Genomic DNA, 113,089 nt, shown 5'->3' on the forward strand with positions numbered 1-113,089 from the left:
TTCCAGTTGGAATACCCGCGTGATCAGCCGCAGGATCGAGGCCGTGTCGTACACCGTATGGTCGACCATGCCCTTGCGCGCAAACGGCGACACCACCAGCGCCGGCACGCGCGTACCGGGGCCCCAACGGTCGCCCTTGGGCGGCGCCACGTGGTCCCACCAGCCGCCGTTTTCATCGACGGTTACCACCACCACCATGTTTTTCCATTGCGGACTTTCCTGCAGCACCTTCAAGGCGCGGGCGATATGACGGTCGCCCGAGGCCACGTCGGCATAACCGGCGTGCATGTTGAGGTTGCCCTGGGGCTTGTAGAACGTCACGGCAGGCAGCTTGCCTGCCTCGGCATCGGCAAAGAATTTATTGGTGCTGGATTCATCGCCCAGGCCGCCATCGCGCAGGCGCTTGTCGCGTTCGGCGCGATTTTCCGGCCCCTGTTGCTTGAAGTAGTTGAAGGGCTGGTGGTGATACTGGAAGTTCGGGATTTTCGGGATACCGCCCGAGTCCTTGAACTGATCCAGGGTCGCCTGCCACGCACCGGCGTACCAGGCCCAGTCGATGTTTTTCTTAGACAGCTTGTCGCCAATGTGCTCGTGGGTTTGCGGCACCAGCACATTGGGCAGATCGGGTTTGGAGTAATCCGGGTTCTGCGGGTCGCGGATCCAGGTCGGCCAATAGGGCGGCGCCAGGGTGTTTACGCCGTAGCCGTCCGGGGTCAGGGCGCTGGGACCGAACTGCGGCGGGCCGGTCATGGCGCTGGCCGGGGATGCATCCAGCGGTTTGAGACGCGGGTCGGCAGGGTCATCGCTTTGCAGTGTGGCGATCTGCGCCTTGGCCACCGATTGGGCAGCGTTCGGATAAAACGGCGCGGTGGCGCTGATCAGGTATTGATGGTTGAGGAACGAGCCACCAAACGCGCCCTGGAAGAAGTTATCGCAGAGCACGAACTCCCTGGCCACGTCCCACAGACGCAGGGCATAACGGCTCTGGGCGTAATGGCCCATCACCAGGCCGCCTGAGTCGGCCCAGGCCACAAAGCCGTCGTTCTTGCCGCCGTTGATTTGCATCTGGTTTTGGTAGAAAACGTGCCACAGGTCGCGGGTGACCAGGCTCAAAGGCAGGTCCGCGCCATTCGGGCCCTTGAGGGCGAAGGGCGCGTTGGGCAGGTTTTCCTGGAATTGCACTTCGCTGGGATAAGTCACGCCGTCGACGCTTTGCGGGCCGACCTGCAACACACCGCCCCAGGTCGGCGGCAGGCTGTTCAACACCGTGCCGTCGCGGTCGCGCTGCTGAGTCTGGGCAGCGGACAGTGCGGACAGCGGTTTCTCCACGCCGGGGAAATCCGCAAACAGGTTATTGAAACTGCGGTTTTCGGCGTAGATCACCACCACGGTCTTCACCTGGTCGCGCAACGCCTTGTCCAATTCCTGTGGCGTGAGCGGTCGATCCGCCGGTTTGCCCGGCGCTTCGCTGGTATTGCCGCAGGCACTCAAGGTGGCGCCCACCCCCAGCACCGCCGCGCCTCCCAGGAAACGTCGACGGCTGGTATCTACCGGCGGTTGTGCAACGGAATCGGCGGAAGGGCGGTCTTCGTACTCGTCACTCATTGCGGGAGTCCCTGGCGAAATGTTGCAAGATATTTCGCAGGACGGTAGCAGTGCAATATGACGGCATTAAGGCAGCTGCTGGTTCCTGGCTCCAAGCTTGCAGCTTGTAACTGTTTCTATGGCATCACCGGCGGCACGTACGCCAGCGTCGTCCCCAACGCCCACAGCAAAAACAGCACCAGCGGCGTGTGCACCAGCAATTGCACAAACGAAAACCCGATCAAGTCCCGCGCCTTCAGTCCCAGTACTCCCAGCAGCGGCAGCATGTAGAACGGGTTGATCAGGTTCGGCAGCGCTTCGGCCGCGTTATAGATCTGCACCGCCCAGCCCAGGTGGTATTGCAGGTCATTGGCTACTTGCATCACGTAAGGCGCTTCAATGATCCACTTGCCGCCGCCCGACGGGATAAAGAAACCCAGCACCGCCGAATACACGCCCATCAACAGCGCGTAGGTGTCGTGGGAGGCGATAGAGGTGAAGAACAGCGAGATATGGTGCGCCAGGGTCTGGCCGTCGCCGCCCTTGACCACCGTCATCAGCGCGGCGATCGAGCCGTACAGCGGAAACTGGATCAATACGCCGGTGGTGGTCGGCACGGCGCGGGCCACTGCATCCAGGAAGCTGCGCGGGCGCCAGTGCAACAGCGCACCGACCATGATGAACAGGAAATTATAGGTATTGAGCCCCGAGATTGCGCTGATTGCAGGCTTGGTCGAGAACTCGTGGAACAGCCAACCGGCCGCCAGCAGCGCCAGCAGGATGGTCAGCAGCGGACTGTGTTCCAGCCATTCGCCGGGGCGGGTGGGCGCCTGGACCTTGGGCAGGTTGAACGCCGGATCGACGCCGCAGGCCTTGGCATCGCGGGCGCTGTTCGGGCCGGGTGCGGTGGCGTAGGCGATGATCAGCGACACCACGATCAGCGCCAGCAGCAGCACACCCGATTGCCACAGAAAAATGGTCTCGGTGAACGGGATCATTCCGGTGATCGCCAGAATCGACGGCGGCAGACTGTCCGGGTTGGCCTGCAACTGCGCGGCCGACGACGACAGCCCCAGCGCCCACACTGCGCCAAGCCCCAGATAAGCCGCAGCACCGGCCGCGCGGTAGTCCATGCGCAAATCCGTGCGCCGGGCCAACGCCCGCACCAGCAAGCCGCCGAACACCAGGGACAGGCCCCAGTTGAGCAACGACGCGACCATGGAAATCAAGGCCACCCAGGCCACGGCCGAGCGGCCGTTTTTCGGGATGCGTGCCAGGCGATCGATCAGCTTGACCGCTGGCGGCGAACTGGCGACCACATAACCGCCGATCACCACGAAGGCCATCTGCATAGTGAACGGAATCAGGCTCCAGAACCCATCGCCAAAGGCTTTGGCGGCGTCGGTCGGCGCGGCGCCCATGCCCAGGGTCGCCACGGCGACGACAATCACTGCAAGCGCGGCAAACACCCAGGAGTCCGGAAACCAGCGTTCGGCGAAATTGGAACAGCGCAGGGCAAAACGGGCATAGCGGCTTTCTTCAATGGCATCGGCCATGGGGGCTTCCTCTTGTAGTTATTATGGGGGCGGCGGTTTTGCGGCATGTTGCTCCACGGCCATTGATTTGGGAATGTAGTTATCTTCATCGATCAATGAGCAAAACAAATATATCTGTCGTGATTGCCATGATCCGGTTCAGCTCCTAACCTGCACGCCATTTTGTCTGTCTGCCGAGCTTGCACATGACTGCCACCTTTCCTGCACAGGCGCAGCGCTTTTCCCGCTCCGACTACAAAACCCTGGGCCTGGCCGCTCTGGGTGGGGCCCTGGAAATTTACGACTTCATCATCTTCGTGTTTTTCGCGCTGACCCTCAGCCAGTTGTTCTTCCCGCCGGAAATGCCCGAGTGGCTGCGCCTGCTTCAGAGCTTCGGCATCTTCGTCACCGGCTACCTCGCGCGCCCGTTGGGCGGCATCCTGATGGCGCACTTTGCCGATCATCTGGGGCGCAAGCGCGTGTTCAGCCTGAGCATCCTGATGATGGCCTTGCCCTGTCTGCTGATCGGGATCATGCCCACTTACGCGCAAATCGGTTATTTCGCACCGCTGATTCTGCTGGCGCTGCGTGTGTTGCAAGGCGCTGCCGTGGGCGGCGAAGTGCCAAGCGCCTGGACCTTCGTTGCCGAACACGCGCCGCCTGCTCATCGCGGCTACGCCCTGGGTTTTTTGCAGGCCGGCCTGACCTTCGGCTACCTGCTCGGCGCGCTCACTGCGACGCTTCTTGCGCAGGTCTTCACGCCGTCGGAAATTCTCGACTATGCCTGGCGCTTCCCCTTTTTGCTCGGCGGCGTATTCGGAGTGATCGGTGTGTGGCTGCGCCGCTGGCTCAACGAAACCCCAGTGTTTCTCGACATGCAGGCGCGCCGCCAGGCCGCTGCCGAACTGCCGCTGCGCACCGTGCTGCGCGAGCACCGCGCCGTGTTGCTGCCGGCGATGGTCCTCACTTGCGTGCTCACCTCGGCCGTGGTGGTGCTGGTGGTCATCACGCCAACGATGATGCAGAAAACCTTCGGCATGAGCCCCGGCCACACGTTCGCCCTCAGCGCGCTGGGCATCGTGTTTCTGAACATCGGCTGCGTATTGGCCGGCCTGCTGGTCGACCGCATCGGCGCCTGGCGTGCGGTGCTGGTGTACAGCCTGTTGCTGCCGGCGGGAATCGCGATTTTGTACACCAGCCTGATCAACGGCGGCCTCTGGCTCGGCGCGGCGTATGCGTTGGCGGGCCTGTGCTGCGGCGTGGTGGGTGCGGTGCCTTCGGTGATGGTGGGGCTGTTTCCGGCGCCGGTGCGGGTGTCGGGGATTTCCTTCACCTACAACATCGCCTATGCACTGTGGGCGAGTACCACGCCGCTGTTGCTGATCGCGCTGATGCCGACCAGCCCGTGGGTGTGCGTGGGGTATGGCGTGGTGATGGGGGGTGTGGGCGTGGTGAGTGTGGCGTTGTTTGGCAAGCGCCACACTCTGGCGGGCTGAGGCTCAGGTCAAAAAGTGCCAAAGCACCAACGTACCCACCAACCCCACCACCGAAACAATCGTCTGCAGTACCGACCACACCCAGATCGTCTGCTTTAACTGCAAGCCGAAATACTCGCGCACCATCCAGAAGCCAGCGTCGTTGACGTGGCAGAAGAACACCGAGCCTGCGCCAATCGCCAGCGCTACCAGTGAGCTTTGTGTGGCAGCCAGTCCCGCCATCATTGGCGCGAGGATGCCAGCTGTGGTGGTGGTCGCGACCGTCGCCGAGCCGGTGGCCTGACGCAACGCTACGGCAATCAGCCACGCCAGCAGCAGATAAGGCATGTGCGCGCCTTCGGCGACCTTGCTGATGGTCTGGCTCACACCCGCGTCGAGCAGGGTCTGCTTGAGGCCGCCACCGGCACCGATGGTCAGCAACAGCACCGCGATGGGAGCGATGGCTTTGCGCAAGGTGTTGCCGACGTCGGCGCGAGGCATGCCGGCGGCCCAGCCCAGGCAGATCACTGCGGCGATTACCGCCAGGGCGAGGGCGATCAGCGGCTCGCCAAGGAACTTCAACGTCAGGCCCAGGCTACTTTCCGTCGGCAGGGCGACTTTGGCCAGCGTGCTGCCCAGCATCAGAATCACCGGCAACAGAATGATCAGCAACGACACCGCAAAGCCGGGTTGGCGCGGTGCCTTGGGCGGCGCGCTGAACAATGCGCCGATGTCGGCCGGTGCATCCACATGCAGGCGCCTGGACAGCCAGTTGCCATAGATCGGACCGGCAAGCATCACCGCAGGCACGGCCAGGCAAAAACCCAGCAACATGGTCAGGCCCAGGTCGGCGTGCAACGCACCCACTGCGATCAGCGGTCCCGGATGCGGCGGCATCAGGGCGTGCAGGGTGGTCATGCCGGCCAGGGCCGGAATGGCGATTTTCAGCAGCGGCTGGTTCGAACGCTTGGCCATCACAAAGATGATCGGCACCATCATCACCAGGCCCACTTCGAAGAACAGCGGCAAGCCGATCACCATCGCCACCAGCGCCATCACCCACGGCAATGACTTGCCTTTGCCCAGCCCGAGCAGGGTGGTGGCAATACGGTCGGCCGCGCCGGATTCGGCCATCAGCGCGCCGAGCATCGCGCCCAGCGCAATGATGATCCCCGCCTCACCGAGAATTGCCCCGGCGCCTTTGCTGAAGGCTTTGGCGACTTCCTCCGGCGGCAGGCCGGCGCCGACGCCGGCGATAAAGGTGCCGATCAGAATCGACAGGAACGGCGGCAGCCTGGTCGCGCTGATCAGCACGATAATGCTGGCGATGGCGAGCAGCACGCAGAGCATGAGGCGTGTGTCGTGGAACATCCACGCGGCAGTCGATAACTCCAAAACAAGACTCCTTGGCCGATATGTTTCTTTATATTTCTGCAGAAAAGCATACCCGATAAACCGGCGGCAGAGCGCTCATGGGTGTTTTTGGTGCGATCAAAATAACGGCCAGTTGGCGCAAAGGTGACAATTTTGCAACTCATGCCGAGGATTTGGCCTATAGCTCTATGATCAGCCGCACCGTAATCGCGAGGACATTCAATGAGCGCAGGACATAACCAGGCCCAGGTACGCGCCGGCCACGAACGCAAGTTGTGGATCGCCTTGTGCCTGACCAGCAGCTTCATGATTGCCGAGGTCATCGGCGCATTCGTCACCGGCAGCCTGGCGCTGCTGTCCGACGCCGCCCACATGATGACCGACGCTGTGGCCCTGGCGATTGCACTGGTGGCCATTCAAGTCGCCAAGCGCGCGGCCGACCGCCGGCGTACCTTTGGCTATGCGCGGTTCGAGATTCTTGCTGCGGCGTTCAATGCGCTGCTGTTGTTTGCCGTGGCGTTCTACATCCTCTATGAAGCCTGGCAACGGTTGCGGGCGCCCGCCGAGATCCAGTCCACCGGCATGCTGGTGATTGCGTTGCTGGGGCTGATCGTCAATCTGATTTCGATGCGCCTGCTCAGTTCGGCCAGCGACGAAAGCCTCAACGTCAAGGGCGCCTACCTGGAAGTGTGGAGCGACATGCTCGGGTCCATCGGCGTGATCATCGCGGCGCTGGTGATCATGCTTACCGGCTGGGGCTGGGTCGACTCAGTGGTGGCGGCGGCTATCGGTTTCTGGGTGTTGCCGCGTACCTGGACGTTGCTCAAGGAGAGCATGAACGTGCTGCTGCAAGGCGTGCCACAAGGCATTGATATCGATCAGGTCGAGCAAGGCATCCGCAGTGTGCACGGCGTCGAGGACGTGCACGACCTGCACATCTGGGCCCTGACCAGTGGCAAGAATGTGCTGAGTGCCCACTTGGTGGCTGCACCGACATCGGGCAGCGAACAGCAGATTCTCAGCCTGGTAACGCAATTGCTGCACGAACAATTCGATATTTCCCATGTCACCTTGCAGGTCGAAAGCGCGGGGTTCCATCACGATAAGCATGACGACGTGCATGCCTGACCGTCGCCTGTCAGATTTGTAATTTTGCCTCCACCACCCTGATAAGTCGCGATAGCTACATTGCCCTCGCTGGGAACCCTCAGCGACTTCATGGGCGTGGAACTCTCGTTATGCACATTACCGTTGGAACACTGTTGGGGGCGACGGCGTTGTGGATGGCCGCAAGCGTTGCCCAGGCACAAACCCTCACCCTCGATGCAGCCCTGCAGACCGCCTTCGCCAACAACCCGGACCTGGCGGCTGCGCAATGGGAAATTGATATCGCCCAGGGCGGCCGTCAGCAGGCCGGGTTGATCCCCAATCCGGTCGCCTCCTGGGATGTCCAGGACACCCGTCGCAATTCCCGTAGCACCACCGTCAAACTCAGCCAGACCCTTGAGCTGGGAGGCAAGCGCAGTGCGCGGATTGACGTGGCGACACAGGCCCAGGTCGCCGCAGCGCTGGCGTTGGAGCAGCAGCGCAACGGCCTGCGCGCCGATGTGATCGACAGCTACTACGGCGCCCTGCGTGCCCAGGAACGGCTGGATCTGGCGCAACGCTCACTGGCGCTTGCCGAGCGCGGGCTGGTGATTGCAAACGGCCGGGTTACCGCCGGCAAATCGTCCCCGGTGGAGGCCACCCGAGCACAGGTGCAATTGTCGGAGATTCGCCTGGAGCTGAATCGTGCGCAGGTCGGCCTCAACGATGCCTATCGCCAACTCGCCGCCAGCACCGGCAGCGCCGCCCCGGACTTCGACGCTGTCGTCGCGCCAAAACAATCCGCGCCGACCCCGCCGCCCGGTGCGCAACTGCTGGAGCGGGTTGAGCAAACCACTGAGCTGCGACTGGCCGAACTGCGTATCCGCCAGGGCGAAGCCAGCGTAGATCTGGAGAAAGCCCAGCGTATTCCCGATCTGGATGTGTCCATTGGCAGCCAGTATGACGCCAGCACGCGCGAGCGCGTAAATCTCGTTGGCGTCTCGATGCCGATCCCCTTGTTCAATCGCAACCAGGGCAACGTGCTCGCCGCCAACCGCCGTGCCGACCAGGCGCGCGACCTGCGCAACGCCGTTGAACTGCGGCTGCGCGCCGAAACCCTTCAGGCCCTGGCCTTGTGGCAAACCGCCAATAACGAAGTGCACACCTTCAACCAACAAATCCTGCCCGCCGCTCAAAGCGCCGTGGACAGCGCGACCCGTGGCTTCGAGATGGGCAAGTTCAACTTCCTCGACGTACTCGACGCCCAACGCACCTTGATTGCCGCCCGCACCCAATACCTGACGGCCACCGCCCAGGCGACCGACGCCTGGGTGCGCCTCGAGCGGATATACGGCGATCTCGTCCAGTTTTGATTTTTCCAGGAGCAACCCATGAACAAACCACACGGTGTGGCGCTTGTCATCGCGCTGATACTGGCCTGGCCGACAGCCGGCTTTGCCGATGGCGACGAGGAGGACGGCACGCTTGAACTCACCGAACAGCAGGTCCAGGCCGCCGGTATTCAGCTTGCCAAGGCCCAGCCCCGTCCGATCAGCACGCTGCTGACACTGCCGGGCGAGGTGCGTTTTGACGAAGATCGTACCTCGCACATTATTCCGCGCGCGGCGGGCGTGGTGGAGTCCGTGAGCGTCAACCTCGGCCAATCGGTGAAGCAGGGCCAGTTGCTGGCGGTGATCGCCAGCCAGCAGATTTCCGATCAGCGCAGCGAGCTGGCCGCCAGCGAGCGGCGGGTCGAGCTGGCGCGCATAACCTTCCAGCGCGAACGTCAGTTGTGGCAGGACAAAATCTCTGCCGAGCAGGACTACCTGCTCGCACGCCAGACGTTGGTGGAGACCGAGATCGCGCGCAATAACGCCCGCCAGAAGATGGCCGCCCTCAGCGGCAACGCTGGCTCGGCCGGCGGCAATCGCTATGAGCTGCGCGCCCCGTTCGCCGGGGTGGTGGTGGAAAAGCACCTGGGTGTCGGCGAAGTGGTCAGTGAGACCAGCAATGCCTTCACCCTCTCGGACCTGTCCCAGGTGTGGGTCACGTTCGGCGTATTTCCCAAAGACTTGAACAAGGTCCGCGTTGGCAAGCCGGTGATCGTCAGTTCCACGGAAATGGGCACTCAGGTGCAAGGCACCGTGGCCTACGTGGGCAACCTGTTGGGCGAACAGACACGGACCGCCACCGTGCGCGTCAGCGTGCCCAATCCCGACGATGCCTGGCGCCCGGGGTTGTTTGTGAGCGTGCAATTGGCCACCGACACCGCTCAGGCCAGGGTCACTGTGCCGCAGGAGGCGATCCAGACGGTGGAGGATAAGCCCTCGGTATTCGAGCGTACCCCGAGCGGCTTCATCATTCGTCATGTCGAGCTGGGCATGCGTGAAAACGGCTTCGTCGAAGTGCGCCAGGGCCTGGACGCAGGGGCGCAGGTGGCCACGGTCGGCAGCTTTATCCTCAAGTCCGAACTGGGCAAAAGTTCGGCCGAGCACGGTCATTGATTCCGCGAGTGATTTTTCATGTTTGAGCGCCTTATTCAATTCGCCATCGAGCAGCGCATCATTGTGCTGCTGGCGGTACTGTTGATGGCCGGTGTCGGCATCGCCAGCTATCAGAAATTACCTATCGACGCCGTACCCGACATCACCAATGTTCAGGTGCAGATCAACTCGGCGGCGGCGGGGTTTTCGCCGCTGGAAACCGAGCAGCGCATCACCTTTCCCATCGAAACCGCCATGGCCGGTTTGCCGGGCCTGCAGCAGACGCGTTCGCTGTCGCGTTCGGGGTTGTCGCAGGTGACGGTAATTTTCAAGGACGGCACCGACGTGTTCTTTGCCCGGCAATTGGTCAACGAGCGTCTGCAAGTGGCTCGCGAGCAATTGCCCGAAGGCATCGAGAGCGCCATGGGGCCTATTTCTACCGGGCTTGGGGAGATTTTCCTTTGGATCGTGGAGGCCGAGGAGGGCGCCCGCAAGGAGGACGGCACACCCTACACGCCGACGGATCTGCGCGTGATCCAGGACTGGATCATCAAGCCGCAACTGCGCAACGTACCGGGCGTGGCGGAGATCAATACGATTGGCGGGTTCGCCAAGGAATACCAGATCGCCCCGGACCCCAAGCGTCTGGCGGCCTATAACTTGACGTTGAGCGACCTGGTCACGGCGCTGGAACGCAACAATGCCAATGTCGGCGCCGGCTATATCGAGCGCAGTGGCGAGCAGTTGTTGATCCGCGCGCCGGGGCAGGTGGCGTCCATTGACGATATTGCCAATATCGTCATTACCTCGACGGACGGCACGCCGATTCGCGTGCGCAATGTGGCGCAGGTCGAGATCGGTCGCGAACTGCGCACCGGCGCAGCCACCGAGAACGGCCGCGAAGCAGTGCTGGGCACGGTGTTCATGCTGATCGGCGAGAACAGTCGCAGCGTGTCCCAGGCGGTGGCGAAGAAACTCGAGGAGATCAACCGTTCGCTGCCCGCAGGGGTGGTGGCGGTAACCGTATACGACCGTACCAACCTTGTCGAAAAGGCCATTTCCACGGTCAAGCGCAACCTCTTCGAAGGGGCGCTGCTGGTGGTCGCGGTGCTGTTTCTGTTTCTGGGCAATATCCGCGCGGCGCTGATCACTGCGATGGTCATTCCGCTGGCGATGCTGTTCACCTTCACCGGCATGTTCACCAACAAAGTCAGCGCCAACCTCATGAGCCTTGGCGCGCTGGATTTCGGCATTATCGTCGACGGTGCGGTGGTGATCGTCGAGAACTCGATCCGCCGCCTGGCCCAGGCGCAACATCGCCACGGCCGCCTGCTGACCCGCAGCGAGCGCCTGCACGAGGTATTCGCCGCCGCGAAGGAAGCGCGGCGGGCGTTGATCTACGGGCAACTGATCATCATGGTGGTGTACCTGCCGATCTTTGCCCTTACCGGCGTGGCCGGGAAGATGTTCCACCCGATGGCGTTCACTGTGGTCATCGCGCTATTGGGTGCGATGATCCTGTCGGTGACCTTCGTGCCGGCGGCAATTGCGTTGTTTGTCACCGGCAAGGTCAAGGAAGAGGAAAATCTGGTGATGCGCAGCGCGCGTCAGGTGTATGCGCCGGTGCTGGACTGGGTGATGACGCGTCGGCCGCTGGTCTTCGCACTGGCGGCGCTGACCATTGTTGGCACCGGTCTGATGGCCAACCGCATGGGCAGCGAGTTCATCCCCAGCCTCAGCGAAGGCGATTTCGCCCAGCAGGCCCTGCGTGTGCCCGGCACCAGCCTGACGCAATCGGTGCAAATGCAGCTGCAACTGGAAAAAACCTTGCTGGCACAGGTGCCGGAAATCGAGCGGGTGTTTGCCCGCACGGGCACGGCAGAGATTGCGTCCGACCCGATGCCGCCGAATATTTCCGACAGCTACCTGATGCTCAAACCAAAGGAGCAATGGCCTGACCCGAACAAGTCCCGCGAAGTACTGATCGCCGATATTCAGCGCGCCAGTGAAATAGTGCCGGGCAGCGCGTATGAACTGTCGCAACCGATCCAGCTGCGCTTCAACGAACTGATCTCAGGCGTGCGCAGCGATGTGGCGGTGAAGGTATTTGGCGATGACATGGCGGTGCTCAACAGCACCGCCGGCGAGATCGCCGAAACACTGCGCAAAATTGATGGCGCTTCTGAGGTCAAGGTGGAGCAGACATCCGGCCTGCCGGTGCTGACGATCAACATCGACCGCGAAAAGGCGGCGCGCTTTGGTCTCAATGCCGGCGATGTGCAGGACACCATTGCCGTCGCGGTCGGGGGGCGCAAGGCCGGTACGCTGTACGAAGGTGACCGTCGATTTGACATGGTCGTGCGCTTGTCCGACACGCTGCGCACCGACATTGATGGGCTGTCACGCCTGTTGATTCCGGTGCAGGCATTGGCGGGCAGCCCTTCGGGGCAACTGGGTTTTATCGCGTTGTCGCAAGTGGCCAGTCTCGACCTGGTACTGGGCCCCAATCAGGTCAGTCGCGAGGACGGCAAGCGCCTGGTGATCGTCAGTGCCAACGTGCGCGGGCGGGATATCGGTTCGTTCGTGGAAGAAGCCGAGGTCGCAATCAGCGGCGAGGTGAAAGTACCGACGGGCTACTGGACCTCGTGGGGCGGCCAGTTCGAGCAACTGAGGGAAGCGTCGGAGCGCCTGCGCATCGTGGTGCCGGTGGCGTTGCTGCTGGTGTTCGGTCTGTTGTTCATGATGTTCAACAACATCAAGGACGGCTTGCTGGTATTCACCGGGATTCCGTTTGCGCTGACCGGCGGGATCATGGCCCTGTGGCTGCGCGATATCCCGCTGTCGATCTCGGCCGGCGTGGGTTTTATCGCGTTGTCCGGCGTGGCGGTGCTCAATGGCCTGGTGATGATCGCCTTTATCCGCAATCTGCGCGAAGAAGGGCATTCGCTGGCGCTGGCGATCAACGAAGGCGCGCTGACCCGACTGCGCCCGGTATTGATGACCGCGCTGGTGGCGTCTCTTGGGTTCATCCCCATGGCCCTGGCCACCGGCACCGGTGCCGAGGTGCAGCGGCCGTTGGCCACGGTGGTGATCGGCGGGATTATTTCCTCGACGTTGCTGACCTTGTTGGTGTTGCCGGCCCTGTATCAGTGGGCGCACCGCAAGGACGAGGAAACACCAGTCGAAACTGCGTAAAGCCACTTGGCCGGCTGTGTACGTCGGCCAGCCCCTGGTGCAGGGCCATGATCGACTGCACAATGGCCAGGCCCAGGCCAGTGCCGCCCTCGGTGCGCGCGCGGCTGCTGTCGGCACGGTAGAAACGCTCGAATACATGCGGCAGGTGATGAGCTTCGATGCCTGCCCCCGCGTTGCTTATCGATACGCAAATGGTGTTGGCGCCTGCTTCTACGCGCAGAGGAATGTACCCACCCTCCGGGCTATGGCGAATTGCGTTGGACAGCAGGTTCGAGAGCGCACGTTGAATCATCAGGCGGTCACCCTGTACCTGGGCATTTCCGCTCAGGGTGAGGTTCAGGTGCTTGTCTTCGGCGCTCAAGGCGAACAGTTCCATTACCCGCTCGGCTTCCTGCGCCAGCGACACCGTGGTGAACGACGCGCGGGCGGATGGGTGGCCGACCTGAGCCAGAAACAGCATGTCGTAGACGATACGGGCCAGGCGCTCCAGCTCTTCGGTGTTGGACTCCAGCGCCGCTTTGTACGCATCTGGCGCTCGCGGGCGTGAGAGGGTCACCTGGGTCTTGCCCATCAGGTTAGTGAGCGGCGCGCGCAATTCGTGGGCGAGGTCGTCGGAAAACTGCGATAGCTGCTGGACCCCAGCGTCCAGCCGGTCGAGCATCACGTTGAACGCCTGTGCCAACTCCGCCAATTCCTTTGGCAGGTTGTCCACAGCCAGACGATGCGTCAGGTCCTGGGTGGTGACTTTGGCTGCGACGTTGCTGAACTGCTTCAAGGGTGCCAGCCCGCGCTGTGCGAGCCACCAGGCGCCCAGGCCAATCATTACCAGGAGCAACGGCAGAACGAGCAGGGTGGAGCGCAGGTCAGCATTGAGCAACGCCTGGTCAACGGTACGGTCTCGCGTCAGCAGCACCCGCACATTCTCGCCACTGCGCAGGCGAATCAGACGTGAGGCACCGAGCTGCTGGTTGCCGCGCCCGTCGGTCCAAGTCAGATAATCGAGGGTTTCACTGGCGGTAAAGTCTGTTATCAAAGGTTCCTGAACCTGGGTGCCGATACTGAGCAGCACTTCGGCGTTAGGTGACGGCCCTATGATGGTCAGGTAGAAATTGTCGTGTCCCATCACCAGGTCCGGCAGAGGATGGTTGTGGCTCGCGATCTCCCGTGTGTTGAGGTTCATGGTCAGGCTGTGCTCAATCAGCTCCATCTTGTTTTCCAGGCTCTTGCGCGCCATTGTGTCCAGTTCGTGGTCGAGCACCAGAAAGGCCAGGGTAGCCAGCAGCAACACCAGACAGGCGCCCATCAGGCTGACCATCAACCCCAGGCGCGTCGACAGGCTGATGGTTTTCATTGACGAGCCTCCAGCACATAGCCTACGCCGCGAATGGTATGGATCAGCTTGACCTCGCTCTGGTCATCGACCTTGGCGCGCAGGCGGCTGATGGACACTTCCACTACGTTGGTGTCGCAATCGAAGTTCATGTCCCACACCAGGGAAATGATCTGCGTGCGGGTCATCACCTCGCCGGTCTGGCGCATCAACACATGCAGCAGGGCGAACTCCTTGGTGGTCAGGTCGATGCGTCGATTGCCGCGGTAGGCTCGATGCCGGCGTGGGTCCAACTCCAGGTCCGAGACGCGCAGTACCTCCGGCAGCGGAATATGTTCGCTGCGGCGTAACAGGGTGCGCACGCGGGCCAGTAATTCGGGGAACTCAAAGGGCTTGACCAGGTAGTCGTCGGCGCCCATGTCCAGGCCTTTGATCTTGTCGGCCAGGCGCCCGCGTGCCGTCAGCATCATCACGCGCTGGTTGCCGTCTCGGCGTAATTGCTCCAGCACTTCCCAGCCATCGGTGTTGGGCAAGTTGACATCGAGGATCACCAGTTCATAGTCGTTTTGCCGCGCCAGGTGCAAGCCATCGATGCCGCTGGCGGCGCAGTCGACGACATAACCGCTTTCGGTCAGGCCCTGCTGCAGGTAGTAGGCAGTTTTCTGTTCGTCCTCGACAATCAGGATGCGCATAGGGATTTTCCTTCAAGAATAGGGAAATGATATGGCCTCACAGAAGGCTCTGAGTTAGCTGTAGGGGAAGTCTCAAACGTGAAGAGGCTTTAGGGTCAAGTGATGTAAGGCCGGTGTGACATTTGGTCGCTGAAGTTCAACGCAAAAAAAACGCCCCGACGGGGGCGTAAATATTCATCTCTGTTCCAAAGGAGCTATACAAAAGCCGCAGAGATGAAGGGTGCCGAGTAAGTGAGTTTAAAAATTACAGCTTAACGAGAAGGTGAGTCCGCTATTACAGTTCTGACAGACTTGAACGTGTCAGCAAATTCAGGGTATCGGTAAATGAATGTAAGGCGTCGGTTCAGAGTATGGCTAATGGGTATTCGACGATAAGGCGAACTTCTTCCAGGTCTGCGTCGAACGCACTTGAACGGATGGTGGCCTGACGCAGCCTGAGGGATAAGTCCTTCAAGTTGCCGGCTTGCACCACGTATCTGGCTTCCACATCTCGCTCCCAACGGCTTTGCCCGGTCAGCGGATTGCCTGCCGCATCATTGCGCACATAGACCGAATTGGCGTTGCTATAGTCGGCGCCCGAGCCTATGCCGTAGCGGGTCATGAACGACAGGCCGGGGATGCCGAAGGGTTGCATGTCCAGGTCGTAGCGCACCATCCATGAGCGCTCCTTGGGCGAGTTGAAGTCGCTGTACTGCATGGAGTTTTCGAGGATGTTGGAATCCGACTGACGCAGGTAATCGAAGTCGTTGTTGCCGTTGTTGCGCTGGTGCGAAACGGCCACACGATGGGCGCCGACCTTTACTCCCAGGCGCGCGCTCCAGATGTTGTTGTTCAGTTCCCCTCGCAGTTTGCGGCCTTCGTCTTTCACGTTGTAATAGTTGAAATTGCCAAACAGCGACACGTCCTCGCTCAGTGGGTAGCTGGCGGTAGTGCCGAAGTAATACTGGTCCCAGGCATCCTTCAGGCGACTGCCATAGACGCTCGCGCTCAGGTGCGGGTTGAACTGATAGTCGCCGCCGACATAGCCAACCCACGGTGAATCGACCTTGCCCGCATAAAACGTGGCGAACTCTTTGTTCCGACCGCTCTGGGAGGGCTGGCTCATGCCACTCAACTGCCCACCCTGCAGGCTCAGGCCTTCAATGCTGGTGTTCTGTACGGTGACGCCGCGAAAGCTTTGCGGCAACACGCGCGAGTCGCCGGACGCCACGACGGGCGTGGCGGGGAACACGTCGCCGGCCTTGATCACAGTGTCCAGAAAACGCAGTTTCGCCGCGCCACCCACCTTGTTGTAGGTGCTTTCCGGGCGGTTGCTACTGTCTACTGGCATCACGCTGAATGAACCCTTGCCGCCACTGCGGCCCCTGCCCGAATCGAGCCGGAGGCCATGCATGGCAAACGCGTCCAGGCCAAAGCCCACGGTGCCCTGGGTAAAGCCGGATTCGAATTTCCCGATCAGACCCTGAGCCCAGGCTTCGGAATAACCATTGCCGGTAGGGCTGGATCGACCATTGCGATCATCTCGGTTGAAGTAAAAGTTACGCATCAACAGCGTGACGCTGCTGCCTTCGATAAAGCCCTCGGGCTGCTCCGGTGCCGCGAATGCTGCCAGCGGCAACGCGGCGCATAAAGAGAGAGGCAGAGTCATGTTGCGGATTTTCATGTTCGCTCCTGGGTCTGGCAATAACCAGCTTCTTATTTATGAAGGTGGGCGTTGAAGTGCCCAGAGCGATAGTTGCAAACGGCGAATAACGACTGAGTGGCGCGAACATTACGATCCTGGAAAGTTACTGTTATCTATCAAATAAGTAATCTGGCGGTGAAGCTGTCGTCAGGGTGGTTTGGATAGTCTCGACGCTGAACTTTCAGTCGAGGAACGTGTAATGAACTTACAGACAGTTGGCTTGGGTGTATTCGCTGCAATGCTGTCATTCGGCGCAGGGGCGCAGGGGGAGCGCGCTTATGCCGCGCTGCTGGAGAGTAACGAAAACGCCATGGCGGCTTACGCTGAAAAAAGAGGCCTGCCGGCACCGCAGGTGCAGGTGTACCGCTACGGCATGAATCTGGATATCGCCAAGGTGGTCAACGTCTCGCCGCCGATCCGCTCGTGCAACGCGGTGCCGTCGCGCATGACCTATTGGGACTCCGCAGGAAAGCTCAATACCCTGGAGTATCAAGTGATGGGCGTATGCCGCATGAAGTGACGCCGCTTGAGCCTCAGCGACCCTGCATCTTCACCCAGCGCGACGGTGGCATGCCGTAGGTGCTGCGAAACTGTCGGGTCATGTGGCTCTGGTCGGTGAAGCCGGCAGCCAGCGCCGCATCCACCAGGGAACGGCCCTGGGCAAGCAGGTTGCGCACCAGATCCAGTCGACGCATGGTCAGGTAGCGATAGGGGCTGGTACCGAACAGTAGACGGAAATCCCGCGACAGGGCCCAGCGGTCGCGGCCGGCGTGGTTGGCCATTTCATCCAGGGTAATGCTGCTGCCCAGTGCGCCGTGGATAAATTCCCGGGCCCGCTCGGCGGCCACATAGTCGAAGGATTTGCGGCTGATGATCGCGCCCGAGGCAGCGTTCAGCGCCTGTGCCAGGTCGAACAGGGCATCCTGCTCCTGCATCGGGTCAATCGGGCAGTCCAGGCTCTGCAGCAACACTTCGCTGGCACGGAACAGGCGCGGATCAGTCGACAGGCCGCTGTGGATAAACGGCAGTGGCCGGCCGCCGAGAATCTGCTGGATCAGCGCCGGCTCCACGTAAATCATGCGGTACTTGAAACCTTCCACACTGCTGGCGCGGCCGTCATGGGTTTCATCGGGATGAATCACCATGGTTGTGCCCGGCAGGCTGTGGATCATGCAGCCGCGGTAGTGATAACTCTGCACACCAAACAAGGTACGCCCGATGGCGTAGGTATCATGGCGATGCGGGTCAAACGCAAAGCCGGCAAAGTACGCTTCGATACGGTCCAGGCCGCTGGCGTGCGGCGCGCGATGAAGCCAGTCAAGGGGGGCGGTTGATTTACCCATAATGATTGCCACAAGAGGAAGTGGAATGACGTTAACCCAGTCTGGCGCTGGTTGTCTGCGCGGGTCTTGAACGATTGTGCAGGGGCAGAGCCCATGGTAAGAAGCCCTACGTTCAACAGTGAGGCCGGGTCATGAGCAAGTTGCGGGTAGGTATTATTTTTGGTGGCCGATCGGCTGAGCATGAAGTGTCGCTGCAATCGGCGTGCAACATCGTCGATGCCCTGGACCGGTCGCGTTTCGAGCCGATCCTCATTGGTATCGACAAGGCCGGGCACTGGCACCTGAACGACACCTCGGACTTTCTGATCAATCAGGAAAACCCGGCCCTGATCGCCCTCAACCAATCCAATCGTGAGCTGGCGGTCGTGCCTGGCAAGGCCAGCCAGCAAGTGGTGGAAACTTCCGGCCAGGGTCTGCTGGCACATATCGACGTGATCTTTCCCATCGTCCACGGCACCCTTGGCGAAGATGGTTGCCTGCAAGGCTTGCTGCGCATGGCGGACCTGCCCTTCGTCGGCTCCGACGTGCTTGGCTCGGCCGTGTGCATGGACAAGGACATCAGCAAGCGCCTGCTGCGTGACGCTGGTATTGCCGTTACCCCATTCATCACGCTGACCCGGCGCACCGCGGCGCGTACATCCTTTGACTCGGCGGTGAACACACTCGGCCTGCCGATGTTCGTCAAACCCGCCAATCAGGGCTCGTCGGTGGGCGTCAGCAAAGTCGCCGACGAAGCCGAGTACCACGCCGCTGTAGAACTGGCGCTCGGGTTTGATGAAAAAGTGCTGGTGGAATCCGCCGTCAATGGCCGTGAAATCGAATGCGCGGTGCTGGGTAACGAACACCCGATTGCCAGCGGTTGCGGCGAGATCGTGGTGAGCAGCGGTTTCTACTCCTACGACAGTAAATACATCGACGAGCATGCCGCGCAGGTGGTGGTGCCGGCGGATATCAGCGTTGAAGCCTGCGAGCGCATTCGCAGCCTGGCGGTCGAGGCGTTCGAGGTGCTGGGTTGCTCCGGGCTGGCGCGGGTTGACGTGTTTCTCACGGACGACGGTGAAGTACTGATCAACGAAATCAACTCACTGCCCGGCTTCACCCGTATCAGCATGTACCCCAAGCTGTGGCAGGCTGCCGGGATGAGTTACAGCGAGCTGGTGAGCCGGCTGATCGACCTGGCGCTGGAGCGGCATGCGGGGCGCAAAGGTTTGAAGGTCAGTCGCTGACCGCTGTGTGGCGAGCGGGCTTGCCCCGCGTTGGGGAGCGAAGCGCCCCCAATCAAGGAAACGCGGTGTACCTGATACTGTTCAGCGCCTGGTTTTGGGGCTGCTGCGCAGCCCAGCGCAGGACAAGCCTGCTCGCCACAGGGGGAGCAGGTTTGACAGTTTATGGCATCAGGTCAGTCACCCAAGGCTTCACCCTCACGTCGAGGGTCCGCGCCGCCGCTCAGCGACACCTTGCCCTGGGCATCGCGCACGCGAACAATCGCCTGCACGCCGCTGGTCATGTCGATCTCGCTCAGGGCATGGCCTTTTTCCCTCAATGCCGTTTTCGTGCCCGGGCTGAACAATCCAGCCTCCAGTTCGGTCGCGCCATTGCGGCTGCCGAAATTGGGCAGGTTGATGGCGGCTTGCGGGTCAAGGTTCCAGTCGAGCATTGCCACCAGCGTCTTGCTCACATATTCGATGATCTGCGAGCCACCGGGCGAGCCCAGCGTGGCCAGCAATTCACCGCTCTGGCGGTCGAATACAAGTGTGGGCGCCATGGCCGAGCGGGGGCGTTTGCCAGGCTGCACACGGTTGGCAACCGGTTGACCATGCTCTTCGGGGATAAACGAAAAGTCGGTCATCTGGTTATTCAGCAAGAAGCCCTGGACCATCACATGGGAGCCAAAGGCCGCTTCCACCGTGGTGGTCATCGATACGGCGCCGCCCAGGTCATCCACGGCGACCACCTGTGAGGTGGAAATGCGCAGCGGCGACCGGTCCGGCGCGTAGGCCACCTGGATGCCCGCTGGCTGTCCCGGTTTGGCGATCCCCATGCTGCGCTCACCGATCAGGTCGGCACGCTGCGCCAGATAATCCGGCGCAACGAGACCGGCAACCGGCACCGGCACAAAGTCCGCATCGGCCACATACTGCGCGCGGTCGGCAAACGCCAGGCGACCGGCTTCGGCAAGCAGGTGCACGGCCTGTGGCGTTGGTTCGAACCCGACCGGGGTGGCACTCTTGACCGGTGTCATCGGCGCGAGGGCCTGGCGCGGGTCGCGGGTTTCCAGCGCCTGCAAGGTGCCGAGGATCTGCGCCACCGCAATCGCGCCGGACGACGGCGGCGGCATGCCACAGATTTTCCAGCGCTTGTAGTCGGTACACAGCGGCGCCCGCTCCCTGGCGACGTAACCCGCGAGGTCGGACGTGGACAAGCCACCTGCATTACGGTGGCTCTGCACCTTGCGCGCAATTTCTTCGGCAATCGGACCACGGTACAGCGCGTCCGGGCCTTCCTTGGCGATGCGTTTGAACACAGCGGCCAGCGCCGGGTTTTTCAGCACCGTGCCGGTATCTTTCGGCGTGCCATCCGCCTTCAGGAAATAGGCGGCCATGTCCGGCGATTGCGCAATAAAACGGTCAGCCGCGATCAGGCTGTGCAACCGAGGGGAGATCGCAAAACCCTGTTCCGACAAACGAATCGCCGGCTCGAACAGCTTGGCCCATTGCAGATGGCCTGTCTTTTTATGCGCCATCTCCAGTGCGCGCAACACGCCCGGCGTACCGACGGAGCGCCCGCCGATCTGGGCATCGGTGAAGGCCATCGGAGTGCCGTCGGCGTTCTGGAACAGACGCTCGGTCGCCTTGGCCGGCGCGGTTTCGCGGCCGTCATAGGCGTGCACGTTTTCGCCGTCCCACAGCATGATGAATGCGCCGCCGCCAATACCGGACGACTGTGGTTCCACCAGGGTCAGCACAGCTTGCATGGCGATCGCCGCATCAATCGCCGAGCCGCCCTGGCGCAGCATCTCCCGCCCGGCTTCGGCGGCCAGCGGGTTCGCGGCGGCCGCCATGTGGCGTTCGGCATGGCGCAGGGTGAGGTCGGTGCGATAACCCGATCCCGACTCCGGCGCGGGTGGCGGTTCATTGAGCGTGGTGTGACAAGCCGACAGGGCCAGGGCTGCGACGATGATCGACAAAGGGCGACGGGAAATTGAAAGCACGCACTGAACTCCGTTCATGTTGAGAATGATCTGCTGTCCCTGAGGCGCTGCGTTCTACAGGTAAATCGTGCCTTGCATGTACAGCACCGCCTTGCCGGAAATAATCACGCGCTCACCTTCAAGCTCGCAGCGCAACTGGCCCTTGCGCGCGCCGCCCTGCTCGGCAGTCAATTGCGATTTGCCCAGGCGTGCCGCCCAGAATGGCGCAAGTGATGTGTGTGCGGAACCCGTGACGGGGTCCTCATTGACGCCCACATTCGGCCCGAACCAGCGCGAGATGAAATCAAATTTCGTGCTTTTGGCGGTCACGGCAATGCCGCGCTTGGGCAAGCCCTTGAGGCGTGCAAAATCCGGCGTCAGCGCAGCGACCTGAGCCTCGTCGCTCACCATCACGATGTAATCATCGGTGCCGAATACCTCGGCGTGTTCAATCCCCAGCGCGCTCAGCAGTCCGGCGGGCGGCTCGCAGCGCTCGGGTTGCCGGGCCGGGAAGTCCATTGCCAGTTCGTCGCCATGGCGCGTCACCCGCAGCTCGCCGCTGCGAGTGGCAAAGCGCAGCACCTGCGGCGCATCCGCCAGCGCATGGAACAACACCCAGGCCGCTGCCAGCGTGGCATGGCCGCACAGGTCGACTTCAACTTCCGGGGTAAACCAGCGCAACTCATAGTGCTCGCCACGGGGCACGAAATACGCGGTTTCCGAGAGGTTGTTTTCGGCGGCGATGTTCTGCAGATGCTCGTCCGGCAGCCACTCGGTGAGCGGGCAGACGGCTGCGGGGTTGCCGCCGAACGGATGTTGGCTGAAGGCGTCGACTTGGTAGATGTCCAGTTTCACCGTGGGGCGCTCCATGTGGGGGAGGCTGGACACTAACAGTGGGGTTGGAGGGCGTCAAAATACAGTTGGGAAGTTTTTGTGCGATTCAGACACTTTTCTCAAGGCATAAAAAAACGGCCTACCTTTCGGTAAGCCGTTTTTAGTACTTGGTGGCTACGCAGGGACTTGAACCCCGGACCCCAGCATTATGAATGCTATGCTCTAACCAACTGAGCTACGTAGCCAAGTGGCGCGCATTATTCGCGCAGAACGAGAATGCGTCAAGCACTTTTGTTGAGATTTTTTCTACGCTTTCAATTGTTTAACCGGAGCTACCGCTGCTGAAGACGGGCTATCAGGTGTGCGGGCGATTGGGCAGGGTGGCTGGCGCACATGCCAGGCGTTCCGAGTCAGGCGTCTTTGAAGACGAGGCGAGGGAAGGGATTGTCGGAGGGGGTGGCGAAAGAAATTCGTTCTGTGGTCTTTTAAACATTCGGTTGGGCAGATATCCCTGCCGCCCAACGCTTGCTCCCAGGCGCTTACGGTTGCAGCGGGCTATGCGTGACGCGTTTTAGGTGTTCGCGCGCCCGCGACAGGCGTGAACGAACGGTGCCGATGGGGATATCCAACACGTTGGCAGTGTCCTGGTAGCTGCCGTCGGTTTCCAGTGAGGCGTACAGTGTCTTGCGCATTTCTGTCGGCAGGTGGTCGATGGCGCTCAGGGTTTTCTCCAGTCTGCGGTTAATTTCGAACTCCCAATCCAGGTTCTTGTTTTCCTCCTGTCCATGCCACAGCGACTCATCGAATTCGCAATGCACCGGTTTGGCATAGAGGCGTCGGAAGTGGTTGCGGACCAGGTTCTGTGCAATGCCGCACATCCAGGTGCTGAGGCTCGCCTGGCCACTGAATCGTTCCCTGTTGCGCCATGCCTCCAGGTAGGTGAGTTGCAGGATATCGTCGGCATCTTCGGGGTTTAGTACACGTTTGTGAATAAAACGTCGGAGTTTTTTCTGCTGGTCGTCCGTCAGTTGGAGCATGAATTGAGGCGAGTTACCAACGAGCTGCGCTAAAGCTTCAATAGGGATATTCACGATTTTTTCCTCAGGGTAAACGCTATCGAAAAAATTTCGACGGAAACCCCTTTAGCACTGGCTGTGCCAAACGGAAAAAACGTACAACCTTATGATTTTAATGAGTAAATATATTGAAATGTCGCGCTTTTACGCAGTAACTTGCAAAAAGTGCCGATGGCGCGTGCCAGTCTTGTCAAAAGCATTGATAGACGCGTTTTGATGGAACTGCATCGGCGAGCGTAGCCACACACGGAGCACACTCCTCCTGTATTGGCGCGCCCATGAAAGTCGAATCTCCTAACGATGTGTCATCTGCCCGGCATCTGGATCAATCCGCCACTTCGCCTGTCTCCGCGCCCGCGCTGGCGAAAGTCGATGAGCTTGCCCAGATCTTCAATCAGGAGGTGCTTGCCGGTAACCAGGCCCTGCGGGCCACGGCGATACGCATTCCTCCCTCCGCGCAGCTGACGCAGCTTTACGATCAGATGGGTTATCCGGCCCAGGAGTCGTTGGCGGCCATTTCGCGGCGGTTCAGGCACCAGTTGCAGCACAACGTCAGTGTCGACAAGTGGGTGGAACTTGCCGAGGGGGATCCTGCGCGTGCGTTCGTGGTGCTCAAGCATCTGCAAGTGCAGTTGGACAGTGAGGCACGCCCCTCCGAAGCCGCGAGGGCGCGGGAGGCCATTGCCCTGTTGTCGGTTGGTTTCAAAGGGGAGATCCAGGCGGGCCTTGCATTCGCCGGTGCGTTGCTGAAGGCTGGCGGCGATCCGCAAGAGCGCCAGGCGCTGCGTACTCTCTACTATGCCAGCATCGCCACGCGCCAATCCCTGGCGACGATCATGCAGGCCCTGCTGGGTGAGTACGGTGGCGACACGTTTTCCGCCAGGCTCGGCAACATGCGCAAGGCTTTGGCTGACGACATCGCGACCCTGGTTTCGGCAATGACCACGTCCCGATTGCGCACCTTGTTACTGGCACTGCAAAGTTGTGGACAATTAGGCACGGTATTAGCCAGTTGCCATGCGTTGATCGAGCGACTGGGCCTCGATTGCGACGCCGTAAGTCTCCTGCAGCGCCTGCTGGGATACGCCGGCAGCGGCATCGATGCCGGTGAAGTCCTGCGGCTGGGACATGATCTGGGAGGTCATCCGACTCTTCGGCAAGTGGTGCTCCTCAACGCACTTTATCCGCTGATGCGCGATTTGCCCCTGGCGTTGTGGCCGGACAGTCGAGTGCGGCAGAACGCCCTGGACGGCTTCCTGGCGGTAATGGGCGAACTGGAACGAAGTGAGCGCAAACCCTCACGTTTTGCCGGTGACCTGGGGACGCTGGCGTGAGGGTACTGTCTGCCATCAACCTGGCGTTGCTCAAAGTGGCACAACGTGCCGAAGTGCTGGGCGCCGTGGTGGTCCTGGGCATCGTATTCATCTTTATCGTGCCGCTGCCGACCTGGCTGGTAGACATCCTGATTGCAATCAACATCTGCATCTCGTGCCTGTTGATCGTGCTGGCGCTGTATTTGCCGGGGCCTTTGGCGTTCTCCTCGTTTCCTTCGATTTTGCTGCTGACCACCATGTTTCGCCTAGCGTTGTCGATCGCCACGACACGTCTGATTTTGCTGGAGCAGGATGCCGGCGATATCGTCGAGGCGTTCGGCAATTTCGTGGTAGGGGGGAATCTGGCCGTCGGCATGGTGATCTTTCTGATCCTCACCCTGGTCAACTTCCTGGTCATCACCAAGGGTTCGGAGCGGGTTGCCGAGGTCGCCGCGCGGTTCAGCCTGGATGCGATGCCGGGCAAGCAGATGTCCATCGACAGTGACCTGCGTGCCGGGCTGATCGACGGCTTGCAGGCACGCGAGAAGCGCGAGCAGTTGTCCCGCGAGAGCCAGCTGTTCGGGGCCATGGACGGGGCCATGAAGTTCGTCAAGGGTGATGCCATCGCCGGTTTGATCATCGTTGTGGTCAACCTGCTGGGCGGTTTCACCACGGGTATGTTTCAACACGAATTGAGTGCGGCCGAATCGATACAGCTGTATTCGGTACTGACCATCGGCGACGGCCTGATTGCGCAGATTCCAGCCCTGCTGATCTCCCTGACTGCCGGCATGATCATCACCCGTGTGGCGCCGGACGGGCGCAAGGGTGTGAGCAACATGGGCGCCGAAATTGCCCGGCAAATGACCAGTGAACCCAAGAGCTGGATGATTGCATCGGTCGGCATGCTCGCGTTTGCAGTGGTGCCCGGCATGCCTACCCTGGTGTTTATCCTGATCTCGGCGGCCACCGGCTCCCTGGGTTATTTCCTGATGCGTCAGCGTCAACGCGAGGAAAAGCCCAAGGAGGAAGTTGCCAATGTGGTGCGCCCCGAAGAGAACGGACATGAGGACTTGCGTGGGTTCGATCCATCGCGGCCTTATCTGTTGCAGTTTCCCCCGTCGTTACGGGGGACGCCTGAGGTTACGGACCTTATTCACGGGATCCGCCAGGCACGAAATTCGCTGGTCGCCAATATTGGCCTGACGTTGCCGCCATTCGAAGTAGAACTCGACGACTCGCTGGCCGCCGATGAAATGCGCTTCTGTGTGCATGAGGTCCCGATGGTCAAGGCCTCGGTGGTCACGCTCGTCGCCGTTGAGCGTAAGGCGCTGGCGGTTGAGCCGGAGCACGCAATACCAGGACTGGCCGAGCGCGATGAACAGGATTGGCTCTGGTTGCCGCCTGATGATCCGCTGCTTGCCGACCCCGCGCTTGAGCGCTTTACCGCGACAAGCTTGATCCTCGATCGCATGAGGCAGGCAATGATGCTCAGCGGACCGCAGTTCCTGGGTATTCAGGAAAGCAAGGCGATCCTCAGCTGGCTTGAGCACAACCAGTCGGAACTGGTGCAGGAGCTGCAACGCATCATGCCGCTGTCGCGGTTTTCAGCGGTTCTGCAGCGCCTGGCCAGCGAGGGTGTACCGCTGCGTGCGGTGCGCCTGATTGTCGAGTCGCTGATCGAGCACGGCCAGCATGAGCGCGAACCCGATGCACTCGCCGACTATGCGCGCATTGCCCTCAAGGCGCAGATCTTCCAGCAGTACAGCGAGGACGATGGCCTGCATGCCTGGTTGTTGTCTCCCCATACCGAGAACATCCTGCGCGAGGCGTTGCGTCAGACCCAGACCGGGGTCTTCTTTGCGCTTGATAACGAAAGCAGCGCCGCATTGGTCAACCTCCTCAACCAGGCATTCACCGTACGCGCCAGGAGCAAGAGCGTGATGTTGGTGGCGCAGGACCTGCGCAGCCCTTTAAGAGCCTTGTTGCTGGAAGAGTTCAACCACGTACCTGTGCTGTCGTTTGCCGAGTTGGCGAGCACGTCCAAGGTAAAGGTCCTGGGGCGTTTTGATCTGGGGCAGGACGAATTGATGCGCGGTGCGGCGGCATGATTTTTCACCGGGTTCAACGCACGGGAGGGCTCGATGATGTTTGAGCTGCGAGTGCTTAATGGTCAGCGTCAGGGGGCTGCGTTACCGCTATTTGGCGAGCAGTGGAGCATCGGTGCTCATCCTGACGCCGACCTGATGCTCAACGACCCCGGTATCGCCGAGCAGCATGCGCGGCTGCGGCTGGCTGACTCGCAATGGTCGGTGCAGGCTGAAGCCGGGCTGCTGCATGACGCTCAGGGGCAGGTGCTGGCGCAGATTGCGAGCCTGGTGTTGAACGCGCCGTTTTCGGTAGGGGCCATTCGGCTCTGTGTCAGCCTGGCCGATCAACCCTGGCCTGAAACACACGGCCCGGTCCCTGCGCCCGCGCCGCGGGCAAGCGAGGCATCACCGACGCTGCAGTTGTCGTCCATCTCCAACAGGCAGCAAAAACGCCTGATCAGCGCGGTGCTGTTGGTGGCGGTCATCGGTGTGGTGGTGAGCATGGTGTCCTCCGGAGAACGTGATGCCCAGGCTTCCTTGATGCCTCCCGTGGTGGTTAAACAACAACTGGCCTCGCCGTTTGAAGTCCGTCAGCAATTGTTGAAGATGCTCAGCGAGCGCGAGTTGAGCCAAAGGGTCAGCCTGGAGGTGATCAATGGCCAGATCGCGCTCAATGGCGCTGTGTCCCCGGACGATATGGAACTGGTAGCGCGCATGCTCAGCCGTTTTGGCGAGCTGTTCGACAGTGCGGTACCGGTGATCAGCCGTGTGCGCGCCCGCGATGGGGCGCTGCCGTTCAAGATCGTACAGATCGTCGGCGGGCCGAACGGCCACGTCGTTCTCGACGAAGGCAGCCGGCTGTTCGTGGGGGACGAGGTGGATGGTTTGCGCCTGGTGTTGATCGACAACACCAAGGTGGTTTTCGATGGCGCGCAGCGCTATGAGGTGCGTTGGTGAGTACGCAACTGCAGGCGCGCCTGGAGGCCTGGGAGCAGCGCCAGACGCGGTCGCTGGCCAACTTCATGCCGGTGACGATGCGCGGTCGAGTGCAGCGCGTGAATGGCATGTTGTTGCAATGTCGTCTGCCCGACGCGCGTATCGGTGACCTGTGCCAGGTTGAGAAGTCCATCGACGACTACATGCTGGCTGAGATCATCGGTTTTGATCAGCAGGACGCCGTACTCAGTGCCCTGGGCAATCTTGAAGGGATACGTGTGGGCGCCAGCGTGCAGCGCCTGGGGGTGTCGCACCGGGTGCTGGTCAGTGATGAGTTGCTGGGCCAGGTGCTGGATGGCTTCGGCCGGCCGATCAGTGGCGTTGGCCCCAGTGCGTTTGTGGAGGCCGACAGTCCCGATGCAAGCATGGTGTTGTGTGAGGCGCCGCTGCCGACCGAACGTCCCAGGATCCATCGCGCACTGGCGACCGGGGTGCGCTCGATCGATGGCTTGCTGACGCTTGGCGAGGGCCAGCGTGTAGGGCTGTTTGCCGGCGCCGGCTGCGGCAAGACCACCTTGCTGGCTGAGATTGCCCGTAACGTCGAGTGCGATGTGATTGTGTTTGGCCTGATCGGCGAGCGCGGACGTGAACTGCGCGAGTTTCTCGATCACGAACTCGATGACCAATTGCGCGCCAAGGCCGTGCTGGTGTGCGCGACGTCCGATCGTTCAAGCATGGAGCGCGCCCGCGCAGCCTTCACGGCGACGGCCCTGGCTGAAGGCTATCGCCGCAAGGGCAAGCGGGTGCTGCTGCTGATCGACTCCCTGACCCGGTTTGCGCGGGCCCAACGCGAAATCGGTCTGGCAGCCGGTGAACCGTTGGGACGAGGCGGCCTGCCGCCCTCGGTATACAGCCTGCTGCCGCGTCTGGTGGAGCGCGCCGGCTTGACCCAAGACGGCGTTATTACGGCGATCTACACCGTACTTATCGAGCAGGACTCAATGAGCGACCCCGTGGCTGACGAAGTTCGCTCGCTGCTCGATGGCCACATTGTGCTGTCCCGCAAGCTGGCCGAGCGTGGCCACTACCCGGCAGTTGACGTACTGGCCAGTCTGTCGCGAATTTTGAGCAACGTCGCCACGCCCGAGCATATTCAGGCCGGTACGGCACTGCGGCGTCTGTTGTCGGCGTACCAGCAGATCGAGTTGATGCTGAAGTTGGGCGAGTACCAGCCTGGCAGTGACGCCCTGACCGACATGGCGGTGGACAGCCGTTCGCGCGTGGATGGTTTTCTGCGCCAGGACTTGCGCGAGCCCGCGCGGATGGACTCGACCCTGGATCAACTGACCGAGCTTACCGCCCATGTCCCTTTCTGAATTGGAAACCTTGCGGCGTCTGCGCAAGCATCGGGCGGACCGGGCCGAGCGCGCGTTGGGCAAGGCCAAAAGGCATCAGCGAGCCCTGCAATTGCAAGTTGAGCAGGCACGGCAAGTTCTCGAACAAACCCGCCTGCAGGAAGCCCAGACAGGTGCACAGCTTCTGAGCCAGCATCAAGGGCAAGTGATCTCGTTTCAGGCGTTAAAGTCGTGGAATAACCAGGAGCGCTCATTGTCCGCCACGACGCAGCGCGAAGAAGCCCAGTTGCGAGGGTTGCACGGACAGCAGGAGCAGCAAGTAACCGAGGTCGACCTTGCGCAGAAGCAGGTCACCCAATGTTTGCGTGAGGTTGAAAAGATTCTGGAATTGTCCCGTTTACTGGCGCAGGAAGAGACATGAAAGAAATACCTGCAAGCAAGCCCGAGCGGCCGCGTGCGCGCGAGTATGGACGAGAAGACGAATCGGCTAAAGAAGGCGTGTTGCCCCTGGACTACGCAAACCTGTTCGCCCGCCTGTTTACCCACGATCAGGGCGAAGGCGGTTATGTTTCCGGCCTGCCAGGCTCAATCACGTCGACGAATAAATTGATGCTCGAAGCCTTGGCTGGTCAGTTGGCGCCGCGAATACAGGCAACTGCGCAATGGCCCTTGCTGGCAGTGCTTTACCTGCCGCATCGAGGGCGGATCAAAGCCCGTGTGCAGAGACCGCCGGGTAGCTGGGACATTGAGTTGCAAGCCGAAGAGGCGCACACGGCGCAGTGGCTCGGTACGGTGCAGAAAAGCCTTCAGAGCAGGCTGGTGGAGGCGTTGGGGCAGCCTGTCGACGTCCAGCTCGCGCGCGTGAGCCCGGCATGATCATGTCGGCGTTGACATTGCCAAGGGTCGAGGCGGGAAGGGCGGCAGCGCTGCATCGGCTGGGGCGCGGCTTGCGCCTGTCGTTCCAGGTGGGTGATCAGCGCGGTGCTTTTTTGCTTGAGCCCGGCCTCACGCCCGCGGGGGCGAACCCTTTGTGTTTTGAGAGCGCCCTGGGCGTGCTGGCGTTTTCTGACCCGGAAGCGATGTTCAGCTTGATGGGGGAATGCCCCGTAACCCTCGCGCAGGTTGGCAACGACCCCAAATCCTGGTTATGGGAATTGTTCCAGCTTCACCTCGCCCCGCAGGTGTCGTCGTTGTTTGGCTATCTGCGATTGTTGCCCGCACCCAGAAAGCTGGATTTTGGTTGTCGCTTTACGGTGATGCTGGGGCTCTCCAGGGTTGCAGGTCATCTGTGGCTGGCCCCCGAAAGTTTGCTGGCTGCCTATGCGGCCGGCCCATGGGAGCAGATGGCTGCTCCACTGCCCGTGTCTTTTCCATTGGCAATCAGCGTGAAGCTGGGCGGCTTGAGCCTGCCTGTCGCGCAAGTTCGCGATCTGCGTGTGGGTGATGTGTTGTTGCTCGAACAGGCCTTTTTCGATGTGCAGGGCCTTGGCCATTTGCCTGTTGGAAGTCGTCGGCTGCAAGGGCGTATTGAAGATGAATCCGGGCGGTTATGCCTGAACCTTATTGCGATCAAGGAAGCGTGCGTGGACGAAGAGTTTGTCATACAAGAATACCCGGGGCCTGAGCTTGACCACCCGGTGGAGGATGCCTTCGGCCGGGAGCCCTTTGACGAGTTGAGCATGGCGTTGACCGTGCGCTGTGGCGTCCTGACACTGACCCTGGGAGAGTTGCGCAACCTGGCGCCCGGTACCGTGTTGGGCATTACCGGGTATGCCCCCGGTGTCGCCGGCCTGTATTACGGTGACCGTCCCATTGGGCAAGGGCTGTTGGTGGAAGTTGAAGGTCGACTCGGCTTGCAATTGACGCGCGTGGTGTTCTCCCGATGATGTTCCAAGGCGTTGATCCCGTTGTACTCGCGCTGTTCTTCGGTGCGATGTCGTTGCTGCCGATGCTCTTGGTCGTCTGTACGGCTTTCCTGAAAATTGTCATTGTGCTGATGATCACGCGTAACGCCATCGGCGTGCAGCAGGTGCCTCCGAGCATGGCGATCAATGGCATAGCGCTGGCCGCCACGCTCTTTGTCATGGCCCCGGTGGGCTATCAGATCGCCGAGAACCTCAAGACATCCCCTCTGGACATGAGCAATGTACAGACGCTTCAGGCAACGGGCCTTGTGGCGATAGAGCCGTTGCGTATCTTTATGACGCGCAATACCGACCCGGATGTGCTCACCCATCTGCAGGAAAACAGCGCCCGCATGTGGCCGCCGGAAATGGCGCAAAGCACCCAGCGCGAAGACCTGGTGCTGTTGATTCCGGCGTTTGTGGTGTCGCAGTTGCAGGCCGGGTTCGAGATCGGCTTCCTGATCTATATCCCGTTTATCGTCATCGATTTGATCGTGTCCAACCTGCTGCTGGCGCTGGGCATGCAAATGGTTTCGCCCATGACCATTTCCCTGCCACTCAAGCTGCTGCTGTTCGTCATGGTTTCCGGCTGGTCGCGGTTGCTCGACAGCCTTTTCCTTTCCTACCTCTGAGTACCCTATGGAACCGATCGTGCTGTTCAAGCAGGGCATGCTGCTGGTCGTGGTGTTGACGGCACCGCCGCTGATCGTGGCAGTGGTGGTCGGCGTATTGACGTCGCTGGTTCAGGCGCTGATGCAGATCCAGGATCAGACCTTGCCCTTTGGCATCAAGCTGGTTGCGGTGGGCATCACACTGATACTGACGGGACGCTGGATCGGCGTGGAGTTGATTCAACTGATCAACCTGATGTTCGACATGATCGCTCGCTCGGCATTGAACTGAGGGCACGTCCGTGCTGCTTTATCTCGATTTACTGACAAGCCTGCTGATTGGCATGGCGCGTATCTATCCCTGTGCCATTCTGGTGCCGGCGTTCTGTTTCCAGCACATACGCGGCTTGCCCCGTCACGTCGTCGTGATGGTCATGGCCTTCATTCCGGCGCCGGGTATCCATTCCGTACTCGCGGGCCAGGATTACTCGGCGCTGATGATCATCGGGCTGATAGGCAAAGAGGCGGCCCTGGGCATTTTGCTGGGTGTCCTGTTGGCGATGCCCTTCTGGATGTTCGAGTCGGTCGGTGCCCTGCTGGACAACCAGCGCGGCGCCCTGGCCGGTGGTCAGCTCAACCCTTCGCTGGGGCCGGACGCAACGCCCGTCGGGCATTTGTTCAAGCAACTGGTGATCTACCTGCTGATCGCTGTGCTGGGTCTGAGTGTTCTCATGCAAGTGATATGGGACAGCTACCGGATCTGGCCGGCCACGGCCTGGATACCGCTGCCTGCAGTCAACGGCTTCGGCGTGTTCCTGGGGATACTCGGCGAGACCTTTACCCACATGATGCTCTACGCTGCGCCCTTCATTGCGGTGCTGTTGTTTATGGAGTTCGGCATCGCGCTGCTCGGGGTTTACAGTCAGCAACTGCAGGTGAGCACGCTGGCGCCACCGGTTAAGTGCCTCGCAGGCATTGGTATTTTATTGCTGTACTTTGCGTTGCTGCAGGACTTGATGGTCGGACGCCTTAACCTGCTGGGCGATCTCAAACATTCACTCGGGCTGATGTTCCAGGTCTCGACACCATGAGTGACTCAGGTGAAAAGAAACACCCGGCGTCAGCCAAGAAGCTGCGCGATCAGCGCAAGAAAGGCCAGGTTTCCCAGAGTCAGGACATCGGCAAGCTGATGGCGTTGGCTGCCATCAGCGAGATTGCGTTGTTCACCGCCGAAACCAGTTTGCAACGCTTCCAGCAACTGATCAGGTTGCCCATGTCGAGCATGACCCAGCCTTTCACGCGGGCGCTGGAGGAAGTGTTGTTCGAGGGGCTGACGGTGTTTTTCTCGTTCGCCCTGCTGATGGTCGCGACGGCCATTCTCATGAAGCTGATCAGCAGCTGGATGCAGTTCGGATTGTTGTTCGCACCGGAGACGTTGAAGCTCGACTTCAACCGCCTCAACCCGCTCAAGCAGCTCAAGCAGATGTTTTCCGCTCAATCGGTCATGAATCTGTTGATGAGCATCGCCAAGGCGCTGCTGCTTGGCATGGTTGTGTATCTGGTGATCAGACCTTCATTAGGCACGCTGATCAACCTGGCCAACAGTGACCTGCAAACCTACATCCTCGCGTTGATCGCGCTGTTCCGCTACCTGCTGCACGCCTGCCTGGCGCTGCTGCTGGTACTGGCACTCATTGACCTGGTTCTGCAAAAGCACTTTTTCGCCAAACGCATGCGCATGACCCAGGTCGAGGTCGTCAAGGAATACAAGGATATGGAAGGCGACCCGCATGTAAAGGGCAAGCGCCGCGCATTGGCACAGGAGTTGGCCCAGGAGGAACCGAAGGTCAAGCTGCCCAAGCTCGAGGAGTCCGACATGCTTGTGGTCAACCCGACGCACTTTGCTGTGGCCCTGTATTACCGCCCTGGCAAGACGCCGCTGCCGGTGCTGGTCAACAAGGGGACGGACGACGAGGCCCGCGAGTTGATCCGCCAGGCGAAGGCGGCCGAGGTGCCGGTGATCCAGTGTGTCTGGCTGGCCCGTACACTCTATACGCACAAACTGGGAGCCGGTATTCCCCGCGAGACCTTGCAGGCGGTGGCGTTGATCTACCGCACCTTGCGCGAGCTTGACGATGACGCCAAGCGCGAAACCCTGGAGTTGCCGGCGCTGGAGTTGCGCTGATCAGCTCCTTGTGCGCCGTCAGGCGACGCTCTTATCCATCTGCAGATCAGACGCCCGGTAACACCGGGCGTTGATCTCTGAGCTTATCGTTCCAGCGAGATCGTCTGGTAGTCCGCGCGTTCGCCGGACGGGCCAGGCTCGACGCGCATCTGCGGTGGCCACCAGATCACCAGCTTGTCTTTGGTCGATTGCGGACGCGAGCAGGAGTCGCCTTTGCACGTAGGGCTGCAACCGGTGATGAGCAGCACTGCGCTGATCAGAGTGACGCACAACAAACGGTGTTTCATGGCGTGGCCTTTTTAGCTGGAGTGAGCAAGGAGGGGCGCGGCACGCTGAGGTGTTCATCTTTCACCACCGGGCGCATGGCAATGAATACCTCGGCTTCTTCGCCCGGCTTGAGCCAGGCTCGCGGCCACACGGTCACGGCCAGGGTTTGCGAGGTGCTGCATTCCTTTTCGTCGATACGCACATTGCGCTTGAGCTGGTTGCGCAGCACGACCACGGCCACATTGAACTGCGGGCCGGCGTACCACTGGCTGCGTTCGGTATTCATGGCCAGTAAGTCGCGGGTGCTGCACAAGGTGTCCAGGCCCAGGGGCATCGGGGCCGGCTTGAAGGCCAGGGGCACTCGCCCGGTCACCAGGTTCGCCAGCGTGCTGGTGATGTCACTGCGCTTGATGACGGGCGCGTGTTCGGCATAACGCCTGGCCAGCGGCTTGAGGGCTGCCTGCAGTTCGGCCTGGTCGTCCTGCGGCAGGTAACGTGAAGGATCGGCCTGATCACCGATCACGCGCGGGGTCAGGATGAACAGGCGTTCGCGACGATTGTTCTTGCGTTCGCTGGAGGAGAACAAAGCCTTGCCCAGCAGCGGTATATCACCCAGCAAGGGGATTTTGTTGCGCCTGTCGGTGCTTTCGGTGACATGGAATCCACCAACCACCAGCGAGCGCTTTTCCGCCATCACCGCCTGGGTGCTGACATTCCCCCGGCGCACATCCGGGCCCAGGCGATTGGGGTCGGACTCGTCGAAGTTGCCGTCCTCGATATCCACCAGCAGGTGAACCTGATGAGTACCTCGGGTGGTAATCACCCTGGGCACCACTTGCAGGCTGGTGCCCACAGTAATGGGCAGCACAGTCGCGACCTCGGTGCCTGCTGTCAGGTATTGGGTGCGATTGAAATCAATCACCGAAGGCTGGTTTTCCAGGGTGAGGACCGAGGGGTTGGAAACCATGGTTGCCAGACCGCGTTGCTCCAGCGCGCGTATTTTGGCAAAGAAACGGTCACGGTTTTCAATCGACAACTGCGATGAGCTTCCCGGTGCCAGCCGCATGTCGCTGCTGAAACGACTGTTGCCCCAGTTGACCCCGAATTCGCGCAATTGACTGCGTTCTATGTCCAGGATGATGGCGTCTATTTCCACCATTTTTCTCGCGACATCGAGCTGGGTAATCAGCTCGCGGTACATCGCTTGCCGCTCCGGCAGGTCATAGATCAGCACGGCGTTGTTACGCACATCGGCTTCGACACGGATTCTGCCGGACGACACGGGGGCTCGCGGGGTAAGCGTTGCGCCGGTTTCCAACGGTCCGGCATTCGCCGTCTGGCCGAGCATCTGCCCCAGCATCGGATTGTTCAACCTTGGATAATTCGGCGTGATCGGAGAAGGCTGGGATGAAGAGGGCCGTGGACTCATCGTCGACAGTGTGGAAGGTGACCGAGGCTCCAACAACCCGCGCAGCATGCTGGCGACGCCAGGGATGGATATTTTCTCGCCGCGATAATCGATCTGGCGATCACCTGCGTTGGCGAATTTCAGCGGATAGCTGAGCACGCTCTGTTTTTCGTCGGCTGATTTACGCTGGCTGCTGAATTGCTTGATCTGGTCGATGTAACGCTTGGGACCGGAGACCAGCACCACGCCGTCATCGGGCAGTTCGCCCCAGCCGAAACGGCTGTCGAGCAGGCCGATATCGGTCAGGGCTCGCTTGAGGTCGGCGACGGTTTCGGCGGAGACTTCAAGGCGTGCGGACTCTTGCAGGTCCAGGGTGCTGATATAAAGCGTGTTGTTGTACAGGTACCACTGGAAGCGGTGTTCCACCCCCAGTCTGTCGAGTAATGACTGCGGGGTATTGGCGCGTATCTTGCCGTTTACGACGCCGTCCAGGAGGCCATCGATCTGCAACTGTGTGCCAAATGTCTGAGCGAAATCCTCCAGCACATCCCGCAGGGGCTTATGCTCGGCCTCGTAGGCGTAAGCGGTGTTTTTCCAGTCGGAGGGAATGGCAGCGACGGCGCTGTGAAGCGGTGCCAATAAAAAGGGCAAGGCGAGCAGGAGGCGCCATTGAGTGCGCTTTGCCTGGTGTGCGGGCGAATTTAAACGCAAGCGGGTGTGCTTGTGGGTCTTGCTATGCATGACAGGGTCTCTGTTTCAGTGCGCGAGCGCACTTGATGAAGTGGGCATTGATTCGCCTCCGGCCTTTGTCAGACGCGCCGTTACGTTGCGCCAGATCTCGCGAGGGTTGCGTTGCGATTAAGGGGGGCAACCGCTGCTGCTGACTGCAATCGCGTTGCAGGGATTGCAGCAAGCAGAGGTGAGCGACGCCCTGCGAAAAAACCGACGCGCCGTGCAGGTTTGCCGGACTGAACTGGCCTGGCTCCCGGGACGTTGCTGCCAGTCACTAGGCGACGTTGATGGCGTTTTTCAGGGTTTCGTGTTTGTAATTGACATAGACCGAGGTCACGGCGTAGCTGTTGGCAACGACGATCTTCTCCTGCATAAGCTGGTCGAAGACTCTTGAGAGTTCCTCGTCGTCACCTCCAGCGGAAATATCTTCGTCGATCTGTCCAAAAGCCTTATCGGAGCGGCTCCGCTGGCGGTAGAGGCTATCAAGTATGCGGGCGTCGTTATTCATGGCTTTAACTCCGGTGTGGGTCTACTCCTGTGTGGCAACTGATGGATGGCCAGTTCCTTCGGCGGATTAATTTGTTAACAAAAGAGTGCTCATTTGATCTGGCTCTGGGGCGGGATCGGCACCAGGCTGTCCACGGCATCCGTCCAGTTGATGTGAAACCCGCCATCGTCTGTTTCAACAATCAGCGACTGGGCAGCAATCCCCGCTTCAACCCGAAGCGTCCAGGGCACATCACAGTGTTGGATGAGCCAGTGCTCGACGGATTCGCGGTCCTGCGGATTGCACAGCAAGCTGGCCTCGACCTCCGGCAATCCAGCGGCCAATAATTTATCGAGCAAGGCACTCAAGCGCTGGGCGGGGGGCTTCATTGAGAAAGCTTCTAATGGCCGTGTTGATGACTGAGGTGGCAACACGCTCAAGATTCTCGGCCATCGCCTGGCGTTCTGACTCCCAACGATAAAGTTGGGCATTGGCGCGCTCCCAGAACTCACTGCTGGCGTTGTCCAGCAGCTGTTTGCACTGGGCTTGGGCCTGATTTATGAGCGCCTGTGCCTGAGTTTCGGCTTGTTCAAGCATCTGCCGGGCCTGGGTATGTTCGACGAGCATTTCCCTGGATATCAGCGCTGTCGGAAGGTTGTCAGGGCGGGTGTGCAGCTCAATCTTGTGGGCGCAAAACATGCTTGGCGTTCTCCCGGGGCGTTTGCTGCGCATCATCAGTGGGGTTCGAGGTCGCACGCCAAATGGCGGCTTGCCATAAAATACCCAACCGGCCTTGAGTGTCCTCAAGCCTTGGGTATTGCTCCAGCTCAAGCACCCTCTGACAGGCGAAGCTCAGGCGCAGCCGCTGCCATACCGTCGGTGAGACCCACGCCCGCAGGTAGTGCAAAGGGTCGTCGATGTTTGCCGGTGTCGGGTCCGGTGGCAGTGCCTTGGCCAGGCGCTGGCACCAAAGCAGCTGTTCCTGATTGAGCCGACTGTGGTGAGGTGCGTTGTAGACCTCATTGACGAGTGTGAGTATGAGATCTCGTGATTGCGCATCGATTTGCACCAGTTGCAGCAGGGCCGGACTCAGGGGCGGGGGAAGCTCGGGCTGGATATCGAACATCCTGCTCACTCGACCATGGTGACTGCGTGAAAGCGCTGTTGTGTCTACAAAACCGGTTTGTGTGAGCCAGTCGATGTGGGCTTGCTGCCACGGGAAGGCCCACCACCTGACCCAATTGAGATCGTCACTCATGAGTGCCTGCTATCGCAGGGCCGGGCCTTGCCTTTCGTCGCCACAGCAACCAGGCGGCACTGCCCGACACCAGGACGAACAGCGGCATGAACAGCATGATGCGCCAGAATTCGAGATCGTGTTCGGGGATCAGGAAAGGGCCGAGGTAGGTGAGTTGTTGTGTTTCCTTGTAGGCCGTGGCGGGTACGAAAACGACGGTAAGCTTTACCGTATTGTCTATCGCCGAGGCCATACCGGGGAGGCTGCTGGCCACCATCCTGCGCACACGCGCATTGATGTTGTCAGGGTCCAGCCGCGGGTCGTGCTTGATGAATACGGAAGCGGATGCAGGTTGTACGGGCTCGCCAGGGGCTATGCGTTCAGGCAGCACCACATGCACCCTTGCGACGACTACACCGTCGATGTTCGACAACGTCGCCTCCAGCTCCTGCGACAGTGCGTAGATGTAGCGTGCGCGTTCTTCCAGTGGGGTAGAGATGACGCCCTCCTTGCGAAAGATCTGCCCCAAGGTCGAACGTGCCACCTTGGGAAGTCCCACAGCGTCCAGTGTCCGAACCGCGCGATTGATGTCACTTGCTTTGACACGAACGGCGACGCCGTCTTTTCCCTGAGTCTTTTGAGCCCGGATTTGTTTATCCGCCAGTTCAGCAATGATTTCATTGGCCTCCTGTTCGGAAATATTTCGATGAAGTTCGACGCTTTCACCGCAGCCCGCCAGCATCAGCGCCAATGAAATAAATAATACGGTGCTTAAACGGCGGTACATACCTCTACCCCATGCTTGAGATTTTGTCGCAGGCTTTCGCGATGGCGCCAACGATCTTGATCTGGGACATCACATTTACGTGTGACTCGGCAAGAAGCTGGGGAAACTTGCTCGCGTCCGTTGTCTGCTTGTTCTGGCTTGCGTCACGAAATCCTTTGGACAGTTGTCTCGCTATCGTCGTCGACTCCGTAGCGCCCCAAGTGGAGTCGGTAGAAGCGACGGCGTGTACGGTTCCTTTATCGACTTTGTCGGTCTGGTGTATTTCAGAGAGAAAAAAATTAATGTCAGACGCCCGATCGTTCAGAGCAGGCGTGTCCGAGCGAGTGGTGATTTTTTCGCTTGTTGTAAACTCTGAGCGGGTGATGAACATTCATTTCTCTCTTGTGGGTATCGAGTGCGGCAAGCACAATTTGGAGGAAGTCCCCTCAACTGGTGAGTTGAGAGGACCGGACCGCTTAAAAACGGATGGACTTGATATTGGTTATCGCGGCAGAGAATTTTTCATTCTCGGCGCCTTCTTTAGCCTTCTTTACCGCTTCCCACTTCTTTTGTTCGTCGATGCCTTTTGCTGCGATATCTTGTGGGCTTGTACCCAGGCCACCTACAGACATAGTTCACCTCTTGAATCGTAGTAAAGTTTGATAGTTTTATTCACTATCGGTAGTTTTTCGAGCGATTTGGAAGTGCTCATTTCGTTCGTGGTGGGGGAGGAGTGAAACGTTCCAGTTTGTCGTGGAGGTGATGTGTCTAAAATTATTTCGGCGTAAAGGATTACGGTTGGAAAACCAAAGGTACCTCTAGAAAGGAAAATCCTTACGCTGCTTTAGATAGCAAGTTGCTTCATTCGGTAGTAGAGCGTGCGCTTGGCAACGCCCATCTCAATGGCCGCGCGATCCACGCAGCGGTCGTTGCGCAGCAATGACTCTTCGATCAATGCTTTTTCGATTTCCTGCAGGCGCGCTTTCAGGCTCATTTCATGGCCTTGCGGCTTGCTCAGGGGCGTCGAAAGCGGTGGCAGACCCAGTACGAATCGCTTGGCCGTCGAGCGGAGTTCCCGGATATTGCCCAACCAGGATTGGCACACCAGTTGTTGCAACAGCTCGGCGGTGGGCGTCGGAGCAGGGCATGCGAAAAGTTCGGCTTCTTGCTGGACCATCTGCAGGAACAACGGGACGATCCTTTCTCGCTTGTCCCGCAGGGCCGGAAGCTGGATGTTGACGACATTCAGGCGAAAGAACAGGTCGCGCCTGAAGGTGCCCTGTTCGACCATCGCGTGCAGCGAATGCTGGGCTGATGCGATGACGCGCATGTCTACAGGAATGAAACGCGTTGAGCCCAGACGCTCTACTCCGCGCGACTCCAGCACGCGCAGCAGTTTGGCCTGCAGGCTCAAAGGCATACTGTCGATCTCATCGAGGTAAAGAGTGCCCAGATGGGCGGCCTCTACAAAACCGGCCCGCGACTGCATCGCCCCGGTGTAGGCACCGCTGTTGACTCCAAACAGTTGGCTTTCTGCGAGACTTTCGGGAATGGCCGCACAGTTCACGGCAATGAAGTTACCTCGTCGTCCCGACAAGTAATGCACTCGTTGGGCCAGCGTGTCTTTGCCTGTGCCGGTTTCTCCGAGTAACAGGATATCTATGTTGAGTGGCGCAGTACGATGAAGCGTGTTTTCAATATCTGAGCCTTCCAGGAATGAAAAATCGTTTTCAATTTCCCCAGGAAAGGAGTCCGGCATCGAAAGAGTGCTCCATTATTTGTATGCGATTAAGAACGCAGTCATCAACTGCCGGTCTGTGGCGTGCAAATTATAGATTCCGCGCGTGAGTCTTAAAGTAGGAACTTGCGCGAGTGATGTAGGATAAATTAGATAGGGAGATGTTTTATTCTTACCCGACGCTCACGCGGTAAACGTTTACCTGAAGAGTGCCCACAAAAAAGCCGATGCAGTGCATCGGCTTTTTTATTTGCGGTCAATGCCGCAGGTAATGTTTAGACGTTGAAACGGAAGTGCATCACGTCGCCGTCCTTGACGATGTATTCCTTGCCTTCCAGGCGCCATTTACCGGCTTCCTTGGTGCCCGCCTCACCCTTGTACTGGATGAAGTCGTTATAGGCGATCACTTCGGCGCGAATAAAGCCTTTTTCGAAGTCGGTGTGAATCACGCCGGCAGCCTGTGGCGCGGTAGCGCCAACCTTGACTGTCCACGCGCGGACTTCTTCAACGCCAGCGGTGAAGTAGGTCTGCAGGTTGAGCATTTCGTAGCCGGCACGAATTACACGGTTCAGGCCAGGCTCTTCCAGGCCCAGTGCCTCAAGGAACATGTCTTTTTCTTCGCCGTCATCGAGCTCGGCGATTTCCGCTTCGATCTTGTTGCACACCGGAACGACAATGGCGCCTTCTTCGTCGGCAATGGCCTTGACTACGTCGAGCAGCGGGTTGTTCTCAAAGCCGTCTTCGGCGACGTTGGCAATGTACATCACTGGCTTGGTGGTCAGCAGGTGAAAGCCTTTGATCACCGCCTTTTCGTCGACGCCCATGTTTTTCATCAGGCTGCGTGCCGGCTTGCCTTCGGTGAAGTGTGCGATCAACTGCTCCAGCAGGCCTTTCTGGACCACTGCTTCCTTGTCACCACCCTTGGCATTGCGCGCTACTTTCTGCAGTTGCTTCTCGCAGCTGTCGAGGTCGGCAAAGATCAGTTCCAGGTCAATGATCTCGATGTCGCGTTTCGGGTCGACGCTGTTGGAGACGTGAATCACGTTCTCGTCTTCAAAGCAGCGGACCACGTGGGCGATGGCATCGGTTTCACGGATGTTGGCCAAAAATTTGTTGCCCAGGCCTTCACCTTTCGACGCGCCGGCCACCAGGCCTGCGATGTCGACGAACTCCATGGTGGTCGGCAGGACGCGCTTGGGGTTGACGATGGCCGCCAGGGCGTCCAGGCGCGGGTCCGGCATCGGTACGATACCGCTGTTGGGTTCGATGGTGCAGAAGGGGAAGTTCTCCGCCGCAATACCGGACTTGGTCAAAGCGTTGAACAAGGTGGATTTGCCGACGTTGGGCAGGCCGACGATGCCGCAATTGAATCCCATGGTGTTTCCCCTCGGTAAGAGTCAGGCCTTCTGGCTGTGCAGGTTTTTCATCGCGCGGTTCCATTCACCGGCGAAGATATCCGGCAGCACGCCGAGGGCAAAGTCGATGCTGGCATCGAGTTTTTCCTGTTCGGCGCGTGGCGCACGACCCAGGACGAAATTTGAAACCATACTGGCAACGCCCGGGTGGCCAATGCCAAGCCGCAGGCGGTAGAAATTATTCTGATTACCCAACTGCGCGATGATGTCGCGCAGGCCATTGTGCCCGCCATGCCCGCCGCCCAGCTTGAGCTTGGCGACGCCGGGTGGCAGGTCCAGTTCGTCATGGGCCACCAGGATCTCTTCGGGTTTGATCCGAAAGAATCCCGCAAGCGCCGCGACAGACTGGCCGCTGCGGTTCATGTAGGTGGTGGGAATCAGCAGACGAACATCCTGACCCTGGTGCGAGAAGCGCCCGGTCAGACCAAAATATTTGCGATCGGCCGCAAGGTTTACGCCTTGGGCGTGGGCAATACGCTCAACAAAAAGGGCCCCCGCGTTATGCCGGGTCTGTTCGTATTCGGCGCCTGGATTTCCCAGGCCAACGATCAGTTTGATGGCAGTCACGACAGGGGCCCTTCCTTTGGAGTTGTGGATAACATCGCCGCGCCAGGTGTGCGGCGAAAGGGGACGACAGGAGCTCACTTATCCAGAGATAAACTTCGCGTTATCGCCCGCTTTCTCGCTACGTTCCGGTCCGCGATGTTTCCTCAAGCTCCGACGTTACAGAGTGCATCACTCTGCAGCGGTTTCGCCTTCAGCAGCATCATCTTCTTCTACAACACGTGGCGCGTGGACGTTGGCAACAGCCTTGTCGTCGTTGTGAGCCAGTGCAACGAACTCAACGCCTTTAGGGGCCTTGAGGTCGGACAAGTGAATGATGGTGCCGATTTCAGCAGCCGACAGGTCGACTTCGATGAACTCAGGCAGGTCTTTCGGCAGGCAGGTCACTTCCAGTTCGGTAGTGGTGTGCGAGACAACGCCGCCTTTCTTGACCGGAGCTTCTTCACCGATGAAGTGAACAGGCACGATAGCGGTCAGTTTCTGGCCAGCTACAACGCGGATGAAGTCAGCGTGCAGGACGTGACCCTTGGACGGGTGGCGCTGCAGAGCCTTGATGATAACGTTCTGCTTCTTGCCGCCAACGTTCAGTTCGATAACGTGGCTGTAGGCAGCATCGTTTTCGAGCAGTTTGGCAACTTCTTTGGCCAGCATGCTGATGGACTCAGGGGCTTTGTCGCCACCGTAGACTACAGCTGGAACCAGGCTTGCGAGACGACGCAGGCGGCGGCTCGCACCTTTCCCCAGGTCGGAACGCAGTTCAGCATTCAAAGTAAAATCGTTCATGTTGTATCTCCAAATTAACCACATTCGCCCCAGCGTTTGCGACCAGCGCTAAAGGCGATATGGGCAAAAAAGCCCCGCCCCAACAGAATGCTGGGGCGGGGCGCTTTTCGTCAGGTTGATGTCGCCAAGGCCTGAGCCTTAACGGAACATCGCGCTGATCGATTCTTCGTTGCTGATACGGCGAACCGCTTCGGCAACGACCGGTGCGATATCCAGTTGACGGATACGCGCACAGGCTTGAGCAGCGGCGGACAACGGGATGGTGTTGGTCACCACCAGTTCGTCCAGCACGGAATTCTCGATGTTCTCGATCGCTCGGCCTGACAGCACAGGGTGTGTGCAGTAGGCGAAGACTTTGGCTGCACCGTGCTCTTTCAAGGCTTTTGCCGCATGGCACAGGGTGCCGGCGGTGTCGACCATGTCATCAACCAGAATACAGGTACGCCCTTCGACATCACCGATGATATGCATCACTTCAGAGTGATTGGCTTTCTCGCGGCGTTTGTCGATGATCCCGAGATCAACGCCCAGGGATTTGGCAACAGCCCGTGCACGCACGACGCCGCCAATGTCCGGGGACACGATCATCAGGTTTTCAAAGCGCTGGTCTTCGATGTCATCCACCAGAACGGGGGAGCCGTAGATGTTATCTACCGGAATATCGAAGAATCCCTGGATCTGGTCAGCGTGCAGGTCAACCGTGAGCACACGGTCGATGCCTACCACGGTCAGCATGTCAGCAACGACTTTCGCGCTGATGGCCACACGTGCGGAGCGCGGACGGCGATCCTGACGGGCATAACCAAAGTAAGGGATTACAGCTGTGATTCGAGTTGCTGAGGAGCGGCGGAAGGCATCAGCCATCACGACGAGTTCCATCAGGTTATCGTTGGTCGGAGCGCAGGTCGGCTGAATAATGAAGACGTCTTTACCGCGAACGTTTTCATTGATCTCGGCTGTAATTTCACCGTCGGAGAACTTGCCGACAGAGATGTCACCGAGAGGGATATGCAGCTGACGTACGACACGTCGAGCCAGATCGGGGTTGGCGTTCCCCGTAAAGACCATCATCTTGGACACGCGCAGTACCTAGAGGCTGAGGGTAACCTGGATGAGTATAGGAAAATGGCAGGGGCGGCTGGATTCGAACCAACGCATGGCAGGATCAAAACCTGCTGCCTTACCGCTTGGCGACGCCCCTGTATCTGTTGCAACGAGTACCCAGTACTCGATTCCTTTTAGAGCAGACTTTGCAGCTTGCGATGCAACATCGAAACGTTGCTTCCCTTTGCTACAAACCCTGTAAGGGTCTCTGTAAGAAGGGCCGAGACTTTATCAGCTTCAGCTTTGCTTGGGAAGCCCCCAAACACACAACTTCCAGTGCCGGTTAATTTTGCTTCGGTAAATTTACCTAACAAATTCAAAGCGTTACGTACTTCTGGATAACGCCTTGCCACAACCGGCAAGCAGTCATTTCGACTGTTTCCCTTGGGAACGGGGCGCACTTTAATGGGAGGAGAGTTACGTGTCAACAGCGGATCTGAAAAAATTTCTGCTGTACTTACAGATACTTGCGGGACAAGCACAACATACCAAGGCTCTTCGGGGTATTCCGGGCTGAGTTTCTCGCCCACGCCCTCGGCAAAAGCCGCGTGCCCGCGCACGAAAACCGGAACGTCGGCGCCCAGCGTCAGGCCCAGAGCTGCCAGGCGATCCTGGTCCCAGCCCAGTTGCCACAGGTGATTGAGACCCAGCAGGGTGGTCGCCGCATTCGAACTGCCACCACCGATACCGCCGCCCATGGGCAGGATCTTGTCGATCCAGATATCGATGCCCAATGCGCAGCCGGAATGCGCTTGAAGCGTGCGGGCTGCCTTCACGATCAGATTGCTGTCGTGAGGTACGCCTTCAAATTCCGTGTGCAGTCGAATCACACCGTCGTCGCGTACGGCAAAGGTGAGTTCGTCGCCGTAGTCGAGAAATTGAAACAGCGTCTGTAACTCGTGGTAGCCGTCTTCACGGCGACCCAGAATGTGCAGCATCAGGTTGAGCTTGACCGGGGAGGGCAGGGTCAGGCATTCGCTCACGTCACTGCCCCAGCTTGCGCGGTTGCCAGTCCTTGATCACCAGCGTGACGTCAAGGTCGGTGCCATGCAGCTTGATGCGTTCGGGCAGCCAGTAGCCGCCTTGCTGTACGTAACTCAAATACTCGACCTTCCAGCCATCCTGCTCCAGTGTGGCCAGGCGGCTGTCACCGTTGAGGCTCAGGCGACTCTTGCTGTCGGGTGCCGGCAGCCCGCGCACCCACCAGACCAGATGCGACACGGGCAACTTCCAGCCGATCTGCTGTTCCAGCAAATCTTCCGGAGAGGTCGCCTCGTAGCGGCCCTGATTGGCGACTTCCAGGCTCACCTGCCCCGGGCGGCCGGTCAGGCGTGCCGCGCCGCGGCCCAGCGGACCGGACAAGCGAATGTCGTAGTAATCCTGGCGTTGCAGCCAGAACAGGGTGCCACTGCCGGAATCCTTCGGCGCGCGAACTCCAACTTTGCCTTCGATCTGCCAGCCGTCGATGCTGCCGAGCTGATCCTTGTGCTGTTGCCATTGCGCCGGGTTGCCCTGGCCCTCAACGGATTCGCGGCTGCCTGTGCCCGCGCAACCGGCGAGCAGGGCGATAAGACTGAATACAACTATGTGGCGCAAGAACATAAGCTTAAAGGGTCTCGGATCCGGTCAGGCGCTTGATGGTGCCGCGCAAAAGAGGGCTTTCGGGTTGTTCCTTGAGGAATTTTTCCCAGACTTGCCGGGCTTCGCGCTGCTTGCCATTGGCCCACAGCACTTCACCCAGGTGGGCAGCGACTTCCTGATCGGGAAAACGCTCCAGCGCCTGGCGCAGCAGGCGTTCGGCCTCGTCCAGGTTGCCCAGGCGATAATTCACCCAGCCCAGGCTGTCGAGCACGGCCGGGTCTTCCGGATTGAGCTTGTGGGCCTGCTCGATCAGGGCCTTCGCCTCGGCGTAACGCGTGGTGCGGTCGGACAGGGTATAACCCAGGGCATTGAGGGCCATGGCATTGTCCGGGTCGCGCTTGATGATCAGGCGCAAGTCTTTTTCCATCTGCGCCAGGTCATTGCGTTTTTCTGCCTGCATGGCGCGGGTGTACAGCAGGTTCAGGTCGTCGGGGTATTGCAGCAGGGCTTGTTGCAGCAATTTCCAGGCGCGTTCGCCCTGCTTGTTGGCCGACAGCGTCTCGGCCTGGATCAGGTATAGCTGAATGGCGTAGTCCGGCTCGGCGTCGCGCGCCGCCGCCAGGCGTTTTTCCGCCTCGTCGGTACGACCGTTGCTCATCAGAATATCGGCCTGGCGCAGCTGAGCCGGCAGGTAGTCATTGCCCGGGCCAACCTGGGCATATTCGAGCAGGGCGGCCTGCGGGTCGTTGCGCTCTTCAGCGATGCGACCCAGGTTCAAGTGCGCCGAATCCACATGACTCTCACGTTGGATCAGCTCTTCCAGATACCCCTTGGCTTCCTCCCACGCCTTGGCTTCCAGGCACACCAGTGCCAGGGAGTAGCGCAATTCGTCATCGTCGGGGTATTGCTGGACCAGGTTGGCGAACTGCACTTTGGCATCCGCCATGCGGTCCTGTTCCACCAGCATGCGCGCGTAAGTCAGGCGCAGGCGCTTGTCTTCCGGGTATCGCTTGATGCTTTTTTCCAGCAGTGGAATCGCTTCCTTGCCGCGATTGAGGTTCTGCAGCAGGCGCGCGCGCAGCAGGATTGGCGCGATTTCGCCGTCTTCCGGCGGGTTCTGTTCCAGCAGCTTGAGGGCGGCTTCGGCTTCATCGTCCTGTTGCAGCAGCAATGCCTTGCCGAAAATCAGCTGGCTGTTCTTCGGATGCTTTTGCAGCAGGCGGTCGAAGCTTTTCATCAGGCCATTGCGCGTGTCCTGATCGGTGTCGGCTGCCGACAGCGCGAGGAAATCGAAGTGCGTGTCGCCCTTGCCCTGCAGGACTTTTTCCATGTACACCATGGAATCGTCATACCGCCCGGCGCGTGCCAGCTGGACAGCAGCGGCACGTTGCGCCTCGAGGTCATCCGGCGCGTTTTTCGCCCAGATCAGCGACGTGTCCAGCGCCGCCTGGTCGGCTCCGAGGTACTCGGCGATGCGAAACGCCCGCTCGGAAATACCCGGGTCCTGGGTGTTGATGGCCTGGGTCACATAGTTATCCAGCGCAATATCGAAGCGATTGCGCTGCCCGGCCAGTTCAGCGCTCAGCAGGCTGAACACCGTTTCTTCACTGAACGAGGAGTAAACCTTGGGCTTTTCAGGAGCGGGGGCGGTGTCTTCTGCCGGCGGCGTATCGCCCGGCGACACGGGTGCCATGGCCTGGCAGCCGCTGAGGAAGACAAAAGCTAGGAGCAACGCGGAGGATCTATTCATATAGGAAGAGGACGACTAACCTGCGGTCGGATCATCATGACACAAGCCTTCGGCCAAACATAACCGAGTCTCAGTGGGCGCCTTTATAGGCACAAGCTACTAGGACAATAGACGACGGTGGTTGTTCTGGATCTTTCGAAGTAGGACAATTGCCGGCTTCCCGACCTCATCAGCGATATTGAATGGCCTTCCTCGCACTCGGTATTAACCACAAGACTGCCTCAGTCGACGTGCGCGAGCGCGTGGCGTTTACGCCGGAGCAGTTGGTTGAGGCCTTGCAACAGCTCTGTCGGCTCACCGACAGCCGCGAAGCTGCAATCCTTTCGACCTGCAATCGCAGCGAGCTCTATATAGAACAGGAACATCTGTCAGCGGATGTTGTGCTGCGCTGGCTCGCCGATTATCACCATTTGAGCCTCGACGACCTGCGCGCCAGCGCGTATGTGCACGAAGAGGATGCGGCCGTTCGTCACATGATGCGCGTCGCCTCCGGGCTTGATTCGCTGGTATTGGGCGAACCGCAGATCCTTGGCCAGATGAAGTCCGCCTATGCCGTCGCGCGCGAGGCCGGCACGGTCGGCCCGCTGTTGGGCCGTCTGTTCCAGGCCACGTTCAATTCTGCCAAACAGGTGCGCACTGACACGGCCATCGGCGAAAATCCAGTGTCTGTCGCTTTTGCGGCGGTCAGCCTGGCCAAACAGATTTTCAGCGATTTGCAACGCAGCCAGGCCCTGCTGATCGGCGCCGGCGAGACTATCACCCTGGTCGCCAGGCATCTGCATGAACTGGGCGTGCAGCGCATCGTCGTCGCCAACCGCACGCTGGAACGCGCCAGCAGCCTGGCCGAACAGTTCGGCGCCCACGCGGTCTTGCTGTCGGATATTCCGGCCGAACTGGTGCGCAGTGATATCGTGATCAGCTCCACCGCCAGTCAATTGCCGATACTGGGCAAAGGCGCGGTAGAAAGTGCACTGAAGCTGCGCAAGCACAAGCCGATCTTCATGGTGGACATTGCCGTTCCACGGGATATCGAACCCGAAGTCGGCGAGTTGGACGACGTTTACCTCTACAGCGTCGATGACCTGCACGAAGTGGTCGCCGAAAACCTCAAGAGCCGCCAGGGCGCCGCCCAGGCGGCCGAGGAGATGGTCAGCGTCGGCGCCGAAGATTTCATGGTGCGCCTGCGTGAGCTGGCAGCGGTGGATGTGCTCAAGGCCTATCGTCAACAGGGTGAACGCCTGCGTGACGAGGAGTTGATCAAGGCCCAGCGTCTGCTTGCCAACGGCAGCAGCGCCGAAGAAGTGCTGATGCAACTGGCCCGTGGCCTGACCAACAAACTGCTCCACGCGCCCAGCGTACAGCTTAAAAAATTGACTGCCGAAGGCCGCCTCGATGCGCTGGCCATGGCCCAGGAACTCTTTGCCCTCGGTGAGGGCGCGTCAGACAGCTCTTCGGATAAAAAACCGCAATGAAAGCCTCGCTGCTCAATAAGCTGGACGTGCTCCAGGACCGTTTCGAAGAACTGACCGCCTTGCTTGGCGATGGCGAAGTCATTTCCGATCAGACCAAATTCCGCGCCTATTCCAAGGAATACGCCGAAGTTGAGCCTGTGGTTGCCACTTACAAGAATTTGCTGAAAGTGCAGGCCGACCTCGAAGGCGCCCAGGCGCTGCTCAAGGACAACGACCCGGACATGCGCGAAATGGCCGTGGAAGAAGTCCGTGAGGCCAAGGAAAAGCTGACTGAGCTGGAAGGCGACCTGCAACGCATGCTGCTGCCCAGGGACCCCAACGACGGGCGCAACGTATTCCTCGAAATCCGTGCCGGCACCGGCGGCGACGAAGCGGCCATCTTCTCCGGCGACCTGTTCCGCATGTACTCGCGCTACGCCGAGCGGCGCGGCTGGCGGGTGGAAATCCTGTCGGAAAACGAAGGCGAGCATGGTGGCTATAAAGAAGTCATCGCGCGGGTCGAGGGCGACAACGTCTACGGCAAGCTCAAGTTCGAGTCCGGCGCACACCGCGTGCAGCGGGTGCCAGCGACCGAGTCCCAGGGCCGTATCCACACCTCGGCCTGCACCGTGGCGGTGTTGCCCGAGCCGGACGAGCAGGAAACCATCGAGATCAACCCGGCGGATCTGCGCGTCGACACCTACCGCTCCTCGGGCGCCGGTGGTCAGCACGTGAACAAGACCGACTCGGCGATCCGCATCACCCACTTGCCTTCGGGCATCGTGGTGGAATGCCAGGAAGAACGCTCCCAGCACAAGAACCGTGCGCGGGCCATGTCCTGGCTGTCGGCCAAGCTCAACAACCAGCAGACCAGCGCCGCCGCCAACGCCATTGCCAGCGAGCGCAAGCTGCTGGTGGGCTCGGGCGACCGCTCCGAGCGTATCCGCACCTACAATTTTGCCCAGGGCCGGGTCACCGACCACCGCGTCAACCTGACCCTGTATTCTCTCGACGAGATTCTTGCCGGCGGCGTGGACGCGGTGATCGAGCCGTTGCTGGCCGAATACCAGGCCGATCAACTCGCAGCCATTGGTGAATAAATGACCATCATCGCCAGCCTGCTGCGCGCCGCCGACCTGCCGGACTCGCCCACCGCGCGTCTGGATGTGGAGCTGCTGCTGGCGGCTGCGTTGGGCAAGTCGCGCAGCTACCTGCACACCTGGCCGGAAAAAATCGTCAGCAGCGAAGCGGCGCTCACGTTTGCCGACTACCTGCAACGGCGCCGAGCCGGTGAGCCGGTGGCCTATATCCTCGGTCAGCAGGGTTTCTGGAAACTGGACCTGGAAGTGGCGCCGCACACGCTGATCCCGCGCCCGGACACCGAACTGCTGGTGGAAGCCGCGCTGGAACTACTGCCGGCCACGCCCGCCACGGTGCTCGACCTGGGCACCGGCAGCGGTGCCATTGCCCTGGCCCTGGCCAGCGAGCGCCCGGCCTGGCAGGTGACCGCCGTTGATCGCGTGCTGGAGGCCGTGGCCCTGGCCGAGCGCAATCGCCAGCGGCTGCACCTTGATAACGCCACGGTGCTGACCAGCCATTGGTTCAGCGCTCTGGGCGGTCGTACATTTGATCTGATCATCAGCAACCCGCCCTACATTGCCGACAACGACCCGCACCTGGTGGCAGGCGATGTGCGTTTCGAGCCGGCCAGCGCGCTGGTGGCGGGCCGCGATGGCCTGGACGATCTGCGTTTGATCATCCAGCAGGCCGGGACTCACCTGAATGCCGGCGGCTGGCTGTTGCTCGAACACGGTTACGACCAGGCGCTGGCCGTGCGCGATCTGCTGCTGAGCCAAGGGTTCGAAGGCGTTCACAGCCGTATCGACCTCGGCGGCCACGAGCGCATCAGCCTGGGGCAACGGCCGTGTTGACCGATCAGGAGCTGTTGCGCTACAGCCGACAGATTCTGTTGCAGCATGTGGACATCGCAGGTCAGTTGCGCCTGAAAAACAGCCGCGCATTGATCGTCGGCCTGGGTGGCCTGGGCGCGCCGGTGGCGCTTTACCTCGCCGCAGCGGGCGTGGGCGAGCTGCACCTGGCCGACTTCGATACGGTCGACCTGACCAACCTGCAACGCCAGATCATCCACGACACCGACAGCGTCGGGCAGACCAAGGTAGACTCGGCCGTGCGTCGCCTGACCGCTATCAATCCTGACGTCAGGCTGGTCACCCACCGCAGTGCGCTGGACGCCGACTCCCTGGCCGCCGCCGTGGCGGCCGTGGACGTGGTGCTCGATTGCAGCGACAACTTCTCCACCCGCGAAGCGGTCAATGCGGCCTGCGTGGCTGCCGTCAGGCCACTGGTCAGCGGCGCAGCGATTCGCCTGGAAGGGCAATTGTCGGTGTTCGACCCGCGCCGCGCCGAAAGCCCCTGCTATCACTGTTTGTACGGGCACGGCAGCGATACCGAACTTACCTGCAGCGAAGCCGGCGTGATCGGCCCGCTGGTGGGGCTGGTTGGCAGCCTGCAAGCCCTGGAGGCGCTGAAACTGCTGGCCGGGTTCGGCGAGCCGTTGGTGGGCCGTTTGCTGCTGATCGATGCCTTGACCACGCGTTTTCGCGAGTTGCGCGTCAAGCGCGACCCCGCTTGCAGCGTGTGCGGGACGCCGCATGCTTAAGGATGCGCCAATCGGCGTGTTCGACTCCGGCGTGGGCGGCCTGTCGGTGCTGGACGAAATCCAGCAATTGCTGCCCCACGAATCACTGCTGTATGTGGCCGACTGCGGGCATATTCCCTATGGCGAGAAAACCCCCGCTTTCATTCTCGAACGCTCGCGCCTGGTGGCCGAGTTTTTCCGCAGTCAAGGCGCCAAGGCGTTCGTGATTGCCTGCAACACCGCGACGGTGGCCGCCGTGGCCGACCTGCGCCTGGACTTCCCGGACTGGCCGCTGGTGGGCATGGAACCCGCCGTCAAACCTGCCGCTGCCGCCACCCGCAGCGGGGTAGTCGGAGTGCTTGCTACCACCGGCACCCTGCAAAGCGCCAAGTTCGCCGCATTGCTCGACCGGTTCGCCACCGATGTGCGGGTGATTACCCAGCCGTGCCCCGGGCTGGTGGAGTTGATTGAAACCGGCGACTTGACCAGCCCGGCCCTGCGCCAGCTGTTGCAGGGTTACATCGAGCCGCTGCTCAGTGCCGGCTGCGACACCATTATCCTGGGCTGCACCCATTATCCCTTCCTGAAGCCGCTGTTGGCGCAGATGCTGCCGCCCAGCGTCATCCTCATCGATACCGGCGCCGCCGTGGCCCGTCAGCTCAAGCATTTATTGGGCCAGCGCGACCTTTTGGCGACGGGCAACCCCAGTCCGGCCCAGTTCTGGACCAGCGGTGATCTGTATCACCTAAGAAATATCCTACCGACACTATGGAAATATCCGAGCGTTGTGCGAATATTTGCCGCGTGAAAAATTCGTGAAATAGCTCGCTATTCGTTTGGAACTTCCGTCTATGTGCCAGCTTCTATAGCGAGATAGCCTGTACAACACTCTATAACTTCGTTTGGAAAGGATGTTTCTTATGAAGCGCTTGTTCTGTTTGGCCGCGATTGTGGCCGCTGTGGTAGGGCACTCTGTTTCGGCCAATGCTGCTGGCCTGGAATTTGGAGTGGGGGGAACGAGCGATTCAACCATGACCTATCGGCTTGGCTTGACCTCCGATTGGGACAAGAGCTGGTGGCAGAGCGACGTGGGTCGGCTGACCGGCTACTGGAGCGGCGCATACACCTACTGGGACGGCGACAAGACTGCCGGTGCCAGCAGCCTGTCGTTCTCGCCGGTGTTTGTGTATGAGTTTGCCGGGCAGTCGGTCAAGCCTTACATCGAAGCGGGCATCGGCCTGGCCGTGTTCTCGCGCACTCAGCTGGAAGACAACAACATCGGTCAGGCCTTCCAGTTCGAAGACCGCATCGGCTTTGGCCTGCGCTTTGCCGGCGGGCATGAAGTGGGCATTCGTGCCACGCACTATTCCAATGCCGGCATGAGCAGCAACAACGATGGTGTGGAAAGCTACGCGGTGCACTACACCTTGCCGCTGTAATGCTTGAAGTGTGGGAGGGGGCAAACCCTTCCCACATTGCGATTTTCGATCAAGGCTCAGCGATACGCCGTCGCAATACCCTGGCGCTCTTCAAGGCACTCCGGTGCACCCATCTCGAACTCCCGACAGATCAACGGGCGTCGCTCGTAGATCGTGCACATCATCGTGTCGCGGTCCAGCGCTGCACACCAGCCGTCATCCAGGCGCAGCATCACTTCGCCGCCCCAGTCATCGGTATCGATGTAGCGCTCCGGCACGCCGGTGTCGGTGATCAGCAGCACTTCCAGCTGACAGCAACAGGCCGCGCACGTCGAGCAGGTGACGGCGGGTTCGTTGAGCTGTATGTGAGGGATGGTGGTCATGGGGGCAGCTTCCAGCTTTAAGCGGCAAGCTGCAAGTAGAAGCCGACCGGCTTCATCTTTTGCTTGCCGCTTGAAACTTGTCGCTGGCGGCTGCTGCGGTCAGCAGCGTGAACACAAACGCCCACAGCACTGCCAACCCGGCCATCGTCGGGCCTGTGGCGTAACCGAACTGCACGCCGGCCAACTGACTCCCCGCGTAGTAGGACGCCGGGCCGCCCACTGCCCCCAGTATTGCTGCGCGCCACCATGGCCGCGCGCTCCAGGCCAGGCAATGGTGCAGCGTGGTTGCCAGCAATGCCCACAGCAACATCAGCCAGAACGGAATCAGTGGGCCCGGCTCGTTGAAGTGGAACACTCCGAGGGCACGTAAAGCCGTGTCCAGCAGCGTGCCCATCAGCGTGACGCTGATGATCAGCACACCATCCTCGGCCGACGAACTGATCCACAGCAGGTGAATGGCCAGTACCGCCAGCCCCACCAGCAACCACAGGCTATCGCCGCCCATCACGCAGGCGAACCAGCCACACTGGAACAGCGCCGCGTTGGCCAGCGATTTAAGCATCGAAGCGCCCGAGCAATGGCGGGTTGATCGCCGCCGGCTTGGCCAACAGCAACTGCGCGGTGCCAATGGTGCGCTCCATGAAACCGCCTTCGCAGTAGCACAGATAAAATTCCCACAGGCGCAGGAAGTATTCGTCGTAGCCCAATTCTGCAAGACGGCCATGGGCGCGGCGAAAGTTCTCGTGCCACAGGCGCAGGGTTCGCGCGTAGTGCAGGCCGAAATCCTCCATGTGCAGCAGGTTCATGTCGGTGTCGCGGCTGACGATGTGCAACATGTTCTGCACGCTGGGCAGCGCCCCACCGGGAAAGATGTAGCGCTGGATGAAATCGACGCTGTTTCTGGCCTGCTCGAAGCGTTGCTCGCGAATGGTGATGGCCTGCAGCAGCATTAGCCCGTCGGGCTTGAGCAGGTGCGCGCATTGCTTGAAATAGGTCGGCAGGAAGCGGTGGCCCACCGCCTCGATCATCTCGATGGATACCAGCTTGTCGTACTGACCGGTGAGGTCGCGGTAGTCGCTCAGCAGCAGCGTCACCTGGTCCTGCAAACCCAGGGCGGCAATGCGCCGTTCGGTATAGGCGAACTGCTCTTTGGACAAGGTGGTGGTGGTGACCTTGCAGCCGTAATGCTGCGCTGCATACAGCGCCATGCTGCCCCAGCCGGTGCCGATTTCCAGCAGGTGGTCGCCGGGCTTGAGCGACAGTTTCTGGCAGATGCGTTCCAGCTTGTTCAGTTGCGCCTGTTCCAGGGTGTCGTCGGCCTTAAGAAACTGCGCCGCCGAGTACATCATGGTCGGGTCGAGGAATTCCTCGAACAGGTCGTTGCCCAGGTCGTAATGCGCGGCGATGTTTTTCTGCGAGCCCTTGCGTGTATTGCGGTTGAGCCAGTGCAGGCCCTGGGTGAAAGGCCGTGCCAGGCGCGCCAGGCCGCCTTCCATCGCGTCGAGCACGTCCAGGTTGCTGACCATCACGCGCACCACGGCGGTGAGGTCGGGGCTGGTCCAGTAACCGTGGATAAATGCCTCACCCGCACCGATCGAACCGTTGGCCGCCACCAGGCCCCACACGGCCGCGTCAAGCACATGGATTTCTCCCAGCAGATGCGCTTCCCGGGCGCCGAACACATGGCGCTCGCCGTCCTCGATCAGCACCAACTGGCCGTGGCGCAATTGGCTGAGCTGACGCAGCACACCCTTGCGCAGCAGCGCACTGGTCATGCCGTTGACGTTCAGGCGGTTGGCCTTGACCGATACATTAGGGGATTTCATGGCGGCGATCCTTGGTATACCCAACTGCAGTGCGAGAGGCGCCATCGGCGGCTCGGTGGGGGAAAATCGGTGTGCGTTTGAGCAGCAGGCGCACGGCCTGCCAATAAATGGCCAGGCAGGTCTTGGCGGTCATCCACGGGAAGCGCCGCAGGTAACGGTGCAGGCTGGCGCGGGTGAGCGGCTCTTTTTGCAGGCTCAAGGTGGCGTCAAAGATTTTGAGTTCGCCTTGCCAGTCGGCCATGTGCACGCCCAGCCGTTCGGCGGGCGGGCTGAAGCTCATGCGGTATTCGAGGTCGGGCGGCAAAAACGGCGACACATGGAACGCCTTGGCCACGGCGAAGTGCTGATGTTCGCCTGCGCCAAGGGCCAGGGCTGGCAACACGTAGTGATAGCGCTCGCGCCACGGGGTGTTGGTGACTTCACACAAAATCGCGGCCAGTTCGCCGCTTGCCTCGTAGCAGTAGAAAAAACTCACCGGGTTGAAGGCCAGGCCCCAGCTGCGGGCCTGGGTCAGCAGGCAGATCGCGCCCTGGGGCGTGCGTCCCAACGCCTTGCTCACCTCAAGGCGCACGGCATCGGTGAGGCTCATGCCGTGGCGGGTCAAGGTGCGCAGGTAGTCCTGCTGGCGAAAGCCGAACGGCGCCAGGCGATGGGTGCCGGCCAGGGGCGAGAGCGCGAGCATCTGGTCCTGTTCGCTTAAATCCAGGTACAGCAGGCCGATGCGGTAGCGAAAGGCGTGGGCCCTGGGCGCAAACCGGCGATGGGCGATCCAGCCGCTGTACAGGGCGCTGTTCACAGGGTTTCCCCGAAGGCCTGGGCCACGCGCAGTGCGCTGACCACACCGTCCTCATGAAAGCCGTTGGCCCAGTAGGCGCCGCAGTAGAAGGAGTTGTGCGCGCCGTTCAACTCTTCCCAGCGCTCCTGCGCAGCCACCGCCGCCAGGCTGTATTGCGGATGGGCGTAGGTGAAGCGCGCAAGAATTTTAAGCGGATCGATCATTGGCGTCTGATTGAGGCTGACGCAAAACGTGGTGGCGCTGTCGATGCCTTGCAGGATGTTCATGTCGTAGGTGACGGCAGCCTGGGTGTCGGCGCTGCCGGTAAGGCGGTAATTCCAGCTGGCCCAGGCCAGTTTGCGCGCGGGCAACAGGCGAGTGTCGGTGTGCAGCACCACGTCGTTGTCGGCGTAGGGCAGGGCGCCGAGGATGGCCTGCTCGGCCTCGCTCGGGTCGGCCAGCAGCGCCAGGGCCTGGTCGCTGTGGCAAGCGAACACCACGCGGTCGAATGTCTCGCTGCCGGCGGCGCTGTGGATCATCACGCCGTCGGTGCTGCGCTCGACCTTGTGCACAGGGCAGTCGAGACGGATTTTTTCGCGAAAGCTGCGGGTCAATGGTTCGATATAGGCGCTGGAGCCCCCTTCAATCACGCACCACTGCGGGCGATTGTTCACCGACAGCAGGCCGTGGTTCTTGAAGAAACGTACAAAGAACTGCAACGGAAAACCGAGCATGTCCGCCAGTGACATCGACCAGATCGCCGCGCCCATCGGCACGATGTAATGCTTGATGAATCGCGGGCCGTAGCCGCCGGCTGCCAGGTAGTCGCCCAGGGTCATGTCGGCGCTGATGCGTTGCTGTTCAAGGTCCAGCGGCGCCTGGCGGTTGAACCGCAGAATGTCGCGCAACATGCCCCAGAACCCTGGCGAGAGAATATTGCGGCGCTGGGCGAACAGGCTGTTGAGATTATTGCCGTTGTATTCGAAACCGCTGCGCTGGTCGTTCACCGAAAAACTCATCTCGGTGGGTTTGAACGTCACCCCGATCTGCCCCAGCAACCGGATGAAATTGGGGTAGGTCCAATCGTTGAACACGATAAAACCGGTGTCCACCGCATAAGGCTTTCCGTCGACCGTCACATGGGCGGTATGGGTATGCCCGCCGATGCAGGCGTTGGCTTCGAAGACGCTGATGTCGTGGCGACGGCTGAGCAGGTAGGCGCTGGTCAGGCCGGCGATGCCGCTGCCGATGATGGCGATCTTCACAGGTCGTCCTTCTGCGGCGGCGGGCTGCGCAGCATGCGCTTGCCGATGATCAGTTGCGCGCGGTTCGGCAGTTTCGACAGCGGCCACAGGGCGGCGATGAACATGGCCGGGAAAGCGATCTCCAGCGGGCGTTTGTCCAGCTTGGCGAAGATGTGCCGTGCGGCTTTGTCGGCCGGCCAGCTCAAGGGCATCGGGAAATCATTGCGTTCGGTCAGCGGTGTATCGACAAAGCCCGGGCTGATCACGGTGACGTCGATATTCTCCGGTGACAGGCTGATGCGCAGGGATTCGAACAGGTAACGCAAACCGGCCTTGGACGCGCCATAGGCTTCGGCCCGTGGCATCGGCAGGTAGGTCACGGCGCTGGCCACGCCCACCAGGTGCGGCGTGCGCCCGGCGCGCAGCAGCGGCAGGGCGGCTTCGATGCAGTAGCTGCTGGCCAACAGGTTGGTGCGTACCACGTGTTCGACAATGGACGAATCAAACTGGCGCGCATCCACGTATTCGCAGGTGCCGGCATTGAGGATCACGGTGTCCAGCGCGCCCCAGGCTTCGCCGATCCGCTCGCCGATTTCGCGCACGGTCTGGCTGTTGGTCAGGTCGCCGGCCACCACCAGCACCTGGCCGGGGTAGCGTCGGGCAAGCGCGTCCAGCGGGTCTTGGGAGCGCGAGCTGAGAGCTACGTGGGCGCCGCTGTCGAGCAACTCCAGGGCCAGGGCGGCACCGATGCCACTGCTGGCGCCGGTCAACCAGTAACGGCGGGGCGAGGTCAGGCTCATGCGATTCTCCTTTTCAGCCAGCTTATGACTCGGCCGAATACCGGCAGGTGTTCATAGAGCATGGCGCCGGCATCGAAATAGTCGCGATGGCGGTACACCTTGTTGTCGCGCCACATCAGGTGCGAGCAGCCTTCCACTCGGATCACCTTGCCGCCGTTGAGGCGCGGGTGGCAAAAACTCATTTTCCAGCGCAGGTAGCCTTCGCCTTCGGCCACCTCATCGAACCCCTGATAGTCGAAACGCAACTGGCTGATCTGGCTGTACAGCTCGCTGAAGTAGCGGCGCAGTTCAGGCAGGCCATGCACTTGATGCAGCGGGTCGGCGAAGGCGATGTCCTGGCTGTACAGGCTGTCGAGCAGGTGCAGGTTGTGCTTGTCCAGCGTGGCAAAGGCCTGGGCGAAGCGGCGCAGAAAGTCACTCATGCTCGGCCACCGCTTGACGGGACGGCAGGCTGCGGAAGGCGGCAAGGGCGCGCTCGCGGGATTTTTTCAGGTCGACGATCGAGCGTGGGTAGTCCGCCACGCCGAACAGCCCGCCGGCGGCCTCGGGGTTGTGCACGTCCTTTTTGTTCAGCGCCGCCAGTTGCGGCAGCCAGTGCTTGATGAACACGCCCTCGCCGTCGAATTTTTCCGACTGGCTCAGCGGGCTGAAAATGCGGAAATATGGCGCCGAGTCGGTGCCGGTGGAAGAACTCCACTGCCAGCCGCCGTTGTTGGCAGCCAGGTCGCCGTCGATCAAGTGGCGCATGAAAAAACGCTCGCCCTCGCGCCAGTCGATCAGCAGATTCTTGGTCAGAAACATCGCCACCACCATGCGCAGGCGGTTGTGCATCCAGCCGGTCTCCAGCAACTGACGCATGGCCGCGTCGATGATCGGCAGGCCGGTGCGCGCTTCCTGCCACGCCGCCAGGTCTTCGGGCGCGTGGCGCCAGGCGACGGCTTCGGTCTCGGGCCGGAACGCGCGGTGGCGCGACACCCGTGGGTAGCCGACCAGAATATGTTTGTAGAACTCACGCCACAGCAATTCGTTGATCCAGGTGACGGCGCCAACGTTGCCCGTTTCGAACTCGCCGCTGTTGCTCTGCAACGCCGCGTGCAGGCACTGACGCGGTGACACCACGCCGGCGGCGAGGTAGGCGGAGAGCTGGCTGGTGCCCGGTTTGGCCGGGTAGTCGCGCTCGTCCTTGTAATAGCCGATCTGCTGGTCGGCGAAGGTGTCGAGGCGGCGTCGGGCTTCGTCTTCGCCGGCCGGCCAGAGTGCGCGCAGGCTGTCGCTGGGCGTTTCGAAGCCGGGCACGCTGTGCGCAATCGAGTCGCTGGCGAACGGCAGTTTTTGCTGCGCTTTCGGCGTCGCCACCAGGCGCGGTAGGGCGCTGTGCAGTCGGCTGTAGCACACCTTGCGAAACTGGCTGAAGACCTGGAAGTAGGTGCCGGTCTTGGTCAGCACGCTGCCGGGTTGGAAAAACAGTTGGTCAAGGTAGCGGTGGAACGTCACGCCGCAGGCTTCCAGCGCCTGGGCCACGGCCTGGTCGCGACGGCTTTCGTGGATGCCGTATTCCTCGTTGACGTGCACAGACTCCACCGACAACTCCTGGCACAGCGTGCTCAACACGGCGGGTGCCTGGTCCCAGGTCGGTGCGGTGCGTATCAGCAGAGGAATGTTGAGTGTGCCCAGCGCCTCGCGCAGGTGCTGCAGGTTGCGCAGCCAGAAGTCGACCTTGCATGCGGCATCGTCGTGGGCCAGCCATTGCTCGGGCGTGATCAGGTACACGGCGGCCATCGGGCCGCGCTGGCTCGCGGCGGCCAGGGCGGTGTTGTCGTGCAGGCGCAGGTCGGTGCGCAGCCAGATCAAATGCATTTAGACAATTCCACGCTCAATCAGTATCTGATGGGCCGCCAAGGGGTCTTCGGCGACGAACAGGTCAGGGATGTCCTGGGTTAGTACGGCCAGTTCGGCGTGGTGGATGCACACCGTTGGTCCGGCGAGCAAAATCGGGCAACTGACGCCGCCCAATAGTTTGGTCAACGCCGGCACATTCAGGGCCTTGCTCGAATACAGCAGCACCGCGCGCGGTTGCAGGTGTTCTACCGCAAGGGCCAGTTCGCCGGCAGGCAGCGGCCAGTCGAACACTTCCACCGGGCAGTCGGCGCTGCTGGTCAGCCACGCGCTCAGCCACAGGTGCGGCTCCAGGTGCAGGTCCGAGTGATTGATCAGCAGCAGTGGCTCGCCCTGCAACTGGCGATTGGTGTGGTAGATGCGTGCACCGAACTTGCTGCGCAGCCAGGACAGAAAAAATACCCGCTCCATCTGCGCGCCGAACTGGCCCTGCCAGCGTTGCTCCAGCGCCTGCAGCAGCGGCAACAGTAATTGCGCGCAGAGCGTGCGCGGCGGGTACAGCGCCATGGCCTGGTTGAAGGCGTCGTCGACCCGGCGCTCGGCCAGTTCGCTGATGGCGGTCAGCAGGTTCTGGTGCAGCGCGTGCCATTCGTTTTCCACGGCTTCAGGGCCGGCTTGAGCCGAGTCGATCAGGTTTTTCACCTGGCTGACCGGCACGCCTCGATTGAGCCACGTGAGGATGGTGTGGATGCGTTGCACATGTACGTCGCTGAACAGCCGGTGGCCCTTGGGTGTGCGCTGCGGCACGATCAGGCCGTAGCGGCGCTCCCAGGCGCGCAGTGTGACCGCGTTGACGCCGGTCTGGCGCGCCACTTCGCGAATCGGCAGCCAGCCGTCTTCGAGGGCTTGGGCGATGTCGTCGGATTCGTCTAGCAGGGCAGCTTTCATGGCTTAGATCGCATTTCGCAGGCTTAGGTTTTCCGGGTGCGGTTGCAGGTAGGCCTGCTGCGCGATGTAGCGATCCGGGTGTTGGCGAAAGTGGTGCTTGAGCAAGGTCAGCGGCACCACCAGCGGCACGATGCCGTGGCGGTATTGGTCGATGACGGTCTGCATTTCCTGCTTGTCGTCGCTGCTGATGGCCTGCTTGAGGTAGCCACTGATGTGCTGCAGCACGTTGGTGTGGGTGCCACGGGTGGCGCATTTTTTCAGGCCGGTCATCAGGTCGCTGAAATAACAGTCGGCCAACTCCGAGAGGTCATCGCTCTTGTTCATGCTGCCCAGGAGGTTGCCCAGGCTTTTGTAATGCACGGGGCTATGGGCCATCAGCAAATATTTGTAGCGCGCATGGAAGGACAGCAGGCGGTGGCGGGTCAGGCCCTCGGCCAGCAGTTGTTGCCAGCTGGCGTAGACGAACACACGGGTGAGGAAATTTTCCCGCAGCACCGGGTCGTTCAGCCGACCGTCTTCTTCCACTGGCAGGTTGGGGTGGCGCGTACAGAATGCCTGGGCGTAGATGCCACGCCCGCCGCCGTCGACCGGGGCGCCGTTGTCGCGGTACACCTTGACCCGTTCCAGGCCACAGGACGGCGACTTCTGCATGAAGATGTAACCGCACAGGTCAGTGTGTTCACGGGCCATCTGTTGGCCGTATTCGTCGAGGGGCTGGGTGACGTTCAGCTCGCGGTGCACGGTGCCCACCGCCTGCGGGTTGGCGGCGTCGCCGACCAGGCGGATGGTTTCACGCGGGATACCCAGGCCGATGGCGACTTCAGGGCACAGCGGCACGAAGTCAAAGTAATCGGCGAGCGTCTCGCTGCACAGCTGGGATTGTTTGTGTCCGCCATTGAAGCGCACGTTCTCGCCCAGCAAGCAGGCGCTGATGCCAATCCTGGGTTTTGCGGTGCTGGGCATGGCAAACCTCGACGAAAAAATCCTGTACAGGCTTAAGGCTCTGTACAACTAATCTCATCATAGGTTTGATGCTGTACAAGTCAAATATTTTGTACAAGTTTGTACGGTGTGGTTACTTCCAGCCCATGCTCCAGTGGTCGGCGTCCTGCAGGGTCTGCCAAGCAAAGCGTTGGGTGCGCCGGGTCATCACCGCCTGAAGTTCGATTTCCAGTACGGTGTTTTCCTCGTCACGAAACAGCTCGGTGACGAGGAAATGCTTTTCCTTGTTCTTCGGCGCGGTCGCGGTCCATTTCGACAGCAACAGCTTGGCCGGATTGATGCGGTTCATTGCAGATGCTCGATCAGGCGTCGCGCCGCTTCCTGGCCGCTGAGCCATGCGCCTTCGACACGGCCGGACAGGCACCAGTCACCGCACACGAACAGGCCCAGGTCGGCGTCGGCCAGCACGCCGAACTCGTGGCTGGCGGACGGGCGGGCATAGAGCCAGCGGTGAGCCAGGCTGAACGACGGCGCCGGCATGGCGCAGTGCAGCAACTCGGCAAAGGCGCCGTGCAGGTGTTCGATCACGGCTTCTCTGGACAGGTCCAGATGCGCTTTGCTCCAGACGCTGGTGGCGTGCAGCACCCAGGTATCGAGTGTGGCGTCACGCCCAGGCTTGCTGCGGTTGCGCGCGAGCCAGTCCAGCGGGCTGTCTTGCACAAAGCAGCCTTGCATCGGCGTATCCAGAGGTTTGTCGAAGGCCAGGGCGATGGCCCAGGTCGGGTCCATTTTCACGCCGGCGGCGGCACTCGCCAGCTTGGGCGCGGCCGCCAGCAGCGCAGTGGCCTGCGGAGCAGGCGTGGCAATGATGACGTGGCTGAACGGGCCATGGTTGCCGCCGTCGGCGTCCAGCAGGTTCCAGTGTTGTTCGCCCTGGAATACGTCGGTGATGCGGCAACCGAATGTCACCGGCAGGTCGTCGAGCAGTGCACGGGTGATGGCGCTCATGCGCGGTGTGCCGACCCAGCGGATCTGCTCGTCGGGGGAGGGCGTGAGCTGGCCGGCCTTGGAGTTGTACAACTGCGGCTTCCACTGCTCGGCCCAGCCGTTGCTCTGCCAGCGCTGTACTTCGTTGACGAAGCGGCGGTCGCGGGCGGTGAAGTATTGCGCGCCCATGTCCAGCGCCCCGGCATCGCTGCGCTTGCTGGACATGCGGCCGCCGCTGCCGCGGCTTTTATCGAAAAGGTGTACGACCTGCCCCGCGTCTCGTAACGCTCGGGCAGCGGACAAGCCGGCGATGCCGGTGCCGATGATTGCGATGGGAACACTCATGGGAGGCCTCGTTTTACCGTTGGGTACAGCCTACGCCGACACCAATAGCTGTACAATCTCGTTTTTTGGTATAAGTTTTGGCGTGCCTGATTGTGTGGCGTGACCTATGGTTAACGTCGGTGACTTAACCAACGTTACGTCCGAATTCAACATTGTCCCTATTTAATAAAATAGACCAGTGACGGGCGGCGAACGTTACATGAGGAAGATCCCATGCATATTTTGCTGACCGGCGGTACAGGTTTGATCGGCCGCCAATTGTGTCGCCACTGGCTTGCCCAGGGCCATCGCCTGACTGTCTTGAGCCGCCAGCCGGAAACGGTGGCCAGGCTGTGTGGCGCCCAGGTATTGGGCGTTGGCCGTTTGCAGGACGTGATCGGCGAGGTGGACGCGGTGGTCAACCTTGCCGGCGCGCCGATCGCCGACCGTCCGTGGACGCACAAGCGCAAGGCGTTGCTGTGGAGCAGTCGCATCAGCCTCACCGAAAGCCTGCTGGCGTGGATCGAAGGCCTGGCGCAGAAACCGGCGGTGTTGATTTCCGGTTCGGCGGTGGGCTGGTACGGCGACGGCGGCGAGCGTGAATTGACCGAAGCCAGTGGCCCGGTGCAGGACGATTTCCCCAGCCAGTTGTGCATCGCCTGGGAAGAAACCGCCCAGCGCGCCGAAGCCCTCGGGGTGCGCGTGGTGCTGGTGCGCACTGGCCTGGTGCTGGCGGCCGAGGGCGGCTTTTTGTCGCGCCTGCTGCTGCCGTTCAAACTGGCGCTGGGCGGGCCTATCGGCAATGGGCGGCAGTGGATGCCGTGGGTGCACATCAAGGACCAAATCGCCCTGATTGATTTTCTTCTGCACAAGGAAGACGCCAGCGGTCCTTATAATGCCTGCGCGCCACACCCGGTGCGCAACCGCGAGTTCGCCAGGACACTGGGCCAGGTGCTGCATCGCCCGGCTTTCATGCCGATGCCGGCGTTTGCGCTGAAGGTGGGGTTGGGCGAGTTGTCGGGATTGCTGCTGGGCGGGCAGAAGGCCGTGCCTGAACGGCTGCTGGCCGCCGGTTTCACATTTCAGTTCACGCAGTTGCATGCGGCCCTGGACGATCTGTCCAGCCGCCTTTAAGCCATAGGAAGTTGCATGACGGATCACGCGTTGTTACTGGTCAACCTGGGTTCTCCCGCGTCCACTTCGGTGGCCGATGTGCGCAGCTACCTCAACCAGTTTTTGATGGACCCTTATGTGATCGACCTGCCGTGGCCGGTGCGGCGCCTGCTGGTGTCGCTGATCCTGATCAAGCGCCCCGAGCAGTCGGCGCATGCCTACGCCTCCATCTGGTGGGACGAGGGCTCGCCCCTGGTGGTGCTCAGCCGTCGCCTGCAAGAGCAGATGACCCGGCAATGGACCCAGGGCCCGGTCGAACTGGCGATGCGCTACGGTGAGCCGTCTCTTGAAACCACATTGACGCGCCTGGCCGCCCAGGGCATCCAAAAGGTAACGCTGGCGCCGTTGTACCCGCAGTTTGCCGACAGCACGGTCACCACGGTGATTGAAGAAGCCTGGCGGGTGATACGTGAGAAGAAGCTGAAGGTGCAACTCTCGGTCCTGCAGCCGTTCTACGATCAGCCGGAATACCTCGACGCCCTGGCGCAGAGCGCGCGGGCGTATGTGGAGCAGGATTACGATCACCTGTTGCTCAGTTTTCACGGGCTGCCCGAGCGCCATTTGACCAAACTCGATCCCACTGGCCAGCATTGCTTCAAGGACGCCGATTGCTGCAGGAATGCTTCGCCTGCGGTGCTCGCCACCTGTTATCGCGCGCAATGCTTCAGCGTTGCGCGTCATTTTGCCGAGCGGCTGGGGTTGCCGGACGGCAAGTGGTCGGTGGCGTTCCAGTCGCGCCTGGGCCGCGCCAAGTGGATCGAGCCCTACACCGAGGCGCGCCTTGAAGCACTGGCGCAGCAGGGTGTGAAAAAGCTGCTGGTGATGTGCCCGGCATTTGTGGCCGACTGCATCGAGACGCTGGAAGAGATCGGCGATCGCGGGCGCGAGCAGTTTTGCGAAGCGGGGGGCGAGGAATTGGTGCTGGTGCCGTGTCTGAACGATGACCCGCAATGGGCGGCGGCGCTCAACACGCTCTGCGAGCGCGCGCCTGTGCCACTGTAATCGAAACGGGTACAGCTCCAAATGTGGGAGGGGGCTTGCTCCCTCTTATCAAATACAAAATAACTTATTGATTTTAAAACCTGAAGTTTCAGGCAGCCACAGAGGCCCCAGTTTGCTGCGCGACAGCGCTAAGTCGAAGACTTGGCGGAGCCTCCCACATTTTTTGTCCGTGTTTACAGGTTGAGGGTCAGGCTGACCGTGAGGTTGCGCGGCTCGCCCGGATTCACCCAGTAAGTGCTGTAGGACCGCTCGTAATACTTCTCATCGAACAGGTTGTTCAGGTTCAAACCCACGGTCACGTTTTTGGTGGCCTTGTAGTGGGCCAGCAAATCCACGGTGTGATAGGCGGGCAATTCAAAGCGGGTACCCGCCTCGCCGGAACGATCGCCCACGTAGGTAAACGCCGCGCCCAGGTCTGATCCGCGCAGCGCGCCATCCTGGAATTCATACACCCCCAGCAGACTGCCGCTGTGCCTGGCCACGCCGAGAATGCGGCTGCCGGCGGGAATGGTGGCGTCGCCCTTGGTCACTTCGGCATCAATGTAGGCGTAGGCGCCGATCACCCGCACGGCGTCGGTCAATTGCCCGCTCAGTTGCAGGTCAACGCCCTGGCTGCGGGCCTTGCCCATGGCGCGGTTGGTGTTGGTGGCCGGGTCCAGGGCGAGCACGTTTTCCTTCTCGATATGGAACGCGGCGACGGTGGCGCTCAGGCGGTCTTCGAACAGTTCGCTCTTGATCCCCACCTCGTAACCCACGCCTTCTTCCGGCTTGAACGTGTTGCCGCCGGCATCCAGCCCGCTGTTGGGCTTGAACGAGGTGGATGCGTTGGCGAACACCCCGACTTCAGGCGTGAGCTGATACAGCAGGCCGGCGCGCTGGGTGAGGGCGTCGTGAGTCTGCTTGCTGGTGACGTTGCGGGTGAAATCGTCGGTGCTCTGCTCGAAATGCTCTACGCGCGCGCCCACCATGCCGCGCAGGCGGTCGGTGAAGATGATCTGGTCTTGCAGGTTCAGCGCGTGGCTTTTAGTCTGTTCGAAAAAGTCGGTACCGGAAGGCAGGCCATTGGGCTTGGGCTGGCTGTAGACCGGGTTGTAGAGGTCGATGGCGTAATTGCTGCCGCCGATGGCTGTCACGCGCTCCTTCTTGCGGTAGTCCTCGTATTCGGTGCCGATCAGCACTTCATGCTGCCAACTGCCAATGTCGAACAGGCCGCGTAGTTCCAGCTGGGTGATGCTGTCGTGCCAACCCATGGAGCGTTCGCGGTAACGACGGTTGAGGGTGTGGCCGTCGGGATTCAGTGCACGGTTTTCCGACGCATCACCCCACAGGCTGCCCTGTTTGTAGTGGCTGGCCAGGCGCAGTTTCCAGGCGTCATTGAGGTGGTGTTCGAGGGTGGCCTGGAGACGGTTGTTGTGGTTGTCGATATCACCGTCATTGGGCTCGCCGAGGAAGGTGGAACGCGAAACACCGGGGGCGTCGACGATGCCACGGTCGAAGGTGGAGCTGTGGCGCACGAATTCACTTTCCACCAGCAGGCTGGTGTCCGGGTCCAGCTGCCAGCTGAACGAGGGTGCGACGAACACGCGCTTGCTCTCGACGTGATCGCGAAAGCTGTGATTGTCCTCCACGGCCAGGTTGACCCGTGACAGCACCTTGCCTTCGGCGTCGAGCGGGGTGTTGACGTCCAGCGCGGTGCGATAGCGGTCCCAGCTGCCAGCGCTGGTTTGCAGGGTGGTGAAGGCTTCGGGCTGGGGCTTTTTGGTGACGATGTTCACCGTGCCGCCGGGATCGCCACGCCCATAGAGGCTGGCGGCGGGGCCCTTGAGCACTTCGATGCGTTCGATATTGGCCGCATCCGGTGTGCTCGGGTAGCCGCGGTTGGCGCTGAAACCGTCCTGGTAGAACTCCGAGGTGGTGAAGCCGCGCACGCTGTATTCGTAGAGGGTCAGGCCGCCGAAGTTGTTTTGCTTGGACACGCCGCCGGCAAATTCCAGCGCGCGTTCCACGCTGGTGCTGCCCAGGTCCTTGAGCACAGTGGCGGGGATCACGCTGATCGATTGCGGGATGTCGCGCAGGGCTGTGTCGGTTTTTGTCGCGCTGGCAGAGCGGCTGGCGCGGTAGCCGGTGACCGGGCTGGTGGCGGATTCATAGGTATCACCGGTGACGCTGATGGTGTCCAGTTCCACGGTGTTTTCTTCGGCGTAGGCAGGATCGAGCAGCAAACCCAGGGCGAGGCCGGCCAGGGGGGCAAACTTTCGAGACGACATGAGAGAGCGTTCCAAGGACTATATTGAAACAATATAACATGCCAATCGAGCTGCTTTTGCGATGAAACATAAAGTTACAGGTGCTCGCGAACGAGCACCTGAACGGCTTATTCCTCTTCTTTCACCGGTGCAGGCGGCGGACGCAGGCCGACTTCCGCCATCAGCTTGATCTCCTTGCCATTGCGCATTACCTGGATTGCCACCTTGTCGGTCGGTTTGATGCGCGCCACCTGGTTCATCGACTTGCGCCCGTCGCCTGCCGGTGCGCCGTCGATGCTGAGGATCACGTCGCCCAATTGCAGGCCGGCTTTCTGCGCCGGGCCGTCGCGGAAAATCCCGGCGACCACGATCCCCGGGCGCCCGGTGAGGCCGAACGATTCCGCCAATTCCTTGGTCAACGGCTGCACTTCGATACCCAGCCAGCCGCGAATCACCTGGCCGTGCTCGATGATCGACTTCATCACTTCCATCGCCAGCTTCACCGGGATCGCAAAACCGATGCCCTGGGAGCCGCCGGACTTGGAGAAAATCGCCGTGTTGATCCCGGTCAGGTTGCCATTGGCGTCCACCAGCGCGCCGCCGGAGTTGCCGGGGTTGATGGCGGCGTCGGTCTGGATGAAATCTTCGTAGCTGTTGAGACCCAACTGATTACGCCCAGTGGCACTGATGATGCCCATGGTCACGGTCTGGCCCACGCCGAACGGGTTACCGATGGCCAGCGCCACGTCGCCCACACGCAGGCCGTCGGAGCGGCCGAGGGTGATTGCGGGGAGGTTTTTCAAGTCGATTTTCAACACCGCGAGGTCGGTTTCTGGATCGCTGCCCACTACGCGCGCCAGGGTTTCGCGGCCGTCACGCAGGGCTACCACGATCTGGTCGGCGCCGGTGGTCACGTGGTTGTTGGTGAGGATGTAGCCTTCGGGGCTCATGATCACCCCGGAGCCGAGGCTCGATTCCATACGGCGTTTCTTGGGCCCGTTGTCGCCGAAGTAGCGACGAAATTGCGGGTCTTCAAACAGCGGATGGGCCGGTTTATTGATGACCTTGGTGGTGTACAGGTTGACCACCGCCGGGGCGGCAATGACGACCGCGTCTGCGTACGTCACCGGGCCTTGCACCACCGTGGTGGCTTGCGGCGCCTGCTGCAGGTTTACGTCGAGGCTTGGCAGGCCCACCCACTGGGGGAAACGCTGAATGATCAGCGTCGCGATCAGCACGCCAGCCAGCAATGGCCATCCAAAAAAACGCAGTGCCTTGAGCATCAAGTAAGTCCTGACAGGTTGCAGGGGGCGGGGGAGCGCCCATAATGTCGCGCATTATACGAGGCTGCGAGCGCCTCGGAACCGGATATTTAGGAGTCTTTTATGGCCGTCCCCCTTACTACCCTCGTCGAGGAAGCGGACCGCTACCTCGCCAGCGCAAAAATTGCCGATTACTGCCCCAATGGCCTGCAGGTGGAAGGGCGTCCGCAAGTGATGCGCATCGTTAGCGGCGTCACCGCCAGCCAAGCCCTGCTGGACGCGGCGGTCGAAGCGCGCGCCGACCTGGTGCTGGTGCACCACGGGTACTTCTGGAAGGGCGAAAACCCCTGCATCACCGGCATGAAGCAGCGCCGCCTGAAAACCCTGCTCCATCACGACATCAGTCTGCTGGCCTACCACCTGCCGCTGGACCTGCACGCCGATGTCGGCAATAACGTGCAACTGGCGCGGCAGCTGGATATCACGGTCGAAGGCCCGCTGGACCCGAGCAACCCAAAGGTCGTCGGCCTGGTCGGCTCCCTGGCCGAGCCGTTGTCGCCCCGCGACTTCGCCCGTCGCGTGCAGGACGTGATGGGCCGCGAGCCGCTGCTGATCGAAGGCAGCCCGATGATCCGCCGTATCGGCTGGTGCACCGGGGGTGGCCAGGGCTACATCGACCAGGCAATTGCCGCAGGTGTCGACCTGTACCTGAGCGGCGAAGCCTCCGAGCAAACCTTCCACAGCGCGCGGGAAAACGACATCAGCTTCATCGCCGCCGGCCATCACGCCACCGAACGCTACGGCGTGCAGGCGCTGGGCGATTACCTGGCGCGGCGCTTCGCCCTGGAGCATCTGTTCATCGACTGCCCCAATCCCATCTAAGCGCGACAGCTGGACAAAATGTGAGAGCTGGCTTGCCTGCGATGCAGGCACCGCAGTCATTCAGGAAGCCGCAGTGATGCCATCGCAGGCAAGCCAGCTCCCACAGGAATCCCAAACCTGGGGGCATATTCATATACCGTTTCGATCTAGCTGGCTTCCTGAATAGAAGAAGTTGCTGTGCTAGCATGCCTCGCTCGAACACGGCCCGCTGGCCGTCCATAAGATCGTTTTTCCGTGAGTAACCATGGTCGACAAACTGACGCATCTGAAACAGCTGGAGGCGGAAAGCATCCATATAATCCGCGAGGTCGCCGCCGAGTTTGACAACCCGGTGATGCTCTACTCGATCGGTAAAGACTCCGCCGTGATGCTGCATCTGGCACGCAAGGCCTTCTTCCCGGGCAAGCTGCCGTTTCCGGTGATGCACGTCGATACCCGCTGGAAATTCCAGGAGATGTACAAGTTCCGCGACCAGATGGTTGAAGAATTGGGCCTGGACCTGATCACCCACATCAACCCGGACGGCGTGGCGCAGGGCATCAATCCCTTCACACACGGCAGCGCCAAGCACACCGACATCATGAAGACCGAGGGCCTCAAGCAGGCCCTGGACAAGCATGGTTTCGACGCAGCATTCGGCGGCGCCCGTCGCGATGAAGAGAAATCCCGTGCCAAAGAGCGCGTGTACTCGTTTCGCGACAGCAAGCACCGCTGGGATCCGAAAAACCAGCGCCCGGAGCTGTGGAACGTTTACAACGGCAACGTCAACAAGGGCGAGTCGATCCGTGTGTTCCCGCTGTCCAACTGGACCGAGCTGGACATCTGGCAGTACATCTATCTGGAAGGCATCCCGATCGTGCCGCTGTACTTCGCCGCCGAGCGCGATGTGATCGAGAAGAACGGCACATTGATCATGATCGACGACAACCGCATCCTCGAGCACCTGTCCGACGAAGACAAAGCCCGCATCGTCAAAAAGAAAGTGCGTTTCCGCACCCTTGGCTGCTACCCGTTGACGGGCGCGGTGGAGTCCGAAGCCGAGACGCTGACGGACATCATTCAGGAAATGCTCCTGACGCGAACTTCCGAGCGCCAGGGCCGGGTCATCGACCACGATGGCGCCGGCTCCATGGAAGATAAAAAACGTCAAGGGTACTTTTAAGCTTCGAGTTACAAGCGGCAAGCTGCAAGTTAAAGGCGGTACGCGTAATTTTGCAGCTTGGTGCTTGCAGCCGGTTGTTGCGAGCCGCTATTGAGTGACTCGTAATGGATTTCGAGAAATTGGTTGTCTGGCAGAGAAGCAAGTGTTTGGCGGTGGGGATCTATAGAGCGTTTGCGCAGTGCGGGGATTTTGGCTTCAAGGATCAAATCACCCGGTCTGCACTTTCGGTGCCTTCCAATATTGCTGAAGGCATGGAACGTCGTGGCAGCAAAGAGAAAGCTCACTTTCTTTGGATTGCGAAAGCTTCTTGTGGAGAGCTACGGACTCAGATTCTCATCGGTCGTGACATCGCTTACATCGCCCGCCCGCTGGCTGAAAACTGGATTACAGAAACTCGCGAGCTCTCAAAAATGCTCTGCGGCTTGATCAACAAAATTTCTGACTAGCTGTACGCCGACAAGCTTGCCGCTTGAAGCTTACAGCTTGGAGCTTGAACGCAATGAGCCATCAATCTGATTTGATCAGCGAGGACATCCTCGCCTACCTGGGCCAGCACGAGCGCAAAGAGATGTTGCGCTTCCTGACCTGCGGCAACGTCGACGACGGCAAGAGCACCCTGATCGGGCGCCTGCTGCACGACTCCAAGATGATCTACGAAGATCACCTGGAAGCCATCACCCGCGATTCGAAGAAGTCCGGCACCACTGGCGATGACATCGACCTGGCCTTGCTGGTTGACGGCCTTCAGGCCGAGCGCGAGCAGGGCATCACCATCGATGTTGCCTACCGCTACTTCTCCACCGCCAAGCGCAAATTCATCATTGCCGACACCCCGGGCCATGAGCAATACACCCGCAACATGGCCACCGGTGCCTCCACCTGTGACCTGGCGATCATCCTGATCGACGCCCGCTATGGCGTGCAGACCCAGACCCGTCGCCACAGCTTCATCGCCTCGTTGCTGGGCATCAAACACATCGTGGTGGCCGTCAACAAGATGGACATCAATGGCTTCGACCAAAGCGTATTCGAGCAGATCAAGGCCGATTACCTGAAGTTCGCCGACGGTATCGCCTTCAAGCCCAGCACCCTGGCTTTCGTGCCAATGTCGGCGCTCAAGGGCGACAACGTGGTGAACAAGAGCGAGCGTTCGCCCTGGTACACCGGGCAGTCGCTGATGGAGATTCTCGAAACCGTCGAGATTGCCAATGACCGCAACTACACCGACCTGCGTTTCCCGGTGCAGTACGTCAACCGTCCGAACCTGAACTTCCGTGGTTTCGCCGGCACCCTGGCCAGCGGCATCGTGCACAAGGGCGACGATATCGTCGTGCTGCCGTCCGGCAAAAGCAGCCGCGTCAAATCCATCGTCACCTTCGAGGGTGAACTGGAGCAGGCTGGCCCCGGTCAGGCCGTGACGCTGACGATGGAAGACGAAATCGACATCTCCCGTGGCGACCTGCTGGTGCACGCCGGTAACGTGCCGCAAGTGACCGACGCCTTCGACGCCATGCTGGTGTGGATGGCCGAAGAGCCAATGCTGCCGGGCAAGAAATACGACATCAAGCGCGCCACCAGTTATGTGCCGGGTTCCATCACCAGCATCGTGCACCGTGTGGACGTGAACACCCTGGCCGAAGGCCCGGCCAGTTCCCTGCAGTTGAACGAGATTGGCCGGGTCAAGGTCAGCCTCGACGCCGCCATCGCCCTGGACGGTTACGACAGCAACCGCACCACCGGCGCGTTTATCGTTATCGACCGCTTGACCAACGGCACCGTGGCGGCGGGCATGATCATCGCGCCGCCGGTCGGTCATGGCGGCGCGGCGCAACACGGCAGCCTCGCCCACGTGGGCACTGAAGAACGCGCCCAGCGCTTCGGCCAGCAGCCGGCCACCGTGTTGTTCAGCGGCCTCTCCGGCGCCGGCAAGAGCACGCTGGCCTATGCGGTCGAGCGCAAGTTGTTCGACATGGGCCGCGCGGTGTTTGTCCTGGATGGCCAGAACCTGCGTCACGACCTGAACAAGGGCCTGCCGCAGGACCGCGCCGGTCGCACCGAAAACTGGCGTCGCGCTGCCCATGTGGCGCGCCAGTTCAACGAAGCCGGCCTGCTGACCCTGGCCGCGTTCGTCGCCCCGGATGCCGAAGGCCGTGAACAAGCCAAGGCGCTGATCGGCAGTGACCGCTTGCTGACCGTGTATGTACAGGCTTCGCCGCTGGTGTGTGCCGAGCGTGATCCGCAAGGTTTGTACGCGGCGGGCGGGGATAACATCCCCGGTGAGTCCTTCCCGTACGATGTGCCGTTGAACGCCGATCTGGTGATCGACACCCAGGCCGTGTCGCTGGAAGACAGCGTCAAGCAGGTGCTGGAGCTGTTGCGTCAGCGCGGCGCGATCTAAAAAATGTGGGAGGGGGCTTGCTCCCGATGGCGGTGTGTCAGGCAGTACATCTGTCTCTGATCCACTGCTATCGGGAGCAAGCCCCTCCCACATTTTGGTCATCTTTTAGCTGGGAAATCGGTGTGCAGCCTGTCCAGCAGCGCATCCTTGTCTTCCCACAGCTGGTTGATCCACCCTTGGAACGCCAGTCGATACTCGCCATCCTGTTCATAATTCTTGCCAATGAATTCAGCCGGGATCTGCACCTCTTCAAAGTGCACAACAACATCCTTCACATTCCCGCACAGCAAATCCCAATACCCCGGGCGCCCGCCAGGATAATGAATGGTCACATTGACCAGTGACTTGAGCTGTTCACCCATCGCATCCAGCACAAACGCGATCCCGCCAGCCTTGGGCTTGAGCAGATAGCGAAACGGCGATTTCTGCTGGGCATGCTTGCCCGGTGTAAACCGCGTGCCTTCGGCAAAATTGAAAATCCCCACCGGATTGTGACGAAACTTCGCACAGGTCCTGCGGGTGGTTTCCAGGTCCTTGCCTTTCTTCTCCGGGTGCTTTTCCAGGTAAGCCTTGGTGTAGCGCTTCATGAACGGAAAGCCCAACGCCCACCAGGCCAGACCAATCACCGGCACCCAGATCAGCTCCTGCTTGAGGAAGAACTTCAGCGGACGAATCCGCCGATTCAACACGTATTGCAGCACCATGATATCGACCCAGCTCTGGTGGTTGCTGGTCACCAGGTACGAGTGCTGGTAGTCCAGCCCTTCAAGGCCGCTCAGGTGCCAGCGCGTGCGGCGCACCAGGTTCATCCAGCCCTTGTTGTTGGTCACCCAGGCTTCATGCGTGTGGTTCATCAGCCATTCGCTGAAACGCTTGGCGAAGGGCAGCGCTTTGAACAGCGCGACGATAAACAGGAACGAACACAACAGGATCGTATTCAATGCCAGCAGCAGGGAAGCAATCACCCCGCGCACGGCAGCAGGCAGAAAATCCAGCATTCAGATATCCATAGGTCGGTTGGCGGCTTGGATCGCAGTCAGTGCGATGGTGTACACGATATCGTCCACTTGCGCGCCGCGCGGCAGATCGTTGACCGGTTTGCGCAGGCCTTGAAGCATCGGCCCCAGGCTCACGCAATCGGCGCTGCGTTGCACGGCCTTGTGGGTGGTGTTGCCGGTATTCAGGTCGGGGAACACGAATACCGTGGCCTTGCCGGCCACCTGGCTGTTGGGCGCCAGTTGCCGGGCCACGGCTTCATTGGCGGCGGCGTCGTACTGCAGCGGGCCGTCGATCAGCAGCGCGCTTTGCTGTTCTTGGGCGAGCAGGGTGGCTTCGCGGACTTTCTCCACTTCCTCGCCGCTGGCCGAGTCGCCGCTGGAGTAGCTGATCATCGCCACACGCGGAGTAATGCCGAACGCGGCCGCCGAGTCGGCGCTTTGCAGGGCGATTTCCGCCAGCTCCGCCGCGCTCGGGTGCGGGTTCATCACGCAGTCGCCATACACCAGCACCTGCTCGGGGAACAGCATGAAGAACACCGACGAGACCAGCGTGCAGCCCGGTGCTGTCTTGATCAGTTGCAGGGCAGGGCGGATCGTGTTGGCGGTGGAGTGAATAACGCCGGAGACCAGACCGTCGACTTCATCCAGCGCGAGCATCATGGTGGCGATCACTACCGTGTCTTCCAGTTGTTGCTCGGCCATCGGTGCGTTGAGGCTCTTGCTCTTGCGCAGCTTCACCATCGGTTCGACATAGCGTTGGCGAATCAGGTCCGGGTCGAGAATCTCCAGGCCGGCGGGCAGTTCGATGCCCTGGGCGCGGGCCACCGCTTCCACATCCGCAGGTTTAGCCAGCAACACGCAGCGGGCGATGCCCCGCGCCTGGCAGATGGCGGCGGCCTGCACGGTCAGTGGCTCGCTGCCTTCGGGCAATACGATGCGCTTGTTGGCGGCCTGGGCGCGCTGGATCAACTGGTAGCGGAACACCGCCGGCGACAGACGCATCTCCCGTGGCGTGCCGCACCGTTGGTGCAGCCAGCGCGCATCGAGGTGGCTGGCAACGAAATCGGTGATGATCTCGGCGCGCTCGCGGTCGTCGATGGGGATTTCCTTGTTCAGGCTGTTGAGCTGGTTGGCCGTGTCGTAGGAACCGGTGCTCACCGACAGCACCGGCAGCCCGGCCTGCAGGGCGCCCCGGCACAGGTCCATGATGCGTGAGTCGGGCAGGGTGTCGCTGGTCAGCAGCAGGCCGGCCAGTGGCACGCCGTTGATAGCGGCCAGGCTCACCGCGAGGATGATGTCGTCGCGATCACCCGGAGTCACCACCAGCACGCCGGGCTTGAGCAGCTCCACGGTGTTACGCATGGTGCGGGCGCAGATGATGATCTTGGTCATGCGCCGGGTTTCGTAATCGCCGGCGTTGAGCACCTGCGCGCCCATCAGGTCGGCCACGTCGCGAGTGCGCGGGGCGTTGAGTTCGGGTTGGTAGGGGATGCAGCCCAGAAGGCGGAAGTCACCGCTACGCAATAAAGGCGAGTGTTCTTTAAGGCGCGCCGAGAAGGCTTCCATGCTCTCGTCGGTGCGCACCTTGTTGAGGATCACGCCGAGCACTTTCGGGTCTTTCGGCCCGCCAAACAGCTGGGCCTGCAATTCGACGCGGCCGGAGAGTTCGGTGAGCACTTCGTTTTCCGGGGCCGACACCAGGATCACTTCGGCATCCAGGCTCTTGGCCAGGTGCAGGTTGACCCGCGCCGCGTAACTGGCGCTGCGGGTCGGCACCATGCCTTCGACAATCAGCACGTCCTTGCCCACGGCAGCCTGCTGGTAAAGGGTGATGATTTCTTCGAGCAACTCATCCAGCTGACCGTCGCCAAGCATTCGTTCCACATGGGCCAGACCCAGCGGTTGCGGTGGTTTCAGGCCATGGGTGCGCGCGACCAGCTCGGTGGAACGTTCAGGGCCGGTGTCGCCCGGGTGCGGCTGCGCGATCGGCTTGAAGAAGCCGACTTTGAGCCCGGCCCGCTCGAGGGTACGCACCAGCCCAAGGCTGATGGAGGTCAGACCCACACCAAAATCGGTGGGCGCGATAAAAAAAGTCTGCATGCGAATTCTCTGGAGGTGCATGGCTTGGGTGGCGCTCTATGCGTGAGCGTCTACCGTAAATCAGGTGCCAAGGTTATCGTTATTCGGTCCCGTCCGTCCGGGTTCTGTTCGCTTTCGGGCAAATCCTTGTTTAGACTTGTCCGTTCTTCATTCTTCTGCAAAAGGTCTCGCCCCATGCCGATCGCCGCCAACAAGGCTGTCTCCATTGACTATACCCTGACCAACGACGCTGGTGAGGTCATCGACAGCTCCGCCGGCGGCGCGCCGCTGGTCTACCTGCAAGGCGCAGGTAACATCATCCCAGGCCTGGAAAAGGCTCTGGAAGGCAAAGAGGTTGGTGATGAGCTGACCGTTGCCGTGGAGCCTGAAGATGCCTACGGCGAATACTCCGCCGAACTGGTCAGCACCCTGAGCCGCAGCATGTTCGAAGGTGTCGACGAACTGGAAGTGGGCATGCAGTTCCACGCTTCCGCGCCGGACGGCCAGATGCAGATCGTCACCATCCGCGATCTGGATGGCGATGACGTCACCGTCGACGGCAACCACCCGCTGGCTGGCCAGCGTCTGAACTTCCAGGTGAAGATCGTTGCCATCCGCGACGCTTCCCAGGAAGAAGTGGCTCACGGCCACGTTCACGGTGAAGGCGGTCATCAGCACTAATTGGTGCGTCAATCAGCTGCCAGCAAAAACGCCCCGACTTGTTCGGGGCGTTTTTTTGTCCTGAGAATGTACGCGATCCAAATGTGGGAGGGGGCTGTGGTGATTTTCAGGCTCACACAAAAATGCCCCGGACCTTTCGGTACGGGGCATTTCCTAACTGTTACGCAACTGACGTCGCGTGTGCAGTTGTTACCACTCAGGCTGCAGCAGGAACGCTCAGAGCCTTGATGTGGCCATTCAGGCGGCTCTTGTGGCGAGCGGCCTTGTTCTTGTGGATGATGCCTTTATCAGCCATACGGTCGATAACCGGCACAGCCAGAACGTAGGCTGCTTGAGCTTTTTCAGCGTCTTTGGTGTCGATGGCTTTAACTACATTCTTGATGTAGGTACGAACCATGGAACGCAGGCTGGCGTTGTGGCTGCGACGCTTCTCAGCCTGTTTTGCACGTTTTTTGGCGGAAGGTGTGTTGGCCACCGTCGAGCTCCTCGAAAGACTTTTTAGGAAATAGCAAACAAAATAGGCCGCGAATCATGCCGATGACTTGACGGGTTGTCAAGGGCGGCTGATGCGAACTGCTGAGTGGTCGATCTGAAGAGGCGGGTGATTTATTTCCGGCGCTTGACCTGTAAACTCGCGAGCTTTGGCGCTGTGCTGTTGCAGGCGCGCAGTATCGCATAAGTGGGCGCTTAGTTCGCCTGCTCTTTATCCAAAGGCGCAAACTCTTTCAATGAATCTGCTCAAATCGTTGGCTGCCGTCAGCTCTATCACGATGATCTCCCGGGTGTTGGGGTTTGTGCGCGATACCCTGCTGGCACGCATTTTCGGCGCCAGCATGGCCACGGATGCGTTCTTCATCGCCTTTAAACTGCCCAACCTGCTGCGACGGATCTTTGCCGAGGGTGCGTTTTCCCAGGCGTTCGTGCCGATCCTGGCCGAATACAAGACCCAGCAGGGCGAGGAGGCAACCCGCACCTTTATTGCCTACGTCTCAGGCCTGCTGACCCTCGTGCTGATGCTGGTAACGATACTTGGCATGCTCGCCGCGCCCTGGGTGATCTGGGCCACGGCCCCCGGTTTTGCCAATACCCCGGAAAAATTCGCGCTGACCACCGATCTGCTGCGCGTGACCTTTCCTTATATATTGCTGATCTCCCTGTCTTCGCTGGCCGGCGCAATCCTCAACACCTGGAACCGCTTTTCGGTGCCGGCGTTCGTGCCGACTCTGCTCAACGTCAGCATGATCATTTTCGCGCTGTTCCTCACGCCCTACTTCGACCCGCCGGTCATGGCGCTCGGCTGGGCCGTCCTCGCCGGTGGCCTGGCGCAGCTGCTTTACCAACTGCCGCACCTGAAAAAAATCGGCATGCTCGTGCTGCCGCGCCTGAACCTCAAGGACACCGGCGTCTGGCGCGTCATGCGCAATATGCTGCCAGCGATCCTTGGCGTGTCGGTGAGCCAGATTTCTCTGATCATCAACACCGCGTTCGCCTCGCTGCTGGTCTCGGGCTCCGTGTCGTGGATGTATTACGCCGACCGCCTGATGGAACTGCCCTCCGGCGTGCTCGGTGTGGCGCTGGGCACGATTCTGTTGCCGACCCTGGCGCGTACTTACGCGAGCAAGGATCGCCAGGAGTACTCGCGCATTCTCGATTGGGGTCTGCGCCTGTGTTTCGTGCTGGTGTTGCCGTGCTCCCTGGCCCTGGGAATCCTGGCCGAACCATTGACCGTCTCACTGTTCCAGTACGGCCAGTTCGACGCGCATGACGCCTTGATGACCCAGCGCGCACTGATCGCCTATTCGGTGGGCCTGCTCGGCATCATCGTGATCAAGGTGCTGGCGCCGGGCTTCTATGCCCAGCAGAACATCCGCACGCCGGTGAAAATCGCCATCTTCACGCTGGTCGTCACTCAACTGCTCAACCTAGTGTTTATCGGCCCGCTGGCCCATGCCGGCCTGGCCCTGGCCATCAGCGCAGGTGCCTGCATCAACGCGGGCCTGTTGTTCTACCAGTTGCGCAAACAGCAGATGTTCCAGCCGCAGCCGGGCTGGGGCCTGTTTGCGCTCAAGCTGCTGGTGGCGGTGGCGATGATGTCGGCGGTGCTGCTCGGGTTGATGCATTTCATGCCGGCGTGGGACCAGGGTTTCATGCTGGAGCGCTTCATGCGCCTTGGCGTGTTGGTAGTGGCCGGGGTGGTGGTGTACTTCGGAATGTTGCTGCTGCAAGGTTTTCGCTTGCGCGATTTCAATCGCAAGTCCCTGCAATAGAGAGTTTGCCGCGATAAAACAGCTGTTTTATCGATTCGATCCATTTGGCCTGCGCTGTTGCCTGTCGTCCGAGGCTGGGTGTGGTTATAATCGACCACTTTATGAGCAAGAAGCGCGTTATGCAGCTGGTTCGAGGTCTCCACAACCTGCGCCCCGAGCATCGGGGCTGCGTCGCCACTATTGGCAACTTTGACGGTGTTCACCGTGGTCACCAGGCTATCCTGGCCCGGCTGCGTGAGCGTGCTGTCGAGCTGGGCGTGCCCAGCTGCGTGGTGATTTTTGAACCACAGCCGCGGGAGTTCTTCAGCCCCGATACAGCGCCTGCGCGTCTGGCGCGTTTGCGCGACAAGCTGCAGCTGCTGGCTGAAGAAGGCGTCGACCGCGTGCTCTGCCTGGCCTTCAACCAGCGCTTGCAAAGCCTCAGTGCCGCCGAGTTCGTCGACCGTATCCTCGTCGACGGCCTGGGCGTGCAGCACCTGGAGGTCGGCGATGACTTCCGTTTTGGCTGCGACCGCGTGGGCGATTTCGATTTCCTGCAACACGCCGGCGTCAACCAGGGATTCACCGTTGAGGCCGCGCAAACCGTCGAACTGGACGGCCTGCGCGTGAGCAGTACCCAGGTGCGTAACGCCCTGGCCGCTGCCGACTTCGCCCTCGCCGAGCGTTTGCTCGGTCGCCCGTTCCGCATTGCCGGGCGGGTCCTGCACGGTCAGAAGCTGGCTCGCCAACTGGGCACGCCAACGGCCAACGTGCAACTCAAGCGTCGTCGTGTGCCGCTGACCGGGGTTTATCTGGTTAGCGTGGACATCGACGGCCAATCGTGGCCGGGAGTCGCCAACATAGGCGTCAGGCCCACGGTTGCAGGTGATGGCAAGGCCCACCTGGAAGTTCACCTGCTGGATTTTGCCGGCGATTTATACGACCGGCGCATTACGGTGGTTTTCCACCAGAAGCTGCGTGAAGAGCAGCGCTTCGCCTCGCTTGAGGCGTTGAAAACGGCGATCAATGCGGATGTCGCCGCCGCCCGTGCACTAGCCGCACCTAGCGCCCATCGCTAACCGAAGAGCCTTAAATGACCGACTATAAAGCCACGCTAAACCTTCCGGACACCGCCTTCCCAATGAAGGCCGGCCTGCCACAGCGCGAACCGCAGATCCTGCAGCGCTGGGACAGTATTGGCCTGTACGGTAAGTTGCGCGAAATTGGCAAGGATCGTCCGAAATTCGTGCTGCACGACGGCCCTCCTTATGCCAACGGCACGATTCACATCGGTCATGCGCTGAACAAGATTCTCAAGGACATGATCCTGCGCTCCAAGACCCTCTCGGGCTTCGATGCGCCGTATGTCCCGGGTTGGGACTGCCATGGCCTGCCGATCGAACACAAGGTCGAAGTGACCCACGGCAAGAACCTGGGCGCCGATAAAACCCGCGAGCTGTGCCGTGCCTACGCCACCGAGCAGATCGAAGGGCAGAAGTCCGAATTCATCCGCCTGGGGGTACTGGCCGAGTGGGACAACCCCTACAAGACCATGAACTTCAAGAACGAGGCCGGTGAAATCCGCGCCTTGGCCGAAATCGTCAAGGGCGGTTTCGTGTTCAAGGGCCTCAAGCCCGTGAACTGGTGCTTCGACTGCGGTTCGGCGCTGGCCGAAGCGGAAGTCGAGTACGAAGACAAGAAGTCCTCGACCATCGACGTGGCCTTCCCGATCGCCGACGAAGCCAGACTGGCCCAGGCATTCGGCCTGGCGAGCCTGAGCAAGCCGGCGGCCATCGTGATCTGGACCACCACCCCGTGGACCATCCCGGCCAACCAGGCGTTGAACGTTCACCCGGAGTTCACCTACGCTTTGGTGGATGTGGGTGATCGCCTGCTGGTGCTTGCCGAAGAAATGGTCGAGGCGTGCCTGGCACGCTACCAATTGCAAGGTTCGGTGATCGCCACCACTACCGGCTCCGCACTGGAGCTGATCAATTTCCGTCATCCGTTCTATGACCGCCTGTCGCCGGTGTATCTGGCCGAGTATGTCGAGCTGGGTTCGGGTACTGGCGTGGTGCACTCCGCGCCAGCTTATGGCGTGGACGACTTCGTGACCTGCAAGGCTTATGGCATGGTCAACGACGAGATCCTCAACCCGGTACAGAGCAACGGCGTCTATGCGCCGTCCCTGGAGTTCTTCGGCGGCCAGTTCATCTTCAAGGCCAACGAACCGATCATCGAAAAACTGACGGAAGTCGGTGCGCTGCTGCACACCGAAACTATCAAGCACAGCTACATGCATTGCTGGCGCCACAAGACCCCGCTGATCTATCGCGCCACCGCGCAGTGGTTTATCGGCATGGATAAAGAGCCCGTCAGCGGCAACACCCTGCGCAAGCGCGCAATCAGCGCCATCGAAGACACCAAGTTCGTCCCGGCCTGGGGCCAGGCGCGCCTGCACTCGATGATCGCCAATCGTCCGGACTGGTGCATCTCCCGCCAGCGCAACTGGGGCGTGCCGATCCCGTTCTTCCTCAACAAGGAAAGCGGCGAGCTGCACCCGCGCACCGTCGAACTGATGGAAGTGGTGGCCCAGCGCGTCGAACAGGAAGGCATCGAAGCCTGGTTCAAGATGGACGCCGCCGAGCTGTTGGGCGACGAAGCGCCGCTGTACGACAAGATCAGCGACACCCTCGACGTGTGGTTCGACTCCGGCACCACCCACTGGCACGTGCTGCGCGGTTCGCACCCGATGGGCCATGAGACCGGCCCGCGTGCCGACCTGTACCTGGAAGGGTCGGACCAGCACCGTGGCTGGTTCCACTCGTCATTGCTGACCGGTTGCGCCATCGACAACCACGCGCCTTACCGCGAGCTGCTGACCCACGGCTTCACCGTCGACGAGACGGGCCGCAAGATGTCCAAGTCGCTCAAGAACGTGATCGAGCCGAAAAAGATCAACGACACCCTGGGCGCCGACATCATGCGTCTGTGGGTGGCGTCGACCGACTATTCGGGCGAAATCGCTGTCTCCGAGCAGATCCTCGCGCGCAGCGCCGATGCCTACCGGCGCATCCGCAATACCGCACGCTTCATGCTGTCGAACCTGACCGGTTTCAACCCGGCCACCGACCTGCTGCCGGCCGAGGACATGCTCGCCCTGGACCGTTGGGCTGTAGACCGTACCCTGTTGCTGCAGCGCGAGTTGCAGGAACACTACGGCGAATACCGTTTCTGGAACGTCTACTCGAAGATCCACAACTTCTGCGTTCAGGAGCTGGGTGGTTTCTACCTCGACATCATCAAGGACCGCCAGTACACCACCGCCGCCAACAGCACCGCGCGCCGCTCGGCGCAGACCGCGCTGTACCACATCAGCGAAGCGCTGGTGCGCTGGATCGCGCCGATCCTGGCGTTCACCGCCGACGAACTGTGGGAATACCTGCCGGGCGAGCGTAACGAGTCCGTGATGCTCAACACCTGGTACGAAGGCCTGACCGAATTGCCGGCCGACTTCGAACTGGGCCGCGAGTACTGGGAAGGCGTGATGGCCGTCAAGGTCGCGGTGAACAAGGAGCTTGAGGTCCAGCGTGCGGCCAAGGCCGTCGGTGGCAACCTGCAAGCCGAAGTCACCCTGTTTGCCGAGGAAGGCCTGACCGCCGACCTGAGCAAGCTGAGCAACGAACTGCGCTTCGTGCTGATCACTTCCACCGCGAGCCTGGCACCGTTCGCCCAGGCGCCGGCAGACGCGGTCGCCACCGAAGTGCCGGGCCTCAAGCTCAAAGTGGTCAAGTCGGCCTTCCCCAAGTGCGCCCGTTGCTGGCACTGCCGTGAAGATGTCGGCGTGAATCCTGAGCATCCGGAAATCTGCGGTCGTTGCGTCGACAACATCACAGGTAGCGGCGAGGTACGCCACTATGCCTGAGGCAACCAGCCGTTTCGGACGCCTGGGCTGGCTCGTATTGAGCTTGCTGGTGCTGGTCATCGACCAGGTCAGCAAGGCTCATTTCGAAGGCTCCCTGGAAATGTTCCAGCAAATCGTGGTGATCCCGGATTACTTCAGCTGGACCCTAGCCTACAACACCGGCGCCGCCTTCAGCTTCCTGGCTGACAGCGGCGGTTGGCAACGCTGGCTGTTCGCCCTGATCGCAGTAGTGGTCAGTGCGGTGCTGGTGGTGTGGCTCAAGCGTCTGGGCCGCGATGATACCTGGCTGGCCGTCGCCCTGGCGCTGGTGCTGGGTGGCGCGCTGGGCAATCTGTACGACCGCATTGCCCTGGGCCATGTGATCGATTTCATCCTGGTGCATTGGCAGAACCGCCACTATTTCCCGGCGTTCAACTTTGCCGACAGCGCCATCACCGTCGGTGCAATCATGCTCGCGCTGGATATGTTCAAGAGCAAGAAGACCGGGGAGCCCGTCAATGACTGATCATGCAGTGACTGAACAACGCATCGGCCAGAACACCCAAGTTACCTTGCACTTCGCACTGCGCCTGGAAAATGGCGACACGGTCGACAGCACCTTCGACAAGGCCCCGGCGACCTTCAAGGTCGGCGATGGCAACCTGCTGCCGGGTTTTGAAGTGGCCCTGTTCGGGTTCAAGACCGGCGACAGGCGCACCCTGCAGATCCTGCCGGAAAACGCCTTTGGCCAGCCCAACCCGCAAAACCTGCAGATCATCCCGCGTTCGCAGTTCCAGGACATGGACCTGTCGGAAGGTTTGCTGGTGATCTTCAATGATGCGGCCAATACCGAATTGCCTGGCGTGGTCAAAACCTTCGATGACGCGCAAGTGACTATCGACTTCAACCACCCGTTGGCCGGTAAAACCTTGACGTTCGACGTTGAAATCATCGACGTTAAAGCGCTGTAACTAAATGTGGGAGGGGGTGCTCCCGATAGCGGTGGGTCAGGTATCGAAAAATTGACTGACGCACCGCCATCGGGAGCAAGCCCCCTCCCACCTTTGATCTCCACAGGCAGTTCGGCCAGCGTCAACACCTGACTCAAACTGGCTGCAAGACACGAGGCACAGCATGCAAATCAAACTCGCCAACCCCCGTGGCTTCTGTGCCGGCGTGGACCGGGCGATCGAAATCGTCAACCGCGCCCTGGAAGTCTTCGGGCCACCGATTTACGTGCGTCATGAAGTCGTCCACAACAAATTCGTGGTCGAAGACCTGCGCGCACGCGGTGCCATCTTTGTCGAAGAACTCGACCAGGTGCCGGACGACGTAATCGTCATCTTCAGTGCCCACGGTGTATCCCAGGCCGTGCGCACCGAAGCGGCGGGGCGGGGCCTTAAAGTATTCGACGCCACCTGCCCGCTGGTCACCAAGGTGCACATCGAAGTGGCACGCTACAGTCGCGACGGCCGTGAATGCATCCTGATTGGCCATGCCGGTCACCCGGAAGTCGAAGGCACCATGGGCCAGTATGACGCCACTAACGGCGGCTCCATCTATCTGGTGGAAGACGAAAAAGACGTCGCCAGCTTGCAGGTGCAGAATCCCGAGCGTTTGGCTTTCGTGACCCAGACAACGTTGTCCATGGACGACACCAGCCGTGTGATCGATGCCTTGCGCACCCGTTTCCCGGCCATTGGCGGCCCGCGCAAGGACGACATCTGCTACGCCACGCAGAACCGCCAGGACGCGGTCAAGCAACTGGCCGACGAATGCGACGTGGTATTGGTGGTCGGCAGCCCCAACAGCTCCAACTCCAACCGCTTGCGCGAGCTGGCTGAGCGCATGGCGACACCGGCGTATCTGATCGACGGCGCCGAAGACCTGCAGCGCAGCTGGTTCGACGGTGTCGAGCGCATCGGCATCACCGCTGGCGCCTCGGCTCCGGAAGTGCTGGTGCGCGGCGTGATCCAGCAGCTGCATGCCTGGGGTGCCACCGGTGCCGACGAGCTGGCCGGTCGTGAAGAAAACATCACTTTCTCCATGCCCAAGGAGCTGCGGGTTCGCTCGCTGCTTTGATTGCCAGGCTGCCGGAGCCACTCCGGCACAACGCCTGCTCGGCCCTGTCGCTGCGCAGGCTGATGCGTCCGCTGGGCGCCAGTACCACCTGATACAGGCTCAGCGCCTGATCTGCGTCGCACACATGCACAGTGCCCGCACGAAATCCCCCGCCGGCAAAGACCGGCTCGCCCATCCCACTGAAGCGCACCTGGCTTCTAACCGGACTGTTACCTGCGATCGGCACGCGTGCGCCGTCCTGGCGTACCCGCAACACCGGATTATCGTCGTCCTGATAGCCGCGTCCGCTCATGTCCACTACCACGCGCCATCCACGGCTCCAGTCGTCGTCCATGGCGTGAATGATCACCGGCCGATTCCGTGCGATCGCCTCGGTGCGCGCGTAGCGCATGCCGCTGGCCAGGGATTGCGCGGCGTCCTGGCGATGCCGGGATTCCAGCAAACCCCTGAAGCTTGGCACGGCCAAATGCGCCAGGATGCCGCTCATGATTAATCCGAGCAGCAGTTCGATCAGGGTGAAACCTCGCTGTTTCATAAGTCGTCCCTCCGTGGACGTGATGGGTATTGGGGTTGCCTGTTCAGGTATAGCGCGCAGGTCCGTGCGCTGGATGATGGCCTTCATGTCCAAAGTATTTCCCTTTGTTCCGGCAGCGGCAGGGTTCGAAAAGCGCCGCTAGTCTTGGGTCGCACCGCAGGATCTTCCTGCTTGTTTTCGGCCCTCGACATGGATAACGACGGTAAATGCCTGCCTGCCCAACTCTCTTTTGCCCCAAGTGCCAAGCGGGCATGACCTTGATCGAAGTGCTGGTGGCGATGCTCATACTCGCCGTCGACCTGCTGGGCGCGGCGGCGGTCCAGCTCAACGCGCTCAAATACACCGACAGCGCACGCATGATCAGTCAGGCCAGCTTTATCGCCTACGACATGCTGGACCGCATGCGCGCCAACGCCGGGGCTGATTACGCGTGGGTGCGCACCGAGTACGCGCCACCGGCCAGCTCGAGCGCCAGTGTGCGTGACCTCGATTTGCATGATTTCGACACCAACATCACCGGGTTTGCCGGTGAAAGCGGCAAGGGCGCGGTCTCCGTTCGCGGTGGCGAAGTGACCGTCAGTATCGGTTGGGATGACACGCGGGGCTCGAACATCCAGGGGGCACGGCAAACCTTCACCCTGACCAGCCGCATCACGGGCGATGCGGACGTTATCCGATGAATCGCGCTGTTCGAGGCTTCAGCCTGGTGGAGATGCTGCTGGCGTTGGCAGTCGGCTTGCTGCTGACGCTGGGCGTCAGCCATGTGGCGATCAGTACTCGAGCGTCCCAGGTCAGCCAGCAGGCGGCAATGCTGTTGCAGGATGATGCACGCTTCGTGCTCGGCAAAATGATTCAGGATATTCGGCAGGTGGGCATGTTTGGCTGCCAGGCCACGGCGGTTATCGACAATGCGCCGGTGGCGTTTGATCGACCGATAAGCTGGAGCGCGACGGGAGGCTCGAAGTCGCTGACGTTGGTGACGGCCGATGTGGGAGAGGGCAGCGGCCTGCCGGATTGGACTGTGCTGTCCGACTGTTCCGGCCATGCCCAGGCCTTTGCCGGTGCGCCTCCTTCGGTAGCCCCCGGGCAGATACGTTTTGCGATACGGCAATTGACCTACACCTTCGAGTCGGGCCAGTTGAAGGTCAGCACCCCGGCAGCTCCGGCGAAAACGGTGCTGGTGGATAACGTGCAGGCGTTCGACTTGAGCTTTGGCGTGGCCGCTCGATCCGAGTCGCGCCATGTGGTGCGTTATGAACAGAGCCCGGCGGACGAGTCGTTGATCCGCAGCGTGCGTATCCGCCTGACACTGCAGGACCCCACCGAGCGCGTGAAAGACCAGACCTACAGCGTCGTCGCGGCGCTGCGTAATCGGCTGGGATAGTGGGTATGCGCGCAATTGATCATCGGCAGAAGGGCATGGCGTTATTGATCAGCCTGGTGTTCCTGCTGCTGTTATCACTGACAGGCCTGTCGTCGATGCAGGGCGCTGTGTCCCAGCAGAAAAGCGCGGGCAGTGCGTGGCATCGCAATCAATCGCTGCAACGTGCCGAAAGCGGCCTGAGATTGGGCGAGTCGAGCCTGCGTCGAGCCGCTGCCGCGTGGCCGGTGTGCGCATCGGTCATAAGCTGTGGGCCACCGGGGGAGTCGGCTTCAGTGACGGGGCCTGGGACCCATCCTGTTTCGGCAGTGAAGTGGCTTGCCATGACGAACGGTTTCTATGGGGTTCAGTCGCTTGGGCCGGCAACGGGGTTGCCGCATCTGCTGCCCCAGGCCGCGGCGCCGCTGTATCGGGTCACGGCCGTGGGCATCAGCGGCCAGGTGCGTACTGTGCTGGAGGCCATGTACGCGCAAGTGGGAGAGGGGGAGGACGCGCAGTATCGGCGGGTCCTGTGGCGGCAGTTGCACTAGGGAGCGTGTAAATGGGCATGGATAGCAGGGGGTTTACCCTGATCGAGTTACTGATCGCCGTGGCGGTCATCGCGTTGCTGGCCGGTATTGCCTATCCCGGCTACACCAGCTATGTAAAAAAGGCATACCGTGCAGAAATCGTCGCGTTGTTGACGCAGCAGGCGCAGCATCTCGAGCGCTTTTACAGCCGAAACGGCACCTTTATTGATGCGAGCGGCGTCAGTGATGGCAATGATCGCTATAGAATCACGGCTGCGTTGGATCTCGATACATTCAGCCTGCTCGCGACGCCTGTCGCCAACTCGGTGATGGCGGCTGATCCCTGCGGGGCATTCGGTCTCGCCAGCAGCGGTGAGCGCACCAACCCGGCTGCGACTCCCGACATGTCGCGCAAGACATGCTGGGGGCAGTGATGAGCGTGCAGGAAGAATGGGCGCCGGGCGCGCCTTTCCCTTTTTATCGGCTGGATCAAATAATGACTAAGCAACAGCAAGTGGTGATTGTCGGCGGCGGTGTAATTGGATTGCTGACGGCGTTCAACCTTGCCACTCAAGGGCTGGCGGTGGTTCTGTTGGACCGCGCCGGCCTTGGTCAGGAGTCTTCGTGGGCGGGTGGTGGGATCGTTTCGCCGCTGTACCCTTGGCGCTACAGCCCGGCAGTCACTGCGCTGGCCCATTGGTCCCAGGATTTTTATCCACAGCTGGCAGCGCAATTATTTGCCGCAACCGGCGTCGATCCAGAGGTGTACACCACCGGTTTGTACTGGCTGGACCTGGATGACGAAGACGCAGCGCTGGCGTGGGCAGCCCGCGAAGGGCGGCCGTTGAGCAAAGTCGATGTTTCGGCGGCGCACGATGCCGTTCCCGTATTGGGCGCCGGATACTCCCAGGCCATCTACATGGCTAACGTGGCCAATGTGCGTAATCCGCGCCTGGTCAAATCCCTCCAGGCCGCGCTGCTGGCATTGCCGGGTGTGACCATTCAAGAGCAGTGCGAGGTCGAAGGGTTCGTTCTGGACGGTGACACCGTTGTGGGTGTGAACACGCCAGCGGGTCCGATCCTGGGTGATCAGGTGGTGCTCGCGGCAGGTGCCTGGAGCGGGGAGTTGCTGGGCAAACTGGGGTTGGCACTGCCCGTGGAGCCGGTCAAGGGTCAGATGATTTTGTACAAATGTGCGCCTGATTTTCTATCGAGCATGGTGCTGGCCAAGGGGCGTTATGCGATTCCCCGGCGCGACGGTCACATTCTGATCGGCAGCACCCTGGAGCACGCAGGGTTCGACAAGACGCCAACCCGGTTCGCGCTGGACAGTCTCAAGGCGTCGGCCGTGGAGTTGATACCCGGGTTGGCGGATGCCGAAGTGGTTGGCCATTGGGCTGGTTTGCGACCGGGCTCGCCGGAGGGCATTCCGTATATCGGCGAGGTGCCTGGCTTCAAGGGGCTGTGGCTCAACTGCGGGCATTACCGCAATGGCCTGGTGCTTGCCCCGGCATCCTGTCAGTTGTTCGCGGACTTGCTGCTTGAGCGGGCGCCGATCATTGACCCCGCACCCTATGCGCCAGCAGGTCGGCTCAACGCTGGATAGATTTCGGACCCTGCTCCAGGTGCGCCTGGGTGCAATACCAGTCCTGGCGTGAACTGATGGCACGATCCTGCGGCAAATGCACGCCGCAGTGGGCGCAGCGCACCATCAGTGCCGCGCCGGGCTCGCCGGGGCGCTGCTGCCGGGCTGCCGGGCTTTTGAACTTGCGCCATAACCATACCGCGGCAGCAATGACGGCAATCCAGAACAGTAGACGAACCATGATGGGCAGTTTCTCGACAGGGAATGCGGCAGTTTAGCCAAGGACGCGTCGGGCGCACAGTGCATAAATAGACGCACATGAAAAAGGGAGCTCCTGAGAGCTCCCTTTTGCGTTGCGTCGGAGAGGTCAGTCGAACACGCCGAAGGTCATGTAGCTGAACCAGGAACGGTCCTGGTTGTTACCCAGGGCCTGTGGCTCCTGCTCCTCGATCACGTCACCGTTCTCGTCATGGGGCTTGAGCTCTGAAGGAATGGCATCCTTGGCGTCCTGGTACTGCTTGATCACGTCCTGGTTGGCGCGGGTTTCACCCGGCGGCAGCGGTGGACGGGAGTCGATCAGGCCCAGGGTGTACTTGCTCAGCCACGAACGGTTGTCGGCTTCAGCCACCTGAGGCACGAACTGACCGTCTTTCAGGCTTGGGTGATCAGGGTAGTTGAGCTTCAGGGTTTCCAGGCTGGTGTTGGCCAGCTCGTCCAGGTGCAGACGCTGGTAGGCCTCGGTCATTACCGCCAGGCCGTCACCCACCGAAGGGGTCTCCTGGAAGTTTTCCACTACATAGCGACCACGGTTGGCGGCCGCTACATAGGCCTGACGGGTCAGATAGTAGTGGGCGACATGGATCTCGTAGGACGCCAGCAGGTTGCGCAGGTAGATCATGCGCTGCTTGGCGTCCGGCGCGTAGCGGCTGTTGGGGTAGCGGCTGGTCAACTGGGCGAACTCGTTGTAGGAGTCGCGGGCAGCGCCGGGGTCACGCTTGGTCATGTCCAGCGGCAGGAAGCGCGCCAGCAGGCCTACGTCCTGGTCGAACGAGGTCAGGCCCTTGAGGTAGTAGGCATAGTCCACGTTCGGGTGCTGTGGGTGCAGGCGGATGAACCGCTCGGCGGCGGACTTGGCAGCTTCCGGCTCGGCGTTCTTGTAGTTCGCGTAGATGAGCTCGAGCTGCGCCTGGTCGGCGTAGCGCCCGAACGGATAACGCGACTCCAGGGCCTTCAGCTTGGCTGTGGCACTGGTGTAGCTATTATTGTCCAGGTCTTTCTGAGCTTGCTGGTACAGCTCGACTTCGCTCAGGTTTTCGTCGACGACGTCCTTTGTTGACGAGCAAGCAGCAGTCATGGCGAGGATGGCGATCAGCAGCAGGTGTTTCACTTGCATGGCGGCTTGCGTCCCTATGACGGCCGCTGTCTTGGGCGGGGCCGTCCTGTTATGATGAGCGCCCCGTTGAAAGCCTCGGGGCAAAAGACGCCGTATTTAACCACAAGCGCGCAGCCGAAACCAAAGGCTGTGCCACGCCTAGTCTGAGCATGTCCGATAAAATTGAACTTCGCGCAGAGGTGCCGTCCGAATTGGGCGGCCAACGCCTCGATCAAGTCGCCGCACAATTATTCGCTGAGCACTCGCGCTCGCGCCTTTCCGCCTGGATCAAAGACGGCCGCCTGACTGTGGATGGAGCGGTTATCCGCCCGCGAGACATAGTCCATGGCGGTGCGATTCTTGAGCTGACTGCCGAGCAGGAAGCCCAGGGAGAATGGGTCGCCCAGGACATCGAGCTGGATATCGTCTATGAAGATGACGACATCCTGGTCATCAACAAACCCGCAGGCCTGGTGGTTCACCCGGCAGCCGGGCACGCTGATGGCACCTTGCTCAATGCCTTGTTGCACCATGTGCCGGACATCGTCAATGTCCCGCGCTGCGGCATCGTGCACCGCCTGGACAAGGACACCACCGGCCTGATGGTGGTGGCCAAGACCATCCAGGCGCAGACGCAGCTTGTTACGCAATTGCAGAGCCGTAGCGTTAGCCGGATCTACGAATGCATCGTGATCGGTGTGGTGGTGGCGGGCGGCAAGATCAACGCGCCCATTGGTCGCCACGGCCAGCAGCGCCAGCGCATGGCGGTCATGGAGGGCGGCAAGCAGGCCGTCAGCCACTACCGCGTGCTGGAGCGTTTCCGCTCCCACACCCATGTACGGGTGAAGCTGGAAACCGGGCGTACCCACCAGATTCGTGTGCATATGGCCCATATCAACTTCCCGTTGGTCGGAGATCCGGCCTACGGCGGTCGCTTTCGCATCCCTCCTGCGGCGAGCCAGACCATGGTCGAATCGCTGAAAACCTTCCCGCGCCAGGCACTGCATGCCCGCTTCCTGGAGTTGGATCATCCGACGAGCGGTAAGCGAATGAGCTGGGAATCGCCGCTCCCAGACGATCTGGTCTGGTTGTTGTCGTTGCTCAAGCAGGATCGCGAGGCGTTTGTCGGATGAGTGACTGGCTGATTCCTGAATGGCCTGCGCCGTCTCAGGTAAAAGCCTGTGTTACCACCCGGGCGGGCGGCGTCAGTCTGGCGCCGTTCGACAGCCTCAATCTGGGCGATCATGTCGACGACGTCCTGGACGCCGTGCTGGAAAATCGCCGCCGGCTTACCGATGCATTTGCTATCGAGCCAGCCTGGTTACGTCAGGTCCACGGGGTCAACGTAGTCGAAGCGGATCCGAGCCGCATCGCCGAAGCCGATGGCAGTTGGACCAGCACGCCGGGTATCGCCTGCACGGCCATGACGGCCGACTGCTTGCCGGCATTGTTCTGCAATCGCGCCGGCACCCGTGTCGCGGCGGCCCACGCCGGTTGGCGTGGCCTCGCGGCTGGCGTGTTGGAGGCGGCGGTCGAAAGCCTGGCTGCTGAACCGGCCGACGTATTGGTCTGGCTCGGCCCGGCAATCGGCCCGCAAGCCTTTGAAGTCGGTCCGGAGGTGCGCGAAGCGTTCATGGCGCAACTGCCGATCACTGCCCAGGCGTTCGTGCCGAGCCGCAATCCCGGCAAGTTCATGGCCGACATCTACGAACTGGCCCGGCTGCGCCTCGCTGCGCGTGGCATCATGGCAGTCTATGGCGGCGGTTTTTGCACTGTCACCGACCCGCGTTTCTTCTCCTACCGTCGCAGCCCTCGCACCGGCCGGTTTGCCTCCCTTATCTGGCTTGAACGCTAGACTCTCCTGATCCACGTCAAGTGTCGCCCGCTTGAATCTTCCAGAATCCACCCCATCTATAAGGGTATCTGGCAGGTTTCTTCATTCAGGATGTGTTTACAGCTCCGGCCTGCTCAAAAGGAAGGTGACTAATGCGTATTGATCGTTTAACCAGCAAATTACAGTTGGCTTTATCGGACTCCCAATCCCTGGCGGTCGGCCTCGACCACCCGGCGATTGAGCCTGCTCATTTGATGCAGGCACTCCTGGAACAACAAGGTGGTTCTATCAAGCCCTTGTTGATGCAGGTGGGCTTTGACGTCAACAGCCTGCGCAAGGAGTTGAGCAAAGAGCTCGACCAACTGCCAAAAATCCAGAATCCCACTGGCGACGTGAATATGTCCCAGGACCTGGCACGCCTGCTCAACCAGGCCGATCGCCTGGCCCAGCAGAAAGGCGACCAGTTCATCTCCAGCGAACTGGTGCTGCTCGCCGCCATGGACGAGAACAGCAAGCTCGGCAAGTTGTTGCTGGGGCAGGGCGTGAGCAAGAAGGCCCTGGAAAATGCCATCAACAACCTGCGTGGCGGCGATGCGGTCAACGACCCCAATCATGAGGAGTCGCGTCAGGCCCTGGACAAATACACTGTCGACCTGACCAAGCGCGCCGAAGAGGGCAAGCTCGACCCGGTGATCGGCCGTGATGACGAGATTCGTCGCACCATTCAGGTCTTGCAACGCCGCACCAAGAACAATCCGGTGCTGATCGGCGAACCTGGCGTGGGTAAAACCGCGATTGCCGAAGGCCTGGCCCAGCGCATCATCAACGGCGAAGTGCCGGACGGCCTCAAGGGCAAGCGTCTGCTGTCGCTTGACATGGGCTCGCTGATCGCTGGCGCCAAGTTCCGTGGCGAGTTCGAAGAGCGTCTGAAATCCCTGCTTAATGAACTGTCGAAGCAGGAAGGGCAGATTATTCTGTTTATCGACGAACTTCACACCATGGTCGGCGCCGGTAAAGGCGAGGGCTCCATGGACGCCGGCAACATGCTCAAGCCCGCGTTGGCGCGCGGTGAGTTGCACTGCGTCGGTGCTACCACGCTCAACGAATACCGCCAGTACATCGAAAAGGACGCGGCCCTTGAGCGCCGCTTCCAGAAAGTGCTGGTGGAGGAGCCGAGCGAAGAAGACACCATCGCGATCCTGCGTGGCCTTAAAGAGCGTTACGAGGTGCATCACAAGGTGGCGATCACCGACGGCGCGATCATTGCGGCGGCCAAGTTGAGCCATCGCTATATCACCGACCGGCAGTTGCCGGACAAGGCCATCGACCTGATCGATGAAGCGGCCAGCCGCATTCGCATGGAGATCGACTCCAAGCCGGAAGTACTCGACCGTCTGGACCGGCGCCTGATTCAACTGAAAGTCGAATCCCAGGCCTTGAAGAAAGAAGAAGACGACGCCGCGAAGAAACGCCTGGAAAAACTCCAGGAAGAAATCCAGCGCCTGGAGCGCGAGTATTCGGACCTCGAAGAAATCTGGACCTCGGAAAAAGCCGAAGTGCAGGGCTCTGCGCAGATCCAGCAAAAGATCGAGCAGTCCCGCCAGGAGCTGGAAGCCGCGCGCCGTAAAGGCGACCTGAACCGCATGGCCGAGTTGCAGTACGGGGTGATCCCGGACTTGGAGCGCAGCCTGCAGATGGTCGACCAGCACGGCAAGTCCGAGAATCAGTTGCTGCGCAGCAAGGTGACCGAGGAAGAAATCGCCGAAGTCGTCTCGAAGTGGACCGGTATCCCGGTGTCGAAAATGCTCGAAGGCGAGCGCGACAAGTTGCTGAAAATGGAGCACCTGTTGCACCAGCGTGTCATCGGTCAGGACGAGGCGGTGGTGGCGGTCTCCAACGCGGTACGGCGTTCGCGCGCCGGGTTGTCCGATCCGAACCGTCCGAGTGGCTCGTTCATGTTCCTGGGCCCGACCGGTGTGGGCAAGACCGAGCTGTGCAAGGCACTGGCGGAATTCCTGTTCGATACCGAAGAGGCCATGGTGCGTATCGACATGTCCGAGTTCATGGAGAAACATTCGGTGGCGCGCCTGATCGGCGCACCGCCAGGCTACGTTGGCTATGAAGAGGGCGGTTACCTGACCGAAGCCGTGCGGCGCAAGCCTTACTCGGTGATCCTGCTGGATGAGGTCGAGAAGGCGCACCCGGATGTGTTCAACATCTTGCTGCAGGTGCTCGAAGACGGTCGCCTGACCGACAGTCACGGGCGTACCGTGGACTTTCGCAACACAGTGATCGTGATGACCTCCAACCTGGGCTCGGCGCAAATCCAGGAACTGGTGGGTGATCGCGAAGCCCAGCGTGCTGCGGTCATGGATGCGTTGACCACACACTTCCGTCCGGAATTTATCAACCGGGTCGATGAAGTGGTGATCTTCGAGCCATTGGCGCGGGATCAGATCGCGGGCATTACCGAGATCCAACTGGGCCGCCTGCGTGGGCGTCTGGCCGAGCGAGAACTGTCGCTGGAGCTGAGCCGAGAGGCGTTGGACAAGCTGATCGCGGTCGGTTACGACCCCGTGTATGGCGCGCGGCCGCTCAAACGTGCCATCCAGCGCTGGATCGAGAACCCGCTGGCGCAGTTGATCCTCTCGGGCAGCTTCATGCCGGGCACCAGCGTCGAGGCGACGGTGGAGAACGACGAAATCGTTTTCCATTAAGCCCGGCCTGTACGCAAATAAAGAGAGGCCCCGCATTGCGGGGCCTTTTTTTCGATAGGGCGTTGAACTGTAAGGCAAAGGCTTGTAAAGTGCGCCCCGCAGCAATGTCAGCCCACGGGTTTCTTCCCCCCAGGAAGAAATCAGAAAGAAGCGCAAATCCTTGTCTTGAAAGCAATTTAAAGGGTTGACAGAGGGTTTTAAGATTGTAGAATAGCGCGCCTCAGAGGCACTAACGTAGCGATACGGACAGGGCTGAAGAGGAAGTTACATCGCAGTAAAATTTGAAATATGCAGTTCCGTGATAGCTCAGTCGGTAGAGCAAATGACTGTTAATCATTGGGTCCCAGGTTCGAGTCCTGGTCACGGAGCCAATTTCAAACCGGGGTATAGCGCAGTCCGGTAGCGCGCCTGCTTTGGGAGCAGGATGTCGGGAGTTCGAATCCCCCTACCCCGACCATATTTGGGTCGTTAGCTCAGTTGGTAGAGCAGTTGGCTTTTAACCAATTGGTCGTAGGTTCGAATCCCACACGACCCACCATTTTTGAGACCAGTTAGCGCTGGAATCGAATCTTAAGATCAGAGGCCAAAAGCGCTGATCGAAGAAGGCGACTGAAAGGTCGCCTTTTTTTTACCGGGGTATAGCGCAGTCCGGTAGCGCGCCTGCTTTGGGAGCAGGATGTCAGGAGTTCGAATCCCCTTACCCCGACCATATTAAAAGTCCTCGTATCGAAAGATACGGGGATTTTTTTGTGCGCGCGAATCCTGAGCTCACCGCAAAGCACATGTGGGAGCGGGCTTGCCCGCGAATGCGGTGGTTCAGTCACAGGTGTACTGCTGACACAGCGCATACGCGAGCAAGCCGGCTCCCGCCCTCAGATCTCCTTCAAGACCTGGTTATTAATGCAGTTTAAGACGCGGCTCCGTACCCCGCCCAATCTTGCTGCCCAACATCAACATCGCCGTACGAAAGAACCCATACAGGGCCACTTGGTGCATACGGTACAGCGACACATAGAACATCCGCGCCAGCCAGCCCTCCAGCATCACACTGCCGGTCAGGTTGCCCATCAAGTTACCCACTGCCGAAAACCGCGACAGCGAGATCAGTGACCCGTAGTCAGTGTATTTGTAGGTGGGCAGATCCTTGCCTTCGATGCGCAGCTTCAACGACTTGGCCAGCAAGGATGCCTGCTGGTGAGCGGCTTGCGCACGGGGCGGCACGTTACGGTCGGTGTCCGGTTGCGGGCAGGCGGCGCAGTCACCAAAGGCGAAGATGTTTTCATCGCGAGTGGTCTGCAAGGTCGGCAGCACCTGCAACTGGTTGATGCGGTTGGTCTCCAGCCCATCAATATCCTTGAGGAAGACCGGTGCGCGAATGCCGGCCGCCCATACCTTGAGGCTCGCGGGAATCGCCTGGCCACTGCTGGTGATCAATGCGTCAGCGGTCACTTCGCTCACCGCTGCATTGGTCAGCACCGTCACACCGAGCTTTTCCAGGGTTTTATGCACAGGCGCGCCAATGCGTTCCGGCAGCGCCGGCAACACCCGCGGTCCGGCTTCGATCAGGGTGATGTGCATGTTTTCCGGTTTGATGCGGTCCAGGCCATAGGCGGCCAGTTCGTGGGCGGCGTTATGCAGCTCGGCCGCCAGCTCCACCCCGGTGGCACCGGCGCCGACGATGGCGACGCTGATCTGCTCAACGGCATCGGTCTGCCCGGCATGGGCGCGCAGGTAGTGATTGAGTAGCTGCTGGTGGAAACGCTCGGCCTGTTTGCGAGTGTCGAGAAACAAACAGTGCTGCGCCGCGCCCTCGGTGCCGAAATCGTTGGTGGTGCTGCCAACTGCAATCACCAGGCTGTCATAGCCCAGCACCCGTGCCGGCACCAGCTCGCGACCTTCTTCGTCGAGGGTGGCGGCCAGCTGGATTTTCTTCTGCTCACGGTCGAGCCCGCTCATGCGGCCCAGTTGGAACTCGAAGTGATTCCATTTGGCCTGGGCGACGTAATTGAGTTCGTCCTCCGAAGAGTTCAGAGAGCCAGCAGCCACTTCATGCAGCAGCGGTTTCCAGATATGGGTCAGGTTGGTATCCACCAGCGTGATGCTGGCGGTACCGCGCTTGCCCAGAGTCTTGCCCAGGCGGGTAGCCAACTCCAGGCCGCCGGCGCCGCCGCCGACGATGATAATACGATGGGTCATGGGGATATCTCGCAAGGCTAAAGGAAATCGGAGCAGTTACCCTCGCGAGCGCCAGGCAGCTCATAGCGTCAGGTAACTCAAAAGGCGGCTGGGCATACAAGCCCCGTCTGGTAGACGTTGTAAACCGGCGCCACGTTACAGGCGCGTTCTCAGAGGCTGATGCCCACATCGAACACTATGCTGCGCCCCAGATTGTTGCGCAAGAAATCCGGGGCTTCCGGGTGGGCGAACAGCACACGAGCAAATGTCGGCCCTACCAGCGACAGCGAGCGCCAGCCCTGGCGCAGGTATTCGGTAGGCGGAGGGAAATGGCTGTTGAGGTCCAGCACTTCGCGCTTGAGGCTGGTGAACGCGACGATGTCCAGCTCGCCCAGGTCCATGCCGCGCTCTTTATAGTTATGCGCTTTTTTGCGCAACGTGGGCGCCAGACGCAGCAGGAACTCATGGGCCGGAATGCGTCGTGGCTTGGCTTCGCGCCGCACCAGTTGGCTGAGTGAAAACGCACTGCGCCTGCGCAGCAATTCATCGCGCCACTCATCGTTAAGACGCCGTCCCTCATCGAGCACGAAGAACACCTCGAAACTGGCGTCGCGAAACAGCACATCCGGTGGTTCCTGCCCGGCGGCGTGAAACTCTTCGGCACGGAACGGCACGTTCAGGCCTTGCAGCAGGCGCTGGCAGACCCAACGCTCACGCTCCCATTTGCGCGCATTGGACAGGAAAGCATTGGCTTGTTCGGCCGCCACGGTGAGCAGGCGCAAATAATCTGAGTCGTCCATGCCTGCAGCTTAGCGTTCAAACGATGACCGCAGGAAGTCCCACCTTTATACGACCTCAGTGTCGCGGCGTCAGATCCTCGGAGAACAGCTCGTCTTCGGCATCCGGCGCCACCGGAATCTTGTGCTCTTCGGCAGCCCAGGCGCCCAGGTCGATGAGTTTGCAGCGGTCCGAGCAGAACGGCCGGTTGAGGTTGGTCGCTTTCCATTCCACGGGGGCCCCGCAGGTTGGACAGTCGACGGTCAAGGGTTGGCTCATGATCGGCCTCCACGCAAAGTAAGGTAAAAGTGGTGCAGTCGCTCGACCTCGCCGTGCAACCAAGCGAGGTCCTGGTCATTGACCAGTACGTCATCGGCATGGTTCAGGCGGTCTTCGCGGCTGGACTGGGCCTTGAGAATCGCCTGCACCTGTTGCTCGCTGATGCCGTCGCGCTGCAGAGTACGCTGAATCTGCAGCGATTGCGGCACGTCGATCACCAGGATGCGTTGGGTCATGCTGTACTGCCCGGATTCGATCAGCAGCGGAGACACCAGGATGGCGTAGGGGGACTGCGCACGCGCCAGGTGGCTGCGGATTTCCTCGGCGATCAGCGGATGCAGCAGGGCTTCCAGCCACAGGCGTTGTTCGGGAACCTCAAAGATCAGCTTGCGCAGTGCGGCACGGTCCAGCTTGCCGTCGGGCATCAACACGCTGGCACCAAAGTGTTCGGCGATGCGTGCCAGCGCCGGGCGACCGGGCTCGACTACCCAGCGGGCGGCGTGGTCGGCGTCGATCAAATCGACGCCCAGGTCGATAAAGTGCTGGGCCGCCGCGCTTTTACCGCTGCCGATGCCGCCGGTGAGGCCGAGAATCCAGGGTGTTGCGACAGAAGAGGTCATCTGAAACCGACGAACTGCAAATAGAAGTCGGTTATTTGACCACCCCAGAGCAACGCAATCCAGCCGGCAATTGCCAGATAGGGACCAAACGGTATCGGCGTGGAGGTTTGAGTCTTGTTCAGACGCATCAGGATCAGTCCCGCAATCACGCCCAGCAGCGAAGAAAGCAACAGCGTCATTGGCAGGATTTGCCAGCCGCCCCAGGCACCGAGCAGCGCCAACAGCTTGAAGTCGCCGTAGCCCATGCCGTCCTTGCCGGTCACCAGTTTGAACAACCAGAACACCGTCCACAGACTCATATAGCCAAACACCGCGCCCCAGAACGCCTCGGGCAGTGTCACCAGCAGGTCGAAGCTGTTGCCGATCAGTCCCAGCCACAGCAGGGGCAGCACCAGCACGTCCGGCAGCAATTGATGATCCACATCGATCAGGCTCATCGCCAGCAATCCCCAGCTCAACAGCATCACGGCGCCGGCCTGCCAACCGAAACCGAAATGCCACGCGACCATGGCCGAGACCACGGCGCATGCCAGCTCGGTAAGCGGATAGCGCGCACTGATCGGTTGATGGCAATGGGCGCAGCGTCCGCTGAGCATGAGGTAGCTGAGCAGCGGAATATTTTCCCAGGGCCGAATCGGCTGAGCGCAATGAGGGCAGCAGGAGTTCGGGTGCATCAGGTTGTACGGCGGCGCGGCGGGCTCCACGGGCAAGCCGAGCATCTCGCGGGCCTGCTCGCGCCAGTCCCGTTCGAGCATCTTTGGCAGCCGCCACACCAGCACATTGAGGAAACTGCCGACGACAAGGCCGAGCACCACCGCCATGGCGACGAAGGCCCAGGGCTGCTCGATCAGCAGCAGGTTCAAAAGGCCGTACCCAGCTGGAATACCGGCAGGTACATGGCAATCACCAGCGCCCCGACAATGCAGCCCAGCACCACCATGATCAACGGCTCCATCAGACTGGTGAGGTTGTCCACCCGGTTATCCACGTCGGACTCGTAATGGCTTGCGACCTTTTCGAGCATGTGTTCCAGGGTGCCGGATTCTTCGCCGATGGCGGTCATCTGGATTGCCATGCGCGGGAACAGCCCGCTGTTCGCCATGGACTGATGAAGTTGCATGCCCGTGGATACATCGTGACGCATATGCTCTATCGCCTGTTTGAACGTTCCGTTGCCCACCGCGCCAGCCACGGACTCAAGGGCTTGCACCAACGGCACGCCGGCCGCGAAGGTCGTTGAAAGCGTACGGGCGTAGCGGGCGACTGCGGATTTTTTCAGCAGTGTACCTGCCAGAGGCAGTTTCAACACACTGGCGTCCAGCCCATGGCGAAAACCAGGTGAGGTGCGGCAGGCGTGGCGCAACCCAACAAACCCCGCTGCGAGGCCCAGCGCGAGGAGCCACCAGGCTTGCTGCATGAACGCCGATAGCGCGATGACCTGCAGGGTAAAACCAGGCAGCGTGCCGTCGACCCCGGCGAACAATTGCTCGAACTGTGGCACCACGTGGATCAGCAGCACGCTACACACGACGCCGGCGACCACGATGACAGCGATGGGGTACGTCATCGCCTTTCTGATCCTGGCCTTGAGCTGTTCAGTCTTTTCCAGGTGGATGGCCACGCGCTCCAGCAGGGTTTCCAGTGCGCCGGCCTGCTCGCCCGCCGCTATCAGGTGGCAGTACAAATCATCGAAGTGGCGCGGCTGTTTACGAAGCGCCTGCGCCAGGCTGTTACCGGCGGCAACCTGATGTTTCAAACCTTTGACCAGCGCCTGCATCTGTCGATTTTCAAAGCCATCGCTGATGATGTCGAAGGCTTGCAACAGCGCGATCCCGGCCTTGAGCAACGTGGCCAGCTGGCGGGTAAACAGCGCTATATCCGACGGTTTTATCGGCTGCGTCAGGCCGGGTAACCCCGGGTACTTTTTGCGCACACGGCCAGGGCTGATCCCCTGCTGGCGCAGCTGTGCCTTGACCAGCGCAGGGTTGTGCGCCGTGGTCTGCCCCGACACCCTGTGCCCTTTGCGATTGATGCCTTCCCAGTCGTACGTCGTTGAAGCGTTGTTCATGTCACGGTTCCGCACACAGGTCATCGAAGACCTAAAGCTTAGTCAGGGGAATGACTCGGGCAGGCTCGCGCTGAGCGGCAAAATGTCAGAATGTGCGACCAAGGCGCGATTGAGCGCCTGCGGATGAGTACACTGGCGCCGTTGCAGACTACGGGGCGCAGGACGCGCCTTGTCATGGTTCTATTCTGGAGAGTGAATGTGATGCGTCAAAAAGGCTTTACCTTGATCGAATTGCTCATCGTCGTGGCAATTATCGGTATCCTGGCCACCATCGGCCTGCCCATGTACACCACGCACCAGGCCAAGGCCAAGTTCACGGCCGGTCTGGCTGAAATCAGCGCGTTGAAGGCCGGCTACGAAGACACCCTCAACCAGGGAACCGTACCCACCGTCGCCTTGATCGGCGGCACCAGCCCCACCGCCAACTGCAAGATCGACGTGACAGGCGACGTTGCCACCGGCATCGGCTCCATCAATTGCGAAATACTCGACGCCCCGGCGCCAGTGCTGAGCAAGAGCATTACCCTCACACGCAGTGCCACCGAAGGCTGGAAGTGCGTGACCACCGCCGAGGCGAAATACGTCGCCAAAGGATGTGGTGTCACAGGGGCATAAAGCGTGTTGCTAACCCGTACTCAGCGCGACAATCTGTTTCTGATCGCCACAGCGTGCCTGCTGGCGCTGGGCATCTGTGCGCCGTTCAGCGGGCATGATCTGCAACGGGGGACGCAGATCTGCCTGGGGCTGTGCGCAGTGCTGTACGGGTTGTCGGTGTCTTCACCCGAGTCCCCGGTGAATCGGCCTGCGACCGCAGGCATCGCACTGATTATGGTATTGGGCCTGGTGTCTTCGGCGCTTGCGCACCAGCCCCTGTGGGCACTCACTGAAATGGCGCTGTTCATCTGCAGTGGGGCGATTGCGCTGGCGGTCAACTCGCTCAGGCGCCACGGCGGTGAGTCGATCGATAGCGCGCTGATGTTGATCGTGCTGATGTTGTGCGTGATCAAGTCAGTGCAGTACCTGTATGCGTTGATGCTCGCGTTCGGCAGCGGCCAGCGCCTGCTCAACCTTGACCTGCTGTTGTCCGGGTTTTCCAACAAGCGCTTCTACGGTCAATTCCAGACCTTCACCCTGCCACTGCTGGCGCTGTCCCTGTTGATCCCCAAGGTCTCCCGTCCGGCACGTGCGGCCGCGTTGGCGTTGTTGTGCGTCTGGTGGTTGATTGCGATCAGCGGCGGTACCCGTGGTACATGGCTCGGCATGATGGCGGCGGCGGCCGTGCTGATGTGGCTTGGCCCCTGGGGGCGGCGCTGGGTGGCCTGGCAACTGGCGGGCGTGTGCGGTGGCCTGTTGCTGTACGGCTGTTTGTTCATGCTGGTGGCGCGCTATTCGGGCAACGAAATTGCCAGTGCCGCCGGTGACCGTCTCACCACGTCGTTGTCGGGTCGTGGTCCGATCTGGTGGCAGGGCTGGCAGATGATTGTCGAACGCCCTTGGCTGGGCTTCGGGCCCATGCATTTTGCCGATGTGGCCAACCCCATCGCCGCACACCCTCACCAGGCTATCCTGCAATGGGCCAGTGAATGGGGTGTGCCGTCGGCATTATGCGTGGCGATTCTGGCAGGCTGGGGCTGCTGGGCCACTGTTGGCCTGATCCGTGAGCGTGCCATGCTTGCCACGCGTGCCGATCTTCTGCGTTTATGCCTGTTTGCGGCGCTGGTCGGCGCACTCACGCAGTCCATGGTCGATGGTGTGATCGTGATGCCCAACTCGCAGGTATGGCTCGCGCTGGTGGTGGGCTGGCTGATGGCGCTGCATGTGCGGCGGGCCCCGGAGCCGGCTGCTCTGCCGCTGGCTACCGGTGCGTGGAAAGTCGCAACGGTGCTGGCAGTGGGGCTGTTGGTGTATGTGGTGATCCGCGACGCACCGCATCTGGAGCAAGCCCGGCAAAGCTATCTGGACGGGCGTGGTGATCATCTGCAGCCGCGCTTCTGGGCCCAGGGCGTGATTGCCCTGCCTAGGCCCTGAGTCGAAGGGTTTTAGACGTCCCGATAGTACCTGGCCGGTATGCCGAACCACACCTGATTGTCGGGCACGTCCTTGCGCACCTGAGAGCACGCACCAATCTCGGCATTTTCCCCGATGGTCACAGACGGCATGATCACGACGCTGGCGCCGAAGCGTGAGCCTTTCTTGAGTGTGCCTACACACTTTTCGTCATTTTTGGTCAGGTCGGGCGTATCGGTGACCACGAATGCATATTTCATCACCACGTCGTCTTCAACAATGGTGTTGGCGGAAAGTGTGCCGCGACTGCCCATCAGTACGCGATTACCCAGCTGACAGTTGTCTCGAATTTCACAGTAGGAGGTGAATGAGCAATCATCTCCAATCAACGCATTCCGACCAATTTTCGTATAGGTGCCGATTTTTGTATGTTTGCCGATTTTGGCGCCTTTAAGCACCATGGCATAGTCTTCGATCACTGCGCCTTCCTTGATTTCAACATCATCTTCAATGATGCAGAACCGGCCGATCACAACACCGTCGCCTATTACTGCCTTGTCTGAAACGATTGAGTAATTGTTCATTTCGATACTTTTAGTTTTCCAATGATTTTGGGACACCTGACAGATCGTCAGTTGCCGACTTCACCGTTTTGGCTGGCATACCCATCACTAAAAGTCCGGGCTCCTCAATGTGTTTCACTACCACTGCTCCGGCGCCAACCACCGTGCGCTCGGCTATGCGCGTCTGTGGTCTTACGATAGCACCCGATCCAAGAAAGCACTGATTTCCGAGTGTGACGTTGCCGGCAATCGATACGTTATTTGCAAAGTGACATTCGTCGCCGATCAGTGAGCCATGACCAATCTTGCTGCCGTGTGCGATGACGCACCCCTGACCGATGGTTGTTGTCTCGTTAACTGAGCCGCGCACCACCGTCACATCCGTACCGAGGAAGGCGCCTTCCATGATTCTGGTGTAACCGACTTGCGGTTGAATCACTCTTCGACGCGTGGCCGGGTCCCAAATCCAGGCCACGCCCGTTGCGCCGACAGTGGAGTGCGATTCAATGGTGACATTTTCTTCGATGGTGCTTCCACGCATTACGGTCACGTGGGAGTGAAGGTTGGCACCTGCCTTCACAACGCAGTCCTCCAGTACGCAGAAAGGCCCTATGTAAGCCGCAGGGTCAACTTCGCAATCCTCGCCAATAACGGCAGTGGGGTGGATGCCCCAACGTTTTTTGCGGTCTGCCACCATGGCTTCCATCAGGCGATAAAACACCAGCTGTGGATGCTCGACCTGCAGTATTACATTGCCTTCCCCGCACAAATCGGCTTCTTCGCGCAGGACTATCGAATGAGTTATCAGCGGCGGATGACCAATGCCCGGCGATAAAAAATAAATTCCGCCTTGCTCGACCTGACGCAGGCTCTTGAATGCAAAGGCGCTTTGCGCAGCTGTGCCGTGGCAGACGAAGGCAACACCCATTTGCCGAAGCTGGTGCTGAACCTGCGCAAGCGAGAAGGTTTTCGGGGGGCAGGCAAATGCATTCTCCACGTAGGGATGTTGGCCTGATCGTTACTCATGAAACGGCAGGCAGTCAATGAACGGATGAGGTTTCTCCAGTCACCTTCTGAGGGTGGCGATCTTTCGGCAGAGTGCCTATTATCGTTCAGCGTGTCGGGCTGAGCGCCCGGCGCGCGAACTGTTTCAACGGCAATACTGTTTTCAGCTGATCCAAGAATGGTTCTGAAGGCCAGACGAGCGGGTATTCACGCCCGCTCTTTCGTATCTGCGCAACCTTGATGACCCAGATGCATCCCCATTCCCAGATCTGAGAGAACACCATGACCACGACTGAAGTGACCCAGGAAGCCCGGCACGAAGAAGCCCTCAAAAAATACCTTGAGGCTACGCCGCAGCTCAAAGAAGAGATCAAGGACCTGAGCGCTGATGATCAGCGCGACCAGATCCAGTGGGCATTCGAGGATGAGGCCGAGAGCCAGAGTCTCCAGCCTTGGGAACTGACCCTCAAGTACACCTCGACACCGGAAGAGTTCGAGACCGCACGGCTGGCCTTGCACAAAGAGGCGGCCGAGGTGCTGGGTGTCGAATGGGACGAGTATTGCGAGATGAACAATCTGGTCGTCTGAACGCGAACCTGCGCAGGAGCGAGCTTGCTCGCTCCTGCATCAAACCGGCGTCAGATACTCAGTCGCATCGACAAGTCCACCGCCTTCACATCCTTGGTCATCGCACCAATCGAAATGTAGTCCACCCCGGTTTCGGCGATGGGCAGCAAGGTGCTTTCGTTAATCCCGCCGCTCGCTTCCAGCCTGGCCTTGCCACCGTTCAGGCGCACCGCTTCACGCATATCGTCCAGACTCAACTCGTCGAGCATGATGATGTCCGCTCCCGCATCAAGTGCTTTGCGCAGTTCATCCAGGCTTTCCACTTCGATTTCCACCGGCTTGCCCGGCGCGATCCTGTGCGCGGCGGCAACTGCCTGGGCAATGCCGCCGCAGGCCGCAATATGGTTTTCCTTGATCAGGAACGCGTCGTACAGACCGATGCGGTGGTTATGGCAGCCGCCGCAGGTCACCGCGTACTTCTGCGCCAGGCGCAGGCCCGGCAGGGTTTTGCGTGTGTCGAGCAACTTGACCTGGGTGCTGGCGACGAAGTCCGCCAGGTACCGGGCACGCGTGGCAACGCCTGACAACAGTTGCAGAAAGTTCAGCGCGCACCGCTCACCGCTGAGCAGCGAGCGGGCTGGGCCTTCCAGGTGGAACAGCGCCTGGTTGGGACTGACACGCTCGCCGTCGACCACCTGCCAATGCACGGCGACTCGCGGGTCCAGTTGGCGAAACACGGCATCCACCCAGGCCGTGCCACTGATAACCGCCGCGTCGCGGGTGATGATCGTGGCTTTGGCCAACCGTTCAGCCGGGATCAACTGCGCGGTGATGTCGCCACTGCCGATGTCTTCCAGCAGTGCGCGGCGCACGTTGGCTTCGATTTCGGCGGTGAGGTCGGCAAGACGGAGATTCGGCATAACAGGCTCCACAAACAATGTGCGCCGATTATAGGGGCACTGCGTGGCCGAACCCACCGCCACCTGCTCTTTTGCCGTTGAATCTCAGAGTTTGCTGGCGTAACGCCCCCTGTTTGCAAGATAATCCCGCGCCTTGCAATTGGCGTCATAGCTTTGACGTCCCGGTGATAATCGGATATCGGCGGCGCCCGCCTGATCGTCCTACCCCCTTACACCGCCGTTTCAGGAGGCCAGGATGCACAATGACGGAAAGGTGGTGCCCATCAACAGGGCACAGGCTACGCCATCGCCGCTCGCGCGCCTGCCGATGGTGTTGCTGCAGGTTCGCGACAAGGCTGCCCAACAGTTGCAACAGGGTTTGCAGGAGCTGTTTGATAACGCCGACGATACCTTGTTCGAAATGGCCGACAAGGCCCGCAGCAACGCCGATCACCATATCTTTTTCGAGGCCATGCGCGACCTGCGGCTCAAGCGCAAGAATTTCGAACGCGTCTTCATGGCGCAACTGTTCCAGGCCTTCGCCCATCTCGGCCAGGCAGGCAGCGGTGATCCGAGAATAGTGCCGGTGGTGTCCTACGATTCGCTGCCAGGTACCACCGGCGATGCCCACGAAAAAGCCGTGGCGCTCGATGCGATGCTCGGTCGGGTACGGCACCGTGATGGCCTGGTCCTCGGGCAGTTGACCGCCCGCCTGAACGCGGTGCTCGGTACGCAGTTGGAGGAGCGCGAGAACCCCCTGGGCCCGGCCCTGTTGTGCGAGTTCTTCCTGCGCGCCGGACGCAGTCTTGGTGTGGAAATCCGCGTCAAGCTGATCATGCTAAAGCTTTTTGAAAAATACGTACTCAGCGACGCCGACCTGTTGTACGGCGAGGCCAATCAGTTGCTGGTGGCGACCGGTGTTTTACCCGAACTCAAGAGTGTGCCTTCCCGTCGTCGTGCTGGAGGCGTGACGAGTGAGCCTGCACCCCCAGGCAGCTTGCCAGGAACCGACCAGGCACTGGATGAAAATGGTCAGCAGGACTTTACCGCCCTGCAACAGTTGCTCGCCGCCGTGCGCGGCAGTGTGGCGCCCACCCTGGAAGCCAGCGCCGAACCCCAGCCAATAGCCACCCGCGACCTGCTGCGCCTGCTTTCCCATCTGCAGCAATACGTCCCGGAGCCGCAGGCCGAGGATGATTTCGACCTGCGTAATCAGCTTGAGCAACTGTTGACCCGCTTCAGCGTCAAGAGTGGCAAGTCCCGCGTGGTGGAGGGCGTCGACGAAGATGTGATCAATCTGATCGCCCTGCTGTTCGAGTTCATGCTCAATGACCCCGCGGTGCCTGAAGCCTTCAAGGCGTTGATTGCGCGCTTGCAGATCCCAATGCTGAAGGTGGCGTTGCTGGACAAGCGTCTTTTCAGTTGCGCCAGTCATCCCGCGCGGCAGTTGCTCAATGAAATAGCCGCCTCGGCCCTGGGCTGGAACCCGTGCGAGGATTATCAGCGCGACAGCCTGTACCTGCGCATCGAACAGGTCGTGCAGTGCCTGCTTAATGAATACGTCGACGACCCGGCGATTTTTTCCCGGTTGCTGACGCAGTTCAGCGCATTGCGCGCCGAGGAGCAGCGGCGCAGCGAGTTGATTGAGCAACACACCCGTGACGCTGAAGATGGCCGCATTCGTGCCGATGCAGCACGCCAGCGTGTGGCTGACGTGCTCAACCGCCGGCTGATGGGCAAGGTGTTGCCGCAGGCCGTGGTGCAGTTTCTGCAACAGGCCTGGAGTCAGGTTTTGTTGTTGGCCAGCCTCAAGCATGGCGAACAGTCGGTGCAGTGGCAGGCGGGGCTGCGCACCATGGACGAGTTGATCTGGAGCGTGAGTCTGCAGCAAGACACCGAGGCCGGTCGGCATCTGGTGGAGCACTTGCCGGGATTGCTCAAGGCATTGCGTGACGGCTTGACCAGCGCAGCGTTCGATCCGTTCAGCACGCGCGATTTCTTTGTGCGCCTGCAGGCGTTGCATCTACCACCGGCCGAGGGTGTCGAGGCGCTGATCGAGGTGCGCGAGCCCCTTGTGCTCGGCCCCGGTGCAGTCGATGCCACCGAAGGCCTGCCGGCGGACGACCCTGATCTGCTCAAGGCGTTGCAATTGCGAATCGGTGGTTGGGTCGAGTTGCAGGACGAGCAGCCAGCCGCCGTGCGCTGCAAGCTGCTGGCGATCATGGCGCCTGCCGGCAGCTATGTATTCGTCAACCACTCGGGGCTCAAGGTCATGGAGAAAAGCGTCGGCCAACTGGCCCTGGCATTCAAGCGTGACGCTCTGCGCCCGCTGGATGATGGCCCGCTGTTCGAGCGTGCGCTGACTGTGGTGATCGACAAACTGCGCCAACTCAATCCAGGCAAGTGATCGCAACGACGGGGTGGAACGCGGCATACTGGTCACACTTAGTCACGTTCCCTTAGTCACGTTCAAGGATCCCGCATGCAACTGGACCCCGTCAGTGGTTGGTGCCAGGGCATTCGTCACTGCCCTTCGCCCAACTTCAACGAGCGCCCCTCAGGCGAAATCTCACTGTTGGTGGTGCATAACATCAGTTTGCCGCCGGCGCAGTTCGGCACCGGCAAGGTGCAGGAGTTTTTTCAGAACCGCCTGGATGTCACGGAACATGCCTACTTTGAAGGGATTGCCGACCTACGGGTGTCTGCGCATTTTCTGATTGAGCGTGACGGCGCAGTGACGCAGTTTGTGTCCTGCCTCGACCGGGCCTGGCATGCCGGCGTCTCATGCTTTGAGGGGCGTGAGACGTGCAATGACTTCTCCCTGGGCATCGAGCTGGAGGGCACTGATGAACTGCCGTACACCGATGCCCAGTACGCATCGCTGATAGAGCTGACGCGACAGTTGCTGGCGGCTTACACGGGCATCACCCCTCAACGTATCCGTGGTCACAGCGATATAGCGCCGGGACGCAAGACCGACCCCGGTCCGGCTTTTGATTGGGCGCGCTTTCGCAGTGCCCTGCAGCAAGGAGGACACGCACAATGAGTTTCCTGGTGTTGGTATTGGCGGTGTGGATCGAGAAGTTCTCGGCCTTGCGCCTGCGGTTGCAGCGCGATGGTGGTTGGCTGCGTGAGCTGGCCAGACTGGAAGCGAGCCCGCGCCTGAGCAAGCAGCCCTGGCTGGTCCTGGCGGTGCTGGTGCTGTTGCCGATCGCGTTGCTGGCGTTGCTGTTGCTGGTACTGGAGCCGGTGGCGTACGGTCTGCTGGCATTGCCGGTGCACTTGCTGGTGCTGATTTACAGCCTCGGGCGTGGCGATCTGCTGGCGGCGCTCGGGCCATTCCGTGACGCCTGGCGGCGCGGCGATTTGCAGGCCGCCGAACATGTGGCCGAACGCGATCTGAACGTGGGTGCCGACAGTGGCGAGCAGTTGCTGGAGCGCGTTCAGGGCTACCTGCTGTGGCAGGCGTACCAGAGTTTTTTTGCGGTGATTTTCTGGTACTTCCTGCTGGGCCCGGTCGCGGCCCTGGCGTATCGCCTGCTGGCCCTGGCCAGTGAGCACAGCCAGAACCCCCAGGTCGCCGAGCGTGCCGGGCAACTGCGGCATGCGTTTGATTGGGTGCCGGTACGCCTGCTGGCAGCGAGTTTCGCCCTGGTGGGCAATTTCGTCGCGGTTGGCCGGGTGATGCTTCACGAGCTGCTGAGCTGGGACATCAGCGCCGCACAGCTGGTGGAAAAGGTCGGCCTGGTCGCCGCCGAAATCCCTCCGCCAGCGGTGGGGGCGGAAGGTATCAACAGCCTGGATCGCCTGTGGGAATTGCTGCTGCGCGCCGCCGTGCTGTGGTACGCCGGTTTCGCCATCTGGACCGTGTTGCCTTGATCAAAAACGCCTCTTTTAGTGGGGCATGAGCTGATCCAGGCAGCCACAGAGGCTCTGTTTGCTGCGTGACAGAGCCAGTTCAAAAGCTTGGCGGCGCTTTCCATATTTTGTAGGTGAGAGAGGGTTGTAAGTTCTTTCGCTGGATGTTGTGGTGTATATCCTGATTTCTTCAGGTGGCGCTTTTGGCGACGTGGATGAGTGAGAATTTATATCATTCACTTACGTTCCAATGGAGGCACGACGATGACCGCTGCAATCGGCATCAAGGGGCACTGCGCCCATTGCGACATCACCTTTGAACTCAAGCCCTGGCAAATCAATGCCATCGCCATTCAAGAGCCCTTCGACTGCCCGTACTGCCAGCGCATACTGCAATTGAGTTGCCCCAGGCAGTTGCGCCGGTTCAAGGCCCTGGACCACTGGGTGCTGGTGCGGCCGGGCATGATTGTGCTGACCAGCGCCACGCTGATCGCGGCGCTGGTGGCGCAGTGGGTCGGGTTCATCGGTCTCATCGAGCAACTGAACCTGTCGTTGGGCGTGGTGCTGGTGCATTTTCTGGTGTTGCGTTATGTCCGTCACCGGCAGCGGATGATCCTGGAACTGCAAGTGGTCAGCCCGGCCCACGTGCTACCAATTGAACAGCTCGCGCGCATTGCGTGTGCTCGTCTCAGCCAGCGCTAGGGGGCTGATGCCCATACGCTCGGCCAGGGCCGTGCAGATGGCGGGCAAGTGCTGCGGGCTGTTGCGCTGGCCCGGGTACATGGCCGGCGCCATGTCGGGCGAGTCTGTCTCGAGCACCACGGCCTCCAGCGGCAGTTGAGCGAGCACCCGGTGCATGCGCAGGGCCTGGGGCCAGGTGGCGGCGCCACCCAGGCCCAGTTTGAAACCCAACCTGATGTATTCGCGGGCTTCCTCCAGGCTGCCGGCAAACGCGTGGATGATGCCGCCCCTTGGGAGGCGGATGCGCTTGAGCGTGGCGATGACGGCGGCATGGCTGCGGCGCACATGCACCAGCGCCGGCAACTGGAAGTCCACCGCCAACTTCAACTGGGCTTCGAACAGCGATTGCTGGCGCTCACGGTCCAGCGCCTGAATAAAGTAATCCAGGCCAATCTCGCCCACGGCGCACAGTTGCCGATGACCGTGCAGGCGCGTCAGCCAGTCGCCCAGTTCAGTCAGGTCGGCGGGTCGGTGTTGCTCGAGGTATACCGGGTGCAGCCCAAAAGCGGCGAACAGGCCGGCATCGGCTTGCACCATATCCCACACACGCTGCCAGTTCTGCTGATACACCCCGAGCACCACCATGCGCTGCACGCCAAGCTGTCGGCTATGGGCAAGGACGTCACGGCGGTCGCCGTCGAAGTCCGGAAAGTCCAGGTGGGTGTGGGTGTCGATCAGCTCCACGCTCAGGCCTCGATGATGCGCTGCTTGAAGGTGCGGCCAATGGCGTGCACGCCGGGCTGGTAGTGTTCCTCTTCGATGGCGGCCAGGGCCAGGCGCAGCGCCGCGTCGGCAATCAGCTGATGTTGCTGGGCCATGGCGTTGACCGGCAGCGGCAGGAAGTCCAGCAGTTGCGTGTCACCAAAGGTGCCCAGGCGCAACGGTTGCGACTTGAGCGGGTAATCGTGCAGTGCATCGAACACGCCTTGCAGCAGCACGTAGGACGTCGTCACCAGCGCGTCAGGCAAATGCCCCAGGCGTTGCAATTGCTCCATCAACTGTCGGCCGCATTCACGGCTGAAGGCCTCGCCCTGTTCGATGATCACGTCGCCGGTAAAGCCTTGCAGTGCCTGGCGAAAACCCGCGGCGCGTTCCTGGCTGATGCTCAGCTCGGGCCGCGCGCCGATCAGCGCGATCTGACCGGGCAGCGGTCGCAGCAGGCTGCTGGTCAGTTGCTGGCACGCCTGGCGGTCGTCGCTGACCACCGAACAGAACTGCTCGGCCTCCATGACCCGGTCAATGGCGATCACGGACAGGCCCTTGGCTTGCAGCTCGCGGTAGCTGTCATCGCTGGCCGGCAGGCAACTGGCGACGAACAGCGCATCGCAGCGCCGCGCGCGGAACAGTTGCAGCAACTGGCGCTCGCTGTCGGCGTCATCGTCGGAGCTGGCGATCAGCAACTGATAGCCACGCGCCCGCGCGCCTTGTTCCAGCAGCTTGGCGATGCGTGCGTAACTGGGGTTTTCCAGGTCGGGCAGGATAAAGCCCAAAGTGCGCGTGTGCCGGCTGCGCAAGCCGGCGGCCTGGGGGTTAGGAGTAAAGCCATGGGCCTCGACCACGGCACGCACCCGCTCGACCGTTGCACTGCTGATGCGCTGCTGTGCGGCCTTGCCGTTGATGACGTAGCTGGCGGTGGTCACGGACACACCGGCCAGGCGTGCGATATCGCTGAGTTTCAAAGCGGGATTTCCTTGTTTTTTGGAGCTTGCCCCGACATTTTGTCCAATCGTAACCGATTCCGGCATGCGACTAATGTCCAAGCTCAAGTGCCGAGTGGTCCTTCAAGCTTGCGCAATTAACGCGTAATCTGCCATAAATTCTAGATTAAACGTTTCAGCCAGCGTATTTTTACGACGTTCGCGACTGACTGGCTACTGCCAATTGACCATCAGCCGTTTGGTTCATAAACACGCTTACACTGTTTTATTCAAAACAATACCTAGTGCGTTGCGCGCACTAACTAGGAGATCGGCATGCTTGAGCTCACTGTAGAGCAGATATCCATGGGCCAGGTGGCTGTGGATAAATCTGCTGCCTTGCAACTGCTCGCTGACACACTGGTGACCGACGGCCTGGTCGCCGAGGGTTACCTCAGTGGCCTGCAGGCCCGTGAAGCCCAAGGCTCGACCTTCCTCGGCCAGGGCATCGCCATTCCCCACGGCACCCCGGAAACCCGCGATCAGGTATTTTCCACCGGCGTGCGCCTGCTTCAGTTCCCCGAAGGGGTGGATTGGGGCGACGGCCAGATCGTCTACCTGGCGATCGGCATTGCCGCCAAGTCCGATGAACACCTGCGCCTGTTGCAACTCTTGACCCGCGCCCTCGGTGAAACCGACCTGGGCCAGGCGCTGCGCCGCGCCGAAAGCGCCGAAGCGCTGTTGAAACTGCTGCAAGGCGCGCCGCAGGAACTGGCGCTGGACGCCCAGATGATCAGCCTGGGCGTGTCCGCCGATGATTTTGAAGAACTCGTATGGCGCGGCGCCCGTCTGCTGCGCCAGGCCGACTGCGTGAGCAATGGTTTCGCCGCCGTGCTGCAGCAGGTCGAGGCGCTGCCTCTGGGCGATGGCCTGTGGTGGCTGCACAGCGAGCAAACGGTGAAGCGTCCGGGCCTGGCATTTGTCACCCCGGACAAACCCATGCGCTACCTCGGCCAGCCGCTCAATGGCCTGTTCTGCCTGGCGAGCCTGGGCGAAGCGCATCAGGCCTTGCTCGAACGCCTGTGCGCCTTGTTGATCGAAGGACGCGGCCAGGAATTGGGGCGCGCCACCAGCAGTCGCGCGGT

At 60.8% G+C, this 113,089-nt stretch carries 109 protein-coding genes, 6 tRNA genes and 2 pseudogenes (2 of these 117 cut by a window edge); 57 read left to right on the top strand and 60 right to left on the bottom strand.

The genetic code is table 11. The features are described 5' to 3' along the window. Together acpA and VRB54_RS03105 are read right to left on the bottom strand one after the other, a co-directional pair. Positions 1–1,605, bottom strand: the 5' portion of a protein-coding gene (acpA, locus tag VRB54_RS03100; RefSeq protein WP_338479488.1) for an acid phosphatase. Its footprint begins 96 nt before the window's first position; only the first 1,605 of its 1,701 coding nucleotides appear in the window; its start codon is at positions 1,603–1,605; its stop codon lies off the left edge, out of view. A 116-nt stretch (positions 1,606–1,721) separates the two neighbouring features. Then, positions 1,722–3,140 carry a short-chain fatty acid transporter gene (locus VRB54_RS03105; RefSeq protein ID WP_338479489.1) on the bottom strand — a complete coding sequence of 473 codons (1,419 nt, stop codon included), beginning with the start codon at positions 3,138–3,140 and terminating at the stop codon, positions 1,722–1,724. A 185-nt stretch (positions 3,141–3,325) separates the two neighbouring features. Here VRB54_RS03105 and VRB54_RS03110 point away from each other — a divergent pair, with 185 nt between their 5' ends. Beyond that, on the top strand, positions 3,326–4,615 hold the full coding sequence (locus VRB54_RS03110; protein ID WP_338479490.1) for an MFS transporter: 1,290 nt from the start codon (positions 3,326–3,328) through the stop codon (positions 4,613–4,615). Between the two features lie 3 nt (positions 4,616–4,618). On the opposite strand, the gene VRB54_RS03115 is transcribed toward VRB54_RS03110, so the two are convergent. Further along, a complete protein-coding gene (locus tag VRB54_RS03115) occupies positions 4,619–5,989 on the bottom strand; it encodes a gluconate:H+ symporter (protein WP_338479491.1) in 1,371 nt (456 codons plus the stop codon). Positions 5,990–6,190: 201 nt separating this feature from the next. On the opposite strand from VRB54_RS03115, the gene VRB54_RS03120 reads away from it, so the two are divergent. The 4 genes from VRB54_RS03120 to VRB54_RS03135 all read left to right on the top strand — a co-directional run bounded on the left by VRB54_RS03120 (position 6,191) and on the right by VRB54_RS03135 (position 12,732). After that, positions 6,191–7,096 carry a cation diffusion facilitator family transporter gene (locus tag VRB54_RS03120; protein ID WP_338479492.1) on the top strand — a complete coding sequence of 302 codons (906 nt, stop codon included), beginning with the start codon at positions 6,191–6,193 and terminating at the stop codon, positions 7,094–7,096. 110 nt (positions 7,097–7,206) lie between these two features. Then, entirely contained in the window at positions 7,207–8,427 is a 1,221-nt protein-coding gene (locus VRB54_RS03125) for a TolC family protein (RefSeq protein ID WP_338479493.1), read from the top strand. 18 nt (positions 8,428–8,445) lie between these two features. Beyond that, positions 8,446–9,558: an efflux RND transporter periplasmic adaptor subunit gene (locus VRB54_RS03130; RefSeq protein ID WP_338479494.1), complete on the top strand. Its 1,113-nt coding sequence runs from the start codon at positions 8,446–8,448 to the stop codon at positions 9,556–9,558. A gap of 18 nt (positions 9,559–9,576) precedes the next feature. After that, positions 9,577–12,732, top strand: coding sequence for a CusA/CzcA family heavy metal efflux RND transporter (locus VRB54_RS03135; RefSeq protein ID WP_338479495.1), 3,156 nt, complete (start codon positions 9,577–9,579; stop codon positions 12,730–12,732). On the opposite strand, the gene VRB54_RS03140 is transcribed toward VRB54_RS03135, so the two are convergent. From VRB54_RS03140 to VRB54_RS03150, 3 genes are all read right to left on the bottom strand, one after another. Next, positions 12,638–14,083, bottom strand: coding sequence for a heavy metal sensor histidine kinase (locus VRB54_RS03140; RefSeq protein ID WP_338479496.1), 1,446 nt, complete (start codon positions 14,081–14,083; stop codon positions 12,638–12,640). The genes VRB54_RS03135 and VRB54_RS03140 overlap by 95 nt on opposite strands. Beyond that, the gene (locus VRB54_RS03145) at positions 14,080–14,754 is read right to left on the bottom strand and encodes a heavy metal response regulator transcription factor (RefSeq protein ID WP_338479497.1); all 675 of its coding nucleotides are present in this window, start codon (positions 14,752–14,754) and stop codon (positions 14,080–14,082) included. The genes VRB54_RS03140 and VRB54_RS03145 overlap by 4 nt, the downstream gene beginning before the upstream one ends. Before the next feature lie 343 nt (positions 14,755–15,097). Next, entirely contained in the window at positions 15,098–16,417 is a 1,320-nt protein-coding gene (locus tag VRB54_RS03150) for an OprD family porin (RefSeq protein ID WP_338479498.1), read from the bottom strand. Positions 16,418–16,637: 220 nt separating this feature from the next. Between VRB54_RS03150 and VRB54_RS03155 the strand changes: the two genes are divergently transcribed. Then, positions 16,638–16,958 carry a DUF2790 domain-containing protein gene (locus tag VRB54_RS03155; RefSeq protein WP_338479499.1) on the top strand — a complete coding sequence of 107 codons (321 nt, stop codon included), beginning with the start codon at positions 16,638–16,640 and terminating at the stop codon, positions 16,956–16,958. A gap of 13 nt (positions 16,959–16,971) precedes the next feature. Here VRB54_RS03155 and VRB54_RS03160 read toward each other — a convergent pair whose 3' ends face one another. Beyond that, entirely contained in the window at positions 16,972–17,781 is an 810-nt protein-coding gene (locus VRB54_RS03160; protein ID WP_338479500.1) for an AraC family transcriptional regulator, read from the bottom strand. 131 nt (positions 17,782–17,912) lie between these two features. Here VRB54_RS03160 and ddlA point away from each other — a divergent pair, with 131 nt between their 5' ends. After that, positions 17,913–19,007, top strand: coding sequence for a D-alanine--D-alanine ligase (gene ddlA / locus VRB54_RS03165; RefSeq protein WP_338479501.1), 1,095 nt, complete (start codon positions 17,913–17,915; stop codon positions 19,005–19,007). Positions 19,008–19,180: 173 nt separating this feature from the next. Here ddlA and ggt read toward each other — a convergent pair whose 3' ends face one another. The 4 genes from ggt to VRB54_RS03185 all read right to left on the bottom strand — a co-directional run bounded on the left by ggt (position 19,181) and on the right by VRB54_RS03185 (position 22,896). Continuing rightward, complete coding sequence (ggt, locus tag VRB54_RS03170) at positions 19,181–21,010, bottom strand: gamma-glutamyltransferase (RefSeq protein WP_338479502.1); 1,830 nt, start codon at positions 21,008–21,010, stop codon at positions 19,181–19,183. Positions 21,011–21,046: 36 nt separating this feature from the next. After that, complete coding sequence (locus VRB54_RS03175) at positions 21,047–21,826, bottom strand: PhzF family phenazine biosynthesis protein (protein WP_338479503.1); 780 nt, start codon at positions 21,824–21,826, stop codon at positions 21,047–21,049. Positions 21,827–21,973: 147 nt separating this feature from the next. After that, positions 21,974–22,050, bottom strand: a tRNA-Met gene (locus tag VRB54_RS03180). Positions 22,051–22,344: 294 nt separating this feature from the next. After that, positions 22,345–22,896 (bottom strand): RNA polymerase sigma factor, encoded by a 552-nt coding sequence (locus VRB54_RS03185; protein WP_338479504.1) that lies wholly within the window; start codon positions 22,894–22,896, stop codon positions 22,345–22,347. Positions 22,897–23,159: 263 nt separating this feature from the next. Between VRB54_RS03185 and VRB54_RS03190 the strand changes: the two genes are divergently transcribed. From VRB54_RS03190 to sctU, 11 genes are read left to right on the top strand one after another with little or no spacing between them, the layout of a single operon-like run. Beyond that, entirely contained in the window at positions 23,160–24,215 is a 1,056-nt protein-coding gene (locus VRB54_RS03190; protein ID WP_338479505.1) for a TyeA family type III secretion system gatekeeper subunit, read from the top strand. Then, positions 24,212–26,305, top strand: coding sequence for a type III secretion system export apparatus subunit SctV (gene sctV / locus VRB54_RS03195; protein WP_338479506.1), 2,094 nt, complete (start codon positions 24,212–24,214; stop codon positions 26,303–26,305). Before VRB54_RS03190 ends, sctV begins: the two co-directional genes overlap by 4 nt. Positions 26,306–26,341: 36 nt before the next feature. After that, positions 26,342–27,241 (top strand): FHA domain-containing protein, encoded by a 900-nt coding sequence (locus tag VRB54_RS03200; RefSeq protein ID WP_338481042.1) that lies wholly within the window; start codon positions 26,342–26,344, stop codon positions 27,239–27,241. Next, positions 27,238–28,596, top strand: coding sequence for a FliI/YscN family ATPase (locus VRB54_RS03205; RefSeq protein ID WP_338479507.1), 1,359 nt, complete (start codon positions 27,238–27,240; stop codon positions 28,594–28,596). The genes VRB54_RS03200 and VRB54_RS03205 overlap by 4 nt, the downstream gene beginning before the upstream one ends. Then, entirely contained in the window at positions 28,583–28,996 is a 414-nt protein-coding gene (gene sctO, locus VRB54_RS03210; protein WP_338479508.1) for a type III secretion system stalk subunit SctO, read from the top strand. The genes VRB54_RS03205 and sctO overlap by 14 nt, the downstream gene beginning before the upstream one ends. Then, positions 28,993–29,451 carry a type III secretion system HrpP C-terminal domain-containing protein gene (locus tag VRB54_RS03215; protein WP_338479509.1) on the top strand — a complete coding sequence of 153 codons (459 nt, stop codon included), beginning with the start codon at positions 28,993–28,995 and terminating at the stop codon, positions 29,449–29,451. The genes sctO and VRB54_RS03215 overlap by 4 nt, the downstream gene beginning before the upstream one ends. Further along, the gene (locus VRB54_RS03220; RefSeq protein WP_338479510.1) at positions 29,448–30,461 is read left to right on the top strand and encodes a FliM/FliN family flagellar motor switch protein; all 1,014 of its coding nucleotides are present in this window, start codon (positions 29,448–29,450) and stop codon (positions 30,459–30,461) included. Before VRB54_RS03215 ends, VRB54_RS03220 begins: the two co-directional genes overlap by 4 nt. After that, entirely contained in the window at positions 30,458–31,111 is a 654-nt protein-coding gene (gene sctR / locus VRB54_RS03225; protein WP_338479511.1) for a type III secretion system export apparatus subunit SctR, read from the top strand. Before VRB54_RS03220 ends, sctR begins: the two co-directional genes overlap by 4 nt. 7 nt (positions 31,112–31,118) lie before the next feature. After that, positions 31,119–31,382: a type III secretion system export apparatus subunit SctS gene (sctS, locus tag VRB54_RS03230; RefSeq protein WP_015371072.1), complete on the top strand. Its 264-nt coding sequence runs from the start codon at positions 31,119–31,121 to the stop codon at positions 31,380–31,382. Between the two features lie 10 nt (positions 31,383–31,392). Next, a complete protein-coding gene (sctT, locus tag VRB54_RS03235; protein WP_338479512.1) occupies positions 31,393–32,181 on the top strand; it encodes a type III secretion system export apparatus subunit SctT in 789 nt (262 codons plus the stop codon). Beyond that, positions 32,178–33,275 (top strand): type III secretion system export apparatus subunit SctU, encoded by a 1,098-nt coding sequence (sctU, locus tag VRB54_RS03240; protein ID WP_338479513.1) that lies wholly within the window; start codon positions 32,178–32,180, stop codon positions 33,273–33,275. Before sctT ends, sctU begins: the two co-directional genes overlap by 4 nt. A gap of 83 nt (positions 33,276–33,358) precedes the next feature. Here sctU and hrpT read toward each other — a convergent pair whose 3' ends face one another. The 17 genes and pseudogenes from hrpT to VRB54_RS03330 form a co-directional block, all read right to left on the bottom strand. Next, complete coding sequence (hrpT, locus tag VRB54_RS03245) at positions 33,359–33,562, bottom strand: HrpT family type III secretion system protein (protein WP_338479514.1); 204 nt, start codon at positions 33,560–33,562, stop codon at positions 33,359–33,361. Continuing rightward, entirely contained in the window at positions 33,559–35,691 is a 2,133-nt protein-coding gene (sctC, locus tag VRB54_RS03250) for a type III secretion system outer membrane ring subunit SctC (RefSeq protein ID WP_338479515.1), read from the bottom strand. The genes hrpT and sctC overlap by 4 nt, the downstream gene beginning before the upstream one ends. Positions 35,692–35,956: 265 nt before the next feature. Further along, complete coding sequence (locus VRB54_RS03255; protein WP_209988308.1) at positions 35,957–36,190, bottom strand: hypothetical protein; 234 nt, start codon at positions 36,188–36,190, stop codon at positions 35,957–35,959. Between the two features lie 89 nt (positions 36,191–36,279). Beyond that, positions 36,280–36,904: pseudogene (gene sctL / locus VRB54_RS24455) on the bottom strand (type III secretion system stator protein SctL). After that, positions 36,846–37,427: a type III secretion protein gene (locus VRB54_RS03270; protein WP_338479518.1), complete on the bottom strand. Its 582-nt coding sequence runs from the start codon at positions 37,425–37,427 to the stop codon at positions 36,846–36,848. Before VRB54_RS03270 ends, sctL begins: the two are co-directional and overlap by 59 nt. Further along, positions 37,420–38,193 (bottom strand): type III secretion system inner membrane ring lipoprotein SctJ, encoded by a 774-nt coding sequence (gene sctJ, locus VRB54_RS03275; RefSeq protein WP_338479520.1) that lies wholly within the window; start codon positions 38,191–38,193, stop codon positions 37,420–37,422. Before sctJ ends, VRB54_RS03270 begins: the two co-directional genes overlap by 8 nt. Before the next feature lie 4 nt (positions 38,194–38,197). Then, positions 38,198–38,563, bottom strand: coding sequence for a hypothetical protein (locus VRB54_RS03280; protein WP_338479521.1), 366 nt, complete (start codon positions 38,561–38,563; stop codon positions 38,198–38,200). Positions 38,564–38,648: 85 nt separating this feature from the next. After that, complete coding sequence (locus VRB54_RS03285) at positions 38,649–38,804, bottom strand: hypothetical protein (RefSeq protein WP_338479522.1); 156 nt, start codon at positions 38,802–38,804, stop codon at positions 38,649–38,651. Positions 38,805–39,016: 212 nt separating this feature from the next. Continuing rightward, positions 39,017–39,931, bottom strand: a complete 915-nt coding sequence (locus VRB54_RS03290) for a sigma 54-interacting transcriptional regulator (protein WP_338479523.1) — start codon at positions 39,929–39,931, stop codon at positions 39,017–39,019. Positions 39,932–40,185: 254 nt separating this feature from the next. After that, a complete protein-coding gene (gene ychF / locus VRB54_RS03295; RefSeq protein ID WP_338479524.1) occupies positions 40,186–41,286 on the bottom strand; it encodes a redox-regulated ATPase YchF in 1,101 nt (366 codons plus the stop codon). Between the two features lie 21 nt (positions 41,287–41,307). Beyond that, on the bottom strand, positions 41,308–41,892 hold the full coding sequence (gene pth / locus VRB54_RS03300) for an aminoacyl-tRNA hydrolase (RefSeq protein WP_017529915.1): 585 nt from the start codon (positions 41,890–41,892) through the stop codon (positions 41,308–41,310). Positions 41,893–42,060: 168 nt separating this feature from the next. Further along, positions 42,061–42,672, bottom strand: a complete 612-nt coding sequence (locus VRB54_RS03305; protein ID WP_004372493.1) for a 50S ribosomal protein L25/general stress protein Ctc — start codon at positions 42,670–42,672, stop codon at positions 42,061–42,063. Between the two features lie 138 nt (positions 42,673–42,810). Further along, the gene (locus tag VRB54_RS03310; RefSeq protein ID WP_003171603.1) at positions 42,811–43,752 is read right to left on the bottom strand and encodes a ribose-phosphate pyrophosphokinase; all 942 of its coding nucleotides are present in this window, start codon (positions 43,750–43,752) and stop codon (positions 42,811–42,813) included. Positions 43,753–43,798: 46 nt separating this feature from the next. Continuing rightward, positions 43,799–43,873: transfer RNA gene (locus tag VRB54_RS03315), tRNA-Gln, on the bottom strand. 37 nt (positions 43,874–43,910) lie between these two features. Next, a complete protein-coding gene (ispE, locus tag VRB54_RS03320) occupies positions 43,911–44,759 on the bottom strand; it encodes a 4-(cytidine 5'-diphospho)-2-C-methyl-D-erythritol kinase (RefSeq protein WP_338479525.1) in 849 nt (282 codons plus the stop codon). Between the two features lies 1 nt (position 44,760). Beyond that, entirely contained in the window at positions 44,761–45,378 is a 618-nt protein-coding gene (lolB, locus tag VRB54_RS03325) for a lipoprotein insertase outer membrane protein LolB (protein WP_338479526.1), read from the bottom strand. A gap of 4 nt (positions 45,379–45,382) precedes the next feature. Further along, positions 45,383–47,107: a tetratricopeptide repeat protein gene (locus VRB54_RS03330; protein WP_231422459.1), complete on the bottom strand. Its 1,725-nt coding sequence runs from the start codon at positions 47,105–47,107 to the stop codon at positions 45,383–45,385. A 182-nt stretch (positions 47,108–47,289) separates the two neighbouring features. Here VRB54_RS03330 and hemA point away from each other — a divergent pair, with 182 nt between their 5' ends. From hemA to VRB54_RS03360, 6 genes are all read left to right on the top strand, one after another. After that, on the top strand, positions 47,290–48,579 hold the full coding sequence (hemA, locus tag VRB54_RS03335) for a glutamyl-tRNA reductase (protein WP_209988334.1): 1,290 nt from the start codon (positions 47,290–47,292) through the stop codon (positions 48,577–48,579). Beyond that, positions 48,576–49,658: a peptide chain release factor 1 gene (gene prfA, locus VRB54_RS03340; protein ID WP_338479527.1), complete on the top strand. Its 1,083-nt coding sequence runs from the start codon at positions 48,576–48,578 to the stop codon at positions 49,656–49,658. The genes hemA and prfA overlap by 4 nt, the downstream gene beginning before the upstream one ends. Next, complete coding sequence (gene prmC, locus VRB54_RS03345) at positions 49,659–50,489, top strand: peptide chain release factor N(5)-glutamine methyltransferase (protein WP_338479528.1); 831 nt, start codon at positions 49,659–49,661, stop codon at positions 50,487–50,489. Beyond that, positions 50,483–51,238, top strand: coding sequence for a molybdopterin-synthase adenylyltransferase MoeB (locus VRB54_RS03350; RefSeq protein ID WP_338479529.1), 756 nt, complete (start codon positions 50,483–50,485; stop codon positions 51,236–51,238). Before prmC ends, VRB54_RS03350 begins: the two co-directional genes overlap by 7 nt. After that, positions 51,231–52,025, top strand: a complete 795-nt coding sequence (gene murI, locus VRB54_RS03355; protein WP_338479530.1) for a glutamate racemase — start codon at positions 51,231–51,233, stop codon at positions 52,023–52,025. Before VRB54_RS03350 ends, murI begins: the two co-directional genes overlap by 8 nt. A gap of 112 nt (positions 52,026–52,137) precedes the next feature. Continuing rightward, positions 52,138–52,656, top strand: a complete 519-nt coding sequence (locus VRB54_RS03360) for an acyloxyacyl hydrolase (RefSeq protein WP_209988344.1) — start codon at positions 52,138–52,140, stop codon at positions 52,654–52,656. A 56-nt stretch (positions 52,657–52,712) separates the two neighbouring features. Here the strand turns inward: VRB54_RS03360 and VRB54_RS03365 are convergent, their stop codons facing one another. From VRB54_RS03365 to VRB54_RS03420, 12 genes are all read right to left on the bottom strand, one after another. Continuing rightward, entirely contained in the window at positions 52,713–53,018 is a 306-nt protein-coding gene (locus VRB54_RS03365) for a YkgJ family cysteine cluster protein (RefSeq protein ID WP_004372444.1), read from the bottom strand. A 52-nt stretch (positions 53,019–53,070) separates the two neighbouring features. Next, positions 53,071–53,580, bottom strand: a complete 510-nt coding sequence (locus tag VRB54_RS03370) for a DUF2878 domain-containing protein (RefSeq protein WP_338479531.1) — start codon at positions 53,578–53,580, stop codon at positions 53,071–53,073. Further along, positions 53,573–54,844, bottom strand: a complete 1,272-nt coding sequence (locus VRB54_RS03375; protein ID WP_338479532.1) for a cyclopropane-fatty-acyl-phospholipid synthase family protein — start codon at positions 54,842–54,844, stop codon at positions 53,573–53,575. The genes VRB54_RS03370 and VRB54_RS03375 overlap by 8 nt, the downstream gene beginning before the upstream one ends. Then, positions 54,831–55,640, bottom strand: coding sequence for a DUF1365 domain-containing protein (locus tag VRB54_RS03380; RefSeq protein WP_338479533.1), 810 nt, complete (start codon positions 55,638–55,640; stop codon positions 54,831–54,833). Before VRB54_RS03380 ends, VRB54_RS03375 begins: the two co-directional genes overlap by 14 nt. Then, a complete protein-coding gene (locus VRB54_RS03385; protein ID WP_338479534.1) occupies positions 55,637–56,884 on the bottom strand; it encodes an NAD(P)/FAD-dependent oxidoreductase in 1,248 nt (415 codons plus the stop codon). The genes VRB54_RS03380 and VRB54_RS03385 overlap by 4 nt, the downstream gene beginning before the upstream one ends. Then, entirely contained in the window at positions 56,881–57,663 is a 783-nt protein-coding gene (locus VRB54_RS03390) for an SDR family NAD(P)-dependent oxidoreductase (RefSeq protein ID WP_338479535.1), read from the bottom strand. The genes VRB54_RS03385 and VRB54_RS03390 overlap by 4 nt, the downstream gene beginning before the upstream one ends. Then, a complete protein-coding gene (locus tag VRB54_RS03395) occupies positions 57,660–58,085 on the bottom strand; it encodes a nuclear transport factor 2 family protein (RefSeq protein WP_057006993.1) in 426 nt (141 codons plus the stop codon). The genes VRB54_RS03390 and VRB54_RS03395 overlap by 4 nt, the downstream gene beginning before the upstream one ends. Continuing rightward, a complete protein-coding gene (gene phrB / locus VRB54_RS03400) occupies positions 58,078–59,520 on the bottom strand; it encodes a deoxyribodipyrimidine photo-lyase (RefSeq protein ID WP_338479536.1) in 1,443 nt (480 codons plus the stop codon). Before phrB ends, VRB54_RS03395 begins: the two co-directional genes overlap by 8 nt. Next, the gene (locus tag VRB54_RS03405) at positions 59,521–60,447 is read right to left on the bottom strand and encodes a MerR family transcriptional regulator (RefSeq protein WP_338479537.1); all 927 of its coding nucleotides are present in this window, start codon (positions 60,445–60,447) and stop codon (positions 59,521–59,523) included. A 3-nt stretch (positions 60,448–60,450) separates the two neighbouring features. Then, positions 60,451–61,410 carry a DUF523 and DUF1722 domain-containing protein gene (locus VRB54_RS03410; protein ID WP_338479538.1) on the bottom strand — a complete coding sequence of 320 codons (960 nt, stop codon included), beginning with the start codon at positions 61,408–61,410 and terminating at the stop codon, positions 60,451–60,453. Positions 61,411–61,522: 112 nt separating this feature from the next. Next, positions 61,523–61,738, bottom strand: a complete 216-nt coding sequence (locus VRB54_RS03415) for a TIGR02450 family Trp-rich protein (RefSeq protein ID WP_338479539.1) — start codon at positions 61,736–61,738, stop codon at positions 61,523–61,525. Next, positions 61,735–62,721: an NAD(P)/FAD-dependent oxidoreductase gene (locus VRB54_RS03420; RefSeq protein ID WP_338479540.1), complete on the bottom strand. Its 987-nt coding sequence runs from the start codon at positions 62,719–62,721 to the stop codon at positions 61,735–61,737. The genes VRB54_RS03415 and VRB54_RS03420 overlap by 4 nt, the downstream gene beginning before the upstream one ends. A 213-nt stretch (positions 62,722–62,934) precedes the next feature. Between VRB54_RS03420 and VRB54_RS03425 the strand changes: the two genes are divergently transcribed. Further along, entirely contained in the window at positions 62,935–63,834 is a 900-nt protein-coding gene (locus VRB54_RS03425; RefSeq protein ID WP_338479541.1) for a TIGR01777 family oxidoreductase, read from the top strand. A gap of 15 nt (positions 63,835–63,849) precedes the next feature. Continuing rightward, complete coding sequence (gene hemH, locus VRB54_RS03430) at positions 63,850–64,875, top strand: ferrochelatase (protein WP_338479542.1); 1,026 nt, start codon at positions 63,850–63,852, stop codon at positions 64,873–64,875. A gap of 173 nt (positions 64,876–65,048) precedes the next feature. Here the strand turns inward: hemH and VRB54_RS03435 are convergent, their stop codons facing one another. Together VRB54_RS03435 and algW are read right to left on the bottom strand one after the other, a co-directional pair. Continuing rightward, a complete protein-coding gene (locus VRB54_RS03435) occupies positions 65,049–67,142 on the bottom strand; it encodes a TonB-dependent siderophore receptor (protein WP_338479543.1) in 2,094 nt (697 codons plus the stop codon). A gap of 107 nt (positions 67,143–67,249) precedes the next feature. Then, the gene (gene algW / locus VRB54_RS03440; protein ID WP_209988388.1) at positions 67,250–68,404 is read right to left on the bottom strand and encodes a Do family serine endopeptidase AlgW; all 1,155 of its coding nucleotides are present in this window, start codon (positions 68,402–68,404) and stop codon (positions 67,250–67,252) included. Between the two features lie 102 nt (positions 68,405–68,506). Here algW and VRB54_RS03445 point away from each other — a divergent pair, with 102 nt between their 5' ends. From VRB54_RS03445 to cysN, 4 genes are all read left to right on the top strand, one after another. Beyond that, positions 68,507–69,265 (top strand): Nif3-like dinuclear metal center hexameric protein, encoded by a 759-nt coding sequence (locus VRB54_RS03445; RefSeq protein ID WP_338479544.1) that lies wholly within the window; start codon positions 68,507–68,509, stop codon positions 69,263–69,265. Between the two features lie 244 nt (positions 69,266–69,509). Continuing rightward, a complete protein-coding gene (cysD, locus tag VRB54_RS03450) occupies positions 69,510–70,427 on the top strand; it encodes a sulfate adenylyltransferase subunit CysD (protein ID WP_338479545.1) in 918 nt (305 codons plus the stop codon). A 104-nt stretch (positions 70,428–70,531) separates the two neighbouring features. Then, on the top strand, positions 70,532–70,873 hold the full coding sequence (locus VRB54_RS03455) for a four helix bundle protein (protein ID WP_338479546.1): 342 nt from the start codon (positions 70,532–70,534) through the stop codon (positions 70,871–70,873). Positions 70,874–70,926: 53 nt separating this feature from the next. After that, the gene (cysN, locus tag VRB54_RS03460; protein WP_338479547.1) at positions 70,927–72,825 is read left to right on the top strand and encodes a sulfate adenylyltransferase subunit CysN; all 1,899 of its coding nucleotides are present in this window, start codon (positions 70,927–70,929) and stop codon (positions 72,823–72,825) included. A 98-nt stretch (positions 72,826–72,923) separates the two neighbouring features. Here the strand turns inward: cysN and VRB54_RS03465 are convergent, their stop codons facing one another. The 3 genes and pseudogenes from VRB54_RS03465 to VRB54_RS03475 all read right to left on the bottom strand — a co-directional run. Further along, entirely contained in the window at positions 72,924–73,823 is a 900-nt protein-coding gene (locus VRB54_RS03465) for an acyltransferase (RefSeq protein WP_338479548.1), read from the bottom strand. Beyond that, on the bottom strand, positions 73,824–75,923 hold the full coding sequence (gene pta, locus VRB54_RS03470) for a phosphate acetyltransferase (RefSeq protein WP_338479549.1): 2,100 nt from the start codon (positions 75,921–75,923) through the stop codon (positions 73,824–73,826). Positions 75,924–76,000: 77 nt separating this feature from the next. Then, positions 76,001–76,129, bottom strand: a pseudogene (locus tag VRB54_RS03475) (DUF3565 domain-containing protein); the annotation flags it as partial. On the opposite strand from VRB54_RS03475, the gene VRB54_RS03480 reads away from it, so the two are divergent. Beyond that, positions 76,098–76,583: an FKBP-type peptidyl-prolyl cis-trans isomerase gene (locus VRB54_RS03480; RefSeq protein ID WP_004372402.1), complete on the top strand. Its 486-nt coding sequence runs from the start codon at positions 76,098–76,100 to the stop codon at positions 76,581–76,583. The pseudogene VRB54_RS03475 and the gene VRB54_RS03480 sit on opposite strands and share 32 nt — an antisense overlap. Positions 76,584–76,779: 196 nt before the next feature. Here VRB54_RS03480 and rpsT read toward each other — a convergent pair whose 3' ends face one another. Next, on the bottom strand, positions 76,780–77,058 hold the full coding sequence (gene rpsT / locus VRB54_RS03485) for a 30S ribosomal protein S20 (RefSeq protein WP_003188401.1): 279 nt from the start codon (positions 77,056–77,058) through the stop codon (positions 76,780–76,782). Positions 77,059–77,311: 253 nt separating this feature from the next. On the opposite strand from rpsT, the gene murJ reads away from it, so the two are divergent. From murJ to ispH, 6 genes are all read left to right on the top strand, one after another. Continuing rightward, complete coding sequence (gene murJ / locus VRB54_RS03490) at positions 77,312–78,850, top strand: murein biosynthesis integral membrane protein MurJ (protein WP_338479550.1); 1,539 nt, start codon at positions 77,312–77,314, stop codon at positions 78,848–78,850. A 119-nt stretch (positions 78,851–78,969) separates the two neighbouring features. Further along, positions 78,970–79,908: a bifunctional riboflavin kinase/FAD synthetase gene (gene ribF / locus VRB54_RS03495; RefSeq protein WP_004372396.1), complete on the top strand. Its 939-nt coding sequence runs from the start codon at positions 78,970–78,972 to the stop codon at positions 79,906–79,908. 14 nt (positions 79,909–79,922) lie between these two features. Next, positions 79,923–82,754 carry an isoleucine--tRNA ligase gene (gene ileS / locus VRB54_RS03500; protein ID WP_338479551.1) on the top strand — a complete coding sequence of 944 codons (2,832 nt, stop codon included), beginning with the start codon at positions 79,923–79,925 and terminating at the stop codon, positions 82,752–82,754. Next, a complete protein-coding gene (gene lspA, locus VRB54_RS03505; RefSeq protein ID WP_322212608.1) occupies positions 82,747–83,259 on the top strand; it encodes a signal peptidase II in 513 nt (170 codons plus the stop codon). The genes ileS and lspA overlap by 8 nt, the downstream gene beginning before the upstream one ends. Further along, a complete protein-coding gene (locus VRB54_RS03510) occupies positions 83,252–83,704 on the top strand; it encodes a peptidylprolyl isomerase (RefSeq protein WP_338479552.1) in 453 nt (150 codons plus the stop codon). The genes lspA and VRB54_RS03510 overlap by 8 nt, the downstream gene beginning before the upstream one ends. A gap of 163 nt (positions 83,705–83,867) precedes the next feature. Then, positions 83,868–84,815 carry a 4-hydroxy-3-methylbut-2-enyl diphosphate reductase gene (ispH, locus tag VRB54_RS03515; RefSeq protein ID WP_209988424.1) on the top strand — a complete coding sequence of 316 codons (948 nt, stop codon included), beginning with the start codon at positions 83,868–83,870 and terminating at the stop codon, positions 84,813–84,815. Here ispH and VRB54_RS03520 read toward each other — a convergent pair. Beyond that, on the bottom strand, positions 84,769–85,350 hold the full coding sequence (locus VRB54_RS03520; protein WP_338479553.1) for a GspH/FimT family protein: 582 nt from the start codon (positions 85,348–85,350) through the stop codon (positions 84,769–84,771). The genes ispH and VRB54_RS03520 overlap by 47 nt on opposite strands. Before the next feature lie 206 nt (positions 85,351–85,556). On the opposite strand from VRB54_RS03520, the gene pilV reads away from it, so the two are divergent. The 5 genes from pilV (at position 85,557) to thiO (ending at position 88,846) form a co-directional block, all read left to right on the top strand. After that, positions 85,557–86,030 carry a type IV pilus modification protein PilV gene (pilV, locus tag VRB54_RS03525; RefSeq protein ID WP_338479554.1) on the top strand — a complete coding sequence of 158 codons (474 nt, stop codon included), beginning with the start codon at positions 85,557–85,559 and terminating at the stop codon, positions 86,028–86,030. Further along, on the top strand, positions 86,027–86,734 hold the full coding sequence (locus VRB54_RS03530) for a PilW family protein (protein ID WP_338479555.1): 708 nt from the start codon (positions 86,027–86,029) through the stop codon (positions 86,732–86,734). Before pilV ends, VRB54_RS03530 begins: the two co-directional genes overlap by 4 nt. 5 nt (positions 86,735–86,739) lie before the next feature. Further along, positions 86,740–87,261 carry a PilX N-terminal domain-containing pilus assembly protein gene (locus tag VRB54_RS03535; protein WP_338479556.1) on the top strand — a complete coding sequence of 174 codons (522 nt, stop codon included), beginning with the start codon at positions 86,740–86,742 and terminating at the stop codon, positions 87,259–87,261. Positions 87,262–87,272: 11 nt separating this feature from the next. Then, positions 87,273–87,674, top strand: a complete 402-nt coding sequence (locus VRB54_RS03540) for a type IV pilin protein (RefSeq protein WP_338479557.1) — start codon at positions 87,273–87,275, stop codon at positions 87,672–87,674. A 62-nt stretch (positions 87,675–87,736) separates the two neighbouring features. Continuing rightward, on the top strand, positions 87,737–88,846 hold the full coding sequence (thiO, locus tag VRB54_RS03545; protein ID WP_338479558.1) for a glycine oxidase ThiO: 1,110 nt from the start codon (positions 87,737–87,739) through the stop codon (positions 88,844–88,846). Here the strand turns inward: thiO and VRB54_RS03550 are convergent. Together VRB54_RS03550 and VRB54_RS03555 are read right to left on the bottom strand one after the other, a co-directional pair. Beyond that, positions 88,833–89,066, bottom strand: a complete 234-nt coding sequence (locus VRB54_RS03550; protein ID WP_004372376.1) for a PP0621 family protein — start codon at positions 89,064–89,066, stop codon at positions 88,833–88,835. The two genes, thiO and VRB54_RS03550, sit on opposite strands and share 14 nt — an antisense overlap. 126 nt (positions 89,067–89,192) lie before the next feature. Further along, positions 89,193–90,218, bottom strand: a complete 1,026-nt coding sequence (locus VRB54_RS03555; protein ID WP_004372374.1) for an outer membrane protein assembly factor BamD — start codon at positions 90,216–90,218, stop codon at positions 89,193–89,195. 149 nt (positions 90,219–90,367) lie between these two features. Between VRB54_RS03555 and rluD the strand changes: the two genes are divergently transcribed. The 7 genes from rluD to VRB54_RS03590 all read left to right on the top strand — a co-directional run bounded on the left by rluD (position 90,368) and on the right by VRB54_RS03590 (position 95,457). Beyond that, a complete protein-coding gene (rluD, locus tag VRB54_RS03560; protein WP_015371141.1) occupies positions 90,368–91,330 on the top strand; it encodes a 23S rRNA pseudouridine(1911/1915/1917) synthase RluD in 963 nt (320 codons plus the stop codon). After that, positions 91,327–92,052 carry a peptidoglycan editing factor PgeF gene (pgeF, locus tag VRB54_RS03565; RefSeq protein ID WP_338479559.1) on the top strand — a complete coding sequence of 242 codons (726 nt, stop codon included), beginning with the start codon at positions 91,327–91,329 and terminating at the stop codon, positions 92,050–92,052. The genes rluD and pgeF overlap by 4 nt, the downstream gene beginning before the upstream one ends. Before the next feature lie 131 nt (positions 92,053–92,183). Then, the gene (gene clpB / locus VRB54_RS03570; RefSeq protein ID WP_057006965.1) at positions 92,184–94,748 is read left to right on the top strand and encodes an ATP-dependent chaperone ClpB; all 2,565 of its coding nucleotides are present in this window, start codon (positions 92,184–92,186) and stop codon (positions 94,746–94,748) included. Positions 94,749–95,043: 295 nt separating this feature from the next. Beyond that, positions 95,044–95,119: transfer RNA gene (locus tag VRB54_RS03575), tRNA-Asn, on the top strand. A 9-nt stretch (positions 95,120–95,128) separates the two neighbouring features. Beyond that, positions 95,129–95,205, top strand: a tRNA-Pro gene (locus VRB54_RS03580). Between the two features lie 5 nt (positions 95,206–95,210). Continuing rightward, a tRNA-Lys gene (locus tag VRB54_RS03585) sits at positions 95,211–95,286 on the top strand. A 94-nt stretch (positions 95,287–95,380) separates the two neighbouring features. Further along, a tRNA-Pro gene (locus VRB54_RS03590) sits at positions 95,381–95,457 on the top strand. A gap of 188 nt (positions 95,458–95,645) precedes the next feature. Here the strand turns inward: VRB54_RS03590 and VRB54_RS03595 are convergent. From VRB54_RS03595 to VRB54_RS03620, 6 genes are all read right to left on the bottom strand, one after another. Next, a complete protein-coding gene (locus VRB54_RS03595) occupies positions 95,646–96,944 on the bottom strand; it encodes an NAD(P)/FAD-dependent oxidoreductase (protein ID WP_338479560.1) in 1,299 nt (432 codons plus the stop codon). A gap of 149 nt (positions 96,945–97,093) precedes the next feature. Further along, positions 97,094–97,723 carry a DUF1780 domain-containing protein gene (locus VRB54_RS03600; RefSeq protein ID WP_338479561.1) on the bottom strand — a complete coding sequence of 210 codons (630 nt, stop codon included), beginning with the start codon at positions 97,721–97,723 and terminating at the stop codon, positions 97,094–97,096. Positions 97,724–97,778: 55 nt separating this feature from the next. Continuing rightward, positions 97,779–97,979 (bottom strand): DNA gyrase inhibitor YacG, encoded by a 201-nt coding sequence (yacG, locus tag VRB54_RS03605; protein WP_004372356.1) that lies wholly within the window; start codon positions 97,977–97,979, stop codon positions 97,779–97,781. Beyond that, a complete protein-coding gene (gene coaE, locus VRB54_RS03610; RefSeq protein ID WP_338479562.1) occupies positions 97,976–98,599 on the bottom strand; it encodes a dephospho-CoA kinase in 624 nt (207 codons plus the stop codon). The genes yacG and coaE overlap by 4 nt, the downstream gene beginning before the upstream one ends. After that, positions 98,596–99,462, bottom strand: coding sequence for an A24 family peptidase (locus tag VRB54_RS03615; RefSeq protein ID WP_338479563.1), 867 nt, complete (start codon positions 99,460–99,462; stop codon positions 98,596–98,598). The genes coaE and VRB54_RS03615 overlap by 4 nt, the downstream gene beginning before the upstream one ends. Next, the gene (locus VRB54_RS03620) at positions 99,459–100,667 is read right to left on the bottom strand and encodes a type II secretion system F family protein (protein WP_338479564.1); all 1,209 of its coding nucleotides are present in this window, start codon (positions 100,665–100,667) and stop codon (positions 99,459–99,461) included. Before VRB54_RS03620 ends, VRB54_RS03615 begins: the two co-directional genes overlap by 4 nt. A gap of 201 nt (positions 100,668–100,868) precedes the next feature. Between VRB54_RS03620 and VRB54_RS03625 the strand changes: the two genes are divergently transcribed. Both VRB54_RS03625 and VRB54_RS03630 read left to right on the top strand, forming a co-directional pair. Further along, positions 100,869–101,282 carry a pilin gene (locus tag VRB54_RS03625; protein WP_338481043.1) on the top strand — a complete coding sequence of 138 codons (414 nt, stop codon included), beginning with the start codon at positions 100,869–100,871 and terminating at the stop codon, positions 101,280–101,282. 3 nt (positions 101,283–101,285) lie between these two features. Further along, on the top strand, positions 101,286–102,695 hold the full coding sequence (locus VRB54_RS03630) for an O-antigen ligase family protein (protein ID WP_338479565.1): 1,410 nt from the start codon (positions 101,286–101,288) through the stop codon (positions 102,693–102,695). 11 nt (positions 102,696–102,706) lie between these two features. Here the strand turns inward: VRB54_RS03630 and VRB54_RS03635 are convergent, their stop codons facing one another. Together VRB54_RS03635 and VRB54_RS03640 are read right to left on the bottom strand one after the other, a co-directional pair. Further along, complete coding sequence (locus VRB54_RS03635; RefSeq protein WP_338479566.1) at positions 102,707–103,258, bottom strand: transferase; 552 nt, start codon at positions 103,256–103,258, stop codon at positions 102,707–102,709. 10 nt (positions 103,259–103,268) lie between these two features. Next, positions 103,269–104,234: a hypothetical protein gene (locus VRB54_RS03640; protein WP_338479567.1), complete on the bottom strand. Its 966-nt coding sequence runs from the start codon at positions 104,232–104,234 to the stop codon at positions 103,269–103,271. A 290-nt stretch (positions 104,235–104,524) separates the two neighbouring features. On the opposite strand from VRB54_RS03640, the gene VRB54_RS03645 reads away from it, so the two are divergent. Beyond that, positions 104,525–104,830, top strand: coding sequence for a DUF6388 family protein (locus tag VRB54_RS03645; RefSeq protein ID WP_338479568.1), 306 nt, complete (start codon positions 104,525–104,527; stop codon positions 104,828–104,830). Between the two features lie 50 nt (positions 104,831–104,880). Here VRB54_RS03645 and nadC read toward each other — a convergent pair whose 3' ends face one another. Then, on the bottom strand, positions 104,881–105,729 hold the full coding sequence (gene nadC / locus VRB54_RS03650) for a carboxylating nicotinate-nucleotide diphosphorylase (RefSeq protein WP_338479569.1): 849 nt from the start codon (positions 105,727–105,729) through the stop codon (positions 104,881–104,883). 235 nt (positions 105,730–105,964) lie between these two features. Between nadC and VRB54_RS03655 the strand changes: the two genes are divergently transcribed. From VRB54_RS03655 to VRB54_RS03670, 4 genes are all read left to right on the top strand, one after another. Continuing rightward, positions 105,965–108,115, top strand: coding sequence for a DUF1631 domain-containing protein (locus VRB54_RS03655; protein ID WP_338479571.1), 2,151 nt, complete (start codon positions 105,965–105,967; stop codon positions 108,113–108,115). A gap of 75 nt (positions 108,116–108,190) precedes the next feature. Continuing rightward, complete coding sequence (gene ampD, locus VRB54_RS03660; protein WP_338479572.1) at positions 108,191–108,754, top strand: 1,6-anhydro-N-acetylmuramyl-L-alanine amidase AmpD; 564 nt, start codon at positions 108,191–108,193, stop codon at positions 108,752–108,754. Beyond that, entirely contained in the window at positions 108,751–109,587 is an 837-nt protein-coding gene (gene ampE / locus VRB54_RS03665) for a regulatory signaling modulator protein AmpE (RefSeq protein ID WP_338479573.1), read from the top strand. The genes ampD and ampE overlap by 4 nt, the downstream gene beginning before the upstream one ends. Positions 109,588–109,830: 243 nt before the next feature. Then, entirely contained in the window at positions 109,831–110,268 is a 438-nt protein-coding gene (locus tag VRB54_RS03670; protein WP_338479574.1) for a hypothetical protein, read from the top strand. On the opposite strand, the gene VRB54_RS03675 is transcribed toward VRB54_RS03670, so the two are convergent. After that, positions 110,215–110,991 carry a TatD family hydrolase gene (locus tag VRB54_RS03675; protein ID WP_338479575.1) on the bottom strand — a complete coding sequence of 259 codons (777 nt, stop codon included), beginning with the start codon at positions 110,989–110,991 and terminating at the stop codon, positions 110,215–110,217. The genes VRB54_RS03670 and VRB54_RS03675 overlap by 54 nt on opposite strands. Before the next feature lie 2 nt (positions 110,992–110,993). Next, entirely contained in the window at positions 110,994–111,986 is a 993-nt protein-coding gene (gene cra, locus VRB54_RS03680; protein ID WP_338479576.1) for a catabolite repressor/activator, read from the bottom strand. A gap of 294 nt (positions 111,987–112,280) precedes the next feature. Between cra and ptsP the strand changes: the two genes are divergently transcribed. Continuing rightward, positions 112,281–113,089 carry the start of a phosphoenolpyruvate--protein phosphotransferase gene (gene ptsP / locus VRB54_RS03685; protein WP_338479577.1) on the top strand. 2,050 nt of this gene lie beyond the right edge of the window, so 809 of the gene's 2,859 nt are visible here — the first part of the coding sequence; the start codon lies at positions 112,281–112,283; its stop codon lies off the right edge, out of view.

Origin of the sequence: Pseudomonas trivialis (genome assembly GCF_036864995.1) — a bacterium.
Taxonomy (GTDB): Bacteria; Pseudomonadota; Gammaproteobacteria; order Pseudomonadales; family Pseudomonadaceae; genus Aquipseudomonas; species Aquipseudomonas trivialis.

Coding starts and splice junctions, on each gene's coding strand:
- VRB54_RS03220 (WP_338479510.1), top strand. CDS start 29,448: ATGATCATGTCGGCGTTGACATTGCCAAGGGTCGAGGCGGGAAGGGCG.
- VRB54_RS03280 (WP_338479521.1), bottom strand. CDS start 38,563: ATGTTCATCACCCGCTCAGAGTTTACAACAAGCGAAAAAATCACCACT.
- VRB54_RS03530 (WP_338479555.1), top strand. CDS start 86,027: ATGAATCGCGCTGTTCGAGGCTTCAGCCTGGTGGAGATGCTGCTGGCG.
- VRB54_RS03375 (WP_338479532.1), bottom strand. CDS start 54,844: ATGAAATCCCCTAATGTATCGGTCAAGGCCAACCGCCTGAACGTCAAC.
- VRB54_RS03270 (WP_338479518.1), bottom strand. CDS start 37,427: ATGAGTGACGATCTCAATTGGGTCAGGTGGTGGGCCTTCCCGTGGCAG.
- VRB54_RS03160 (WP_338479500.1), bottom strand. CDS start 17,781: ATGGGTAAATCAACCGCCCCCCTTGACTGGCTTCATCGCGCGCCGCAC.
- VRB54_RS03445 (WP_338479544.1), top strand. CDS start 68,507: ATGGCCGTCCCCCTTACTACCCTCGTCGAGGAAGCGGACCGCTACCTC.
- VRB54_RS03620 (WP_338479564.1), bottom strand. CDS start 100,667: ATGAACAACGCTTCAACGACGTACGACTGGGAAGGCATCAATCGCAAA.
- VRB54_RS03655 (WP_338479571.1), top strand. CDS start 105,965: ATGCACAATGACGGAAAGGTGGTGCCCATCAACAGGGCACAGGCTACG.
- VRB54_RS03555 (WP_004372374.1), bottom strand. CDS start 90,218: ATGCAAGTGAAACACCTGCTGCTGATCGCCATCCTCGCCATGACTGCT.
- ychF (WP_338479524.1), bottom strand. CDS start 41,286: ATGGGATTCAATTGCGGCATCGTCGGCCTGCCCAACGTCGGCAAATCC.
- VRB54_RS03145 (WP_338479497.1), bottom strand. CDS start 14,754: ATGCGCATCCTGATTGTCGAGGACGAACAGAAAACTGCCTACTACCTG.
- ddlA (WP_338479501.1), top strand. CDS start 17,913: ATGAGCAAGTTGCGGGTAGGTATTATTTTTGGTGGCCGATCGGCTGAG.
- VRB54_RS03330 (WP_231422459.1), bottom strand. CDS start 47,107: ATGAATAGATCCTCCGCGTTGCTCCTAGCTTTTGTCTTCCTCAGCGGC.
- hrpT (WP_338479514.1), bottom strand. CDS start 33,562: ATGAAACACCGTTTGTTGTGCGTCACTCTGATCAGCGCAGTGCTGCTC.
- cysN (WP_338479547.1), top strand. CDS start 70,927: ATGAGCCATCAATCTGATTTGATCAGCGAGGACATCCTCGCCTACCTG.
- ileS (WP_338479551.1), top strand. CDS start 79,923: ATGACCGACTATAAAGCCACGCTAAACCTTCCGGACACCGCCTTCCCA.
- sctJ (WP_338479520.1), bottom strand. CDS start 38,193: ATGTACCGCCGTTTAAGCACCGTATTATTTATTTCATTGGCGCTGATG.
- VRB54_RS03425 (WP_338479541.1), top strand. CDS start 62,935: ATGCATATTTTGCTGACCGGCGGTACAGGTTTGATCGGCCGCCAATTG.
- VRB54_RS03125 (WP_338479493.1), top strand. CDS start 7,207: ATGCACATTACCGTTGGAACACTGTTGGGGGCGACGGCGTTGTGGATG.
- VRB54_RS03410 (WP_338479538.1), bottom strand. CDS start 61,410: ATGCCCAGCACCGCAAAACCCAGGATTGGCATCAGCGCCTGCTTGCTG.
- sctS (WP_015371072.1), top strand. CDS start 31,119: ATGGAACCGATCGTGCTGTTCAAGCAGGGCATGCTGCTGGTCGTGGTG.
- ggt (WP_338479502.1), bottom strand. CDS start 21,010: ATGAACGGAGTTCAGTGCGTGCTTTCAATTTCCCGTCGCCCTTTGTCG.
- VRB54_RS03130 (WP_338479494.1), top strand. CDS start 8,446: ATGAACAAACCACACGGTGTGGCGCTTGTCATCGCGCTGATACTGGCC.
- VRB54_RS03405 (WP_338479537.1), bottom strand. CDS start 60,447: ATGAAAGCTGCCCTGCTAGACGAATCCGACGACATCGCCCAAGCCCTC.
- sctO (WP_338479508.1), top strand. CDS start 28,583: ATGTCCCTTTCTGAATTGGAAACCTTGCGGCGTCTGCGCAAGCATCGG.
- VRB54_RS03150 (WP_338479498.1), bottom strand. CDS start 16,417: ATGAAAATCCGCAACATGACTCTGCCTCTCTCTTTATGCGCCGCGTTG.
- VRB54_RS03285 (WP_338479522.1), bottom strand. CDS start 38,804: ATGTCTGTAGGTGGCCTGGGTACAAGCCCACAAGATATCGCAGCAAAA.
- VRB54_RS03370 (WP_338479531.1), bottom strand. CDS start 53,580: ATGCTTAAATCGCTGGCCAACGCGGCGCTGTTCCAGTGTGGCTGGTTC.
- VRB54_RS03155 (WP_338479499.1), top strand. CDS start 16,638: ATGAACTTACAGACAGTTGGCTTGGGTGTATTCGCTGCAATGCTGTCA.
- coaE (WP_338479562.1), bottom strand. CDS start 98,599: ATGACCTCTTCTGTCGCAACACCCTGGATTCTCGGCCTCACCGGCGGC.
- VRB54_RS03390 (WP_338479535.1), bottom strand. CDS start 57,663: ATGAGCCTGACCTCGCCCCGCCGTTACTGGTTGACCGGCGCCAGCAGT.
- VRB54_RS03135 (WP_338479495.1), top strand. CDS start 9,577: ATGTTTGAGCGCCTTATTCAATTCGCCATCGAGCAGCGCATCATTGTG.
- VRB54_RS03670 (WP_338479574.1), top strand. CDS start 109,831: ATGACCGCTGCAATCGGCATCAAGGGGCACTGCGCCCATTGCGACATC.
- ribF (WP_004372396.1), top strand. CDS start 78,970: ATGCAGCTGGTTCGAGGTCTCCACAACCTGCGCCCCGAGCATCGGGGC.
- ispH (WP_209988424.1), top strand. CDS start 83,868: ATGCAAATCAAACTCGCCAACCCCCGTGGCTTCTGTGCCGGCGTGGAC.
- VRB54_RS03465 (WP_338479548.1), bottom strand. CDS start 73,823: ATGCTGGATTTTCTGCCTGCTGCCGTGCGCGGGGTGATTGCTTCCCTG.
- VRB54_RS03540 (WP_338479557.1), top strand. CDS start 87,273: ATGGGCATGGATAGCAGGGGGTTTACCCTGATCGAGTTACTGATCGCC.
- ampE (WP_338479573.1), top strand. CDS start 108,751: ATGAGTTTCCTGGTGTTGGTATTGGCGGTGTGGATCGAGAAGTTCTCG.
- VRB54_RS03190 (WP_338479505.1), top strand. CDS start 23,160: ATGAAAGTCGAATCTCCTAACGATGTGTCATCTGCCCGGCATCTGGAT.
- thiO (WP_338479558.1), top strand. CDS start 87,737: ATGACTAAGCAACAGCAAGTGGTGATTGTCGGCGGCGGTGTAATTGGA.
- lolB (WP_338479526.1), bottom strand. CDS start 45,378: ATGTTCTTGCGCCACATAGTTGTATTCAGTCTTATCGCCCTGCTCGCC.
- VRB54_RS03360 (WP_209988344.1), top strand. CDS start 52,138: ATGAAGCGCTTGTTCTGTTTGGCCGCGATTGTGGCCGCTGTGGTAGGG.
- nadC (WP_338479569.1), bottom strand. CDS start 105,729: ATGCCGAATCTCCGTCTTGCCGACCTCACCGCCGAAATCGAAGCCAAC.
- VRB54_RS03110 (WP_338479490.1), top strand. CDS start 3,326: ATGACTGCCACCTTTCCTGCACAGGCGCAGCGCTTTTCCCGCTCCGAC.
- prfA (WP_338479527.1), top strand. CDS start 48,576: ATGAAAGCCTCGCTGCTCAATAAGCTGGACGTGCTCCAGGACCGTTTC.
- VRB54_RS03550 (WP_004372376.1), bottom strand. CDS start 89,066: ATGGTTCGTCTACTGTTCTGGATTGCCGTCATTGCTGCCGCGGTATGG.
- phrB (WP_338479536.1), bottom strand. CDS start 59,520: ATGCATTTGATCTGGCTGCGCACCGACCTGCGCCTGCACGACAACACC.
- hemH (WP_338479542.1), top strand. CDS start 63,850: ATGACGGATCACGCGTTGTTACTGGTCAACCTGGGTTCTCCCGCGTCC.
- VRB54_RS03365 (WP_004372444.1), bottom strand. CDS start 53,018: ATGACCACCATCCCTCACATACAGCTCAACGAACCCGCCGTCACCTGC.
- VRB54_RS03395 (WP_057006993.1), bottom strand. CDS start 58,085: ATGAGTGACTTTCTGCGCCGCTTCGCCCAGGCCTTTGCCACGCTGGAC.
- pgeF (WP_338479559.1), top strand. CDS start 91,327: ATGAGTGACTGGCTGATTCCTGAATGGCCTGCGCCGTCTCAGGTAAAA.
- prmC (WP_338479528.1), top strand. CDS start 49,659: ATGACCATCATCGCCAGCCTGCTGCGCGCCGCCGACCTGCCGGACTCG.
- VRB54_RS03645 (WP_338479568.1), top strand. CDS start 104,525: ATGACCACGACTGAAGTGACCCAGGAAGCCCGGCACGAAGAAGCCCTC.
- hemA (WP_209988334.1), top strand. CDS start 47,290: ATGGCCTTCCTCGCACTCGGTATTAACCACAAGACTGCCTCAGTCGAC.
- VRB54_RS03140 (WP_338479496.1), bottom strand. CDS start 14,083: ATGAAAACCATCAGCCTGTCGACGCGCCTGGGGTTGATGGTCAGCCTG.
- murI (WP_338479530.1), top strand. CDS start 51,231: ATGCTTAAGGATGCGCCAATCGGCGTGTTCGACTCCGGCGTGGGCGGC.
- VRB54_RS03105 (WP_338479489.1), bottom strand. CDS start 3,140: ATGGCCGATGCCATTGAAGAAAGCCGCTATGCCCGTTTTGCCCTGCGC.
- VRB54_RS03255 (WP_209988308.1), bottom strand. CDS start 36,190: ATGAATAACGACGCCCGCATACTTGATAGCCTCTACCGCCAGCGGAGC.
- clpB (WP_057006965.1), top strand. CDS start 92,184: ATGCGTATTGATCGTTTAACCAGCAAATTACAGTTGGCTTTATCGGAC.
- VRB54_RS03535 (WP_338479556.1), top strand. CDS start 86,740: ATGCGCGCAATTGATCATCGGCAGAAGGGCATGGCGTTATTGATCAGC.
- VRB54_RS03510 (WP_338479552.1), top strand. CDS start 83,252: ATGACTGATCATGCAGTGACTGAACAACGCATCGGCCAGAACACCCAA.
- lspA (WP_322212608.1), top strand. CDS start 82,747: ATGCCTGAGGCAACCAGCCGTTTCGGACGCCTGGGCTGGCTCGTATTG.
- algW (WP_209988388.1), bottom strand. CDS start 68,404: ATGCTCAAGGCACTGCGTTTTTTTGGATGGCCATTGCTGGCTGGCGTG.
- VRB54_RS03215 (WP_338479509.1), top strand. CDS start 28,993: ATGAAAGAAATACCTGCAAGCAAGCCCGAGCGGCCGCGTGCGCGCGAG.
- sctC (WP_338479515.1), bottom strand. CDS start 35,691: ATGCATAGCAAGACCCACAAGCACACCCGCTTGCGTTTAAATTCGCCC.
- VRB54_RS03595 (WP_338479560.1), bottom strand. CDS start 96,944: ATGACCCATCGTATTATCATCGTCGGCGGCGGCGCCGGCGGCCTGGAG.
- pilV (WP_338479554.1), top strand. CDS start 85,557: ATGCCTGCCTGCCCAACTCTCTTTTGCCCCAAGTGCCAAGCGGGCATG.
- rluD (WP_015371141.1), top strand. CDS start 90,368: ATGTCCGATAAAATTGAACTTCGCGCAGAGGTGCCGTCCGAATTGGGC.
- VRB54_RS03635 (WP_338479566.1), bottom strand. CDS start 103,258: ATGAACAATTACTCAATCGTTTCAGACAAGGCAGTAATAGGCGACGGT.
- VRB54_RS03200 (WP_338481042.1), top strand. CDS start 26,342: ATGTTTGAGCTGCGAGTGCTTAATGGTCAGCGTCAGGGGGCTGCGTTA.
- VRB54_RS03120 (WP_338479492.1), top strand. CDS start 6,191: ATGAGCGCAGGACATAACCAGGCCCAGGTACGCGCCGGCCACGAACGC.
- sctR (WP_338479511.1), top strand. CDS start 30,458: ATGATGTTCCAAGGCGTTGATCCCGTTGTACTCGCGCTGTTCTTCGGT.
- VRB54_RS03520 (WP_338479553.1), bottom strand. CDS start 85,350: ATGAAACAGCGAGGTTTCACCCTGATCGAACTGCTGCTCGGATTAATC.
- VRB54_RS03290 (WP_338479523.1), bottom strand. CDS start 39,931: ATGCCGGACTCCTTTCCTGGGGAAATTGAAAACGATTTTTCATTCCTG.
- murJ (WP_338479550.1), top strand. CDS start 77,312: ATGAATCTGCTCAAATCGTTGGCTGCCGTCAGCTCTATCACGATGATC.
- VRB54_RS03600 (WP_338479561.1), bottom strand. CDS start 97,723: ATGGACGACTCAGATTATTTGCGCCTGCTCACCGTGGCGGCCGAACAA.
- VRB54_RS03480 (WP_004372402.1), top strand. CDS start 76,098: ATGCCGATCGCCGCCAACAAGGCTGTCTCCATTGACTATACCCTGACC.
- ampD (WP_338479572.1), top strand. CDS start 108,191: ATGCAACTGGACCCCGTCAGTGGTTGGTGCCAGGGCATTCGTCACTGC.
- VRB54_RS03435 (WP_338479543.1), bottom strand. CDS start 67,142: ATGTCGTCTCGAAAGTTTGCCCCCCTGGCCGGCCTCGCCCTGGGTTTG.
- VRB54_RS03420 (WP_338479540.1), bottom strand. CDS start 62,721: ATGAGTGTTCCCATCGCAATCATCGGCACCGGCATCGCCGGCTTGTCC.
- VRB54_RS03455 (WP_338479546.1), top strand. CDS start 70,532: ATGGATTTCGAGAAATTGGTTGTCTGGCAGAGAAGCAAGTGTTTGGCG.
- yacG (WP_004372356.1), bottom strand. CDS start 97,979: ATGAGCCAACCCTTGACCGTCGACTGTCCAACCTGCGGGGCCCCCGTG.
- VRB54_RS03625 (WP_338481043.1), top strand. CDS start 100,869: ATGCGTCAAAAAGGCTTTACCTTGATCGAATTGCTCATCGTCGTGGCA.
- cysD (WP_338479545.1), top strand. CDS start 69,510: ATGGTCGACAAACTGACGCATCTGAAACAGCTGGAGGCGGAAAGCATC.
- pta (WP_338479549.1), bottom strand. CDS start 75,923: ATGCAGACTTTTTTTATCGCGCCCACCGATTTTGGTGTGGGTCTGACC.
- sctU (WP_338479513.1), top strand. CDS start 32,178: ATGAGTGACTCAGGTGAAAAGAAACACCCGGCGTCAGCCAAGAAGCTG.
- VRB54_RS03305 (WP_004372493.1), bottom strand. CDS start 42,672: ATGAACGATTTTACTTTGAATGCTGAACTGCGTTCCGACCTGGGGAAA.
- VRB54_RS03415 (WP_338479539.1), bottom strand. CDS start 61,738: ATGAACCGCATCAATCCGGCCAAGCTGTTGCTGTCGAAATGGACCGCG.